114 protein-coding genes and 1 pseudogene are annotated in these 110,024 nt (G+C 60.3%); 77 read left to right on the top strand and 38 right to left on the bottom strand.

Translation table 11 applies throughout. The annotated features are described in order from the left end of the window. Positions 1 to 150: 150 nt before the first annotated feature. On the bottom strand, positions 151 to 789 hold the full coding sequence (locus tag HX817_RS01080) for a TetR/AcrR family transcriptional regulator (RefSeq protein WP_003219360.1): 639 nt from the start codon (positions 787 to 789) through the stop codon (positions 151 to 153). Between the two features lie 92 nt (positions 790 to 881). Here HX817_RS01080 and HX817_RS01075 point away from each other — a divergent pair, with 92 nt between their 5' ends. Both HX817_RS01075 and HX817_RS01070 read left to right on the top strand, forming a co-directional pair. Then, entirely contained in the window at positions 882 to 1,982 is a 1,101-nt protein-coding gene (locus tag HX817_RS01075; RefSeq protein WP_177039661.1) for an efflux RND transporter periplasmic adaptor subunit, read from the top strand. 6 nt (positions 1,983 to 1,988) lie between these two features. Beyond that, positions 1,989 to 5,054: an efflux RND transporter permease subunit gene (locus tag HX817_RS01070; RefSeq protein WP_177039660.1), complete on the top strand. Its 3,066-nt coding sequence runs from the start codon at positions 1,989 to 1,991 to the stop codon at positions 5,052 to 5,054. A gap of 782 nt (positions 5,055 to 5,836) precedes the next feature. Here HX817_RS01070 and HX817_RS01065 read toward each other — a convergent pair. From HX817_RS01065 to plsB, 3 genes are read right to left on the bottom strand one after another with little or no spacing between them, the layout of a single operon-like run. Beyond that, complete coding sequence (locus tag HX817_RS01065; protein ID WP_003219356.1) at positions 5,837 to 6,526, bottom strand: DUF4197 domain-containing protein; 690 nt, start codon at positions 6,524 to 6,526, stop codon at positions 5,837 to 5,839. 28 nt (positions 6,527 to 6,554) lie between these two features. Beyond that, a complete protein-coding gene (locus HX817_RS01060) occupies positions 6,555 to 6,956 on the bottom strand; it encodes a YbaY family lipoprotein (RefSeq protein WP_003219355.1) in 402 nt (133 codons plus the stop codon). A 51-nt stretch (positions 6,957 to 7,007) separates the two neighbouring features. Then, positions 7,008 to 9,512: a glycerol-3-phosphate 1-O-acyltransferase PlsB gene (plsB, locus tag HX817_RS01055; protein ID WP_102368222.1), complete on the bottom strand. Its 2,505-nt coding sequence runs from the start codon at positions 9,510 to 9,512 to the stop codon at positions 7,008 to 7,010. Between the two features lie 196 nt (positions 9,513 to 9,708). Between plsB and HX817_RS01050 the strand changes: the two genes are divergently transcribed. Further along, positions 9,709 to 9,918 carry a cold-shock protein gene (locus tag HX817_RS01050; protein ID WP_003219353.1) on the top strand — a complete coding sequence of 70 codons (210 nt, stop codon included), beginning with the start codon at positions 9,709 to 9,711 and terminating at the stop codon, positions 9,916 to 9,918. Between the two features lie 142 nt (positions 9,919 to 10,060). Here the strand turns inward: HX817_RS01050 and HX817_RS01045 are convergent, their stop codons facing one another. The 4 genes from HX817_RS01045 to HX817_RS01030 all read right to left on the bottom strand — a co-directional run bounded on the left by HX817_RS01045 (position 10,061) and on the right by HX817_RS01030 (position 15,305). Continuing rightward, the gene (locus HX817_RS01045; RefSeq protein WP_008430491.1) at positions 10,061 to 10,438 is read right to left on the bottom strand and encodes a hypothetical protein; all 378 of its coding nucleotides are present in this window, start codon (positions 10,436 to 10,438) and stop codon (positions 10,061 to 10,063) included. A 77-nt stretch (positions 10,439 to 10,515) separates the two neighbouring features. Beyond that, positions 10,516 to 11,325: a putative RNA methyltransferase gene (locus tag HX817_RS01040; protein WP_008430489.1), complete on the bottom strand. Its 810-nt coding sequence runs from the start codon at positions 11,323 to 11,325 to the stop codon at positions 10,516 to 10,518. After that, a complete protein-coding gene (gene dapE / locus HX817_RS01035) occupies positions 11,325 to 12,476 on the bottom strand; it encodes a succinyl-diaminopimelate desuccinylase (RefSeq protein ID WP_008430488.1) in 1,152 nt (383 codons plus the stop codon). Before dapE ends, HX817_RS01040 begins: the two co-directional genes overlap by 1 nt. A 237-nt stretch (positions 12,477 to 12,713) precedes the next feature. Continuing rightward, positions 12,714 to 15,305: a glycosyltransferase gene (locus HX817_RS01030; protein WP_003219347.1), complete on the bottom strand. Its 2,592-nt coding sequence runs from the start codon at positions 15,303 to 15,305 to the stop codon at positions 12,714 to 12,716. A gap of 219 nt (positions 15,306 to 15,524) precedes the next feature. On the opposite strand from HX817_RS01030, the gene tcdA reads away from it, so the two are divergent. Further along, positions 15,525 to 16,334 (top strand): tRNA cyclic N6-threonylcarbamoyladenosine(37) synthase TcdA, encoded by an 810-nt coding sequence (tcdA, locus tag HX817_RS01025; protein ID WP_003219345.1) that lies wholly within the window; start codon positions 15,525 to 15,527, stop codon positions 16,332 to 16,334. Positions 16,335 to 16,451: 117 nt separating this feature from the next. Here the strand turns inward: tcdA and HX817_RS01020 are convergent, their stop codons facing one another. From HX817_RS01020 to HX817_RS00960, 13 genes are all read right to left on the bottom strand, one after another. After that, positions 16,452 to 16,865 (bottom strand): SufE family protein, encoded by a 414-nt coding sequence (locus tag HX817_RS01020; protein WP_102605550.1) that lies wholly within the window; start codon positions 16,863 to 16,865, stop codon positions 16,452 to 16,454. Next, positions 16,862 to 18,067 (bottom strand): aminotransferase class V-fold PLP-dependent enzyme, encoded by a 1,206-nt coding sequence (locus HX817_RS01015; protein ID WP_003219343.1) that lies wholly within the window; start codon positions 18,065 to 18,067, stop codon positions 16,862 to 16,864. Before HX817_RS01015 ends, HX817_RS01020 begins: the two co-directional genes overlap by 4 nt. Before the next feature lie 69 nt (positions 18,068 to 18,136). Further along, positions 18,137 to 19,171, bottom strand: coding sequence for a 2,3,4,5-tetrahydropyridine-2,6-dicarboxylate N-succinyltransferase (gene dapD, locus HX817_RS01010; RefSeq protein ID WP_003219342.1), 1,035 nt, complete (start codon positions 19,169 to 19,171; stop codon positions 18,137 to 18,139). Between the two features lie 33 nt (positions 19,172 to 19,204). Continuing rightward, entirely contained in the window at positions 19,205 to 19,567 is a 363-nt protein-coding gene (locus tag HX817_RS01005) for an ArsC family reductase (RefSeq protein ID WP_177039659.1), read from the bottom strand. A 50-nt stretch (positions 19,568 to 19,617) separates the two neighbouring features. Further along, positions 19,618 to 20,721, bottom strand: coding sequence for a phage integrase Arm DNA-binding domain-containing protein (locus HX817_RS01000; RefSeq protein WP_177039658.1), 1,104 nt, complete (start codon positions 20,719 to 20,721; stop codon positions 19,618 to 19,620). Beyond that, positions 20,702 to 20,944 (bottom strand): excisionase, encoded by a 243-nt coding sequence (locus tag HX817_RS00995; RefSeq protein WP_177039657.1) that lies wholly within the window; start codon positions 20,942 to 20,944, stop codon positions 20,702 to 20,704. The genes HX817_RS01000 and HX817_RS00995 overlap by 20 nt, the downstream gene beginning before the upstream one ends. Next, positions 20,941 to 21,168: a hypothetical protein gene (locus HX817_RS00990; RefSeq protein ID WP_177039656.1), complete on the bottom strand. Its 228-nt coding sequence runs from the start codon at positions 21,166 to 21,168 to the stop codon at positions 20,941 to 20,943. Before HX817_RS00990 ends, HX817_RS00995 begins: the two co-directional genes overlap by 4 nt. Before the next feature lie 339 nt (positions 21,169 to 21,507). After that, a complete protein-coding gene (locus HX817_RS00985; protein ID WP_177039655.1) occupies positions 21,508 to 21,735 on the bottom strand; it encodes a hypothetical protein in 228 nt (75 codons plus the stop codon). A gap of 49 nt (positions 21,736 to 21,784) precedes the next feature. Next, positions 21,785 to 22,069, bottom strand: coding sequence for a hypothetical protein (locus tag HX817_RS00980; protein WP_177039654.1), 285 nt, complete (start codon positions 22,067 to 22,069; stop codon positions 21,785 to 21,787). A gap of 49 nt (positions 22,070 to 22,118) precedes the next feature. Beyond that, entirely contained in the window at positions 22,119 to 22,703 is a 585-nt protein-coding gene (locus HX817_RS00975) for a hypothetical protein (RefSeq protein ID WP_371317764.1), read from the bottom strand. Between the two features lie 84 nt (positions 22,704 to 22,787). Further along, a complete protein-coding gene (locus HX817_RS00970) occupies positions 22,788 to 23,069 on the bottom strand; it encodes a hypothetical protein (protein ID WP_177039653.1) in 282 nt (93 codons plus the stop codon). 11 nt (positions 23,070 to 23,080) lie between these two features. Next, positions 23,081 to 23,638 carry a hypothetical protein gene (locus tag HX817_RS00965; RefSeq protein ID WP_177039652.1) on the bottom strand — a complete coding sequence of 186 codons (558 nt, stop codon included), beginning with the start codon at positions 23,636 to 23,638 and terminating at the stop codon, positions 23,081 to 23,083. Between the two features lie 47 nt (positions 23,639 to 23,685). Continuing rightward, positions 23,686 to 24,636 carry a phosphoadenosine phosphosulfate reductase family protein gene (locus tag HX817_RS00960; RefSeq protein WP_122426066.1) on the bottom strand — a complete coding sequence of 317 codons (951 nt, stop codon included), beginning with the start codon at positions 24,634 to 24,636 and terminating at the stop codon, positions 23,686 to 23,688. Positions 24,637 to 24,718: 82 nt separating this feature from the next. Between HX817_RS00960 and HX817_RS00955 the strand changes: the two genes are divergently transcribed. Next, a complete protein-coding gene (locus HX817_RS00955; RefSeq protein ID WP_177039651.1) occupies positions 24,719 to 25,015 on the top strand; it encodes a hypothetical protein in 297 nt (98 codons plus the stop codon). 36 nt (positions 25,016 to 25,051) lie between these two features. Here HX817_RS00955 and HX817_RS00950 read toward each other — a convergent pair whose 3' ends face one another. The 8 genes from HX817_RS00950 to HX817_RS00915 form a co-directional block, all read right to left on the bottom strand. Next, positions 25,052 to 25,867, bottom strand: a complete 816-nt coding sequence (locus HX817_RS00950; protein ID WP_177039650.1) for a DUF2303 family protein — start codon at positions 25,865 to 25,867, stop codon at positions 25,052 to 25,054. Between the two features lie 45 nt (positions 25,868 to 25,912). After that, complete coding sequence (locus tag HX817_RS00945) at positions 25,913 to 26,260, bottom strand: hypothetical protein (protein WP_042572313.1); 348 nt, start codon at positions 26,258 to 26,260, stop codon at positions 25,913 to 25,915. 91 nt (positions 26,261 to 26,351) lie between these two features. Continuing rightward, on the bottom strand, positions 26,352 to 26,666 hold the full coding sequence (locus HX817_RS00940) for a hypothetical protein (protein WP_177039649.1): 315 nt from the start codon (positions 26,664 to 26,666) through the stop codon (positions 26,352 to 26,354). Beyond that, positions 26,663 to 26,944, bottom strand: a complete 282-nt coding sequence (locus HX817_RS00935; protein WP_177039648.1) for a hypothetical protein — start codon at positions 26,942 to 26,944, stop codon at positions 26,663 to 26,665. Before HX817_RS00935 ends, HX817_RS00940 begins: the two co-directional genes overlap by 4 nt. A gap of 258 nt (positions 26,945 to 27,202) precedes the next feature. Next, positions 27,203 to 27,586, bottom strand: coding sequence for a LuxR C-terminal-related transcriptional regulator (locus HX817_RS00930; protein ID WP_177039647.1), 384 nt, complete (start codon positions 27,584 to 27,586; stop codon positions 27,203 to 27,205). A 429-nt stretch (positions 27,587 to 28,015) separates the two neighbouring features. Continuing rightward, positions 28,016 to 28,330, bottom strand: a complete 315-nt coding sequence (locus tag HX817_RS00925) for a hypothetical protein (RefSeq protein WP_177039646.1) — start codon at positions 28,328 to 28,330, stop codon at positions 28,016 to 28,018. Then, on the bottom strand, positions 28,330 to 28,641 hold the full coding sequence (locus HX817_RS00920; protein WP_177039645.1) for a hypothetical protein: 312 nt from the start codon (positions 28,639 to 28,641) through the stop codon (positions 28,330 to 28,332). Before HX817_RS00920 ends, HX817_RS00925 begins: the two co-directional genes overlap by 1 nt. Positions 28,642 to 28,681: 40 nt before the next feature. Beyond that, the gene (locus HX817_RS00915; protein ID WP_177039644.1) at positions 28,682 to 29,416 is read right to left on the bottom strand and encodes a LexA family transcriptional regulator; all 735 of its coding nucleotides are present in this window, start codon (positions 29,414 to 29,416) and stop codon (positions 28,682 to 28,684) included. An 84-nt stretch (positions 29,417 to 29,500) separates the two neighbouring features. On the opposite strand from HX817_RS00915, the gene HX817_RS00910 reads away from it, so the two are divergent. The 38 genes and pseudogenes from HX817_RS00910 (at position 29,501) to HX817_RS00725 (ending at position 59,648) form a co-directional block, all read left to right on the top strand. After that, the gene (locus HX817_RS00910; RefSeq protein ID WP_177024703.1) at positions 29,501 to 29,740 is read left to right on the top strand and encodes a hypothetical protein; all 240 of its coding nucleotides are present in this window, start codon (positions 29,501 to 29,503) and stop codon (positions 29,738 to 29,740) included. Positions 29,741 to 29,926: 186 nt separating this feature from the next. Further along, positions 29,927 to 30,589 carry a phage regulatory protein/antirepressor Ant gene (locus HX817_RS00905; protein ID WP_177039662.1) on the top strand — a complete coding sequence of 221 codons (663 nt, stop codon included), beginning with the start codon at positions 29,927 to 29,929 and terminating at the stop codon, positions 30,587 to 30,589. Then, the gene (locus tag HX817_RS00900; protein ID WP_177039643.1) at positions 30,589 to 31,341 is read left to right on the top strand and encodes a DnaT-like ssDNA-binding domain-containing protein; all 753 of its coding nucleotides are present in this window, start codon (positions 30,589 to 30,591) and stop codon (positions 31,339 to 31,341) included. Before HX817_RS00905 ends, HX817_RS00900 begins: the two co-directional genes overlap by 1 nt. Beyond that, positions 31,341 to 32,024, top strand: a complete 684-nt coding sequence (locus tag HX817_RS00895; RefSeq protein WP_177039642.1) for a replication protein P — start codon at positions 31,341 to 31,343, stop codon at positions 32,022 to 32,024. The genes HX817_RS00900 and HX817_RS00895 overlap by 1 nt, the downstream gene beginning before the upstream one ends. Continuing rightward, positions 32,021 to 32,317 carry a DUF1364 domain-containing protein gene (locus HX817_RS00890; RefSeq protein ID WP_177039641.1) on the top strand — a complete coding sequence of 99 codons (297 nt, stop codon included), beginning with the start codon at positions 32,021 to 32,023 and terminating at the stop codon, positions 32,315 to 32,317. Before HX817_RS00895 ends, HX817_RS00890 begins: the two co-directional genes overlap by 4 nt. Next, on the top strand, positions 32,314 to 32,745 hold the full coding sequence (locus HX817_RS00885; RefSeq protein WP_177039640.1) for a VRR-NUC domain-containing protein: 432 nt from the start codon (positions 32,314 to 32,316) through the stop codon (positions 32,743 to 32,745). Before HX817_RS00890 ends, HX817_RS00885 begins: the two co-directional genes overlap by 4 nt. Continuing rightward, entirely contained in the window at positions 32,742 to 33,014 is a 273-nt protein-coding gene (locus HX817_RS00880; RefSeq protein ID WP_177039639.1) for a hypothetical protein, read from the top strand. The genes HX817_RS00885 and HX817_RS00880 overlap by 4 nt, the downstream gene beginning before the upstream one ends. Then, complete coding sequence (locus HX817_RS00875) at positions 33,011 to 34,291, top strand: site-specific integrase (RefSeq protein WP_177039638.1); 1,281 nt, start codon at positions 33,011 to 33,013, stop codon at positions 34,289 to 34,291. Before HX817_RS00880 ends, HX817_RS00875 begins: the two co-directional genes overlap by 4 nt. 5 nt (positions 34,292 to 34,296) lie before the next feature. Beyond that, the gene (locus tag HX817_RS00870) at positions 34,297 to 34,608 is read left to right on the top strand and encodes a hypothetical protein (RefSeq protein ID WP_177039637.1); all 312 of its coding nucleotides are present in this window, start codon (positions 34,297 to 34,299) and stop codon (positions 34,606 to 34,608) included. Between the two features lie 3 nt (positions 34,609 to 34,611). Then, complete coding sequence (locus HX817_RS00865) at positions 34,612 to 35,175, top strand: hypothetical protein (protein WP_177039636.1); 564 nt, start codon at positions 34,612 to 34,614, stop codon at positions 35,173 to 35,175. A gap of 118 nt (positions 35,176 to 35,293) precedes the next feature. Then, positions 35,294 to 35,665: a chemotaxis protein gene (locus HX817_RS00860; protein ID WP_047711381.1), complete on the top strand. Its 372-nt coding sequence runs from the start codon at positions 35,294 to 35,296 to the stop codon at positions 35,663 to 35,665. Continuing rightward, the gene (locus tag HX817_RS00855; protein ID WP_177039635.1) at positions 35,665 to 35,982 is read left to right on the top strand and encodes a hypothetical protein; all 318 of its coding nucleotides are present in this window, start codon (positions 35,665 to 35,667) and stop codon (positions 35,980 to 35,982) included. Before HX817_RS00860 ends, HX817_RS00855 begins: the two co-directional genes overlap by 1 nt. Positions 35,983 to 36,157: 175 nt before the next feature. Next, a complete protein-coding gene (locus HX817_RS00850) occupies positions 36,158 to 36,568 on the top strand; it encodes an HNH endonuclease (RefSeq protein WP_177039634.1) in 411 nt (136 codons plus the stop codon). Positions 36,569 to 36,688: 120 nt separating this feature from the next. Beyond that, positions 36,689 to 37,174 (top strand): phage terminase small subunit P27 family, encoded by a 486-nt coding sequence (locus tag HX817_RS00845; RefSeq protein WP_177039633.1) that lies wholly within the window; start codon positions 36,689 to 36,691, stop codon positions 37,172 to 37,174. Continuing rightward, positions 37,174 to 38,898, top strand: coding sequence for a terminase large subunit (locus HX817_RS00840; protein WP_177039632.1), 1,725 nt, complete (start codon positions 37,174 to 37,176; stop codon positions 38,896 to 38,898). Before HX817_RS00845 ends, HX817_RS00840 begins: the two co-directional genes overlap by 1 nt. Further along, positions 38,898 to 40,298: a phage portal protein gene (locus HX817_RS00835; protein ID WP_065948820.1), complete on the top strand. Its 1,401-nt coding sequence runs from the start codon at positions 38,898 to 38,900 to the stop codon at positions 40,296 to 40,298. Before HX817_RS00840 ends, HX817_RS00835 begins: the two co-directional genes overlap by 1 nt. Before the next feature lie 14 nt (positions 40,299 to 40,312). Then, positions 40,313 to 41,200 (top strand): head maturation protease, ClpP-related, encoded by an 888-nt coding sequence (locus HX817_RS00830; RefSeq protein WP_177039631.1) that lies wholly within the window; start codon positions 40,313 to 40,315, stop codon positions 41,198 to 41,200. Beyond that, the gene (locus HX817_RS00825) at positions 41,197 to 42,408 is read left to right on the top strand and encodes a phage major capsid protein (RefSeq protein WP_177039630.1); all 1,212 of its coding nucleotides are present in this window, start codon (positions 41,197 to 41,199) and stop codon (positions 42,406 to 42,408) included. The genes HX817_RS00830 and HX817_RS00825 overlap by 4 nt, the downstream gene beginning before the upstream one ends. A gap of 41 nt (positions 42,409 to 42,449) precedes the next feature. Next, complete coding sequence (locus tag HX817_RS00820; RefSeq protein ID WP_177039629.1) at positions 42,450 to 42,707, top strand: hypothetical protein; 258 nt, start codon at positions 42,450 to 42,452, stop codon at positions 42,705 to 42,707. Positions 42,708 to 42,709: 2 nt separating this feature from the next. Next, complete coding sequence (locus HX817_RS00815; RefSeq protein ID WP_177039628.1) at positions 42,710 to 43,186, top strand: head-tail connector protein; 477 nt, start codon at positions 42,710 to 42,712, stop codon at positions 43,184 to 43,186. Then, the gene (locus HX817_RS00810; RefSeq protein ID WP_177039627.1) at positions 43,186 to 43,518 is read left to right on the top strand and encodes a head-tail adaptor protein; all 333 of its coding nucleotides are present in this window, start codon (positions 43,186 to 43,188) and stop codon (positions 43,516 to 43,518) included. Before HX817_RS00815 ends, HX817_RS00810 begins: the two co-directional genes overlap by 1 nt. Before the next feature lie 9 nt (positions 43,519 to 43,527). Further along, positions 43,528 to 43,698: a hypothetical protein gene (locus HX817_RS00805; RefSeq protein ID WP_177039626.1), complete on the top strand. Its 171-nt coding sequence runs from the start codon at positions 43,528 to 43,530 to the stop codon at positions 43,696 to 43,698. 3 nt (positions 43,699 to 43,701) lie between these two features. Then, positions 43,702 to 44,205, top strand: a complete 504-nt coding sequence (locus HX817_RS00800; protein ID WP_177039625.1) for an HK97-gp10 family putative phage morphogenesis protein — start codon at positions 43,702 to 43,704, stop codon at positions 44,203 to 44,205. Continuing rightward, positions 44,198 to 44,584, top strand: coding sequence for a DUF3168 domain-containing protein (locus HX817_RS00795; RefSeq protein WP_177039624.1), 387 nt, complete (start codon positions 44,198 to 44,200; stop codon positions 44,582 to 44,584). The genes HX817_RS00800 and HX817_RS00795 overlap by 8 nt, the downstream gene beginning before the upstream one ends. Before the next feature lie 55 nt (positions 44,585 to 44,639). Continuing rightward, positions 44,640 to 45,137, top strand: coding sequence for a hypothetical protein (locus tag HX817_RS00790; RefSeq protein WP_046068872.1), 498 nt, complete (start codon positions 44,640 to 44,642; stop codon positions 45,135 to 45,137). A 39-nt stretch (positions 45,138 to 45,176) separates the two neighbouring features. Continuing rightward, complete coding sequence (locus HX817_RS00785; RefSeq protein ID WP_177039623.1) at positions 45,177 to 45,506, top strand: hypothetical protein; 330 nt, start codon at positions 45,177 to 45,179, stop codon at positions 45,504 to 45,506. 311 nt (positions 45,507 to 45,817) lie between these two features. Beyond that, positions 45,818 to 46,228: a hypothetical protein gene (locus HX817_RS00780; protein ID WP_177039622.1), complete on the top strand. Its 411-nt coding sequence runs from the start codon at positions 45,818 to 45,820 to the stop codon at positions 46,226 to 46,228. A 57-nt stretch (positions 46,229 to 46,285) separates the two neighbouring features. Then, a complete protein-coding gene (locus tag HX817_RS00775; protein WP_177039621.1) occupies positions 46,286 to 49,714 on the top strand; it encodes a tape measure protein in 3,429 nt (1,142 codons plus the stop codon). Continuing rightward, positions 49,714 to 50,064 (top strand): phage tail protein, encoded by a 351-nt coding sequence (locus tag HX817_RS00770; protein WP_177039620.1) that lies wholly within the window; start codon positions 49,714 to 49,716, stop codon positions 50,062 to 50,064. Before HX817_RS00775 ends, HX817_RS00770 begins: the two co-directional genes overlap by 1 nt. A 48-nt stretch (positions 50,065 to 50,112) precedes the next feature. Next, complete coding sequence (locus HX817_RS00765; protein WP_177039619.1) at positions 50,113 to 50,817, top strand: phage minor tail protein L; 705 nt, start codon at positions 50,113 to 50,115, stop codon at positions 50,815 to 50,817. A 2-nt stretch (positions 50,818 to 50,819) separates the two neighbouring features. Further along, a complete protein-coding gene (locus HX817_RS00760) occupies positions 50,820 to 51,602 on the top strand; it encodes a C40 family peptidase (protein WP_177039618.1) in 783 nt (260 codons plus the stop codon). Then, the gene (locus tag HX817_RS00755; RefSeq protein ID WP_177039617.1) at positions 51,599 to 52,186 is read left to right on the top strand and encodes a tail assembly protein; all 588 of its coding nucleotides are present in this window, start codon (positions 51,599 to 51,601) and stop codon (positions 52,184 to 52,186) included. The genes HX817_RS00760 and HX817_RS00755 overlap by 4 nt, the downstream gene beginning before the upstream one ends. A 53-nt stretch (positions 52,187 to 52,239) precedes the next feature. Continuing rightward, entirely contained in the window at positions 52,240 to 56,262 is a 4,023-nt protein-coding gene (locus HX817_RS00750; RefSeq protein WP_177039616.1) for a DUF1983 domain-containing protein, read from the top strand. A gap of 337 nt (positions 56,263 to 56,599) precedes the next feature. Beyond that, complete coding sequence (locus HX817_RS00745) at positions 56,600 to 57,280, top strand: hypothetical protein (RefSeq protein ID WP_177039615.1); 681 nt, start codon at positions 56,600 to 56,602, stop codon at positions 57,278 to 57,280. 56 nt (positions 57,281 to 57,336) lie between these two features. Beyond that, positions 57,337 to 57,652: pseudogene (locus HX817_RS31230) on the top strand (phage tail protein); the annotation flags it as partial. Between the two features lie 574 nt (positions 57,653 to 58,226). After that, positions 58,227 to 58,649: a tail fiber assembly protein gene (locus HX817_RS00735; RefSeq protein ID WP_256348627.1), complete on the top strand. Its 423-nt coding sequence runs from the start codon at positions 58,227 to 58,229 to the stop codon at positions 58,647 to 58,649. Between the two features lie 58 nt (positions 58,650 to 58,707). Beyond that, positions 58,708 to 59,133: a structural protein gene (locus HX817_RS00730; RefSeq protein WP_177039612.1), complete on the top strand. Its 426-nt coding sequence runs from the start codon at positions 58,708 to 58,710 to the stop codon at positions 59,131 to 59,133. Beyond that, complete coding sequence (locus tag HX817_RS00725; protein WP_177039611.1) at positions 59,130 to 59,648, top strand: lysis system i-spanin subunit Rz; 519 nt, start codon at positions 59,130 to 59,132, stop codon at positions 59,646 to 59,648. Before HX817_RS00730 ends, HX817_RS00725 begins: the two co-directional genes overlap by 4 nt. Here the strand turns inward: HX817_RS00725 and HX817_RS00720 are convergent. Continuing rightward, positions 59,629 to 59,985 carry a hypothetical protein gene (locus tag HX817_RS00720; protein WP_177039610.1) on the bottom strand — a complete coding sequence of 119 codons (357 nt, stop codon included), beginning with the start codon at positions 59,983 to 59,985 and terminating at the stop codon, positions 59,629 to 59,631. The genes HX817_RS00725 and HX817_RS00720 overlap by 20 nt on opposite strands. A 502-nt stretch (positions 59,986 to 60,487) precedes the next feature. On the opposite strand from HX817_RS00720, the gene HX817_RS00715 reads away from it, so the two are divergent. Further along, a complete protein-coding gene (locus HX817_RS00715; protein WP_177039609.1) occupies positions 60,488 to 62,131 on the top strand; it encodes a Na+/H+ antiporter in 1,644 nt (547 codons plus the stop codon). A gap of 120 nt (positions 62,132 to 62,251) precedes the next feature. Here HX817_RS00715 and dapC read toward each other — a convergent pair whose 3' ends face one another. The 3 genes from dapC to map form a co-directional block, all read right to left on the bottom strand. After that, entirely contained in the window at positions 62,252 to 63,451 is a 1,200-nt protein-coding gene (dapC, locus tag HX817_RS00710) for a succinyldiaminopimelate transaminase (protein WP_102368226.1), read from the bottom strand. A gap of 46 nt (positions 63,452 to 63,497) precedes the next feature. Further along, the gene (locus HX817_RS00705; RefSeq protein ID WP_003219334.1) at positions 63,498 to 66,200 is read right to left on the bottom strand and encodes a [protein-PII] uridylyltransferase; all 2,703 of its coding nucleotides are present in this window, start codon (positions 66,198 to 66,200) and stop codon (positions 63,498 to 63,500) included. A gap of 61 nt (positions 66,201 to 66,261) precedes the next feature. Then, positions 66,262 to 67,044, bottom strand: coding sequence for a type I methionyl aminopeptidase (gene map, locus HX817_RS00700; RefSeq protein ID WP_003219332.1), 783 nt, complete (start codon positions 67,042 to 67,044; stop codon positions 66,262 to 66,264). A 385-nt stretch (positions 67,045 to 67,429) separates the two neighbouring features. Here map and rpsB point away from each other — a divergent pair, with 385 nt between their 5' ends. The 23 genes from rpsB (at position 67,430) to ispD (ending at position 93,608) form a co-directional block, all read left to right on the top strand. After that, entirely contained in the window at positions 67,430 to 68,167 is a 738-nt protein-coding gene (gene rpsB, locus HX817_RS00695; RefSeq protein WP_003219330.1) for a 30S ribosomal protein S2, read from the top strand. Positions 68,168 to 68,359: 192 nt separating this feature from the next. Then, the gene (tsf, locus tag HX817_RS00690) at positions 68,360 to 69,223 is read left to right on the top strand and encodes a translation elongation factor Ts (RefSeq protein WP_008432237.1); all 864 of its coding nucleotides are present in this window, start codon (positions 68,360 to 68,362) and stop codon (positions 69,221 to 69,223) included. 211 nt (positions 69,224 to 69,434) lie between these two features. Beyond that, the gene (pyrH, locus tag HX817_RS00685) at positions 69,435 to 70,178 is read left to right on the top strand and encodes a UMP kinase (protein ID WP_003219327.1); all 744 of its coding nucleotides are present in this window, start codon (positions 69,435 to 69,437) and stop codon (positions 70,176 to 70,178) included. Next, the gene (gene frr / locus HX817_RS00680; RefSeq protein ID WP_003219325.1) at positions 70,175 to 70,732 is read left to right on the top strand and encodes a ribosome recycling factor; all 558 of its coding nucleotides are present in this window, start codon (positions 70,175 to 70,177) and stop codon (positions 70,730 to 70,732) included. Before pyrH ends, frr begins: the two co-directional genes overlap by 4 nt. Before the next feature lie 17 nt (positions 70,733 to 70,749). Then, complete coding sequence (gene uppS / locus HX817_RS00675) at positions 70,750 to 71,505, top strand: polyprenyl diphosphate synthase (RefSeq protein WP_003219323.1); 756 nt, start codon at positions 70,750 to 70,752, stop codon at positions 71,503 to 71,505. Continuing rightward, positions 71,505 to 72,311 carry a phosphatidate cytidylyltransferase gene (locus HX817_RS00670; RefSeq protein WP_008432232.1) on the top strand — a complete coding sequence of 269 codons (807 nt, stop codon included), beginning with the start codon at positions 71,505 to 71,507 and terminating at the stop codon, positions 72,309 to 72,311. Before uppS ends, HX817_RS00670 begins: the two co-directional genes overlap by 1 nt. After that, positions 72,308 to 73,498: a 1-deoxy-D-xylulose-5-phosphate reductoisomerase gene (gene ispC, locus HX817_RS00665; RefSeq protein WP_177020596.1), complete on the top strand. Its 1,191-nt coding sequence runs from the start codon at positions 72,308 to 72,310 to the stop codon at positions 73,496 to 73,498. The genes HX817_RS00670 and ispC overlap by 4 nt, the downstream gene beginning before the upstream one ends. A gap of 53 nt (positions 73,499 to 73,551) precedes the next feature. Next, positions 73,552 to 74,904, top strand: a complete 1,353-nt coding sequence (rseP, locus tag HX817_RS00660; protein WP_177039608.1) for a sigma E protease regulator RseP — start codon at positions 73,552 to 73,554, stop codon at positions 74,902 to 74,904. A gap of 74 nt (positions 74,905 to 74,978) precedes the next feature. Next, positions 74,979 to 77,366 (top strand): outer membrane protein assembly factor BamA, encoded by a 2,388-nt coding sequence (gene bamA, locus HX817_RS00655; protein ID WP_008432225.1) that lies wholly within the window; start codon positions 74,979 to 74,981, stop codon positions 77,364 to 77,366. A gap of 45 nt (positions 77,367 to 77,411) precedes the next feature. Further along, positions 77,412 to 77,915: an OmpH family outer membrane protein gene (locus HX817_RS00650; protein WP_003219314.1), complete on the top strand. Its 504-nt coding sequence runs from the start codon at positions 77,412 to 77,414 to the stop codon at positions 77,913 to 77,915. Positions 77,916 to 77,918: 3 nt separating this feature from the next. After that, on the top strand, positions 77,919 to 78,974 hold the full coding sequence (lpxD, locus tag HX817_RS00645; protein ID WP_008432224.1) for a UDP-3-O-(3-hydroxymyristoyl)glucosamine N-acyltransferase: 1,056 nt from the start codon (positions 77,919 to 77,921) through the stop codon (positions 78,972 to 78,974). 110 nt (positions 78,975 to 79,084) lie between these two features. Beyond that, positions 79,085 to 79,525, top strand: a complete 441-nt coding sequence (fabZ, locus tag HX817_RS00640) for a 3-hydroxyacyl-ACP dehydratase FabZ (RefSeq protein ID WP_003219309.1) — start codon at positions 79,085 to 79,087, stop codon at positions 79,523 to 79,525. Next, the gene (gene lpxA, locus HX817_RS00635) at positions 79,522 to 80,298 is read left to right on the top strand and encodes an acyl-ACP--UDP-N-acetylglucosamine O-acyltransferase (protein ID WP_003219308.1); all 777 of its coding nucleotides are present in this window, start codon (positions 79,522 to 79,524) and stop codon (positions 80,296 to 80,298) included. Before fabZ ends, lpxA begins: the two co-directional genes overlap by 4 nt. 2 nt (positions 80,299 to 80,300) lie before the next feature. Continuing rightward, entirely contained in the window at positions 80,301 to 81,440 is a 1,140-nt protein-coding gene (gene lpxB / locus HX817_RS00630; RefSeq protein WP_087694922.1) for a lipid-A-disaccharide synthase, read from the top strand. Continuing rightward, positions 81,437 to 82,069, top strand: a complete 633-nt coding sequence (rnhB, locus tag HX817_RS00625) for a ribonuclease HII (RefSeq protein WP_102368230.1) — start codon at positions 81,437 to 81,439, stop codon at positions 82,067 to 82,069. The genes lpxB and rnhB overlap by 4 nt, the downstream gene beginning before the upstream one ends. 75 nt (positions 82,070 to 82,144) lie before the next feature. After that, positions 82,145 to 85,666, top strand: a complete 3,522-nt coding sequence (gene dnaE / locus HX817_RS00620) for a DNA polymerase III subunit alpha (RefSeq protein WP_102605547.1) — start codon at positions 82,145 to 82,147, stop codon at positions 85,664 to 85,666. A gap of 139 nt (positions 85,667 to 85,805) precedes the next feature. Continuing rightward, positions 85,806 to 86,753 (top strand): acetyl-CoA carboxylase carboxyltransferase subunit alpha, encoded by a 948-nt coding sequence (locus HX817_RS00615; protein WP_003219302.1) that lies wholly within the window; start codon positions 85,806 to 85,808, stop codon positions 86,751 to 86,753. 176 nt (positions 86,754 to 86,929) lie between these two features. Further along, positions 86,930 to 88,249 (top strand): tRNA lysidine(34) synthetase TilS, encoded by a 1,320-nt coding sequence (gene tilS / locus HX817_RS00610; RefSeq protein WP_177039607.1) that lies wholly within the window; start codon positions 86,930 to 86,932, stop codon positions 88,247 to 88,249. A 273-nt stretch (positions 88,250 to 88,522) separates the two neighbouring features. Next, entirely contained in the window at positions 88,523 to 90,154 is a 1,632-nt protein-coding gene (locus tag HX817_RS00605) for a CTP synthase (protein ID WP_003219298.1), read from the top strand. 5 nt (positions 90,155 to 90,159) lie between these two features. Continuing rightward, entirely contained in the window at positions 90,160 to 91,005 is an 846-nt protein-coding gene (kdsA, locus tag HX817_RS00600; protein WP_003219295.1) for a 3-deoxy-8-phosphooctulonate synthase, read from the top strand. A gap of 156 nt (positions 91,006 to 91,161) precedes the next feature. Then, complete coding sequence (gene eno, locus HX817_RS00595; protein ID WP_003219294.1) at positions 91,162 to 92,451, top strand: phosphopyruvate hydratase; 1,290 nt, start codon at positions 91,162 to 91,164, stop codon at positions 92,449 to 92,451. 171 nt (positions 92,452 to 92,622) lie between these two features. Continuing rightward, on the top strand, positions 92,623 to 92,901 hold the full coding sequence (gene ftsB, locus HX817_RS00590) for a cell division protein FtsB (RefSeq protein WP_003219292.1): 279 nt from the start codon (positions 92,623 to 92,625) through the stop codon (positions 92,899 to 92,901). Then, complete coding sequence (gene ispD, locus HX817_RS00585) at positions 92,898 to 93,608, top strand: 2-C-methyl-D-erythritol 4-phosphate cytidylyltransferase (protein ID WP_177020599.1); 711 nt, start codon at positions 92,898 to 92,900, stop codon at positions 93,606 to 93,608. Before ftsB ends, ispD begins: the two co-directional genes overlap by 4 nt. Before the next feature lie 3 nt (positions 93,609 to 93,611). Here the strand turns inward: ispD and HX817_RS00580 are convergent, their stop codons facing one another. Continuing rightward, positions 93,612 to 96,650 carry a dermonecrotic toxin domain-containing protein gene (locus HX817_RS00580; protein ID WP_177039606.1) on the bottom strand — a complete coding sequence of 1,013 codons (3,039 nt, stop codon included), beginning with the start codon at positions 96,648 to 96,650 and terminating at the stop codon, positions 93,612 to 93,614. A 69-nt stretch (positions 96,651 to 96,719) separates the two neighbouring features. Continuing rightward, positions 96,720 to 97,616: a LysR substrate-binding domain-containing protein gene (locus HX817_RS00575; protein WP_003219287.1), complete on the bottom strand. Its 897-nt coding sequence runs from the start codon at positions 97,614 to 97,616 to the stop codon at positions 96,720 to 96,722. Positions 97,617 to 97,725: 109 nt separating this feature from the next. On the opposite strand from HX817_RS00575, the gene HX817_RS00570 reads away from it, so the two are divergent. The 8 genes from HX817_RS00570 to rpoS all read left to right on the top strand — a co-directional run bounded on the left by HX817_RS00570 (position 97,726) and on the right by rpoS (position 104,846). Beyond that, positions 97,726 to 98,838: an S-(hydroxymethyl)glutathione dehydrogenase/class III alcohol dehydrogenase gene (locus HX817_RS00570; RefSeq protein ID WP_003219285.1), complete on the top strand. Its 1,113-nt coding sequence runs from the start codon at positions 97,726 to 97,728 to the stop codon at positions 98,836 to 98,838. A gap of 8 nt (positions 98,839 to 98,846) precedes the next feature. Beyond that, on the top strand, positions 98,847 to 99,692 hold the full coding sequence (fghA, locus tag HX817_RS00565; protein WP_003219284.1) for an S-formylglutathione hydrolase: 846 nt from the start codon (positions 98,847 to 98,849) through the stop codon (positions 99,690 to 99,692). A gap of 54 nt (positions 99,693 to 99,746) precedes the next feature. Beyond that, complete coding sequence (gene ispF / locus HX817_RS00560; protein ID WP_003219282.1) at positions 99,747 to 100,220, top strand: 2-C-methyl-D-erythritol 2,4-cyclodiphosphate synthase; 474 nt, start codon at positions 99,747 to 99,749, stop codon at positions 100,218 to 100,220. Next, the gene (gene truD / locus HX817_RS00555) at positions 100,217 to 101,275 is read left to right on the top strand and encodes a tRNA pseudouridine(13) synthase TruD (RefSeq protein WP_003219280.1); all 1,059 of its coding nucleotides are present in this window, start codon (positions 100,217 to 100,219) and stop codon (positions 101,273 to 101,275) included. The genes ispF and truD overlap by 4 nt, the downstream gene beginning before the upstream one ends. Further along, entirely contained in the window at positions 101,263 to 102,012 is a 750-nt protein-coding gene (surE, locus tag HX817_RS00550) for a 5'/3'-nucleotidase SurE (RefSeq protein WP_003219278.1), read from the top strand. Before truD ends, surE begins: the two co-directional genes overlap by 13 nt. 41 nt (positions 102,013 to 102,053) lie before the next feature. Further along, positions 102,054 to 102,689: a protein-L-isoaspartate(D-aspartate) O-methyltransferase gene (locus HX817_RS00545; RefSeq protein WP_010176736.1), complete on the top strand. Its 636-nt coding sequence runs from the start codon at positions 102,054 to 102,056 to the stop codon at positions 102,687 to 102,689. Between the two features lie 210 nt (positions 102,690 to 102,899). Further along, positions 102,900 to 103,736, top strand: a complete 837-nt coding sequence (locus HX817_RS00540) for a peptidoglycan DD-metalloendopeptidase family protein (protein ID WP_032898924.1) — start codon at positions 102,900 to 102,902, stop codon at positions 103,734 to 103,736. Positions 103,737 to 103,841: 105 nt separating this feature from the next. Further along, entirely contained in the window at positions 103,842 to 104,846 is a 1,005-nt protein-coding gene (gene rpoS / locus HX817_RS00535) for an RNA polymerase sigma factor RpoS (protein WP_003219274.1), read from the top strand. A gap of 334 nt (positions 104,847 to 105,180) precedes the next feature. Here the strand turns inward: rpoS and HX817_RS00530 are convergent, their stop codons facing one another. Beyond that, positions 105,181 to 105,390: a cold-shock protein gene (locus HX817_RS00530; protein ID WP_002554837.1), complete on the bottom strand. Its 210-nt coding sequence runs from the start codon at positions 105,388 to 105,390 to the stop codon at positions 105,181 to 105,183. A gap of 378 nt (positions 105,391 to 105,768) precedes the next feature. Here HX817_RS00530 and dcd point away from each other — a divergent pair, with 378 nt between their 5' ends. Continuing rightward, a complete protein-coding gene (gene dcd / locus HX817_RS00525; protein WP_003219273.1) occupies positions 105,769 to 106,335 on the top strand; it encodes a dCTP deaminase in 567 nt (188 codons plus the stop codon). Between the two features lie 107 nt (positions 106,336 to 106,442). Beyond that, a complete protein-coding gene (locus HX817_RS00520) occupies positions 106,443 to 106,646 on the top strand; it encodes a hypothetical protein (protein WP_003219272.1) in 204 nt (67 codons plus the stop codon). Between the two features lie 31 nt (positions 106,647 to 106,677). On the opposite strand, the gene pdeM is transcribed toward HX817_RS00520, so the two are convergent. Further along, positions 106,678 to 107,334 (bottom strand): ligase-associated DNA damage response endonuclease PdeM, encoded by a 657-nt coding sequence (pdeM, locus tag HX817_RS00515; RefSeq protein ID WP_177039605.1) that lies wholly within the window; start codon positions 107,332 to 107,334, stop codon positions 106,678 to 106,680. After that, positions 107,334 to 109,811 (bottom strand): ligase-associated DNA damage response DEXH box helicase, encoded by a 2,478-nt coding sequence (locus HX817_RS00510; RefSeq protein ID WP_177039604.1) that lies wholly within the window; start codon positions 109,809 to 109,811, stop codon positions 107,334 to 107,336. Before HX817_RS00510 ends, pdeM begins: the two co-directional genes overlap by 1 nt. Between the last annotated feature and the right edge of the window lie 213 nt (positions 109,812 to 110,024).

Raw genomic sequence — 110,024 nt, 5'->3', positions numbered from 1 at the left:
CAAAGCCTGCGTGAGGGCACACCGAGCCTAGGCGAGGTGCCGAGTGGTGGGGCAAGAGCGTTTTGCTTACTTTTGCGCTGTTCAAAAGTGAGCCGCTGTAAGAGCGGAACCATAAGCGGCCCTGACCCAAAAAACGGATATGTACTCAGTTCAAAAAGCCCGATAAGCCCGCATGAACAACCCAACCACTTCCTGCACATGCTCCTCGGCCGCCTCAGCGCTCAGTTGCCCCCCACACCCATACAACAAACAAAAATTCGCCGTCCCCTTGAGCAAGCAAAAAAAATGCTCCGCCGCGGTGAACGGCTTGGCAATACGCAATGCGCCACTCTGGTCGATCTTACCGAGCAGCCGCTCCATCCCCTGCAACATACGCATCGGCCCAGCCTCGAAAAAGATCTGCGACAACTTCGGATCCTGACTCCCGGACGTCATCATCAACCGATGCAGGTTCACCGACTCCTCGCTATTGATCAGCACATGAAACCCGCGGGCGATATTGAGCAGCACCTTCTCCACCGGCATACCCTCGGGCAGCTCGAAATACATCACCGGTAACTGCTCTTCGCACTTGGCAACCACCGCCGCCGAGAACAGCGTCTCCTTGTCGGTGAAATGGCTGTACACCGTCAGCTTCGACACCCCGGCCTCCACTGCCACGGCATCCATGCTGGTACTGGCATACCCATTACTCAAAAACAGGATCTTCGCCGCATCAAGAATCGCCTGGCGTTTTGCCATGTCCTTGGGACGCCCGGGGCTATTGGTGTTCACAGGATTGTCGGACATTTTCACTTTATTACTGGACTGGTGAGTTTGGTATTAATAACATACTGGCCAGTATAATTATTCCTAGCACCATTAGCGAAAGGTCCTTCAGCATGCGCAGCTATCTCCTGCCACTCGCGTTGCCTGCCAGCTTGTTATTCCTGTTGGCTGCCTGTGGCCATGAAGAAGCGGCGCAAACCACCGTCCGCCCGGCCATGGTGGTTCAGCCAGAGCCTTCGGCGCAGGCTTCCGACAGCTACCCGGGCGAGGTGCGTGCACGCTATGAACCCGACCTGGCCTTTCGCATTGGCGGCAAAGTCAGCCGACGACTGGTGGAGGAGGGCGAGCGCGTCAAGGCCAACCAGCCCCTGGCCGAACTCGACCCTCAGGACGTACGCCTGCAACTGGAAGCCACCCGCGCCCAGGTCGCCGCTGCCGACGCCAACCTGAGCCTGGTACGTGCCGAGCGTGACCGCTACAAGACCCTGATGGACCGTCAGATGGTCAGCCGCTCCCAGTACGACAATTCCGAAAACCTCTACCGCTCCGGTGAAGCACGCCTCAAGCAGATCAAGGCCGAATTCGACGTGGCCAATAACCAGGCCGGTTACGCCGTGTTGCGCGCACCCCAGGATGGCGTGGTCGCCAAGCGTGCAGTGGAAGTCGGCCAGGTGGTGTCGGCCGGCCAGACCGTATTCACCCTGGCCACCGATGGCGAGCGGGAGGTGTTGATCAGCCTGCCGGAGCAAAGCTTCGGGCGTTTCAAGATTGGCCAGCCGGTGTCCGTGGAACTGTGGAGCCAGCCCGACCAGCGCTTCAACGGCCGCATCCGCGAACTGTCGCCGGCTGCCGATCCAAAGTCGCGAACCTTCGCCGCCCGCGTCGCGTTTACCGGCGGCAAAGTGCCTGCGGAACTGGGGCAGAGCGCTCGCGTCTTCATCCAGGCTGACGGGGTGATTCCCCTGGCGGTGCCGCTGTCTGCCCTGAGCGCGGAGAACGGCGCGTCCTACGTCTGGGTGGTGCAGCCCGACAATACCCTCAAGCGCACACCGGTGCGGATCGGCGCCTTTGGCGAGAAAACCGTGCCGGTGCTGGAAGGCTTGAACCCCACTGATTGGGTGATCGCCGCCGGTGTGCATGTACTCCATGAGGGCCAGCAAGTGCGCCCGGTGGATCGCGCCAATCGAGTGGTAAGTCTGGCGGCCAAGGAGTAGTCCCCGATGGGTTTCAATCTTTCCGAATGGGCGTTGCGTAATCGCCAGATCGTACTGTTCCTGATGATCCTGCTGGCAGTGGTCGGCACCTTGTCCTACACCAAGTTGGGACAAAGCGAAGACCCGCCGTTTACCTTCAAGGCCATGGTGATCAAGACCAACTGGCCAGGCGCCACGGCCCAGGAAGTGTCGCGCCAGGTCACCGAGCGTATTGAAAAGAAATTGATGGAGACCGGCGACTACGAGCGCATCGTCTCCTTCTCGCGGCCCGGTGAATCCCAGGTCACCTTCATGGCCCGGGACTCGATGCACTCCGCAGAGATCCCGGACCTCTGGTACCAGGTGCGCAAGAAAATCAGCGATATTCGCCAGACCCTGCCACCGGATATCCAGGGCCCGTTTTTCAACGATGAATTCGGTACGACCTTCGGCAATATCTACGCCCTGACCGGCGATGGCTTTGACTACGCCGTGCTCAAGGATTACGCCGACCGCATCCAGATTCAGCTGCAACGGGTGCCGGATGTCGGCAAGGTCGAACTGCTGGGCTTGCAGGACGAGAAGATCTGGATCGAGCTGTCCAACCTCAAGCTCGCCACCCTCGGCCTGCCGCTGGCGGCCGTGCAGCAGGCGTTGCAGGAACAGAACGCGGTGTCCACCGCCGGCTTCTTTGAAACCCCGAGCGAGCGCGTGCAGTTAAGGGTGTCCGGCAACTTCAAGACCGTTAAGGAGATTCGCGACTTCCCGATCCGCGTCGGTGATCGTACGTTCCGTATCGGTGACGTGGCCGAGATTCATCGTGGCTTCAACGATCCACCGGCACCGCGCATGCGCTACATGGGCGCCGACGCCATCGGGCTGGCCGTGGCCATGCGTGATGGTGGCGACATCCTGGTGCTGGGCAAGGCCCTGGAAGGCGAATTCTCACGCCTGCAGAAGAACCTTCCTGCCGGTATGGAACTGCGCAAGGTGTCGGACCAGCCGGCAGCGGTAAAAACCAGTGTCGGCGAATTCGTCCAGGTGCTCGCCGAGGCCCTGGCGATTGTGTTGCTGGTGAGCTTTTTCTCTCTGGGCGTGCGCACCGGCATGGTGGTCGCCCTGGCGATTCCGCTGGTGTTGGCCATGACGTTTGCCACCATGTATTACCTCGGCATCGGCCTGCACAAAATCTCCCTCGGCGCGCTGGTGCTGGCGCTGGGCTTGCTGGTGGACGATGCGATCATCGCCGTGGAAATGATGGCGATCAAAATGGAGCAAGGGTACGACCGGCTCAAGGCCGCCAGTTTCGCCTGGACCAGCACAGCCTTCCCGATGCTCACCGGCACCCTGATCACGGCCGCGGGTTTCCTGCCGATTGCCACGGCGCAATCGAGCACCGGTGAATACACCCGCTCGATCTTCCAGGTGGTGACCATTGCGCTGCTGGCCTCGTGGGTCGCCGCCGTGATGTTCGTGCCGTACCTGGGGGAAAAACTCCTGCCGGACCTGGCGAAGATTCATGCGGCCAAGCATGGCACCGACGGGCCGGATCCCTACGGCACACCCTTCTATCAGCGCGTAAGACGCCTGGTGGAATGGTGCGTGCGTCGGCGCAAGACGGTGATCGTCCTGACCTTGCTGCTGTTTATCGGCTCGGTGGCGCTGTTCCGCTTTGTGCCCCAGCAGTTCTTCCCGGCTTCCGGGCGACTGGAACTGATGGTCGACCTGAAACTGGCTGAAGGCGCCTCCCTGAGCAATACGGCTGACCAGGTCAAACGCCTTGAAGCCTTGCTCAAGGAACATGCAGGTATTGAAAATTATGTGGCCTACGTCGGTACCGGTTCGCCACGTTTCTACCTGCCGCTGGACCAGCAACTGCCGGCCGCCAGCTTTGCCCAGTTTGTGGTGTTGGCCAAGACCATCGAGGAGCGCGAAAGCTTGCGCACCTGGCTGATCGAAACCCTCAACGAACAATTCCCGGACCTGCGTTCGCGGGTTACGCGGCTTGAAAACGGCCCGCCGGTTGGCTACCCCGTGCAGTTCCGGGTAACGGGCGAGCACATCGAAGAAGTCCGGGACCTGGCGCGGAAAGTGGCGGCCAAGGTTCGCGAAAATACCCACGTGGTCAACGTGCACCTGGACTGGGAAGAGCCGAGCAAGATCGTCTACCTCAACGTTGACCAGGACCGCGCCCGTGCCCTCGGCGTGAGCACCGCCAACCTGTCGAAATTCCTCCAGAGTTCCCTCACGGGCTCCAGCGTCAGCCAGTATCGCGAAGACAACGAGTTGATCGAAATCCTGCTGCGCGGCACGGTGCATGAGCGCACCGAGCTGTCGCTGCTGCCAAGCCTGGCGGTGCCGACCGACAACGGCAAGAGCGTGGCGCTGTCGCAGATCGCGACCCTGGAATACGGCTTTGAGGAAGGCATCATCTGGCACCGTAATCGCCTGCCGACCGTGACCGTTCGCGCCGATATCTACGGCAAGGAACAACCGGCCACCCTGGTGCAGCAGATCCTGCCGACCCTCGAAGGCGTGCGTGCTGAACTGCCGGACGGCTACCTGCTGGAAGTTGGCGGCACGGTCGAGGATTCCGCCCGTGGGCAGAACTCGGTCAAGGCCGGTGTGCCGCTGTTTATCGTGGTGGTGCTGACCTTGCTGATGCTGCAATTGCGCAGCTTCTCCCGCACGGCGATGGTGTTTCTCACGGCGCCCTTGGGCCTGATCGGGGTGACACTGTTCCTGCTGGTGTTCCGCCAGCCCTTTGGGTTCGTGGCGATGCTGGGGACCATCGCGCTGTCGGGGATGATCATGCGTAACTCGGTGATCCTGGTGGACCAGATCGAGCAGGACATCAAGGCCGGCCTGGCTCCCTGGCAGGCGATTATCGAGGCGACCGTGCGGCGCTTCCGGCCGATTGTGCTGACGGCGCTGGCGGCCGTACTGGCGATGATCCCGCTGTCCCGCAGCGTGTTCTTCGGGCCGATGGCCGTGGCGATCATGGGCGGCTTGATTGTTGCGACGGCATTGACCCTGTTGTTCCTGCCCGCGCTGTATGCGGCGTGGTTTCGGGTGCGCAAGGAGGCGGTGTAAGGCTGCGAGTGGCAGGGGTGTCCTGTAAGGAAATGCCTCTGGTCATTCACACATAGACGCAAACTGCGACCCTGGGCGACGGAACGTTTGCCCATGGTGCTCCACTCAGAATTGTCTGATTGACAGACGTCGTTGTCGGGGCCGCAAGCGTGCGGTCCCGATGAACAACAATGAGTTCATGGAGTGTCATATGTTTATTTTGTCTGCCCTGGCAGCTTTCAAAGGTGCTTTCCTGGGGTCACTGCTGGGCAATCTGTTGCCTGGTTCCAATAAAGAAGCTGATACGGCGCGACCGCACAAGCCCGGCCATGGACGGCCCGGTTTCAACCACGGCCATCACTCCCGACCAACGGGGCCTGTCCTGCCTGCGCGGCCCAAGCCGTATCACCAGGCGCCGGTGCATGAGGCCCACCAACCCTACCAGAGGTCATCGGCACTCTTTCCGATCCATCGATAGCCGCTGACTCGAGGCAGCCCGGGAACCACTCGGGCTGCCTTGCCACTCAGAGGGGGCTTTTGACCCTAAATATCGAGGAGTGCGTATGATTTTTCCAATACTGGTTTCACCACTGCACCTGTTGGGGGCTGTATTTGGAATAGGGCCGAATTTCGGTCGGTCCAATGGCAATGGCCAGCCCGAGATCAACATTAATATCAAAACCGAAAACAACACCACCAACAGCAGCAATAGCAATGCCGTGGGTAGTGATTTGCCTTGCAAGTGCCGCTATTAAAAAAAACGCCCTGAATAGTTCAGGGCGTTTTTAGTTGCCGGGTATGGTCTACAGCGCGCCGAACACCTTCTTGGCCAAGCTGGTGGCAGCCGCCGCCGGGTTCTTGCGAATGGTTTCTTCCTGCTGGGCGATCATCTTGAACAGCCCGTCCAGCGCCTGTTCGGTCACGTAGCTTTCGACATTGGCGCTCTTGGCATCAATGGCGCCAAAGGTGGCGGCCTTGCCGGCGAGCGCGTTGTACTGCTGGGCCACGCCGACCTTGTCGGTAGCGGCCTTGACGATCGGCAGGAACTTGGCCCGGATCTCGTCACGGCTGCTTTTGTTCAGGTACTGGGTGGCCGAGTCCTGGCCGCCGGTGAGGATGCCCTTGGCATCGGTCACGCTCATGTTTTTCACCGCGTTTACCAGGATCGGCTGGGCCTGGGTGACAGCAGACTCGGCCGCCTTGTTCATGCTGGTTTCAAGTTGCGTGACCTGGTCACCCATGCCGAACATTTTCAACTTGTCAGCGACTTTGCCCAACTTGCCCGGCAGGCCGATCTTCACTTCGGGGTTGTTGCTGAAACCACCGGGCACACCCAGTTGTTTCACGGCAATCTGTGCGCCTTGGGTCAGTGCATCCTTGAGGCCGCCGGTGGCGTCGCCCTGGGACAGGCTGCCGAGGGACAAGGCCATGGCGTTGGCACCGAGCAGCAAGCCGGCGCACAGGGCAGTGAGGCGAAGGGAGTTACGGAGCATGGGCGCTTCCTTATGTTCGATATTTTAATCAGTGTGCAACCGCATCCACGCGCAGGCGCAGCGGTTGTGGGTCCTGGCCGTTCAACTGCACGGAGTGCCGTTCGGTGGTGATAAACAGTAGCTTGCCCTCCAGTTCGATGCGAGCGCTTACCGAGTAACTGTGGCCAGGCTTGACCTGGGTCGGGTCGTAGCTCAGATGAAAGGGCAGCGGCACCTGGCCTTTCACCGGGCCTTTCTGCTCGGCCAGGGTCACGGCCGGGGCGTCCATCAAGGACACATCCTGCAGGGTCACACTCAAGGTGGCGGCGGGCGGCAGGGCGATGCGTTGCAGGTAGAAGACTTCGCCATCGAGGCTGGCTTTGGGCGCGGGGCTCATGGTCTGGCAGGCTCCCAGCAGGGCGGTCAGGCCCAGGAGGATGATTTTTTTCATGGTGCAGCTCCTTGTCAACGGCGCCAGAAACACCCTGGCGCCTCGGTCACTCTAGTGTGTTTCTTCGGGTACCACAGGCTGGTCTGGCGCCTCTTCGCTGCGATGCAGTGCGACCTGGCGAATCGACAGGCGAATCTCCGCGGGCAATACGCGTTTGGCTGCACCTTCGGCCAGCTCACCCAGCAGCGGGTGATAGCTCAGTTTGCCGGCCTCGTCGCGACGCAGCACATCTTGCTCCAGCAGGGTCTGGATAAAATGTCGGAAAAGGCTCTTGTCGAAGAACTCCGGGGCATTCAGGCCGTGCAGGATCGACAGGCGCTGGGCCATGACCGTGCACAGGTCTTCCAGCTCTTCGGCGCTGATGCTGTTCTGGCCGCTGTTGAGCAGCAGCGAGATCGCCATGTAGAAGCGTTGCAGGGTCTGGGCGATGCTCTTGGACAGCAGGGTCAACAGCACAAACTGCCGTGAGCTCGGCGCCGGGCGCAGGTACACGTCGTTTTCAAAACGCAGCAGGCCTTGTTCGACGAAGGCTTCGAGCCACTGGTCGACCACAGCGTCCAGTTCGTCCAGGGACCAGCGGATAAACAGCTCCGATTGCAGGTACGGGTAGAGCGCACGGGTATAGCGCAGGATCTGTTCGCGGCTCATCCGCGAGCTGCTCTGGAAGAAACTTGCCAGCAGCGCCGGCAGGGCGAAGATGTGTAGCACGTTGTTGCGGTAGTAGGTCATCAGGACGGCGTTCTGCTCGTCCAGGTAGAGGATCTTGCCCAGTGCATCGCTCTGTTCCGACAGCAGGTGCATGTCCTTGACGTGCTTGATCAGCGCCAGGCCGTCGCCTTCCGGCAGGGTGGTGTGGGGCGAGTAGGGCACCTTGCGCAGCAGTGCCAGGTACAGATCCAGCTGGCGCGCCATCGCCTGTTCGTCCAGGGCCAGGCGGGTGGTGGACAGCAGCGCGAGGGCCACCAGGTTCACCGGATTGATCGCCGCCGCTTCGTTCAAGTGTTGCGCCACCCGTTCGCCGAGGCGGTTGGTGGTTTCGTTGAGCCACGCCGGCTTGTAGTTCGGGCCCAGCTCCTGGGAGCGCCAGTCGGGCTGCTCGCTGTCGAGGAATTCAGCCAGCTTGATCGGTTCGCCGAAGTTCACGGCGACCTGGCCAAAGCGCTGCTTGAGGGCTCCGACCACTTTGAAAATATCGAATATCGACTCTTTCTTCTTGCTCGCACCGCGCAGTTCGCCCAGGTAAGTGCGGCCTTCCAGCACCCGCTCATAGCCGATGTACACCGGCACGAACACGATGGGCATGCGCGAGGAACGCAGGAAGCTGCGCAGGGTGATCGCCAGCATCCCGGTCTTCGGTTGCAGCATGCGCCCGGTGCGCGATCGTCCGCCTTCGACGAAGTATTCCACCGGGAAACCCTTGGTGAACAAGGTGTGCAGGTATTCGTTGAACACCGAGGTGTACAGCGGGTTGCCCTTGAAAGTACGGCGCATGAAAAACGCCCCGCCACGGCGCAACAGGCTGCCGATCACCGGCATGTTCAGGTTGATCCCGGCGGCGATGTGCGGCGGGGTCAAGCCATTCTTGAACAGGAGGTAGGAGAGCAGCAGGTAGTCGATATGGCTGCGATGGCACGGTACATAGATCACCTCGTAGCCCTGGGCGACCTTTTGCACACCTTCGATGTTGTTGACCTTGATGCCGTCGTAGATCTTGTTCCAGAACCAGCTCAGCACCACTTCGAGGAAACGGATGGCGGTGTAGGTGTAGTCCGAGGCGATCTCGTTGCCATAGCGCAGGGCCTGGGCCTTGGCTTTCTCGGGGGTGATTTTCTCGCGTTCGGCCTCGTCGAGGATCGCCTGGCGTACCAGTGGCATGTTCACCAGGCCCTTCACCAGGTTGCGCCGGTGGGACAGGTCGGGGCCGATCACTGCGGTTTTCAGGTTACGAAAGTGCACCCGCAGGATGCGTTGGGCCATGCGCACGGTGCGTTCGTGGCCTTTATTGTGCTCGATCAACTCACGCAGGTTGATGGGCGCGGAGAATTGCACCCGGGTCTTGCGGCCCAGGATCAGGATGCTCAGCAGCCGGCGCAGGCGGCCGGTGACGGCCCAGCTGTCGGCGAACAGCAGTTTCCAGGGGCTGGACTCGCTGTCGGGCGACTGGCCCCAGAACACGCTGACTGGAATGATCTGTGCATTCTCTTCGGCGTGTTCGGTGAGCACATCCACCAGGCGGGTCAGGGTGGGTGGGGCCCCACGCTTGTCCTGGCGCCCCAGCCAGTCAGGGTCGGGCGTCAGGTAGAAGAAGGCCGCCGGCTCCATCAGCGGGCCGACCGACACCGGCAGCACCGGGCGCGGCAGGCCGGCCTTGGTACATTCGGTATCAACCACCGCCAATTCGGTGAGGGATGGAGATTGCAGGACGTAAAACACCGGACGGCTGCGGTCGAGGTTCAAGGTAAGGGACGACTGGTTGATCGTCTCTGAGCGAACCCAGAGGTACAACAGCCGGCGCAAGGTGCCAAATACCAGACGGCGAAAGGGAGAACGGGTCATACGGCTTCTGCTTTGAGTGGGGAAATAAACCGGGCAGGTGCTCGGGGCGCTAGTGTGCAGTATTAGCCGAAAATCGGCAAAAAAGCGGCGAAGTAATCTTGAGTTGAAGCTTTTTGAGCCTGTCTTATACTCGGCAGTTCAACTGCGACGACTCAACAATAAACGTACTTATAAAAAGCATGTGGGAGCAAAACAGATGGCAACGCGCGAAACCGGCAATGTGAAGTGGTTCAACGACGCCAAGGGCTATGGCTTTATCCAGCGGGAAGATGGCAAGGATGTGTTTGTGCACTACCGCGCCATTCGCGGTGAAGGGCATCGTTCATTGGCTGAAGGCCAGCAGGTGGAATACGCCGTGGTGACGGGAGAGAAGGGCTTGCAGGCTGAGGATGTGGTGGGCCTGTAAACAATTGCAGCGACACCGGATAACCCATGTGGGAGCGGGCTTGCTCGCGAAAGCGGAGTGACAGTTGATACTCAGGTGACTGACACACTGCATTCGCGAGCAAGCCCGCTCCCACATTCTTGATTGGATTTACAGCGTTAGATCAGGTTGTTTTCCAGGTGATCTGCTCTTCACCGTCGGCGCTGATACGAATCCAGGTATCCGCGCTTTCTTCACCTTCTTCCTCTACCCAACTGCCCGGCGCGCAACGCACTTCGACGTTCAGCGCGGCAAAGGCTGCGCGGGCGCAGGCGATGTCGTCTTCCCACGGGGTCTGGTCGCTTTCCAGGTACAGGCTGTTCCATTTGCCTACGGCTTTCGGCAGCCAGGTGACCGGTACGCTGCCGGCTTTGCACTTGTAGGTCTGGCCGCGCTGGACCCAGTCGGTGCACGGGCCCAGGGCGGCGCCCAACCAGGCGGCGATGGCCTTGTGGTCGACGTCGGCGTCCTTGAGGTAAATCTCGATATCAGGTTGGCGCATGGATGTTCCTCGTTGCGGGATTTTGAAAATCCATTCGCGGATTCGGTGTGGGCCCCGAGGCCCACAAAAATAATGGGTTATTGAAGCACGAAATAGTCGTAGCGCATCGACACAGTGACCAGCAGCGGTTCGGCGGCTTCGATCACCCGGGCCCGGCGTTCGGCACTCGCGCGCCAGCCGTGGGGCGTCATCGCCAGCAGGTTGGCGCGATCCTTGGGGTCGGCCAGGCTGAGCTTGAACTCCAGGGTTTCGCTGTGTTGCAGGCTCATGCCCTGCGGCACCAGCGCCAGGTGCTTGTCGTCGGTGTACTCGCGCACTTCGTCGTACAAACGCTCACGCAGCTCCATCAGGTGGCCGCGGGTCGGGCCGACTTTCATCAAGCCGCCGCCCGGGCTGAGCAGGCGCTTGGCCTCCAGCCAGTCCAGCGGGCTGAACACGCTGGCCAGGAACTGGCAACTGGCATCGGCCAACGGCACCCGGGCCATGCTGGCGATCAACCAGGTCACCGTGGGGTTGCGCTTGCAGGCGCGCTTGACCGCTTCCCTGGAAATATCCAGGGCATAACCATCGGCGCGCAGCAGGGCGTCGGCGATCTGCGCGGTGTAGTAACCCTCGCCACAACCGATGTCGAGCCAGCGCTGGGGTTTGCGTTCAGCGGCCAGTTCGGCCAGGCGCCTGGCCACCGGGGCGTAATGCCCGGCGTTGAGAAAGTCGCGGCGCGCTTCCACCATCGCCAGGTTGTCGCCCGGGTCACGGCTGTTCTTGTGCTGCACCGGCAACAGGTTCAGGTAACCCTGGCGCGCCCGGTCGAAACGGTGCCCGGCCGGGCAGGCTACGCCGTTGTCCACTTCATGGAGCGGTGCGCTGCAAATGGGGCAAGCGAGCATCAGGCGAGCAACTTGATCAGGGTCTGGTAGTAGATTTCGGTCAGCACATCGAGGTCGCTGGCGAGGATGCGCTCGTTGACCTGATGGATCGTCGCGTTGACCGGGCCCAGTTCCACCACCTGAGTGCCGAGGGTCGCGATGAAGCGCCCATCGGAGGTGCCGCCGCTGGTGGACGCCTGGGTCTCGCGACCGGTGACGGCCTTGATGCTGGCGGAGACCGCATCGAGCAACGCGCCCGGTTCGGTGAGGAACGGCAGGCCCGACAGCGCCCACTCCACATGCCAGTCCAGGCCATGCTTGTCGAGAATCGCCGCGACCCGCTGCTGCAGGCCTTCGACGGTGGACTCGGTGGAGAAGCGGAAGTTGAACACCGCCGTCAGGTCGCCCGGGATCACGTTGGTGGCGCCGGTGCCGGAGTTGAGGTTGGAAATCTGGAAGCTGGTAGGCGGGAAGAAGGTGTTGCCATCGTCCCAGTGCTCGGCGGCCAGTTCGGCCAGGGCCGGAGCGGCCAGGTGGATCGGGTTCTTCGCCAGGTGCGGGTAGGCCACATGGCCTTGCACGCCGCGCACGGTCAGGGTGGCGCCGAGGGAGCCGCGACGGCCGTTCTTGACCACGTCGCCCACCAGGGTGGTGCTCGACGGTTCGCCGACGATGCACCAGTCCAGGCGCTCCTTGCGGGCTGCCAGGCGTTCGATCACGGCCTTGGTGCCGTGGTGCGCCGGGCCTTCTTCGTCACTGGTGATCAGGAATGCGACCGAACCCTTGTGGTCCGGGTAGTCGGTCACAAATCGCTCGGAAGCGACCAGCATCGCCGCCAGGCTGCCTTTCATGTCGGCTGCGCCACGGCCGCAGAGCATGCCGTTTTCATCGATCAGCGCGTCGAACGGGTCGTTCTGCCAGGCCTTGACCGGGCCGGTCGGCACCACGTCGGTGTGGCCGGCGAAGCACAATACCGGGCCTTCGTGTTTGCCGTGGGTGGCCCAGAAGTTATCCACATCCTCGATGCGCATCGGCTCAAGCGCAAAACCGGCGTCGCCCAGGCGCTGCATCATCAGCTTCTGGCAATCGGCGTCGACCGGCGTCACCGACGGGCGGCGGATCAGGTCGATAGCGAGTTGGAGGGTCGGCGAAAGGTCGGCGTGGGCCGTCATGTAAAAACTCCAGAAGCATGTCAGGGCGCAAGGCTTATGTGGGAGGGGGGCTTGTGTGGGAGCGGGCTTGCTCGCGAATGCGCCGGGTCAGTTCATACATTGTTGACTGACACTCCGCATTCGCGAGCAAGCCCGCTCCCACACAAAGCAATGGCCTGGGCCAAGTCTCACAAAATGGCCGTTATCTTATAGCAAAACGGCGGCCAGAGGCCGCCGTTTAGTGCATTGCGCAGGATTTTAAGCAGCGGCCACAGGCTCTTGCTTCGGTGCCGGTTTCGGCAGCGACGACAGGAACGCCATGATCAGCGCCGCCACATACGGCAGCGACTGCACCAGCAACATCACCACCCAGAAGCGCATGTCATTGCTCGGCAGGCCCTGCACCAGGTAAATCCCCAGTGCCGCACCCCACAACAGCAGCATGATGAACATCTCTTCCCGGGCTTCGGAGATCGCCACCCAGAAACCGTGGTTATCGGCGTTCTTCGGTGTACGGAAGAACGGAATGCTGGTGGTGAAGAACCCGTACAGCACCGCCTTGGCGATGGTGTGCGACAACGCCAGCCCGGCCAGTGCCGCGCAGAACGCATCTTTCAGGTTCACACCCACCGCACGACGGTAGAGGAAGATGATCTTGCCGACCTTGAACACGAACAACGCCAGTGGCGGAATCGCGAAAATCAGCAGCGGCGGGTCAACCCGCGTCGGCACGATAATCATCGCCGCCGACCACAACAAGGCGCCCACGGTGAAGAAGATGTTCATGCCGTCGGCCACCCACGGCAACCATCCCGCGAGGAAGTGGTAGCGCTGGCCACGGGTCAGCTCGGTGTCCTTGCCGCGCAAGAGGCTCGCAGTGTGGCGCTTGATGATCTGGATCGCGCCGTAGGCCCAGCGGAAACGCTGTTTCTTGAAGTCGATAAAGGTATCGGGCATCAGGCCCTTGCCGTAGCTGTCGTGGTAGTACGCCGCCGACAGGCCCTTCTCGAAGACCCGCAGGCCCAGCTCGGCATCCTCACAGATGCACCAGTCGGCCCAGCCCAGCTCTTCCAGCACCGAGCGACGGGTCATGGTCATGGTGCCGTGCTGGATGATCGCGTCACGGTCGTTGCGGGTGACCATGCCGATATGGAAGAAGCCTTTGTATTCCGCGTAGCAGAGCTTCTTGAAGGTGCTTTCGTTCTGGTCGCGATAATCCTGTGGCGACTGCACCACGGCGATTTTCGGATCGGCGAAGTGCGGCACCATGTGCTTGAGCCAGTTTGGCGACACGCAGTAATCGGAGTCGATCACCGCGATCACTTCGGCATCCTTGGCGGTGTGCGGGATCAGGTAGTTCAGTGCGCCGCCCTTGAAACCGGCCAGGGGCGAGACGTGGAAGAACTTGAAGCGCGGGCCGAGGGTTTCGCAGTAGTCGCGCACCGGCTCCCACACGGCCGGGTCCTTGGTGTTGTTGTCGATGATCAGGACTTCGTAGTCCGGATAATCGAGGGCGGCCAGGGCGTCGAGGGTCTGTTTGACCATCTCCGGCGGCTCGTTGTAGCACGGCACGTGGATCGAGACTTTCGGGCGGTAGTCCGAATCCCCTTCAACCGGCAGGAATTCACGCCGGCGTTTGTGGGTCCAGACTGCTTCGGCCAGCTCATGGGCTTCGGTCAGCAACACGATAAATACGCCCAGGGCGCCGAGTGCCAGCAGGAAGCCCACCGTCAAGCTGAACCAGGTGCTGTATTGCTGGCTGTAGTCATAACCGATCCACACCAATACCGACCCGCATAGGAACGCGATAAAGGTCAGGAACGTACGGCCGCGCTGGCGCAGGGCCGAGCCGTCGATCATCAGCAGGGTCAGGGACAGCAGCGCAAGCACCACCGAGCCGATCGCCAGCACTCGCCATTGCGGAATCGCGACCACCGGGCCATCAAAGTTGAATTTCTGCTGGCGTGCGGCGTTGAACACGCCCCAATAGGCGCCTACAGAGCCTTCGTCGCTGGCTTTCCATGGCTGGTCAAACGCTTCGATCACGAAGTAGTTGTAGCCCTGGCGGTTCAGCGTGTTAACCAGCGTGCGCAGGTAAATCGCCTGGTCGGCGGGGGAGGCGTCAGCACCGCCACGCATCCGGCCGTTGCTCGGCCAGCCAACCTCCGACAGCAACAGCGGCTTTTTCGGGAAGGTCTTCTTCAGGTCCCGTGCGCGATCGAGTACGAACTGGCCGGCCTTGTCCACCGGGATATGTTCCCAGTACGGCAGGATGTGCGCGGCGATCAGGTCGACGTGCTTGGCCAGTTGCGGGTTGTGTTCCCAGATGTGCCATTGCTCGGAGGTGGTTACGGGCACCTTGACGGCGGCCCGTACCCGATCCAGCAGCACGATCAGCGCTTCCGGAGTGATTTCCTCGCGGAACAGCGCCTCGTTGCCCACCACTACCCGCACTACGCTGCGGGAGCTGTTGGCGATTTCGATGGCGCGCTGGATCTCGCGCTCGTTGCGCTCGAGGTCCGGACTGATCCAGATCCCCAGGGTCACCCGCAGGCCGAATTCTTCCGCCAGCTTGGGGATATCCCCCAGGGTGCCGTCGACCGAGTAGGTACGGATGTTGTCCGTCAGCTTGCTCATGATCGCAAGGTCCTGACGCATTTGATCGTCGGTCGGATACTGGTCTTTCTGTGGGTACTGGCCTTGCTGGAACGGCGAGTACGAAAAACCGGAGATCTGCTCGGGCCAGTTAGGGGCATTGACCGGGCGGTTGATCAGCGCCCAGAAGCCGGTGAACAGCGCGGCAATTGCCAGCACCACCACCAGGTTGAGTCCAAATTTACGCGATGACATGGCTATTTCGGGTTCCAAAGGGTGTGGAACGAAAAGAGGTGTCGGCCTGCGCCGAACGGCGCGCATCCTACACTGGCCTTTCACCGACCGTACAGCAAGCCGGGAAAAACCGGACATTGGGCAGTGCAACTCGTCGTAAGTTCTCTTACTTGTAGCTTGTAGTTTAAAACTTGTCGCTGTGTAGCCCTATAATGCGCGCCGGTTTTTGGGGTAATGGTCATGAGTACAGAAGATCCACGGTTTGCCGGCGTCGCCCGCTTGTATGGCATTGAAGGCCTGGAGCGCCTGAAGGCGGCCCATGTGGCCATCGTCGGCGTGGGCGGGGTGGGTTCGTGGGCGGCGGAAGCCATCGCTCGCTGCGGCGTGGGCGAGATTTCGCTGTTTGACCTCGATGATGTATGCGTCAGCAACAGCAACCGTCAGTTGCATGCGCTGGACAGCACGGTGGGCAAGGCCAAGGTCGAGGTCATGGCCGAGCGCCTGAAAGGCATCAACCCGGATTGCACCGTGCACGCGGTGGCGGATTTCGTGACCCGCGAGACGATGGCCGAGTACATCACGCCCAATATCGATTGCGTGATCGACTGCATCGACAGTGTGAACGCCAAGGCCGCACTGATTGCCTGGTGCAAGCGGCGCAAGATCCAGATCATCACCACCGGCGGCGCGGGCGGGCAGATTGATCCGACGTTGATTCAGGTGTGTGACTTGAACCGTACGTTCAATGACCCGCTGGCGTCGAAGGTGCGCTCCACGTTGCGTCGCGATTATGGCTTCTCCCGCACTGTGACCCGCCATTACAGCGTGCCCTGCGTGTTCTCCACCGAACAGCTGCGTTACCCGAAGCCGGACGGCAGCATCTGTTTGCAGAAGAGTTTTGTCGGGGATGGCGTGAAGCTGGACTGCGCCGGCGGGTTTGGCGCGGTGATGATGGTGACTGCGACCTTCGGCATGGTGGCCGCGACCAAGGCGGTGGACAAGATAGTGGCCGGGGTGCGCCGGCCTGCTGACAGGGTCAAGGCCCCTTAGATCTCAGTCTGGAATGAAGATCAAAATGTGGGAGCGGGCTTGCTCGCGAAAGCGGTGTATCAGTCGACATCTCCGGTGACTGACACGCCGCCTTCGCGAGCAAGCCCGCTCCCACATTTAGTTTTGTGTGAGGCTCAGATGCCGCATGCGCTGAAGCACGGCATTCAACCCATTGCTGCGCGACGGCGATAACTGCCGCGACAGGCCCAGTTGTTCAAACCAGCCGGGCAAGTCGACGGCTTGCAGTTCGGCGGCAGACACACCGTTGACCCGCGCCAGCAACAACGCCACCAGCCCGCGTATCAGCCGTGCATCGCTGCTGGCGGCAAACTGCCAATGCCCATCCTGCAAGCGCCCCACCAGCCACACCAGGCTTTCACAGCCCTGCACCAGGTTGACGTCTACCTTGTCTTCGTCCGGCAAGGCGGGCAGCCGCTCGCCCCATTGCATCAGCAGGCGGGCCCGTTGCTCCCAACTGCCGACCGCCTGGAACGCTTCCAGCGCGACAACGGCCTCAGTCGGCAAGCTCATCGCAACATATCCAGGGCTTGATCCAGCGCTTCAAAAAAGCGCTCCAGGTCATCGGAGTCGTTGTACAGCGCCAATGACACCCGAATCGCCCCCGACAATCCCATCTGCTTGAGCAGCGGCATCGCACAATGGTGGCCGGCGCGCACCGCAATCCCTTGTTCGGTCAGCAAGTGGGCGAGGTCGGCGTTGTGCACGCCTTCCACCACGAAGCTGGCCAGGGCGACGTGCGGCGACCCCAGCAAGCGCACGCCATTGCGCGCTTGCAAGCCACGCAACAGGTAGTCGTGCAGGGCGGCTTCGTGAGCCGTCACCGCCTGCTGGTCCAGGGAACTCAGGTAATCCAGGGTTGCCCCCAGGCCGATCACGCTGGCGATCGGCGGAGTCCCGGCTTCGAAGCCGAGGGGCGCCGGGCGGAAACTGGCGCTTTGATAATCAGCCTGCTGCACCATCTCGCCCCCAAACTGCCAGTGGCGCAGGTGATGCAGGGCTTCGGTGCGGCCATACAGCACGCCGACGCCGTCCGGCCCGTAGAGTTTATGGCTGGAAAACACGTAGAAGTCGCAGCCCAGGGCCTGCATATCATGGCGACCATGCACGATGCCCTGGGCGCCATCGACCACCGTCAGTGCATCGTGGGCCTTGGCCAGCGCCAGCAGTTGCGGCAACGGCTGCCAGGCGCCAAGTACGTTGGACAGTTGGCTCACCGCCAGCAGGCGGGTGCGCGGGCCGATCAGTTGGGCGGCGGCTTGCAGGTCGATCAAGCCGTCATCGTCAAGCGGCAGTACCACCAGCGCCAGCTCGCGACGCTTGGCCAGTTGCTGCCACGGCAGCAGGTTGGCGTGGTGCTCCAGGGCGCTGATGACAATCTCGTCGCCCGGGTTGAATAGGTGCTCAAGGCCATAAGCCAGGAGGTTCAGCGCCGATGTCGCGCCGTGGGTGAAGATGATTTGCCCCTCGTCACCGACGTTCAGCCACTGTGCCACCTTGCTGCGACTGTCCTCGAAAGCCTGGGTCGCATGGGCGCCCGGCAAGTGCTGTGCACGGTGCACATTGGCTGCGCCATTGGCGTAGTAATGGCTGATGGCGTCCAGCAGGGCTTGAGGTTTTTGCGTGGTGGCGGCGTTGTCCAGATAGGTCTGGTCTTGCCGTTGCAGGGTGGCGATGGCCGGAAAATCGGCGCGCCAGGGAGAGGGCACAAGCATGGTGATCAAGACTCGTATAAACGGCCCGCACCGGTCAGGCGCGGGCCGTTAGTGGCATCGAGTCGCTGCTTAGTTGTGAGCGTGCAGCGCTGCGTTCAGTTCGATGGCCGATTTGTGGGTTTTGCACTCCACGGCACCGGTCTCGGAGTTGCGGCGGAACAGCAGGTCCGGTTGGCCGGCCAGCTCGCGGGCCTTGACCACCTTGACCAGCTGGTTCTGCTCGTCCAGCAGCGCAACCTTGGTGCCGGCGGTCACGTACAGGCCCGACTCCACGGTGTTGCGGTCGCCCAACGGGATACCGATACCGGCGTTGGCGCCGATCAGGCAGCCTTCGCCGACCTTGATCACGATGTTGCCGCCACCCGACAGGGTGCCCATGGTGGAGCAACCGCCGCCCAGGTCCGAACCCTTGCCGACGAACACGCCAGCCGACACGCGGCCTTCGATCATGCCCGGGCCTTCGGTACCGGCGTTGAAGTTGACGAAACCTTCGTGCATCACGGTGGTGCCTTCGCCTACGTAGGCGCCCAGGCGGATGCGCGCGGCATCAGCGATACGCACGCCGCTCGGCACCACGTAGTCGGTCATCTTCGGGAACTTGTCCACCGAGAACACTTCCAGCAGGTCGCCACGCAGGCGCGCTTCCAGTTGACGCTCGGCCAGCTCATTGATGTCGATTGCGCCCTGGCTGGTCCAGGCCACGTTCGGCAACTGCGGGAACACACCGGCCAGGCTCAGGCCGTGAGGCTTGACCAGGCGATGGGACAGCAGGTGCAGCTTGAGGTAGGCCTCAGGCGTGGAGGTCAGTGCGGCGTCTTCGGCCAGCAGGGTGGCGACCAGCGGCGTGTGGCTTTCAGCCAGGCGGCTCAACAGGGCGGCTTGGGCAGCGTCGACGCCCTTGAGCGCGTCAGCCAGTTGCAGGGCCTGGGTGACGGTGAAAGTGATCGCCTGGTTGCCTTCGGTGTAACCGAGGATCGGCGCGATGGCCGCGATGATTTCAGCCGATGGATTGAGCAGCGGTTGTGCGTAAAACACTTCCAGCCAAGCACCTTGGCGGTTCTGAGTGCCGACGCCGAAGCCCAGGCTGAACAGGGAATTGGACATGCTGTTACCTCTACAAAAATGGAGTGGGCTGGCCTACTTGAGGGCCGCCGAATAGCTATCTGGCTTGAAGCCAATCAGGGTTTTGTCACCGAGATCAAGCACCGGGCGCTTGATCATCGAGGGTTGCGCGAGCATCAATTCAATGGCTTTCGCTTGGTCGAGATCGGCTTTGCGTTCGTCTTCGAGTTTGCGAAAGGTGGTGCCCGCACGGTTCAAAACCACCTGCCAACCGTGCTCATTGCACCATTGGGTCAAGTGTTCGCGGTCGATACCGGCCGTCTTGTAGTCATGAAACTCATACTGGATAGCGTGCTCATCGAGCCAGGTGCGCGCCTTTTTCATGGTGTCGCAGGCTTTGATGCCGTAAAGATGTAAGTGCTTGATTTCATTGGGCATAAAATCCTCCCCAAAACTTCCCCAATATCGCCCAAAAATTCAGCCACCGATTATGCCACGTCGATCCATTCAGCGCCTCGGCTGTCTCGGTACAGATCGGTCATAGTGGCCGAGCGGTGACCCAGCAGCTTCTGCGCATCACGGCCTTCGAGTTCGTGAAGTCGTGCCGCGAGGGATCGCTGCTCGTGAAAGGACGGTGGCTGGCGGCCAAAAGTTATCCCCAGCTTCAGGCCCGCTTTGTCGCGAGCTTCGGCAAAGGCAGAGCTCAGCGTGTCCAGCACCAACGGCTGGCCAGCCTTTGCTCGGCCCGATGCTTGTGCATGGTGCACCAGGTGTTGTGACAGAACGCTGTCGCGGCATTGCTTAATTACGCTGGCCAGATCCAGCCCGACCGACTCCAGGCGCAGCGCGGTGCTAATCCGCAGCCTGGCCCCGGTCTTGGACTGAACGACATGCAGGAATCCGTCGTGTACGTCCTTGAACAGCATCGAGCCTATATCGTCCCGGCGCTGGCCAGTCAGCACGGCAAGCTCCATTGCCCTGCGAAGCCACGGTTTCGTGGCTTCCTCGTAAATCGCCCTCCACAGTTCCAGCGTCAGCCGTTCGCGCTTGATGCTCACCCGCGCCGCCTTGGTCACCTCGACCGGGTTGGCGTCTGCCCACCCCCGCGCCTGAGCCTCGGCGAACACGTCTCGCAACAGCGAACGCATTGCCCTGGCCATCTGCGCCTTTCCCTCTTTGGCCATACCAGTCAGGTAATCGGCCACATCCATCGTGGTGATGTCCTTAATCCCCTTCGAACCGAATACTGCCGTCAGCCGGTTTATCCGCATGCCCACGTTTTTATTGCTGCTGGCTGACAGCTTCCGCTCGGCGAACAGTTCGCGGTATTCGTCCAGCCATTCCGAGAACAATTTGCCAGGCGCTGGCGCCGGCGTGCTGATGCGTTCTGCAAGCGTTGGCTTGATGGCGTCTGCGTGGTTGGCGGCGACAGCCTCACGGATCGCCGCCTCCTTGTCCTTGCCCAGGCCGAACACGCGACCACTGACCGGATCGCGGTAGGTGTAATAAGTGACGCCGTTGCGGGCGTCTGTTTTGCGGTAGAGATTGGGCGGAAGATCCTTTGACCCTGTGTTACGCGGCCTGGGCGCCATTGCGTGCTCTCTCTATTCTGCTGATCAGGCTCCCGCCGACGATCCGTACGGGCTGCTGATCAGGTTCTTGGTAGTGGGCGTCTGACTCTACATAGTAGTTGCGCCCGTGCTTGACCGGTAATGGCGCGATTCGGCCCTCTCGGGCCCATTTGCGCAGTGTGTTGGGGCTCGGCGGCGTCTTGAACTCGGCCGCCGCCCATTCGTCCAGGGTGACTTTGCTCATTTTTCCTTCCCGCCGGCCGCCGTGGGCCGCGCTGTCTTGATGATGTGAACGACCAGGCTGAAGGTGATCAGCATCCAGCCGCAGGTGCCGGCGAAGGCGTAGAGGATGTCGGCAGTTTCGCCGTCCGCCAGGAGGCGTGGAGCGACCCAGAAGAACCAGCAGCCGCTGCCGACCAGGTACAGCAAAGCGCCCAGCAGGATCAGGGTGAGCTTGATTGCGAACATGTGGTGTCCTTGCCGCGCTGGGCGGCTATCAAAATTATTTGATAATAATTATCATTAGAGAGTATCTTGGCCGCGCTCACCCAGCGGGGAAGGCTCTTTACCGGTCCATGGAAGGCAAGGCCCAAACTGCTGAGTGGGCGCCTTTCCGAGGGAGGACTTCGGATTTATTCAGATTTTTATTCGTGACATACGACGAATCTGTAGGTAAGTTTTCCAGCGCTTGCCCGGCCAGGTGTGTTTACGATGGAATGCTGAACGGCCAACAGCTGGTCAGGGTGAGCACCAACACGCAAATTCAGTCGCCAGGTGTCCTCGCCGCGCTGGGCGGCAGAAGGTGGGTTATTCGCTGGGGTCGACGATGCTGTGCGAGATTGAAACCGTCTTCCGAGCAGCGTCTCCGAGATAGATCTCGTTCATGACTTTGTCGTGCTGAATGGATACGGAATCGGTGGCGTCCTCGTCATCGCCAAGCTCTGAAAGGCCCAGCTGGCGAACACGCAAAAGATCGACCCCATCCGGGACCTCGAAAACTGTTGTGATCGCGCTCGTTATCATGATGAAGGGCATAGGAATACCTCGCCCGCCGCTCACCGGCAGGCATGTAGGGGGATTGGGGTTAGGCGCCCTTGAACGGGACGACGTTTTCGAGTTCGCGCTTCACGCCACCGGCATCGCGAAAGGCTTTCCATTCGGCGTGGTGTGCAGGGCAGTAGTCGACGTTGGGCGCTACCTCGGCCGCGTGGTACTCACAGACCGGCCTGTCGCAGGTCTTGCCGTCTCCAACCGGGTAGTCGCAAAGCTGAGTCCCAACATCACCGCATTCAGCGCAGTGCGGGCCCAGGTCGCCACATAGATGCCCGGTCGGCTTGCGGTTCTTGTCGTAGATCCGGTAGCAGGCCATTACTCAGGCCCCTTGTAGATGAAGACGTAGGCGAACCAGAGGGTGGCGATCATGGCGTCACCCGCTGGCCGAGCATTACGTCGGAGACAACTTCCCAGAGCTGCGCCGGCGACCACTGGTAGCGGTCGAAGTCGCCATCGGGCTCAATTCCTATTACGCAGCTCGACTGCGCGCCTTGCTGGCCCTCCCAACCCTTTTTCAGGATCGTCGCTACCTTTCCGTCACCACCTGGCTCTGTTTGGTGAAAGTCGTAGGCCCGCATGCTGTACGTCGACCCGGCAGCAATAGCCTTTCGGACGGTTTGCAGCATCTCTACAGTTCCATTGCGCACCCATGGCCGGCCGCCCCTGGCGCTGCGGGCACCTTCATGGATGTACAGTTCATGCGTTGCCTGCTTGAAACAGGCGGCTGCGGGCGGTAACTCGGCAAATTCAACGTTGATCTGCGTGCCCACGATTACCAAAGATTCAAAATCAAAGCGGTGATTGTGGATGGCCGAGTGCTCAAAGCACGCCCGGCGCGGTAACTCAGGGTGCCAGACGTGCATACGCTGATTGCCTTCCAGCTGGACCTGCACAAAGCCAAGGCCGTGCAGGGTGATCTTGTCGGTCATTACGTCGTCGATGATGCTCACGGGCACACTCGTCCTTGCCGCTATAGCGGCTGACTTTGAAGGGGGAGGGGTTACAGGTTTTGCGGGTGGAGTACGGATGTACTCCTATGCGGCTGTCACTGATTTTTGCTCATGTTCCAGCTCTGAAGCGATCGATGCGATCTCGGCGAAAAGCTTATGCTGCTTCAGGTTTCGCTCTTCGTAGATCGCTTTCAGGTTGCGATTCAACGATGCCAGGGCCGAAGCGCGCGAGGTGTGAACCTGGCTTTCGTGGAGCATGTAGGTCCGGCCTGGGCCCTGGTAGCACTTCGGCCAGGGCCGGGTGCTGAGGCCTGCTCGCTGGTGCAGCCTGATTTCCTCAACACGCCGCATCCGGATGTTGATCATCCATAGGCCGCTCACGAATCGATGCCCGTGTACTTGCGCCAAGGCACCTTCACGCCGCTGACCAGAAAGCCCCAGTCACCACGCCACTTGCTGGTGATGAAGAGGGTGTAGACGCCGCCGGGTGATATCTGGTCGATGCGGTGGTACTCGCCGTGCCGCAGTCGGGCAGTGTCACCAGCCTGGCGATCGATGTATTCCGTGGCCTGGGCCGAGCCGCTGTAGCCCAGCGCCGCAAGCTCCTGATCGAAGCCCTCTATCAAGCGCTGCTCCACATACCAGCCGCGCAGGATGACCGTGCGGGCGTTCCACGGGTGGTCGTGCAGATCCCGGTCTTCGTCGTGCCGCATGATGTGGTGGATGCGGAACGACCACGGGCACCACCACAGCGCCGGCTTGTGCGTTTCTCGGGAGTAGGGGTTGAACAGCCACCAGCGGCCCATGTACATCTCGGTGCCGTCGGCGGACATGATGTGCAGGTACGGGGTGCGCTGGGCGCGGGTGATGAGCCAGGCGGCAACCGCCGGGCGCGCAAGCAGCTTGGCGACAAGGCGCCAGAACAGGTTGATCACAGGGAGTCCTTGCCGGGCCATGCCCGGGCGGTGGGTTTAGTGGGTGGTTATTCGCAAAGCCCATAGGCCGAAGAGCAGCTGTTCTGGCTGTCGGTGCGGGCGATCAGGTCGACCATGTCGAACTGGCGGCCGCCGCGGGCGGTGTTGCTCCAGTCGACTATCCGGTCAATTCCGTGCGTGACGGCGCTGACCTTGTCATCTGACCTAACGGTGGGGTCGGTGACGGTGGCGAAGAACGTGGCCGCGCCGCGCTTGCTGGCGATGCTCACCAGTCGCTCCCACTCGCGCACCCGGTCAACTTCCTCTGGCCACCTGGCCGCGATCTGCCGGAGCTCGTCTTTCGCACACATGATGCAGGGCATACAGCCAACGCGATTACAGCCTTGCAAGTACAGCGGGTTTGGCTTGATGCCGGCGGCCCGGTGAGCCTCGAAGACCGAATCAACCGTCCACTTCAAGATGGGCCGATAGTTGAACAGGCCGCCGCCAACCTCATCGCACTCTGGTAGGTACTTGCGGGCCGGCGACTCATCAGCCCGAACGCCTTGCCAGGACAGCAGCATGTTCTCGCCGTCCATGAGCGGCAGGTAAACCTGCTCGATGATTGGATTGCGCTTGAGCTCGTCGGTGCAGAAGCGTGCTTTGGTGCTGGGGAATCGGCCTTTCCACAGGCACAGGTCCAGGAAAGGGTTGCCTGTTGGGTGAAGGACTTCCAGGGCGCCCAGCACCACCGATTCCGCTACACCTTTTTCGCGCCACTTGGTCTCGATGAACTTGCGCTTGCCGGCGATCTGCCTGGAGAAGTCTGCCTTCACCCACCGGATGGGAACGCCCGTGGCTTCCGCCAGGTAGTGGATGTAGTCGTAAGTCTCTGGATGCTCATGCCCGGTGTCAGCTACTACAGCGCTGAGGTTCGGCACCTCCAGCTCGCGGGCGACCAGCAGCGTAGCCGTGCTGTCTTTACCGCCGCTCATGCTGACGATGTTGTGAGTAGGCATAGGGGATCCTCGCCGGCTGGCGTGATTCGTTGATATGGGGTATTACGGGTGACCGGCATGGAGCCGGATCAAGGAGAAAGATTTGAAGCGAGCATTGGTTGGCTTGTTTGGGTTACTTCCGCTGGCTGTTTACGCCGGCTCGCTGGAGGAGCAATACCCGGCACCCTGGATCAAGGCTGATAATCCAAGCATTACGCGCGCCCTTTCTGAGGCCGATGTAGAGGGATGCGGAAAATACCGGTACCGCGTCAGCAGCGGTAGCAAGACCGAGTTTCTGGTCTACTGCCTGCGCGGCAGTCGAGTGACTCAGGCATTCATGGTGTGGCCAAACATCCACAAGCTGATGGGGCCATATCCCCCAGATCCCTCTCTTCCATGATGTAGCGAGTAGGAAGGCCGGTCTCCCGGCCTTTTTTTACTTTGGATCGAACGCGCCAAGCGACAAGACGGCGGCCTCGCCGATTTTCTCCTGCAGCACTGATTTGAATTCCTGCGCGATGTCTTCGCGCTGAACTTCTTCACCTACCCAGCGCAGTTTTAGCACCGGCACTGCGCCGCTGGTGATAACCGAAAGGCGCAGAGTGATGACTTGTTCGGTCAAGCCTTCGAACGGGACGGTGCTGAATTGCAAGGACGCCGGGAGGGTTTCCTTGCTGCGTGCCTCGATCTGGTCCATGGCGCTGCGACTGGCGCTGGTCTCGCCCACGGTGCTTTCTGATTCGCTGGACGCCTTGATGGTGATGGTCCGGACAGCGGCAATGGCCTTGGCCACCGGGATGGCGTTGCCGGCCTCATCAACCGGCGTGAGGTACTGGTGCCAGTCTTCGATCCAGTCGCTCAAGTCCTTCTGGCTGATACCGCGGCCGCCGATTTGCTGGGCGGCCGTGTAGCCGGCGGTGGGCTTCAACTTGAGGACGGCGCGGTCATCAGCGTGGCCGGGTGCTTCTGCATTGCCAAGGTTGAACAATAGAGCGCAGCTCATCTCGTCCTGGTTGATGAAGCCACGCGCGCCAGGTGCTGCGCGCTCGACAACGTACAGGGCAAAGTCATTCAGAGAGTGGGTGCTGTAGGTGCCACGGAAGCGGCTGCGGCCGGCCTGGAAGCGTTCCAAGTCGACCACTTTCGCGTCTTCCGACAGGACCACAGTAGGGATCAGCGTCGCGAGCGTCTTGCCGGCGGCGTCCAGGGCATTAGCGTTGATGAGCTGGAGTGCATCTTTGGTAAGTGACATCGGTTATTTCCTTGGATTGCGGAAGGGAGGGCTGAGCGAGGTAGATCAGGTGCGTTTTGGGATTGGCGCGTCGTCGCGGCTGAAAAGCTGGTCATGCTTTTCCGCGAAGAGGGTCACGCGGCCGCCGGTGCCCACGTGCATAGGCGTGTCGAGGGTGGTGTTTTCGCTCCGGGTGCCGCGCTTTGTCGGCACCTTGTACTCAAGCTTGTGCTTGATCTTCACCTGGTGCGATTCGCCGATTTGGCTGAAATCCAAGGTGATCACCACCTTCCCGGCCTTGCCGTGGTCAACAACACCGGCGGCTACTTCGGAAAGGGCGTGGCCGATTTGGCTGGCGAAGGCGCCCCCGTTGAGCTCTTCAAGAAACTCTGCTGTATCGGTTGCTGTGGACATGGCTGATTCTCCGGGATGGCCAACAGGCCGCTTGGTGGAAGGTGGAATTGCGATTGTCGAAGGCGCTGGCGCACTTGGTTATTCATGCGCTTCATGGGGTGTCGGTAAACTTGAAACCGTTTTCTCTGGCAATGAGCCTGGCGCGCTTGTGGTCGATGCCGAGCGCCGCGGCCGCCTTGTTGATCGACGTTCCGCTCTCGGCCAGTTGCTTGAGGTCGGGAGCAAGCTTGTCGCGCTCGGTGCGCAGCTTGTTGGTGCGGGCACATTTGATCGGTCCACCCACTTCACCGCTGACGCCGGCGGCAATCTGCTCGGCCTTGTTGCCGGCGCCGAAGAACGCGTCCATCTGGCGATGCAGATCCGCGATCACCGTGTCCCGAGGGTTGGCCATCGGTACGCCGATCACTGCGCACCGCCTGAAAGCGTTACCTTCACGCCATCTGCACGAGATTCCAACTGCTGGGCAAAGTTGCTTGCTTCCTTCCAGGTCCAGCGGAAGCCCTTCACCTTGCCGGTGGAGCGCTCCACGATGTGGTAAGCGTTGCCGCGGTTGATGACCTGGAAGCGAATCTGTTGCACGGGCTGCTCCTTGCCGATCAGGGCGTAGAACTCGGCGGTGGCAATGCGGGAGCGAACTCGCAGGGCCGCAACCCCGTCGACTCGCTGTTGAACTGATGCGTGCATGGTGGATACCTCAGTGGGTTGCGTTTATTCGTCAGCAGCCTGACCGCCTGCTGGTTGCCGTTGGGCGCAGGGGAGGGTGCTGACGAATAAAGGCGAGCCGTAAAAAAGCCCGGGGATTGCCCGGGCTTTCGTTGCGTCACACAGACCTCCCTATGTGATCGCTGGTCGGCGCGATAGGCGCCTTTAATCGCTCATGGTTCACATGGCCGCCTATCCTCTGTTGCTCGCTCACTGGGCAGGCAGTGGCCACCTTATGGATTAGGCGAGCAGCACCGGTTGTTCGGCGCGGCGGACCATCCTGACCTGCGCTGTACGGCGTTCCGGCACCCGCCGGTCACGACGCATCGACTCGTCACCGATCATTGCGTGCATGGCGATCAGGGTAGCCAGGACGAAGCACATCGGCGAGATGATTTGGCGGCGCATGGCCTCGGCGATCATCGCCGTCTGGCGGGTGACGCCGAGCTTGAACATGGCGCAGGAAAGGCGCTTTGCCACGGTGCAGGCTGCAACGTCGAACTGCCTGGCGATTTCCTTGGCAGTCATGCCCTGGGCGGTGCCGAGCAGGTACTGCAATTCTTTTGGCGCAAGGCCTCGTCCGAGATGACCCTTCCATGCGCCGCTGACGATTGTTGCTTCCATCAATGTGACTCCCGGTTGTTTTCCCGCTGCACCCGTCACCAGGTGCAGAAGTGAAATCTTCTGGTGTCGCTTGCCGGCTTCCCGCTACTGGCGCTGCCGCCGGCCCCATCAAATTGTTTGTCCAGCCGCGGGCCTTTCGGCTTGTTCTCCCGCTGGATAACTCGTTTCGACGCTTTACGCTGCACGCCCGGGTCAGTTGCCAACCCTCTGAACCGTTGAGGCCGGTTCATCGCTGCCTTCCATCTGGCCGGTTGTTATCCGGCGATGGAGCAAATATGTACCAATGGTTCATATTGGTCAAGTACCAAGAGTACATAATTTATCCGGAGGCAATAAAAAGCCCGCTCAGTGGCGGGCTATGAATTCAGATCGGGGAGGGCAGAAACAAGAAGCCCGACGCTGGGCCGGGCTGAGTTCTTCTGAATGCATCTACTTCGGAAGGTGAACAACCAGTGGGGCGAGGTATTGCTGGACGACCCACCATCCTGCGCCAAATAAGACAATCCCGACGCCTAGCGCAAGAATTGCGGCGTAGCCCTTAGTCAGCATGTTGGACTCGATATGACCCAGCCGAATCTCGACCTTAGCCAGAGATACCTTGACCTCTGTCATGTCTCGTTCAAGATTGGTGATTCGAGTGTTCATGTCGCCTCCATCTCCTCCATTACTGTTACCTCCAGTATGGTCGCCGCCAGCGGCCTTGTCACCGTTCTCTGGATTTGGGAAAGGAAAGATGTTGCTCATTAGGCTTTCTTTCCCTTTTCAAAAAAATAGCTCCACACGAAGCCTGCACCTATAAATCGCGTGTTCCCGCAATTCAGGCAATTGAAGTGAAACGTCCAAGTGGCAAAACTCACATCCCTTGCGCTCGCCATGGTGAAGAGTGCAGGGACACCATTCATGGAGGGGAACTCCCAGGTATTGGCGCCGCATGCTTCGCAATTACGGAGGCATTGTTTTGCAGCCACATATTCATGCAGTTGTTCTGCAGTTATAGAAAGCGTTTCAGGAACAATGCGGGACATGTTCCTTTCGCCCAATAGATCATCCGACATATCCCCTCCATTCAATTGATTTAGCTACCCGTGCGAAGCCTTACAGCATTCCGCCGCGCCAAACCACGCGCCCGATGATGCGGACTTCGTTTATCTCCCCATCACGCAGTGTCTCATCGCCGTAGCGTGCCTTGTCCGGGTTGTCGCTTCGGATGATCCAACCGTCGAAGTCCGACTTCACCAGGCGCTTCACGATCGTGCCTTTCGACTCGCTCTGCATAGCGAAGACCTGGCCGTCCTTCGGTTCGATTTTCGACTCATCGATCAGCAGCACGTCACCATCATTGATGGTCGGTTCCATGCTGTGGCCGTTGGCGTAGATGACATCCAGGTGTCGCTGGTTGAGGTTGTTTGCCCGCAGCCATTCCGACTTGAAAGCCATGACGCCGCGGATCTCGACGTGCGAATTGTCTTCACCGTCCCCTGTTGACCCGCGAGCGGTCAGCTGCAGCACGCCGGTGTAGTTCTTGTCGTCGGCGAGATCAAATCCTCTTGGGGGGACGCGATCATCAGCAGGAACTGATGCTGCCTCGCGCATTTCGCCCCGGCCGTACTCAAGCCACTCGACGCGGACTGACAGCGCGTTTGCAAGCGCGAGCATCTTCGCTCCGCCGGGCATTGACTCGCCATTGAGCCACTTGCTGCAAGCCTTGGGGGTGACCTTCGCGATTTTCGCGAGACGAACACCGGCACCCCACTCAGGTATCCCAGCTTCAGCCAGGGCTTTCTTGAGTCGAGAGATAAAAGCGAACCGAATTTCATCTATTTGAACCATGGGTTCATATTCTCACGAGCTTGCATGTACTTTCAGTTCCGACTTAAGATGTACCGTAAGTTCATATTTTGAATCGGAGGCCACATGCGGCCGCTCAAGAAAACGATCGACGACGCTGGCGGTGTTCCGACGGTGGCTCAGGCCTGCGGCAAGACTCCGCGGGCAATTTACAAGTGGCTGGCTGCCGATGCTTTGCCTCGCACCGAATACACCGGCGAGACGAAATACGCCAAGAAGATTTGTGAATTGGCGACCGCGAGAGGGAAGCCGTTCGACACGGCTTGGCTGCTTTCAGAAGCACACCCTAACAAGTCGGCCGCTTAGCTCCGTGTGAGATGTGATTTTCCGCTCATAACGAGTGGGTAAAAAGTGATTTGGATTAGCTGTTGATTCATCCAGTACCCAAATTGCACGCATAAAAAAACCGCCTGGCAGGGCGGCTCTTTCAACAGCAGTAAAACTTGTGGGGCCATTATGAACACACTCGTCGCTCCAAGCAATACCGTCACGATGTCGAGCCGGGAGGTCGCTGATCTAACCGGAAAGCAGCATCACCACGTGGTGCGCGACATCAAGCACAACCTGGCAGAGTTGAACTTAGATGCATCCAAATTTGGATGCATCTATCTCGACGCCTCCAACCGCAAGCAAACCGAGTACCTGCTTCCTCCGGATCTCGTCATGACGCTGCTGACCGGCTATAGCGTCCCGCTTCGTCATCGTGTCGTGACACGTTTGCACGAACTTGAAAGCGTGTCACGACACGTCGCCATTCCTCAATCCCTGCCAGAAGCCCTGCGCCTTGCTGCCGATCTCGCCGACAAGAATGGCGAGCTCCAGCGACTGATTTCAGATCAGGCCCCAAAGGTCGCAGCCATCAAACGGCTTGCCGCCGCCGGCGGCGCTATTTGCATCACTGATGCCGCCAAGCAACTTGGTGTGGCGCCGTCTCGCCTCTTCGCCTGGCTTGAACAGCACCGCTGGATATTCCGCCGCCACGGCTGCAAGCGCTGGGTCGCATACCAGCCCCGCATAACCTCCGGGTTCATGACCCATAAGGTCACTGCGTTGAAGCCTGATCCCGAGACCGGTATCGACCGCGCGGCCTTCGACCCAATGATCACCCCAAAGGGGCTTACACGCCTCGCTGAACTACTGCAGGAGGCCGCGTAATGGCCGGCGATTGGATAAAATTCGAACTCACCACCCTGGATAAACCCGAGGTTTGCCAGATCGCGGACCTGGCTGACATCGACCCAGATGCCGTGGTCGGCAAGCTGATGCGTGTATGGGGCTGGTTCGACCAGCAAACCGAAAACGGTAACGCTCCGAGCGTTAGTAAAAAGTTACTCGACCGCCTGGTGGGCGTTACCGGCTTCTGCGAACACATGAAATCTGTCCATTGGATGCTCGAAGCAGAAGGCGTGATAAGCCTTCCGCATTTTGACCGCCATAACGGCAAGACCGCTAAAAACAGGCTTCTCACGGCTAAACGGGTGGCAAACCACAAAGCCGGTAACGCAAAAGGTAACGCTGCGAACGTTAGCGGTGCGTTACCTAAAGAAGAGAAGAGAAGAGAAGATCAAAACCCTCTCTCTGCGCATGAGCGTGTCGATCCTCGCATGCCCAGCGAGATGACACTCGAATGGACTCCTGATGACAAGCTGCTGAAGACCTACGCGGTTCATTCTGGTGTAGCGATGGACCTATTCACCGAAGCGGCGCGCCGCGCATTCACTGCTCACTACGAGCCGCGCGGCCAAGTGAACACTCAGGCTGAGTGGGTGCAAATGTTGGTCAAGTGGGTGCTGAACGACAAGGTCCGCGCTGCCGCTACCAACGTCACCCCGATTCGGCAGAAGCCCGCCGCCGCGTCTGATTTCGATGACGACAGCACCGACTGGCAAAACGGGGTGCAATCGTGATGAAGCAGGTATCCGCCGTTACCCAGGGTCTTTGGGCCAACCCCGCAGCCGGTGATTTCATCCCGAAAGATGAGATCCAAGCTCCCCAGGATGAAGGCCGCCGCCAGATGGCCGTGGCGATCAACGATCTGTTCACTGAGCTTCGCTTGATTCGTTCGGCGTGGCGTCAGGCATGGCCGGACAAGGAGACTTACCGCGCCGCCAAGGTCCAATGGATGCAAGCCTTCCTCGACGAAGGCATCCGTACCCAGGGCCAGATCGAATTCGGCATGATCAAAGCCCGCAAACAGGTTTCCGATTTCATCCCGAGCCCGGGGCAGTTCATCGAATGGTGCAAGCCGACCCCGGAAATGCTTGGGCTTCCACCTCTGGCAGCTGCTCACCGTGAGGCCTGCCGGAACGCGCACCCAGGCATGGCGGGGCAGGGCAAGTGGTCCCATGACGCGGTTTGGCACACGGCCAAGGAGTGCGGGTTCGAGAGCCTGAACAAGCTCGACACCGCGCTCAGCCTGAAGCTGTTCGACCGGAATTACACAATCACTATTCGGCGCTTGCTCGACGGCTTGCCGCTGCAGACCATGCCCAAGGCGTTGCCGTCGAAAGTTGATGGCAGAGTCACGCCCGAAGTTGGAAGGGGCGCTATCGCGGAGTTGCGTGCGCGCCTGGCGGGAGGTGCCCAATGAGCAAGCTCACGAATGCCGCCCGCGATCGCGATTGCCAGGTTCGGTTCCCGGGCTGCTCGTGCGAGCCGTCCACCACCGTCCTGGCGCACTACCGGCTGGCCGGCACCTGCGGCATGGGCATGAAGCCAAACGACTTCCAGGCGGCCTGGGCCTGTGGCTATTGCCATGACATCGCCGACGGCCGTCTTCGTGCGCCCGGGGAACTGACCAAATACGAGATCCGTCTCTTCCTCGCCGAGGGCGTAATGCGCACCCAGGACATCCTGATCAGCGAAGGGAAGGTGAAGCTTTGAAGCCATTCAGCCCGAAGGCCTTCACCGCCAAGCCCGTGCGCGCCAAAGCCATCGACCGGGAAGGCCTGGAGCAGGCCGCGCTGATGAAGGAAATCGCGCTGCGTTACCCGGCCGCCGCCAAGCTGATTTTTCACGTACCTAACGGCGGGCACCGGCACAAGCTGGTGGCGATCAAGCTGAAAGAGCAGGGCGTTAAGGCTGGCGTTCCTGACCTGGTGCTTCCCATGGCCCGCGGTGGCTACTTCGGCCTGTACATCGAATTCAAGGCCCGGGCCCCGTATGACGCCGCCGTGTCCCCGGCCCAGGACGCATACCTGCAGGCGCTGACCGATCAGGGTTACCTGGCCATCGTTTGCCGCGGGCACGTCGACGCCATTGAGGCGATCCGCGCCTACCTACTTCAACCACAAACGAGGGCGGTCGCATGACCCATAACTTCAAGCCCGGCGACCTGGCACTGGTGATATCCGGAGGGTATATGGGCGAGACGGCTGAACTCGTTCGATTCGTGCTGCCAGGCGAGGTGGTGGTCTCTCCGGTGACAGGGAAGAAATATCAGTTCCGCCCAGCTGCGGGTATCGGGGGTTGGATGTGCCGATTCCGGGGTGAGTGGGCAATCAAGCACGAGAAGAATCTGATGCCCTTGCGCGGCGAGTTCACCCCTGAGCAGCTGAAGTCTCACGAGGTGCCCGCATGACGACCGCCGCCGTGAAGATCACCGACGCCGAAATCAAGCGCCAGGCCGCCGGCGAAGTTCGCGACCTTCGCGATATCGAGGCCCGAGGCCTGTACCTGCGTTTCGCGAAAGACCGCGCCCGGGCCTCCTGGTACCTGGTGGTCAGGGGAGAGTGGAAGCTGATCGGCCAGTACCCGGACCTCAGCGCCAAGCAGGTTGCGGCAGCACTGCCAGGCATTCGCCTGCGCCTGGATGCCGGGGAAGGTTCCAACCTGTCCAAGTGGCTGCTGGTGGGCGAGCTGCTGGACTGGTACGCCGATCGCATGGCCCGCGACCGGAGCCTCTCGAGCAAGCGCAAGAAGACAGGTGCCTCATTGATCAAGTGCCACCTGAAGCCACTGCTCGGAGCTGTGCCGCTGGCCTCGGTTGATAAATCCACCCTGGATGACCGGTTCATGTGGCCGGCCCAAGAGTCCATCGGCATCGACTATGTGCGGTCGGCGTTCCAGTTGCTGGCCCTGGCCTTCCGCCAAGCATTCAAGCTGCGCCTGATCACCAGCAACCCGATGAAGGACGTGAAGTTCAGCGACTTCTCGAAGGCCAAGGTCGGGGTGAAGCCGTCGCGACTTCGTGTCACCCAGCTCCAGGGCCTGCTGGACCTGCTACGCGACTCAATGGCCAGTGCCCCGGCTGACGCCATGCTGGCCCTGATGATGCTGTGCCACGGCACCCGGATCGGCGAGACCCGCCAGGCGCAGTGGTCGCACGTCAGCCTGGCTGAGCGCGAGTGGTTCATCCCTGCCGAGAACACCAAGACCGGCGTCGAGAACCACCTGCCACTGACCGACCAGGTTCGACAACTGCTGATCACCTACCGCGACATCCAGTGGGCCGGCGGCTATGACGGTCAGTTCCTGTTTCCGTCCCGCAAGGCCAAGTCGCTCAGCGAAGGTCAGGCGTGCGCCGTGTTCACGCGCCTGGGCCAGGGCGAATGGACAAGCCACGACCTGCGCAAGGTGGCCAGGACCGGTTGGGCAGACATCGGCATCGACCACCTGATCGGTGAGCTGCTGATCAATCACGCCATGGGCCACAACGTGAAGGTGTACATCCAGTCGGACGTGATGGCCCGCAAGCGTGAGGCGTTGGATCGGTGGTGTGCGTATCTAGACGCGAAGGGTTTCAAGCGCATTCACGACTTGACCGGCTTTAGATCGGGAGATTCCGGTAATGCGCTGGAAGCCGCAGAACATAAGGGCCGCAAGGCCATTCAAGAAACAACCATAGGCGAGGTTTAAAAATGATGAAAAAGAGCAGTGGCCCCGCCTTTGTGCGCTGCCTTATACCGATGACCGAGTGCCCTTCCTGCTGTGGTGCTGGCCTGATCCAGGGTGTGTTTCATCAGCTCGAATGCATCGGCTGCCACTCTTCTGGCTTCGTCCATGCCGAGACGCTTGAGCCTCTTCTCATGCAGGACCTGGTTGTCCAGCTGGGCATGCTTGCTCGCCGTGGGCGGAACCAGTTGGCTGGCAAGAACCCAGCGCGCTGCATCATTGATGAGTACCAGACACCGAACCGCCGCGGGCCCGGCGGCTCGTCTTACAAGGGGGATTGATCCATGGCTATGTATAAGGACGTGATGGGCACCCTGGTGCGGGTGCTGGCAGCAGACAACATCGACAACAGCACCAAGCAGTCATGGCAGAAGCTGATCGACGCCGATCTGCGCCAAGGCGGCACGGGCAGCACCCTGTCAGTGCGGGACAAGTTCGACTATGACTGCTGCCTGTATGCACTTCTGCACCGCCAGCTGGACCCTGCGCAGTGGGATGTCCTGGTGGCCAAGTACTCAACACACAAGGCCAACAAGGTCGGAGCCATCGGCAGGCTGGTGGCTCGCATGGTGTCACCGGCACCTCAACTGTTCATCTATAAGGCGCTGACGGCATGGGCCATACCGAGGCTGAAGGGCGTGCAGGCTGGTAAGCGCTCCACCGACATGATCGTGCTGCCCGCCGAGTTCTACGACATGAACACCTGGGATCTGACTGGCTCCCCTGAGCGCACACGCCGCAATTGGCGAGGCGGAATCTACAAGCGTTTGGAGAAGCTCGAAGAGCAGGCCGTGATCCATGCGACCGAGATATTCGACAGCGAACAAATCTTTGTAGATGCCGCTTGACCCATTGGCCGACTGGCCGTAAATTAACCCCATCATGTCGATCTTGCGCGTTATGAGAGACGACCAAAAATTCTGAGCCCCGCCACTGTGCGGGGCTTTTTCGTTTCTGGAGTATCGGATGGATCCTACTGACCTCGGCCCAGGCACAGCTACCTGGCTGGGCGGTAGTGCCACTGTCGTGCTGGGCGGGCTGCTCTGGCTTCGCAAGTTCCTATCTAAAGACGCGACCGATCGGGCCATGGATAACGCCGATATCGGTACGCTGCGCCGGCTCAATGAGCTGCTGAACCAAGAGCGCTCAGCCCGTAAAGAAGCCGAGGCCCGCGCCGATCAGTTCGCGAAAGAGCGGAACGATCTCGCCGCGGCAGTTGGCAGGATGGAAGGGAAGATTGAAGCCCTCACCAGCCAGGTCGGGCAACTCACCGAGCGCGTCACGCTGCAGAGCGAAGAGATCCACCGCCTGCGCACCAAGCTTGGAGGTATCGCCTGATGGACAGATGCGCACTGGAATTCATTGCCCGCCGGTGGTGGAGGCGGGCCGAGGTATGGGCCATTGCCGTGCTGCTGGTTGTTGGTGGTGCTGTGCTTGGCTACCAGGTCAGCTACTGGTCGCTCGCAGATAAGCAGGGCAAGCAGGTCGAAGACATTCGCAAGGCCTACGACACAGCCATGGAAGAGCGGGACAGGCGTCTTGAAGAGCTGACCCGCAAGACTGGCACCGCCGCTGACAAGGCATCGAGGGCAGCAACTACGGCGGCCCAGGCTGCGGACAAGGCGGATGAAGCGCTCAACCGCGCCGGGCAGTGAGGGAGGCGGTGATGGCTAAGGTAAGCGTAACGATCAAAGTTGTTCGGCGTTGGTGGGTGACTGATGTTCTCAGCCTTGCCATCTGCTACTGCTGGCTGACCGGTCGCGATGAGATGCCCGACGCATTCATTGATTGGCTAGTGACTCACGGTTTCAAGCTGGAGGTTGGTACGTAATGCCTCTGAGGCCAAAGAAACCCTGCAACGCCCAGGGTTGCAATGTGCTGACTCGCAATCCGCGCTACTGCGATGCCCACACGGACATCGGCAAGAGCGCCGAAGCCAAGCGGCGTGAACGCCAGCGCGAGACCAGCAGCCAGCGTGGGTACAGCTACAAGTGGCAGCAAGCCCGCAAGGCGTACCTGAACAAGTATCCGTTGTGCGCAGAGTGTGAGCGCCAAGGGTTGGTCGTAGCAGCGAATCATGTCGACCACATCCGTCCTCACAAAGGCGACTGGATACTGTTCTGGGATAGCTCGAACTGGCAGCCATTGTGTCACCCCTGCCACAGCCGGAAGACGGCTACAGAGGATGGCGGTTGGGGCAACCCGGGCAGGAATCGGGCCGCTTCCCCAGCATCGATATAGATGAGATTGATTATCAACAACGGAGGGGGGGAGGGTAAAAAGTTGGGGGATCCGCTCAGCTAGACCGTCCCCTTGACCTTTCTTACACACCCGCGAAATTAAAAATTCAGGAGTTGCGCGATGGGAGGCACCGCCACGGTCGCCGGCCGTGGTCGCAAACCCAAGCCAACGGCCAAAAAAGCACTTGCCGGAAACCCTGGCAAGCGTGCGCTGAATACAGCCGAGCCGCAGTTTTCCAAGATCACCCAGATCGACCCGCCGGAGTGGTTCAGCGCTCGGGCCGCCACCATGTGGAACATGATTGTTCCTGAGCTGCTGCGCGAGAACGTGGTGGCGATCACAGACCTTCACAACGTCGAGGCTTTCTGTAGCGCCTACGACAACTGGCGGCTTGCCCAGGAATCGATCCAGCTGCATGGCATCGTCGTTACCGGCGCCACCGGCGGCCCGATGAAGAACCCCGCGCTTACCGCCGCGAACGAAACGATGCGCCAGATGGTGACATTCGGTTCGATGTTGGGCCTGGACCCGGCCAGCCGGACACGACTGATCGGCGGTAACAAGGAGAAAGAAACCAACGAATTTGCCAACCTGCTGAGAACCTGATGACAAAATCTGCCCACCCCAATGTCGACAAGGCAACGGCGTGGGGTCGGTCATTGCTCCGCGGCAAGGTTCCAGCGTGCCGCTACATACACCAGGCGGTGCAGCGCCACTTCGACGACCTGGCGGCCAGCCGCAAGCGCGGCTTCCGTTTCAAGTTCGACGCGGCAAAGGCTGAGAAAAAACTCAAGCTGATGCAGCTGCTGCCGCACACCAAGGGTGAGTGGGCATTCAAACGTCAGCTGATCACGCTGGAGCCCTGGCAGCTTTTCGGCCTTGCCGTGACATTCGGCTGGGTCAAGAAGAAGGGCGGACACCGCCGTTTTCGTGAAAGCTACTGGGAAGTGCCAAGGAAGAACGGCAAGTCTGTTGTCGCCGGCGGCGTGGGCATCAGTATGTTCGTCGCCGATGGCGAGTTCGGCGCCGAAGTGTATGCCGGTGCGACCACAGAGAAACAAGCGTGGGAGGTTTTCCGGCCCGCCAAGCTGATGGTCAGCAAGTCGCCGATGCTGATTCAGGCCGCTGGCATCGAGGTGAACGCCTCGAACATGAACATCCCGTCCGACTTCAGTCGCTTCGAACCTCTGATCGGCAATCCTGGCGACGGTGCATCGCCGAGCTGTGCCATCGTCGACGAATACCACGAACATCCAACGTCAGCGCAGTACGACACCATGCTCACAGGCATGGGCGCCCGGCGTCAGCCGTTGATGTTCATCATCACCACGGCCGGCGCCGACATTGAAGGCCCGTGCTACGACAAGCGCCGCCAGGTCGTCGAGATGCTGGCCGGTACCGTACCGGACGAAGAACTGTTCGGCTGGATCTGGACGCTCGACGAGGGCGACGACTGGACCGATCCGAAGATGTTGGCCAAGGCCAACCCGAATCACGGCGTCTCGGTGTTTCAGGAGTACCTGGAGAGTCAGCAGGCGCGAGCCATTCGCTCGGCCCGCTTTGCCAACACCTTCAAAACGAAGCACCTCAACCTCTGGGTGAGCGCCAAGTCCGGCTTCTACAACATGGAAAGCTGGAAGGCATGCGAAGACACGTCGCTGACCCTGGAACAGTTCGAGGGTCAAGAGTGGATTGCCGGCTTCGACTTGGCGCGCAAGCTCGATATGAACTCGAGGGCCAGGTTGTTCTGGCGCGTCATTGATGGGAAGAATCACTACTACAGCATTGCGCCGAAGTTCTGGGTTCCCTATGACACAGCCTTCAACACTGACAACAAACGTATGGCTGAGCGCTTCCAGGCCTGGATTCACTCCAAGCATCTGGATGTGACCGACGGTGCTGAGGTCGACTATCGCGAGATCCTCGAGGACACCAAGGAGGCGAACCACCACGCCCCGGTGCGCGAGTGCCCTATTGACCCTCATGGAGCTACAGGCCTGAGTCATGACCTTGATGACCAGGGCTTTGAGCCGATCACAATCACGCAGAACTACACCAACATGTCGGACCCTATGAAGGAGCTGGAAGCCGCGATAGAAGCGGGCCGGTTCCATCACGACGGTAATCCGATCATGACCTGGTGCGTTGGCAACGTGATCGGCAAGAACCTGCCGGGCAACGATGACGTCGTGCGGCCCATCAAGCAGGGCGATGACAACAAGATCGACGGCGCCGTTGCGCTGATCATGGCCATAGGTCGGGTGCTGGCCAATGCGGGCGAGCCTGATCAGAGTGGCTTCTACGAAAATCCAATTATGGTAGGCATTTAATGGCGCGCGAAAAAAAGCCTGGCCGGGTAAAGGCCGCCCTGCTGGATTGGCTCGGTGTGCCAGTTGGTATAAAGGACGGGGCTTTCTGGCAAGAATGGTTCGGAAGTTCTGTATCCGGACAGCACGTGTCTGTCGATAAAGCGATGCAGCTGTCTACGGTATGGGCGTGTGTGAGGCTTTTGTCTGAATCAGTTTCGACTCTCCCTCTTAAACTTTATCGGCGCTTACCTGATGGGTCTCGAAAGTCGGCGACTGATCACCCGCTGTATCGAGTTCTATGCCGAGTTCCAAACGCGGAGATGACTCCCCAGCGTTTCATGCTGTTGGTTGTAGCGAGCATTTGCTTGCGCGGTAACGCCTTCGTTGAGAAGAAGATGGTTGGCAGCCGAATCGTCGCACTTGTTCCTCTGCTGCCACAGTACATGCGTGTCAAAAGACAAGAAAATGGTCGTCTCAAATACACCTATAACGAAAGCGGCGTTGAGCGCGACATCCCCGAAAAAAACCTGATGCACATTCGCGGCTTCGGCTTGGACGGAGTTTGCGGAATGTTGCCGGTCACCACCGGTAAGGAAATATTCGGCTCCGCAATGGCCGTTGAGGAAGCTGCAGCGAAGGTATTCGCTCAAGGCATGCAGGCTTCCGGGATTCTCAGCAGTGACACTGCGCTAAAACCAGAGCAGCGCGAGCAACTCAGGGCCAGTCTTGGCGCATTCATGGGTTCCAAAAATGCCGGCAAAATAATGGTTGCAGAGGCTGGTTTAAAGTACCAGGGCATCACCATGAACCCCGAAGCGGCGCAGATGCTGGAGTCTCGATCTTTCAATATTGAGGAAATGTGCCGGTGGTTCCGGGTGCCGCCCTTCATGGTCGGTCACATGGATAAGCAGTCCAGCTGGGCCAGCTCGGTGGAAGCGCAGAACCTGCACTTCCTGACCAACAGTTTGCGCCCGCTTCTGGTGAACATTGAGCAGGAGATCACCCGATGCCTGATCGGCGAGGCTGACGCTGACGAGTTCTTCGCTGAGTTCGCAGTTGAAGGCCTGCTGCGCGCCGACAGCGCAGGTCGTGGCGCCTGGTACAACACCGCTCTGCAAAACGGCTGGATGTGCCGGAACGAGGTTCGGCGTCTGGAAAACATGGCTCCTATCCCGGGCGGCGATACGTTCACTGTTCAGTCGGCGCTCGTGCCGCTTGATCAGCTCGGCAAACAGTCGGCCGGCATGTCGCCGGCGGCTACCGCCTTCATGTTGCGAATAACTGCAGCAAATCAGAGCGGGGATAAGGAGGCAATCAAAGAAGCCTTCGACCTGGCGACCAAGGCGCTCGATGCCGGAAACCCCGATGGGCCAATGATGGCCCATGCACTGATATCTCTACCTCGGCTTCTCGCCGCTTGATCCTGGAGTAACCAATGACCCTAAAGACCATTCCGGCGGCGCCGGAGGCTCGGCCGCGCGCGCAGGTTCACTGCGACCTTACGCCGAAGGCCTTGGAGCGGTGGAATCCATCGATCAAGGCAGCCAGCACCGATGACAACACGATCACCATTTATGACCCGATCGGATTTGATTGGTGGACGGGTGAAGGGGTTACCGCAAAGCGGATCAGCGCGGCGCTGCGCTCTATTGGCGACAGCGATGTGACCGTGAAGATCAACAGCCCCGGTGGCGATGTATTTGAAGGCCTGGCCATCTACAACTTGCTGCGTGAGCACAAAGGCAAGGTGACGGTGCAGATCTTGGGCCTCGCCGCCTCGGCCGCGTCTTTCATCGCCATGGCAGCTGATGAAATCCAAATCGCGCGCGCCGGCTTCCTGATGATTCACAACAGCTGGACCATGGCCGCCGGTGACCGCAACGACATTCGAGAGGTCGCCGACTTCCTCGAGCAGATCGACGGAACACTCGCTGATATCTACGCCGTACGCACCGGTGACCCCATTGAGGCCATGCGCAAGCTCATGGACGTCGAGACCTGGATGGGCGGCGCTGCTGCAATCGATGCGGGGTTTGCAGACAACCTTCTGGCTTCTGACGCCGCCGTCGAGGATGCCAGCGCATCGGCGCCTCACCAAGTCGCTGCCCGCCGTATGGATCTGATCCTGGCCAAACAGGGCATGCCGCGCTCCGAGCGCCGCGCCCTAATTCAAGAACTCAAGGCTGGTACGCCTGGCGCTACCGCCTCCGGCAAGCAGAACGCTGCCGCAACCCCGGCCAACCTGGCCGACCCCATTGCCGAACTACAGGCCGCGCTTTCGCGGTTCTCGGCAGCAGCTATTCAAACCGGAGAAAAACCATGAGCGACACTACTGCCGAGCTGTTGAAGAACGTCTCCAACGAGCTCAAGAAGGCCACTGACGAATTCAGCAAACAGGCTGAAAACGCGCTTTCGGAGGCTAAGAAAGCTGGCTCGCTTTCTACCGAAACCAAGGCCGCTGTCGATGAGATGGCCCTGAAGTTCAACAGCCTGACCGAAGCCGAAAAGCAGCTGAAGGCCCAGCTTGGCGAACTGGAGCAGGAGTTCGCCCGAATTCCTACCCAAGCCGCTGCCGCTCAGCGCGAAACCCTCGGCGGTACCGTCATCAAAAGCGAAGCTCTGGCCGAGTTCGCAAAGAGCATTCAAGGCAACCGCCGCGTAAGCGTGCCAGTTCACGCCGCGCTGCTCAGCACCGGCGTTGCTGAAGGCGTATTGGAGCCACAGCGCCTGCCAGGTATCGACGTTATGCCGAAGCAGCGACTGTTCATCCGTGATCTTATCGCGCCGGGCCGCACCACTTCCCCGGCGATCTTCTGGGTGCAACAGACCGGCTTCACCAACGCCGCGCGCGTTGTCGCTGAAAACACTCAGAAACCGTACAGCGACATCCAGTTCAACACCAAGATCACGCCGGTTACCACCATCGCGCACATGTTCAAGGCGTCCAAGCAAATCCTGGACGACTTCGCTCAACTGCAATCCACCATCGACGCAGAAATGCGCTACGGCCTGAAATACGCCGAAGAGTCGGAGATCTTGTTCGGCGACGGCACTGGTGTGCACCTGCACGGCATCGTGCCGCAAGCAGAAGCTTATTCGGCAGCGTTCGAGCCTGACGCTATGACCCAGATCGACCAGCTGCGCCTGGCTATGCTCCAGTCGCAACTGGCCCGCTTGCCGGCCAGCGGACACGTGCTCCACTTTACCGACTGGGCGAAGATTGAGCTGACCAAGGACACCCTGGGTCGTTACATCATCGGCAACCCGCTGAGCCTCGCTGGTCCCACTCTGTGGGGTTTGCCAGTTGTCGCAACCGAACTGGCAGCATTCCTGGGCAAGTTCCTGACCGGCGCCTTCCAAACTGGTGCACAGATCTTCGACCGCGAGGACGCCAACGTGGTGATCTCCACTGAAAACGCCGACGACTTCGAGAAGAACATGATCTCGATCCGTTGCGAGGAGCGTCTGGCGCTGGCTGTTAAGCGCCCGGAAGCGTTCATCTACGGCACCTTCGCCACCCCAACCCCTTGATATAGCGGGGCCGCCCAATCGGCGGCCCTTCGGAGGTTGAAATGAAATTGAAGACCCTCAAGCCGCTGTATCTCGGCGGCAGAACTTTGGTTGAAGGCACCTCGTTCTTAACCAGTGAGCAGCACGGCCGACAGTTGCTGCAGAAAGGCTATGCCGAGCCAGACGAAGGCAAGGATGAGGTCTTGGTCGACCTGACTGACTCCGAAGCCGAACCCGACCCGATTACTTCCACCAGCGTGGCCGCCACTCAAAAGTCTGCACCCAAGGCAAAGGCCACTGACAAGAAAAAGGCTGATTGAGCATGAGCGTGATCGATATCGAGTTGGCCATGAAACACTTGCGCGCCGAAAGCGAAGACCAGGACTTGGTGCAATCCCAGCTGGATGGTGCTGAAGCTGCAGCGATGGCGTACTTGAATCGTTCGTTCTATGCCGATCAGGCCTCCCTGGAAGCTGCTAGGTTGTCAGCTCCCACCAAAAGAGCAGCCGCGGTGGTCGATTATGACTTATCGATGCTAGCCGCTCAGGCTATTGAAGATGCCGATCAGCGATTGGAAGCGGAGGCCGATGTGCGGTTTGTGTTCGCTGAAACGCTGGAGTCTGTAGCCAAAGCGGCTCGGGGCATGGTCGTGAACAAAGCCATCGAAGCGGCATGCCTGCTGAAGCTTGGGCACCTCTATGCAAACCGCGAAGAGGTTGTCTCTGGAACAATCGCGACCGAACTGCCGCTGACCAGCAAGTCGTTGCTGGCGCCGTATCGTATCGGCATGGGGGTCTGATGAGAGCCGGCCCATTGCGTCATCGCTGCACCATGTTCAAACCAGTCCTGACGAAAAATAAAACCGGCGGCTTCGACACTTCCTGGGTGGAGCTCGTGAAACTTTGGTCTGAGATCACCATGCCCACCGGGCGAACCGCGCCAGTCGCTGAGCAGTTAAAGGCGGTAGTCACTGCTGAGATACGTATCAGACCGCGCTCGGACGCAGTGGCCGGGAACCGGCTGGTGCACACGTCCGGCGGAATCGCCACTACCTACCTGATCGAAGCTGCCCTGCCGAACAACGAGCGCGACATGCTTCGATTGCTCTGTTCAAACGTACCCAATCCGTAGAGGTGAATCATGAAAGTAGTTGCACTGGGCGCTCTTTCCGGCGCTACCGGCGACCGGGAGAAGGGTGAAGAATTCACGGTGGATGCCAAGCTTGGTGCTGACCTGGTCGGGCGTGGCCTGGTCGATCCCGCGCCCGACCCGCCGCCCGCCGCTGAAAAGGCCGGAAAGGCCAAGGAGTAATCCATGGCCGCCCGTCGATCGCGCATGTCCGGCGACTTCAAGCTGCGTCGAACTCTGCGCACGATCCATCAATCCATGGATAACGAGCTGGCACCGGTGATGCGCGACAGTGCGGAGCGCATTCTTTCGACGATGAAGGACCTGATCCCGAAAGACACTGGCGCCGCCGCCGCTGCTCTGACGGTTTTCGTTTCGCAAAGCGGCCTCGACGCCCAGATCGGTATCAGGGGCAAGAAGAACAAGCAACGATTCTTCTACCTGCGTTTTGTCGAGTATGGGACCAAGGGCTACACCGGCAACAAACGTGCCGGTGGCCGAACCCGTCGCCCGACAAACAAGGCTGATGGCACCAACTTCTTCGGCAAGTACCCGGACATCCCAGCGCGCCCCGCGCATCCGTGGCTTCGTCCGGCGAAGGATGTGAATCGGGAATACGTAATCGCCAGCATCGAGGCCGCCATCGCTCGAACGCTGAGCAAGGCGAGCAAGGGGCTTACCAATGGCTGATCCGTCTGTTGCGCTGCAGGAGGCGCTGTTCGCCAGACTTGGGGCTGAGGTTTCATGCCCGGTCTACGACGGTGCGCCCATGGATTCACCGATGCCTTACGTTTCCATTGATCGGGAGCTATCCACAAACATCTCGCCTATCGCTGGAAGGAAGCGCGAGCAGCGGCTGATTTACCTGTCGGTCTGGTCGGACGCCCACGGCCAGGCAGAGGTGAAGCGCATCCTCGGCGAGGTTGTGGCTGCTCTGGATGAGCGCCGGTTGCCGTTAACTGTTGGCCGCGCTGTCTCGGTCCGGGTCTATCAGGCTGACGCCCAGCGAGATGCTGACGGCGTCACGTACCAGGGATCGCTCACGGTCCGCATCATCACCACCCACTAAACCCAACACCCGGCCGCACCGCGGCTTTATCCAATGTGCCCTTGGAGGAACCCCCATGGCCGAAGACAACCTCAACACAGCCGCCGGCTGCCGGATCGGTATCGGTAGCAAGAACGGCGCGGACACTGAAGCGCTCTACAAGGCAGACACCTACGTCGATATCGGCGAGGTTGAAGACCTGGGCGAGTTCGGTGACACGTTCAGTTCTGTGACCTTCACCTCGCTGCGCGATGGCCGTGTACGCAAGTACAAGGGCACCGCCGATGCCGGTGACCTGACCTTGGCCGTCGGCCTGGATAACGGTGACCTGGGCCAGGCCAAGCTGAAGATCGCTCACAAGGATCGCAGCAAGGGCGACTACAACATCAAGATCACCCTCAACGACGGCGATCCTGATGCCACCCCGGCGCTGCTGCCGACCACCTTCTATCTGCGTGGCAAAGTCATGAACAACACCGTCGCCGCCGGCGCCGCTGACAACGTGGTACGCCGCAACGTCACGATCGGCATCAACTCCGACATCCTGGAAATTCTCCCGGCTGCCGCGGCTTAACCCGAGGGGCTTCGGCCCCGAACCCCAAGGATTCGACGCATGAGCAAGACCCTTTTCGGCACCGTCGACATCAAGCTCGACGGTGAGACCTACACCCTTAAGCCTACGCTTGGCGCGGTGCGGGCCATTGAGGCCCACTTCGGCGGGCTGCGCGGCGCGTCCCAGGCAATCAACGCGCTGAGCGTCGACGGTTGCGCGGTGATCATCGCCGCCGGTGCCGGGCTGACCGGTAAATCCGCCGAGGCCGTTGCTGAGCAGGTTTGGCAGGCTGGCGTTCTCGATGTGTCCGTGCAGCTCAATGCCTACCTGGTGGCGCTGTACAACCCGAAGGGCCCTGACGCGGGAAAGGAAAAGCCGGCGGCGGCGTAAGTGCTGTCGAGAACGGCAGCTACGTCGACCGGCTCTACGCGGTAGCCACTGGCTGGTTGGGCTGGTCGCCCGAACTGGCCTGGGCCACGCCGATCCCCGAACTGTTCCTCGCCATGGACGCCAAGATCGAGTGGGCGCAGATGACGAATCCCTTCGGCGGTGGAAAGGCGAAAGCTAAGGCTGATAAGCCATCTGCGTCGACTGTGGCCGATAAGCTGCGGCAGGCGCTGACTGGCAGGCAGCCCGGGTAGCGGTGGTCGGTAACTATGCGACTTGCTACTCTCGTCGATTAACGCGACGGAGGAATGACAATGAGGAAGTTATTGGTAGCTACTGGGCTGGCTTTTCTGCTTTCGGGAAATGTTCAGTCGGCAGAGGAAAAGCTTGGACCGCTTGAGTCGGAAATGGCAGGCCAGGTTTATCTTTGCGGGCTGAATGCTCAGCTGGCGGATGGCGCAAAGGAGCCAAAAAAGAAAGCATATCTTGAAGATGCTAACAAGTGCGAGGGTGACAGCAAGGCAAAAATCAAGCAGATGGTTAAAGCAGAATATTCCAAGTATCAGGACGGGGACGCGGTTCGGCTTCGCTTAAAGGCGCTCTATTCAGCATATCTCACATACATGGATGCCGCGATGTGGGGCAAGGATTTGGTAGATAGCAAAGAGGCCATGGCTTTCAAGGATCGAGTCAGCGAATACAGGGCTGAGCTTGAACTTCGATAGCACTTAAATTTTCACGAACCCGCCATTGAGCGGGTTTTTTATTGTCTGGAGGAAAGCATGGCGGATACCGACGTTCAGGGGATGCTGGTTCGTATTGAGGCGACCACAGCACAGCTGCGTCAGGAAATGGCCCGTGCAGACTCTACTGTCGCTCAAGCATCGGGGAAGATCGATAAAAGCCTCGGTCGCGTCGACTCCGCGTTTGATCGCGCAGGTGATCGAGCCGCCCATGCTTCTGGCCTGATTAAAGGTGCCCTGGCGGCGGCAATAGGTGCAGCGGGTATCGGCAAGATCATTGAGGCCGCAGACTCTTACGGTCAAATGTCCGACAGGATCGGCATGGCTACAGTAAGTGTGGGCGAGTACGACTTGGTGCAGCAGCGCCTACTCGACACCGCGAAGCGGACCTACCGCCCACTGGCCGAGGCGCAAGAGCTTTACATCCGCACATCGGACAGCCTCAAGTCCATGGGCTACAACACCAGCCAAGCGCTGGATGTTATGGACAGCTTCAGTTTCCTGCTTGTGACCAATTCTGCCTCGGCTGATAAAGCCAGTTCTGCCATTGACGCGTACTCGAAGGCGCTCCAAACCGGCAAGGTAGAGATCGATGGATGGCAATCAATTCTGGCGGCTATGCCGACGATCGTTGATACCCTCGCAAAATCTACCGGGAAAAGTGCTGAAGAGATCCGCAGCCTCGGCGCGCAGGGAAAACTCGGTCTGGATATCCTTACCTCTGGACTTCAGACGGCCTCCAAGGCAAACGGAGAGCTCGCGGATGGGATGAGCGTCGCAGTGAGAGACGCAGTGCAAAACCTGTCCAACTCATTCAGCGTCTATGTGGGGCGCCTGAATGAAGCCACAGACTTCACGGGCACCCTCGGCAAGGCGATCAGCTTAGTCGGGGATAATTTCGAGACTATTGCTGACGTTGCGATTATGGCTGCGACCGCTGCGCTTGCACGGTACGGCGCTCTTGCGGCTACATCGGCAGCAACCGCAACCTACTCGGCATTCAAGGATGTCGCCGCGAGAAAGGCTCAGGCCACGGCGGTATTGCTGGTGGCTCAGGCTGAGCAGCAGAAAGCCCAGACATCAGTGTTCCTGGCGGAGAAAGAAGCAATCGCCGCGCGCGGCACCGCGGTGCAGACGCAGATGTCGCTCCAACTTGCTGAGGCCCGGCTTGCGGAAACGCGCGCCACCAATGCCGTTGCAGCAGCTCAGGTCGGCGTGAGTCGTGCGGGCGTTGGCTTGGTTGGAATGCTCGGCGGCCCCGTGGGCGTTGCAGCACTGGCAATCGGTGCGGCTACCGCTTTCCTAACGCTGCACGACAACACTAGCATTCTCGAAGAGAAGCTCGGCGACCTCAGTGATCCGCTGGATAAACTTGCGGAAAAGTTCAACAAGCTCAATCGCGCAACACAGTCCGTCACTCTGAGAGAGCTCAGGGCCTCTATCGCAGACACTGAAGAAGAGCTTTCTGGTGCTGCTGGAACCATAGCTTTCAAATTTCAAAGCAGCATGACAAATGCTGGACTGGCCGGGTCTTCTGGCTTCATGGCTGGCATCGCTCCACTGTCGACAGAGCTGCAGTCGGCAATGGACCTGATGAATAAGGCGGTGGCCGATGCCTCAAAAGGTCAGGCAGTCGATTGGAAGGCGTTGGCGGACCAGCTCCGCCTGATCCCGGGCGTAACCGAAGAAATGGCCCAGGCCATTGAAAGCGGCCAGATCAAAGTTTCAGGGTTGACGGATGTTCTCGGTAAGCAGCGCGAAACCCTTGCACTGCTTACCGGCGAAACCGATTCGAACACCCGCGCCCAAGGCGAGAACAACGCAGCGAAGGCGGCGGCTGCGCAGGTTGGGCAGAAGTATCTAGAGCAACTGCAGAAGCAGCTCGGCGCAGCGCAAGATAAAACCAGCCTTGAGGCAGCAAACCGCTTCATCGCGGAGAACACTGACCTTACCAAAGAGATGGTGGTTGCGATTCGCTCGGCGGCATCCGCTAAGGATGCTCAGAAAGCCAAGGATGATGCCGCCGCCAAGGCTCTGAGGAAGAACACAACCGAATCGAACTCTGCCGCGAAGCAACAGCTCAAGTCGTTTGACACAGCCGAGGAAGGCTACAAGCGCCAGATCGAACTGATCAACACCACCGGTAACAAGCAGAACGAAGCAACGGAGGTGATGAAGCTTTCCTTCGAACTCCAGGAGGGCAAGCTCGGCAAGCTGAGCGAGGCGCAGAAGAAAAAGCTCCAGGGCATGGCCGCCGAACTGGATGCGCTGAACAAGCTGAAGAAGGCCAACGAAGACGACCTGAAGCTGACGGCGTTCAAGAACGCCCAGGCGCTGACCACCCAAACCACGAAGGACGGGTTTGAGCAGGAGCTGGCGGGCGTGGGGATGGGCGATAAAGCCCGCGACCGTATGCGGGCCGACCTAGCCATGCGGCAGAAGTACGCCGCTGACGTCAACGAGCTGGTTAAGCAGCGCAACAGCGGCGAGATCACGCCGGAGCTTTACCAGAATGAGACTGCGGTACTGCAGGCCGAGCTCGACAAGCGCCTTCAGGCTCAGCAGGACTTCTACGCTGCTACGGACGAGCAGCAAACCAACTGGATGAATGGCGTCAACGAGGCCTGGGCGAACTATGCCGATGCGGCGCGAGACTATTCCGCCCAGGCAGCAGACATCACCAACACCGCGCTGCAAGAAGGCACCAGCGGCTTGGGCACGTTCTTCTCGGATGTGGCCAGCGGTGCCGAAGATGCCGGTGACGCCCTGGGCGACATGATTGGCAACTTCGCTAAGTCGATGCTCAAGGCGTTGGGTGACATGGCGGCTCAATGGTTGATCTACCAGGGTGTGCAACTGCTGGTGGGCAAGACTACTCAGGCGAGCGCCGCCGGCACGCTGGGGGCAAACGCACAAGCTATGTCGCTAACGGCCGGCTTGAACGCCTTTGCCTCCACTGCGGCGATCCCAATCATTGGTCCGGCAGCGGCGCCGGCGGCGATGGCCACGGCGATGGCTGTTACCGGGCCGTTGGCTTCAGCCGTCGGCATGACTGCGCTGGCGGGCATGGCGCACGACGGTATCGACTCGGTTCCAGAAGACGGCAGTTGGTTTCTGCAAAAGGGCGAGCGGGTAACTACCGCTCAAACCAGCGCGAAGCTGGATGCAATGCTCTCGAGGATCGACAACAGCCTGGGCAATTCTCAGCCACAAGCGCAGATCGGCGTCGGTAGCCTGGAGTCATCGGGTGACGGTCGTGCCGCGATGGTTGGCGCCGGCGCCCAGACGGCACCAAGCGGGCCGACACAGATTGTTTTCAACGCACCAATCACCGTGCAAGCCCAGCCGGGCATGACAGACCAGGATGCAGCACGCCAAGGACAGGCTATGTCGGCCGGGCTGGAGACGCAGTTCGGTAAATTCCTTGATCGTGAAATGGGCCAGGGTGGCCGGCTGTGGAGGCGTTGATGGCTGAGACATTTACTTTTGATGTTGAGGCCGGCGCCGACGGTGATGTCAGCCAGCGCACTTGGGAAAACGAGTTCGGTGACGGCATGGTCCAGGCCGGGGGCATTGGCATCAACACCAAGAGCCAGGTATGGAATCTGCTGCACACCGGTGAGGATGCCCCAGGCGAGGAACTGCCCGAATTGCTCGCATTCCTTGACCGGCATGAGGGCTATAAGGCTTTTCGCTATTCGCCGCCTGGTGAGCCCCAAGGCTGGTACCGGGCCAATGGGTACAAGAAGAAAGCCCTCGGTATGAACATCTACACCGTCACGTTCACCGTGAAGCAGGTATTCAACCCCCGACCTTAACCCTCACCAAACCCCGCCAAGTGCGGGGTTTCTTGTTTCTGGGGCCCTATGAATTACAACACCGATCTTCAAAAGCTTGAGCCCGGCAACCAGATCCGGCTTTACGAACTGGACGCTACGCACCTGGGTGCAACGGTTTGGCGCTTCCACGGCCATGCCCACGAGGGCGACATCATCTGGCAGGGGCAGCTGTATTCGCCGCTCCAGATCGAGGCCAAGGGTTTCGACATCCGTGGCGATGGACGCCCGGCTTCTCCGACGCTGCAGGTGGACGACGAGCTCGGTGGCGTTCGCGGAGCAATCACTGCCCTGTGCTTCCAGTTCCGCGACTTGGCCGGCGCCCGGGTGAAGGTGATCGAAACGTTCCGGCACTTCCTGGACGCCGCCAACTTCCCTGACGGTAACCCGACAGCCAGCGACCAATCGAAAACGAACCTCTGGTTTATCGAACAGAAGACGGAGGCGCTACCCAGTATCTCGGTGACGTTCTCGCTGTCGAGCCCTACGGACATGGAAGGCCAGATGCTGCCGGCGCAGCAGATCACCAAGCTTTGCCGGTGGGCCTGCCGTGGCGGGTACCGGCAGGAGGCCTGCGCGTACACCGGCTCGGCGATGTTCGACAAGAAAAACCAGCCCACCGACAACCCCGCGCTGGACCGCTGTGGCGGCTGGTGGAGCAGCTGCAAGCTTCGGGGAAACACCCGCCGGTTTGGCGGATCCATGGGCGCAAGCCTGATAGCAAGTTCGAGGTAGCGATGCGCATCAACCAAAAATTGCAGGACGAGATCCGCGCTCACGCCGAACGTGTCTATCCGGCAGAGGCCTGCGGGGTGGTGATCAAGTCCGCCACCGGGCGCGAGTACGTGCCCTGTGGCAACCTGGCCACCACGCCGCGCGAACACTTCCAGATCGATCACAAGGACATGGCCCAGGCAGAAGATCGGGGCGAGGTACTGGCGATCATCCACAGCCACCCCGACAAGGCGCCGGCGCCGAGCATGGCCGACCGCGTCAGCTGCGAGTTGCACGAATTGCCGTGGGGTATTGTCGGCTGGCCCGGCGGTGACTTCGAGTGGTTCAAGCCTACGGGCTTCCAGGCGCCGCTGCTGGGCCGTGACTTCTCCCATGGCCTGCTGGACTGCTGGGCTGCGTGCCGCGACTGGTACGCCCGGGAGGCGGGCTTGCAGCTGCCGAACTTCGAGCGATCCGATCTCTGGTGGGAACAGAAGGAAGGGCCGAGCCTCTACGAAGACAACTTCGCGGCCACCGGTTTCTACCAGGTCAACGAGGCGCGCCGCGGTGACATGCTGGTGTTGCAGATCCCAACGCCCGGCCGGGAGTGCTACTTCCCGAATCACGCCGTGATCTACCTTGGCGATGAGCCGGCGCTCCTCAGCGAGCCGGCGCCGAAGCTTGGCGGGTCTGGCCCGTTCATTTACCACCACATGCCCGGGCGCCTGGCGGCCCGTGAAATCTACGGTTGGTCGATGGCCAACCGGGTGAAGTTGATTCTCCGGCACAAGGACTACCGCCCATGACTATGCGCACCATCAAGCTCGGCGGCGTGCTGGGCAAGAAGTTTGGCAAGCAGTACACCCTGGACGTCCACAGCTTCCGCGATGCCATGGCAGCGCTGTGCATGATGAAGCCCGGCTTTGAGAAGTACCTGCGCACCGCCGAGGAGCGGGGCCTGGTGTTCGCCGTGTTTGTCGATGAGCGCAACCTGGGCGAGCAGGAGCTTGACCTGGTGGGCCGCGCCGAGGGCGACATCCGCATTCAGCCGATTGTCCAGGGCAGCAAACAGGCCGGAATGTTTCAGACGCTGCTGGGCGTTGTGTTGATCGTTGCCGGCCTGTTCACGGGCGGTACGACCACGGGGCTCGGGCTCGGTCTGCTCGCCGCCGGCGCCGCTGTCGGCCTGGGCGGGGTGGTGCAGATGCTTTCCCCGACCACAAATGCCACTGCCGAGGGCAAGAACGACGACGGCAACAACCCGAGCTACGGCTTCGGCGGCGCAGTCACGACCATTGCCCAGGGCAACCCGTACCCGCTGTTGTACGGAGAGCGCGAGATCGGTGGAGCTGTCGAGTCTGGCGGGATCTACACCCAAGACAACATCTGATTTAGTCACCACCACAAACCCGCTTCGGCGGGTTTTTGCATTCTGGAGGGCGCATGAGCGCAGTAGCAAAGAAGGCGCGCCGCGTGACGCCACGCACTCGCCGGGCTGTGATCGGCAGCAAGGGCGGCGAAGCCAAGCAGAAACAGCCCAGCGTTGCCCTGAATGGCGTGCCGTCTATTTCTACTGCTCGAATCGTCTACATGTGGAGCTGGGGGCCTATCGTCGGCCCGGTCGATGGTTTGCGCTCGATCAAGCTGAATGGCACCCCAGCCCAAGCTCCAGACGGCACGATCAATTACCCGGGTTTGAAATGGCAGTTCCGGTCGGGCGAACTGAACCAGACGCGCCTTGAGGGGATTTCGGAGTCTAGCAACGAGATCGATGTAAAAAAGGAACTGCTCTACGGCACGCCCTGGCTGCACACCATTACCAATCCGGTTATCGATGCGGTGCGCCTCCGGCTCAGCTGGCCGGTTCTGCGTAGCCAGGACGCATCAGGCAACATCAACGGCGTTCGCATTGAATACGCCGTGGACATCTCGACCGACAACGGGCCCTACGTTGAGGTCCTGGCCACTGCGGTGGATCGCAAGAACGTCACCGAGTACGAGCGTGCCCACCGCCTCGAACTGCCCACCGGCAGCCGCTGGACGGTCAGGGTGCGCCGCCTAACCCCGAATGCTGGCTCGGATACGGTCGTAGACCAGATGATCGTCAAGGCCATCGCAGAGGTGGTGAACAGCGATCAGGAATACCCGCTGACATCCGTTGGTTGTGTCGAGTACGACGCCCAGACATTCGGCGGCGATATCGCCAAGATAGCCGTGCTGATGCGCGGCCGGATCATCCGCGTCCCGGCCAACTACGACCCTGCGACCCGCACCTATGCGACGTCGGGTACCGGGACCAGCAATGGTATCTGGGACGGCACCTTCAAGGAGGCCTACACCAACAACCCGGCGTTCATTTTCTATGACCTGGTGCTCGATCCCTATTACGGTCTCGGCAACCGGATCGACGCGACCATGGTGGATCGCTGGTCGCTTTACCGCATTGCGCAGTACTGCGACCAAATGGTGCCGGATGGGAAGGGCGGCCAAGAGCCGCGCTTCACCTGCAACCTGTATCTCCAAAAGCAGGCCGAGGCTTACGCGGTGCTGCAGGACCTGGCCTCGATCTTCCACGGCCTGGCCTACTGGGATGGCAGCCAGATCGTGGTCAATGCCGATATGCCTGGCGACCCGGTCTACACGTACAACCAAACGCAGATCCTCAACAACGGTGCCATCAAGTATGAAGGCACCCGGGCACGTGATCGGCATAGCCTTTACACGGTGTCCTGGGACAACCCCAACCAAGGTTTCGAAACCGACAAGGAGCCAGTGTTTGACGATGAAGCCATGGTCGAACTGGGCGGGATCGTGCGCGAGACCGATGTTGGCGCGATCGGCTGCACATCCCTGGGCCAAGCGCAGCGCGCCGGGCAATGGGCGGCACTGACCGAGAAGCTGCAGACACAGGGCGGCGTGTTCCGCGTCGGCCTGGATGGTGGCATCCCCAAGCCTGGGCAGGTCATAGCCGTGGCCGACCCGATGTTGGTTGGCCGCAACAACGGCGGTCGTATTGCTGCGGCAGCCGGGCGAGTGGTTACGCTTGACCGCGACACCGTGGTGCCGGTCGGCGCTCGTCTGCTGGTAAACCTGCCCAGCGGCAAGTCCGAGGGGCGAGTGGTGAAATCGGTTGTCGGTCGCAACGTCACTCTGATGGCCGATTACAGCGAGCAGCCGCAGGCCGAGTGTGGTTGGATCCTCGATTACGAAGACCTGAAGCTGATGCAGTTCTATGTCCGCAACGTAACGCGGCCAGAGTGGCACCAGTTCCAGCTCGAGGTGATCCAGCACGATCCGAGCAAATTCCCCACCATCGACGGCGGTGCAGTGGTGGATATTCGGCCAATCACCGGCATTCCGGTGGGCAGCCAGGAAGCTCCGGCCCGGGTGATGCTCAGCCAGAACGTCGTCATTGAGCAGGGGATTGCCGTCACTGTCATGTCCATTGCCTGGGATGCAGCCCCGGGCGCCGTGGCGTATGACGTTGAATGGAAGTGGGGCGCTCGCGAGTGGATCACAGTGCCGCGTACCGGCGAGCTTATGGTTGACGTGCGCGGCATCTACTCCGGCCAGTACATGGCGCGGGTGCGGGCTGTAAATGCGCTCAACGTGTCATCGATCCCGACCATCTCGGTCCTGACCAATCTGCAAGGGAAGGTCGGCCTGCCGCCGGCGGTGTCGTCCCTGACCACCGCAAGCGAACTGTTCGGCATCGGCATCAAGTGGGCTTTCCCACCTGGCGCCGAGGATACCCAGCGCACCGAGCTGTGGTATGGCCCTGCGAACGATCTGGGGGCTGCTACCAAGCTGGCCGACCTGGCGTATCCACAGGCCGACTACCGCATGCAGTCTCTGTTGGCGGGCGCTCGGTTCTTCTTCTGGGCGCGCCTGGTGGATCGTACCGGCAACATAGGTCCGTTCTATCCGGTGGTGAATGGTGTGATTGGGCAGGCCAGCTCGCAGGCCGGGCCCATTCTGGACCTGATCGCCGGGCAGATCGGCAAAACCGAACTGGCTCAGGAACTGGTCAAGGAGATCGAACTGATCTCCGGCGACGGCCCGGGGTCTGTGAACGATCGCCTGGAGCAGGCCAAGCAGGAATTGGAAGACCTGATAGACCAGATCACGGACGCCCTGGTCTACGATCCGACCAAAACCTATGCCGCCGGCGACGTGGTGCGGCAGGGCCAGCACCTGTACCAAGCTATCGCGCCGGTACCGAAAAACACTACGCCTCCCAATGCCCAGTACTGGTTTGATATCGGCACCATTGCAGAGACAACCCAGGCCATGGCGCTGCAGATCCAGCAGAACAAGGCGTCCATCGACACCGTGGACGGCAAGGTCACTGCCACGACATCGGCCCTGCAATCGCTCCAGGCGAGCTGGAGGGAGGACAGCGGGGAGGGCGACCTGGCGGACGCTCTGAAAGGTTGGGATGCCACCGCAAAGTTCGCTGAGCAGGTCAAGGTTCAGGCCTCGGACAACCGAGCGCTGGTTGAGCGCACCACGTCGCTGGATGCGGCGGTAGGGCAGAACAGGGCCGGGCTTACCTCGCTTGAGCAGGTGGTAGCCACTGAAACCCTTGCTTCGGCGACACGGCTGGATCAGTTGAAAAGCAGTGTCGACGGCAACACTGCTGCGATTGGCAGTGAGGCAGCGACAAGGGCTGATGCCGATAGTGCTCTTGGGACTCGCATCGATCAGGTTGGGGTCACCGTCGGCAATAACGGCGCGGCGATCAGCCAGGAGGAAATCGCCCGGGCGAATGCGGACACCGCGCTCGGCCAAAGAATCGATAAGACACAGGCGAAGGTCGATGAAAACTCGGCAGCCGTTCAAACGGTTACCGATTCCCTGGCCGACACCAACAAGGCCGTCGCCTCACAGTCCACCACGCTTCAAGCAGTTGTGGGCGGCGGGCGGGACGGTACCGACGAGGGCGACCTGGCCAGCGCAATCAGCGAGGTGAAGAACAAGGCTGCGATTCAGGTAACAGCAAGGGCTCAGGCTGATACCAATGGAAAGCTTTCCACCATGTGGTCCGTCAAAATGCAGGTCAATGCCAACGGTCAGTATGTCGCCGCCGGTATCGGCCTGGGTATCGAGCAGAACGCCGATGGCTTGTTGCAGAGCCAGTTCCTGGTGAGCGCTGACAGGTTTGCCGTGGTGAACACCCTGGCCGGTGGCGGGTTCGTTACTCCGTTTGTGGTGCAGGACGGGCAGGTGATTATCGATACCGCGCTGATCAGTCGGGCGTTTATTCAGGAAATCGTGCTGGGCATGACGCTGCGTTCTGAGACTGTCGATTCCAAGGGCCGGCCACTGCTGGAGATCAACGTGAAGGCAGGGACATTCACGCTCCGTGGTGAAGGTGCTGGCGGTTCAACTCTGCTTGATAGCACTGGGCTGGCTGTGTACGACGGAAACGAGAAGCGTCGCGGGAAATTCGGGAGACTGTCTTAATGGACGAATATGGCCTGGGAACGTGGGACGAAAACGAGGTCCAGCTGCTTGGGCCTGCGTCATTCACGATGAGGGTGGTGCTATCCACCCTTGTTACCTTCGCCAGCGGCGGGGGAGCTTCGACTCAGTCATTTAGTGTTCCTGGCTGCACGCCGGCAAACAGCTTTGCGGTAATCGTGCCTGTAGCTGCGTACAACGCAGGCAATCAATTGCACCAAGTTCAATTTGAGCCAGAGATGTTGGATGGCTCAGTGCGAGTTTGGCGGGGTCACCGAACGGCTGTTAATGGCCTTTATGCATTCGGAACTCAACGACTTATCGTCTCGAGGTTTAGGTGATGTCCTACGGGTTTGAGTTCATCAATAATTCGGATGTAGTAACGGTTGATTCGGAGTTTGCTCGTATTGTGGTTCTGTCGAAAGGGCGCTTTGTTCCAACCCAAGAATCTGGAATGGGGTCGATGACATATTTCGATAAACCAGTAACCACTCAGGAGCCGCCGTTGGTTTTCGTAAAGCCCGATCGTGTTGCGGCCGTCGCTGGCCTTTGCAGGGTCCTGATTACGGGGTCACCTGGTAACTGGACGGGCTTCTACGTGAGGGCCTACAACAATGCTACCGCACAGCCAAATGGCAACTACTTTGTGGCCGCATTTCAGGTGAGCCCCAGTTCTGGATATGGAGCCCAGCTGTTTGATGGGAATGAAAGTCTGATTTTTGACGCGGGAAGCCCCGTCGCCGTATTCACGAAATCCTATCAGTCTTGGTCATACGTAACGTCTGGCACCGACTCTCAGGGATTGCCGATGGTTTATTTCAGCGTCCCGTTTGATTTTTCTTCGCCCGACTACATGCTGATTAACAACCTCGGCATGGATATGGCTGGAGCACAAACACGAGATGTCAGCCTTTATTGTTGGTGGGATTTCCCTGGTAACCGGTTATGGGCGATCACCATTGGCGCAACAGCAATGAGCACCCTGTACTTGCCTGCCGTTTTTGCACGTAGCCAAGCGTAGGTCTTACTTCATATAGAGCCCGCCTCGTGCGGGCATTTTTTTGCCCGGAGAAAAACATGCCTTGGTATAGAGCCGGCACAGTTGCAGTTACATTGAATTCAAATACGGTCACTGGCACAGGCACATCGTTCAGTGCCAACGGGCGCGTAGGTGATGCATGGACTGGGCCCGATGGGCGCTGGTATGAGGTGACCAACATCGCCAGCAACACGGTGCTGACCATCTCGCCGAACTACCTGGGGGCGTCAGTCTCTGCGGGTACGTACGCCCTGGCTCCGATGCAGGGCTACGTAAAGGACTCAGCCGATCAGCTCCGGCAGATCGTCAACCAATGGGGCGCCACCCTGGCCGGCCTGGGTACGGTCTCCACGCAAAACGTGGTTCCTGTGGCCATGGGCGGTACCGGCGGCACCAGCCAGGCTACAGCCCGTGCTGGCTTAGGGCTTGGTAGCGCGGCGGTGGCCGCGATCGGGTATGACGACGGGAATGTGGCGAGCTCTTATGCAGTCGGCAGAACGCGCACAAGCGTGGTTCAAAGCTGGTTGACGAACGCTGTACATGGGCTTGATCCAAACCTCTATCCGCCTGGTTCTCCGAGCATGCCCAGTGGCGGTACTGGCTATTGGTATAAACAGATTTTCAGGCATTCGGACGGATCTAATCGGCTCACAATCGCATGGCCTTATGGTCTGGCTGGCAATTCGGGCACCATCAAATTTCAGTCGATTTACGACGGTGCCACAACGCCCTGGATTGAGCTGTACCACACCGGGAACACCACTCGCGCCGCTGACGGCACACTGAAGGCTATCTAATGACCACTCGCGCAGCAGTAAACATTCTCGGTGCCGACGGCGCCGTCATCGATGTCACGTCTTTGGGCGTTAGCACCATCACCACCGAGCACCCGGGCCCTGGGCAGTATCTGGTGCACGGAACGCTCGGCATGGTTCCACCGCCAGAGGGCTGGGGCTATGTGCTGAATCAGGTCGACGCGGCTTGTTCGGTAGACATCGGTTACAACGAGGGCGTGCTGGCTGTCAGCGTGGCCAAGGATGGTGAGCCCGCCGACTTGGTGCACAGCATCACTTTGCATGTGGCCGTGGACTCCTTGCCCGTCCAGGTGGTGCCGGAGCTGACAGCTCCTGCAGCTGACCCGCTGGAATTGGCTCAGGCCGAGATCACCCGGCTGCGGGCCGTCGCTGACTACGCGATCGCGCCACTTCAGGACGCCGTGGATGTCGACGAAGCCACGGACGCAGACCTCGCGGCGCTCAAGTCCTGGAAGAAATACCGAGTAGCGCTGAGCCGGGTTATTGAGCAACCGCAATACCCGGATGCCATTGAGTGGCCCGTGGTGCCCGTGTAACTGCCAAACGTTTACCGCCACCCGCCTTGAGCGGGTTTTTTATTGCCTGGAGAAAAGCATGCCGATCACCGAAACCCGAGGGGTGCGCAACCGCAACCCCGGAAACATCGATTACGTTCCGGCCAACCAATGGCAGGGCCAACTCAAGCCAGACCCGGCCATCGAGAAACGCTTTGCCCGGTTCGATACGCCGGAGAACGGTATCCGCGCCCTGGGCAAGTTGCTGCTGACCTACCAGCGCAAGCACGGGCTCAAGACGGTGAAGGCGATCATCAGCCGATGGGCACCGTCCGTGGAGAACGACACCGCTGCATACGTCCGCGCAGTCGAAGCGAACACCGGCACCCAGCCCGGCGCCGAGATTGATCTGGCCCAGGCTCCGGTAATGGCCGGTTTCGTCAAGGCGATCATCCACCACGAAAACGCGGGCTATGCCTATCCCGACGCGGTGCTGGCGGAAGGCGTGCGGCGGGCGCTGGCATGACGCCGGTGCAGAAGCTGGCCGGCCTGGTAGTGCTGGCCCTGTTGCTGATGGTGGCCGCCGCTGGCATGACCTGGCAGGTGCAGGATTGGCGGATGGGAAAGAAACTCGAGGAGCAGGCCGGCCTGCACAAGGATGACCTTGCAGCGATCAGTAATGCCGCCGCCGCCCAGGCCCGCGTCGAGCAAGACAAGCGCCTGGCCACCGAGCGGCAACTGGCCGCCTCCGACCAACAACACACCAAGGAATTATCCGATGCCCAGCGCAACCAGGCTCAGCTGCGTGACCGCCTTGCTACTGCTGATGTGCGGCTGTCAGTCCTTCTCGATGCCACGGATTCAGCCAGTGGCTGCGACGTGCCTGCCGCCCCCGGCGCCGTCGGCGTGGTTCATGCAGCCCGTCGAGCCCAACTTGACCCAGCGCATGCTCAACGAATTATCGCCATCACCGACGCCGGCGACCAAGGATTGATAGCGCTGCGGGCGTGCCAGGCTTACGTCAGGACTGTGGCCCCCTGAGCACGCTCAACTCCAGCAGGAGCCGTTGATTCTCTCTGAACAGATGGTCGCGCTGCTCGGTAACCAGGTCGATAGGGCGAAAGCTTCCTGCCTCAGCAGGCTCTTGGCTCTTCCCGGATATGCGTTCTAAAGCGTCCTTGAGAGAGCGCTCGGCACGAGCTTTGGCAATAAGCAGCGCGTCATTCATTTGCACGAGGCCGGCTATATTTGCCCGTGACTTGGCCAGGTGGAGCTGCAGGTCGCTTATCTCGTCCTCGAGCATGGCCGCATGATGTTTGTACATTTCCAGGGGCGAAGGGCATCCAAGCCACTCGCAGGTGTCTTCATCGATGTTCATGGGGTGTGCTTCCGAATGCTGTATGTTCATACAGTAATCGAGGCGAGTCAGGTTTGGGAGTGGTGTTCGTCGGCAGGACGCCGGTGGTGGGATTTCGTCTTTGAATTTCTTCCCCAAAACGCAACCGTTTGGACCAATGTTTATTGGGTTCAGAAGAGTCGCAAAAGTGGGTGTTGTATGATGGCGTTTTCAGGCTCAAAGCCTTGATATTAAAGGCTTTGAGCGTTTCTTATGCGGCATCCCAGGCTTTGATGCCGAAAAGGTGCAACGTTTTGCTTGAAGCGGTCAAGGAATTGCCCCCCTTTGGGCTCACGCAGATTAAAGGTCACGGATTATGCCATGGCCAGCGGCTTTCGGCGCCGCTCGTCACACTTACGTTTTGCTCGTGTGCGACTTTTGTGCAAAGGCCATCGCGCAGCATAGGCGGCTAATATGGCACTTCAACGGCGAGTTGTTGCCTGATGTGTGTTGTTGCAAGTTGATTGTCTGGGAATCCCGCGTTATGCAAACCGCCTACACCGTACTTATCCTGCTGATGCTGGTCAGCGTTTCGCGCCTTGTCGGGCGTGTGATCCCACTGCCGTTGCCACTGGTGCAGATCGCCGCCGGTGCGTTGCTGGCCTGGCCGACCCTGGGGCTGCATGTCGCCCTGGACCCTGAGTTGTTTCTTTTCCTGTTTCTGCCGCCGCTGCTGTTCTCTGATGGCTGGCGCATGCCCAAGCGTGAATTGTGGCGCCTGCGCGGGCCGATCCTGACGCTGGCGGTGGGGTTGGTGCTGTTTACGGTGGTGGGGGCCGGTTACTTCATTCACTGGTTGTTGCCGAGTATTCCCCTGCCGGTGGCCTTCGCCCTGGCGGCCGTGTTGTCGCCGACGGATGCCGTGGCGGTGTCGGCCATTTCCCAGAACCGCTTGCCGACGCCACTGATGCACATGCTCCAGGGCGAGGCGTTGATGAATGATGCCTCGGGCCTGGTGACCTTCAAGTTCGCCCTGGCGGCGGCGCTGACCGGCGTGTTCTCGTTGGCGGATGCGAGCCTCACCTTTGTGCTGGTGGCCGTGGGTGGGCTGGCGGTCGGTGTGGCGTTGAGCTGGCTGGTCGGCCGCCTGCGTGCCTGGATGATCGCCCGGGGCTGGGACGACCCGGCGACGCACGTGGTGTTCATGTTGTTGCTGCCATTCGCCGCCTACGTGCTGGCGGAACGCCTTGGCGCCTCGGGCATCCTGTCGGCGGTGGCTGCGGGCATGATGCAAAGCTGGCTCGACCTGCTGCCGCGCCAGACCAGCACCCGGTTGCTCAACCGCAGCGTCTGGTCGCTGCTGGAGTTTGCGTTCAACGGCTTGATCTTCCTGCTGCTGGGCCTGCAACTGCCGGACATCATCAAGGCGGTGGTCAGCCATGAGCCGACGCTGTGGCCGACCTTGTTGTATCGCTGCCTGGACGTGATCGCGATTTTCCTGGTGCTGGTGGTGTTGCGGTTTATCTGGGTGCAAAGCATCTGGCGACTGTCGGGTTTATTGCGCCGGATTCGTGGGAAAAGTGAGCTGACGCTGGTGCCCACCGCGCGGTCCTGCTGGTTGCTGACCGTCGGTGGCGTACGCGGTGCCGTGACCCTGGCGGGTGTGATGTCGGTACCGTTACTGCTTGCGCCGGGGCGGGATTTTCCCGAGCGCGACCTGCTGATCTTCATCGCCGCCGGTGTGATCCTGCTTTCGCTCGTCGCGGCCTGCATCGCTTTGCCGCTGCTGTTGCGCGGCATCGAGAAGAGCCCGGATGAGAAACGCCACAATGAAGTGCGCGAGGCCTGGAAGAAGACCGCCGTGGCGGCTATCCATGCCCTGGAAGCCGAAGAACCCGCTGAAGCTGCACCCCAGGATGCCGCCCAGGCAGCCTTGGCCGCCGAGCTCAAGGCGCGGTTGATGTCGGAGTATCGTCATCAACTGGAAGTGTTCAACGATTCGGCCGAAGCCCAGGCGCTGGCGTTGCAGATGGATCAACTGGAACGCAAGTTGCGGCTCAAGGCCCTGCGGGCGCAGCGTCTGGAACTGTATAGCCTGAGCCGTCACCATCAGATTGGTGATGATGTGCTACGGGAGGTGTTGGCGGATCTGGATATGAGCGAGGCGAATCTGGGTCATATCAAATAACACCGCGGTGCTTGCTTGTGGCGAGGGAGCTTGCTCCCGCTGGGCTGCGTAGCGGCCCCAAAAAAGCGGGAGCGCTGCGCACTCCAGCGGGAGCAAGCTCCCTCGCCACATTCAGCGCAGTTATTTATTGCGGGTAATAAAGTCGCGAATCCGCGTCGCCGCTTCCACGCACTCCGCCAGCGGCGCGACCAGCGCCAGGCGCACACGCCCGGCGCCCGGGTTGACCCCGTCCACTTCCCGCGACAGGTACGAGCCCGGTACCACGGTCACGTGTTCTTCCACGAACAAGTCCCGGCAGAACGCCGCATCGTCGCCCTTCACGTTCGGCCACAGGTAGAAGCCGCCGTCCGGGTTTTGCACGTCCAGCACCGGCTTCAGGATCGTCAGCACGGCATCGAACTTTTCCCGGTACAGATCACGGTTGGCCTGCACATGGGCTTCGTCCTGCCAGGCAGCAATGCTCGCCAGTTGGGTTTGCACCGGCATCGCGCAACCGTGGTAGGTGCGGTAGAGCAGGAAGCCCTTGAGGATATCGGCGTCGCCGGCCACAAAGCCCGAACGCAGGCCCGGCAGGTTGGAGCGCTTGGACAGGCTGTGGAACACCACGCAACGCTTGAAGTCCTGGCGGCCCAGTTCCACGCAGGCGCTGAGCAGGCCTGGCGGCGGGGTTTGTTCGTCGAAGTACAGCTCGCTGTAGCACTCGTCGGCGGCGATCACGAAGTCGTATTCGTCGGCCAGGGCGATCAGCTTTTTCAGGGTGTCGACGGGAATCAGTGCACCGGTGGGGTTGCCTGGCGAGCACAGGAACAGGATCTGGCAGCGTTTCCAGATGTCCGGCGATACCGCGTCGAAATCCGGGTTGAAGCCGTTTTCATCCAGGCACGGCAGGTAATGCGGCTTGGCCCCGGCGAGGAACGCCGCCCCTTCGTAGATCTGGTAGAACGGGTTCGGGCTGACCACCAGCGCGTCGTCGCCGCGGTTGACCACGGTCTGGGTGAAGGCGAACAGCGCTTCACGGGTGCCGTTCACCGGCAGGATGTTGCGCGCCGGGTCAAGCCAGCCCTTGGGCACGCTGAAACGGCGTTCACACCAGGCGCCAATGGCTTCGCGCAGGGCGGGAATGCCCAGGGTGGTGGGGTACACCGCCATCTGGTCCAGGTTGTTGGCCAGCGCCTCGGCGACAAACTGCGGGGATTTGTGCTTCGGCTCACCGATGGACAGGGCGATGGGGCGTTTGTCCGGGTTCGGCGTGACGCTGCCCAGCAGGACGCGCAATTTCTCGAACGGGTAGGGCTGCAGCTGGTTCAGGGCGTTGTTCATCGATAAATCTCGTTCAATTCATTGGAAGCTGAAAATGGGCGGTCGGTCAGATGCTCAAGCGTGACATCTCGACGCCGGTCTCCTGATTGACGCTCAACTGCTGGACGATGGCTTCCTGCAAGCGTCGGCACAGTTCAGGGTCGGAAAGCGGCTGGTTGTCGGCATCGGTAATGAAGAACACGTCTTCCACCCGCTCGCCCAGGGTCGCAATCTTGGCGTTCTGCAACGACAGGTCGAACTCCAGGAATATCGTGCCGATCCGTGCCAGCAGGCCCGGGCGGTCCGGCGCGCTGAGTTCCAGCACCGTCACCGGGCGCTGGGCGTCGTTGTGGATGGTCACCTCGGGGGCAAAAGCAAAGTGCTTGAGCTGGCGCGGCACCCGGCGCTGGATGATGGTCGGGTAGTCGTCAGGATTGCGCAGCGCGTCGGTCAGGCCTTTGCGGATCTTTTTCACCCGCTCCGGGTTGTCGCCGATGGACTCGCCTTCTGTGTCGAGCACGATGTAGGTGTCGAGGGTGAACTGGCTGCTGGAGGTGATGACCCGGGCGTCGTGAATGTTCAGGTTGAGCTGGTCCATCGCCGCCACGGTCACGGCGAAGAAGTCGTGCTGGTCGGGTGCGTAGATGAAGATCTGCGTGCCACCCTCGAACTCGCGCTGGGTGGTTTCCTTGATCAGCACCAGCGGCCCGCCATCGGCCGGCTGCTGCAGAATCGCGTCGCTGTGCCAGGCCACGTCGCCGGCGGTGTGGCGCAGGAAGTAGTCGTCTCCCAGTTGCGACCAGAGTTGCTCGACGTCGTCCGGGTCATTGCCGCCACGCACCAGAATATCCAGGGCCGCGCTTTGGGTGCGGCGGATCTGTTCTTCGCGGTCCACCGGGTTCTCGAGGCCGCGACGCAGCGCGCGCTTGGTCTCGGTGTAGAGCTGGCGCAACAGGCTGGCGCGCCAGGAGTTCCACAGCGTCGGGTTGGTGGCGTTGATGTCGGACACGGTGAGCACGTACAGGTAGTCGAGGCGGGTTTCATCGCCGACGGCCTGGGCAAAATCGTGGATCACCTGCGGGTCGGACAAGTCCTTGCGCTGGGCGGTGGTGGACATCACCAGGTGGTTCTGCACCAGCCACACGATCAGGCGGCTGTCCCACAGCGGCAACTGGTGACGCTGGCAGAACGCTTCGGCGTCCACTGCGCCAATTTCCGAGTGATCGCCATGCCGGCCCTTGCCGATGTCGTGGTACAGGCCGGCGAGGTAGATCAATTCCGGCTTGGGCAGACGCGCCATGAGCTTGCTGGCCAGCGGGAATTTCTCTGACACCTGGGTGTACTGCAACTTACGCAGGTGCTTGATCAGGTTCAGGGTGTGGGCGTCCACCGTGTAGATGTGGAACAGGTCGTGCTGCATCTGCCCGACGATAAAACCGAACTCCGGCAGGTAGCGCCCCAGGATCCCGTAGCGGTTCATGCGCCGCAGGTTGCGGTGGATGCCGATCTTGCACTTGAACAGCTCGATAAACAGGCTGGTATTGCGGATGTCGTGGCGGAAATCGTCGTCGATCAGGTGACGGTTTTCCCGCAGCAGGCGAATGGTGTCGGCGCGTACGCCCTTGATTTCCGGCTGCTGGGCCATCAACACGAAGATTTCCAGCATGGCGAACGGCGTGCGTTTGAATACGTTGTCGTTGCGTGCCTCGATGTAGCCATCGTGGAGCTGGAAGCGCGCGTTGATCGGCTGCGGCGGTGCTTCGTCTTCCGGGGCCAGGATCACTTCTTCGAAGTGCTGGATGATCAGGTCGCTGAGCTGGGCAATGCTCATCACCACGCGGTAGTACTGCTGCATGAAGCTTTCGATGCTGGTCTTCGCGTCTTCGCCTTCAAACCCCAGCAGGGTGGCGATGGAGCGCTGGTGGTCGAACAGCAGGCGGTCTTCGGAGCGCCCGGCCAGCATGTGCAGCGCGTAGCGCACTTTCCAGAGGAATTCCTGGGAGGAGGCCAGCAGGGCGTTTTCGCTCTCCACCAGGAAGCCTTCCCCGGCCAGGGCGCGCAGGTTCAGGGTGCCGTACTGGCGACGGGCGACCCACAAAATCGTCTGGATGTCCCGCAGCCCGCCCGGGGAGCCTTTGACGTTGGGTTCCAGGTTGTATTCGGTGTCGTTGTACTTGTGGTGCCGGGCTTTCTGCTCGGCACGCTTGGCCAGGAAGAAGTCCTTGCTTGGCCACATGTGCGCGGTGCTGGTGACTTCCAGCATGCGCTGGCGCAGGCGCTCGGGGCCGGCGATGGTGCGGCTTTCCATCAGGTTGGTGATCACCGTCAGGTCGGCGCGGGCTTCCTGGGCACACTCGTCCACCGAGCGTACGCTTTGGCCGACTTCCAGGCCGATGTCCCACAACAGCGTCAGAAAACGCTCGATGGAGTCGCGAAAGATCTCGTGATCGGCGCTGTCCAGCAAGATCAGCAGGTCGATGTCGGAGTAGGGGTGCAGTTCGCCACGGCCGTAGCCGCCGACCGCCACCAGGGCGATATCGGCGTCTTCACTCCAGCTGAACTGTTCCCAGGCCTTTTGCAGGATGTTGTCGACGAACCAGGCGCGGTCCTCGATCAGCCGGCGGATATCGCGGCCGGTACGAAAGCGCCCGTCGAGCACCTCGCGGGCCTGACGAATGGCCTTCTTGAAGGCGGCGATGGGGCTGGCCTTCAGTGCCAGTTCCGCCTGGAACTGGCCACGGTCGAAGAGTTCGGGATCCACCTGGGGCATCGATCGGTTTTCCTTTCTATCTATGGGTCACAGCGTCGCTATTAGAAAACCGGTGCAAACATTACGCCGAAACGCGGGGAATCGTGTCGTCGGCACGCAGGGTGAAGATCTCGTAGCCGGTGTCGGTCACCAGCAGGGTGTGTTCCCACTGCGCCGAGAGCTTGCGGTCCTTGGTGATGGCGGTCCAGCCGTCGCCCAGCACCTTGGTATCGGCCTTGCCCTGGTTGATCATCGGCTCGATGGTGAAGGTCATGCCTGCCTTGAGCTCCATGCCGGTGCCGGCGCGGCCGTAGTGCAGGATCTGTGGCTCTTCGTGGAACACCTTGCCGATGCCGTGGCCGCAGAACTCGCGCACCACCGAGAAGCCGTTCTTTTCAGCGTGCTTCTGGATGATTTCACCGATGTCGCCCAGGCGGCAGCCAGGCTTGACGATCTCGATGGCCTTGTACATGCATTCCTGGGTGACTTGCGACAGGCGCTCGGCCCAGACCGGCACGGTGCCGACGTGGAACATGCGGCTGGTGTCGCCGTGGTAGCCGTCCTTGATGACGGTGACGTCGATGTTCAGGGTGTCGCCGTCCTTCAGCGGCTTGTCGCCGGGAATCCCGTGGCACACCACGTGGTTGATCGAGGTGCAGATCGACTTGGGGAAACCCTTGTAGTTCAGCGGCGCAGGGATGGCCTTTTGCACGTCGACGATATAGTCGTGGCAAATGCGGTCCAGCGCTTCGGTGGTGACGCCGGGCTTGACGTGTTCGGCAATCATTTCCAGGACGTCGGCAGCCAGTTTGCCGGCAACACGCATGCCAGCGATATCTTCGGCGGTTTTGAGGGTGACGGTCATACAGGCTCTCTCTAGCGCGACGCGCTGAAATCAATACGGTTTACGGGTGTGCGACAAAAGGTTGCAGAATTCGCACAAGCCCAAAAAACGCGATTCTAGCAGACGCAAGGGTGAAACCATGAGCGTCTGGCGATCGCTTCTGTCTATAAGGATGGGGGCATTCTGGCTCTATTCAAAGGCTTAGGCAAAAGCGACTGACGGCAAATGTGATTGCGGGTTTCGTTTTTGCAAGCTCTGTGGTATAAAATGCGCCGCTTTCCGGGGATACCCCGCAAAGCTTAAATCCACACACGTGTCGACACGATGACCTGGGTGCCGGAGGCGAATGCCGCTGGTTGGTCATTGGGATACGTGGAGGCCAAACCCGACTTATTAAGGAACTATCATGTCCCAAGTCAACATGCGCGATATGCTGAAGGCCGGTGTGCACTTCGGTCACCAGACCCGTTACTGGAACCCGAAAATGGGTAAATACATTTTCGGCGCGCGTAACAAGATCCACATCATCAACCTTGAAAAAACCCTGCCAATGTTCAACGAAGCTCTGACTTTCGTAGAGCGCCTGGCCCAGGGCAAAAACAAGATTCTGTTCGTCGGCACCAAGCGTTCCGCTGGCAAGATCGTTGCTGAAGAAGCAGCACGTTGCGGTTCGCCGTACGTCGATCACCGCTGGTTGGGCGGCATGCTGACCAACTTCAAAACCATCCGTGCTTCCATCAAGCGTCTGCGTGACCTTGAAGTGCAAGCCGAAGACGGTACTTTCGCCAAGCTGACCAAGAAAGAGGCGCTGATGCGCACTCGCGACCTGGAAAAGCTCGATCGTTCCCTGGGTGGTATCAAGGACATGGGCGGTCTGCCTGACGCACTGTTCGTTATCGACGTTGATCACGAGCGCATCGCGATCACCGAAGCCAACAAGCTGGGCATCCCGGTTATCGGCGTAGTCGATACCAACAGCAGCCCGGAAGGCGTTGACTACATCATCCCAGGCAACGATGACGCAATCCGCGCTATCCAGCTGTACATGGGTTCGATGGCTGACGCTGTAATCCGTGGTCGCAACCACGTTGCTGGCGGTACCGAGCAGTTCGTTGAAGAAGCTCCGGTAGCTGCAGCTGAGTAACTGACGCCTTGGCGTTGACTCAGTAAGCAAAAAGGGGGCTTGGCCCCCTTTTTGCCACCTCGAAAACCATTTGTCGGCAGCGCAGCTACAACATTTGTAACGTGCAGCGGCCTACAAGGGTGGTTCGGGAAGAATTGATCGCCCGTTCAATCGGGTGGAATGGTTGAAAACCTATCCAAGAGGATTTTGAAAATGGCAGAGATTACTGCAGCGTTGGTTAAAGAACTGCGTGAGCGTACCGGCGAAGGCATGATGGATTGCAAAAAGGCCTTGACCAAGGCCGGCGGCGACATCGAAAAAGCCATTGATGACATGCGTGCTTCGGGCGCCATCAAGGCTGCCAAGAAAGCAGGCAACGTCGCTGCTGAAGGCGCCATCGCAATCAAGGAAGACGGCAAATCGGCCGTTATCCTGGAAGTTAACTCGCAGACCGACTTCCTGGCCCTGCAAGACGACTTCAAGAACTTCGTCGCTGCCAGCGTTGAAAAAGCATTCGCTGACAAGCTGACCGACGCCGCTCCGCTGATCGAAGCTCAAGAAGCTGATCGTCTGGTTCTGGTGGGTAAAGTGGGCGAGAACGTTAACATTCGTCGCCTGACCCGCGTTGAAGGTGACGTTGTGGGTGCTTACCTGCACGGCAACAAGATCGGTGTTGTGGTTGCCCTGAAAGGCGGCAACGTTGAACTGGCCAAAGACATCGCTATGCACGTAGCGGCCAGCAACCCTGAATTCCTGCTGCCATCGGAAGTTTCTGCTGAAGCCATCGAACGCGAGAAAGCCGTGTTCCTGCAGCTGAACGAAGAGAAAATCAAAGGCAAGCCTGAAAACATCGTTGAAAACATGGTCAAGGGCCGTATCAGCAAGTTCCTGGCTGAGGCTTCCCTGGTTGAGCAGGCGTTCGTCAAGAACCCTGAAATCAAGGTTGGCGAACTGGCCAAGAAAGCCGGTGCTGAAATCGTTTCCTTCACCTACTACAAAGTAGGCGACGGCATCGAGAAGCCGGTCGACAACTTCGCTGAAGAAGTTGCTGCCCAGCTGGCTGCCACCAAGAAGTAAGACAGTTTTTAACTGTCGCCCAAAAGAGGCTGCCCGCTTACGCGCGCAGCCTCTTTTCAAATGGGGTGATCGATTTTTATTGGTTTCCCTTTGGAACTGGCTTACAAAGCCGTGTTCCGATGGCGCTGTGACAGCGTCAAGCTAGAGTGAACGCAGGCCGTAAACGGCTTGCCAAGAATTTTCAAAAAATACGCCGCAGGAGAGATTCGCAATGGCTCAGCAGGGCAGTGGTCATCAGGCTCGCTATAAACGCATTCTACTCAAGCTTAGCGGCGAGGCCCTGATGGGCTCGGAAGAGTTTGGGATCGATCCCAAAGTACTCGATCGCATGGCGCTGGAAGTCGGCCAACTGGTCGGTATCGGTGTCCAGGTCGGTCTGGTGATCGGCGGCGGCAACCTGTTCCGTGGCGCGGCACTCAGCGCTGCCGGCATGGATCGGGTGACAGGCGACCACATGGGCATGCTGGCCACTGTGATGAACGCCCTGGCCATGCGTGATGCGCTGGAACGCGCCAATATCACCGCGATCGTGATGTCGGCTATTTCCATGGTTGGCGTAACGGATCACTATGATCGTCGCAAGGCCATGCGTCACCTGGATGCCAAGGAAGTCGTGATTTTTGCGGCCGGTACCGGCAACCCATTCTTTACCACCGATTCGGCAGCTTGCCTGCGTGGTATCGAGATCAACGCGGACGTGGTGCTCAAGGCCACCAAGGTTGACGGTGTCTACACTGCAGACCCATTCAAAGACCCGCATGCCGAGAAGTTCGATCATCTGACTTATGATGAAGTACTGGATCGCAAGCTGGGCGTGATGGACCTGACGGCAATTTGCTTGTGCCGCGACCACAAGATGCCGCTGCGCGTATTTAACATGAACAAGCCCGGCGCCCTGCTGAACATCGTACACGGCGGCGCGGAAGGGACTCTGATCGAGGAAATCGAACAATGATCAACGAAATCAAAAAAGACGCTCAAGAGCGCATGCAAAAATCCCTGGAATCCCTGAACCATGCGTTTGGCCAGATTCGTACCGGCAAGGCCCACCCAAGCATCCTGGGCAGCGTGATGGTGCCTTACTACGGCGCTGATACCTCGATCACCCAAGTGGCCAACATCACTGTAAAAGATTCGCGCACCCTGCAAGTCGTTGCTTTCGAGCGCAACATGCTCGGCGCCGTCGACAAGGCCATCCAGAGCGCCGGTTTGAACCTCAATCCGACCAACCTGGGCGAGTTGCTGCTGATCTCCATGCCTGCCCTGACCGAAGAAACCCGCAAGGGCTTCACCAAGCAGGCGCGCAGTGCAGCAGAAGACGCACGTGTTGCCGTGCGCAACATCCGTCGTGATGCCTTGGGTGACCTGAAGAAGCTGGTCAAGGACAAGGAAATCAGCGAAGACGAAGAGCGCCGTGCCGTTGCTGATATCGACAAGCTGACTAAAGATGCCGAGGCCCAGATCACCAAGGCCACGGAAGATAAAGAAAAGGACCTGATGGCCGTATAAGGGGTCAGGACGCCTTCATGGAAAAGACCAAGCAGACTGTGCCCTCCGTGGTGCCGCGCCATGTCGCGATCATCATGGACGGGAATAATCGCTGGGCGAAGAAGCGCTTTATGCCGGGCGTTGCCGGGCATAAGGCGGGTGTCGACGCTGTACGAGCCGTGATCGAGGTGTGCGCCGAGGCCAAGGTCGAAGTATTGACCCTGTTCGCGTTCTCCAGTGAAAACTGGCAGCGCCCGGCCGAGGAGGTCAGTGCCTTGATGGACCTGTTCTTCAAGGCCCTGCGCCGCGAGGCCAAGCGCCTGAACGAGAACAACATCAGCCTGCGTATCATCGGTGACCGTTCGCGGTTTCATCCGGAGCTGCAGGCGGCCATGCGCGAAGCCGAGGCGATCACTGCCGGCAGCAACCGTTTTGTGCTGCAGATCGCAGCCAACTACGGCGGCCAGTGGGATATTGCCCAGGCCGCGCAGCGTCTGGCGCGGGAAGTGCAGGCCGGCCATCTGCGCCCGGAAGACATCACCCCCGAACTCTTGCAAACCTGCCTGGTGACCGGCGACCTGCCGTTGCCGGACCTGTGCATTCGTACCGGTGGCGACCATCGCATCAGCAACTTCCTGTTGTGGCAGTTGGCCTATACCGAGCTGTACTTCTCCGACCTGTTCTGGCCGGACTTCAAACACGATGCCATGCGCAATGCGCTGGCCGATTTCGCTTCCCGTCAGCGTCGCTTCGGTAAAACGAGCGAGCAGATCGAAGCTGGAGCCCGGGTTTAATGCTTAAACAACGAATCATCACGGCGCTGATCCTGCTGCCTATTGCCCTGTGCGGGTTTTTCCTGCTTGAAGGTGCGAACTTCGCGCTGTTCATCGGCCTGGTTGTGACCCTGGGTGCCTGGGAATGGGCGCGCCTGGCGGGTTTCGCCGCGCAGTTGCCTCGTGTGGTGTATGCCGCTGTCGTGGCGTTGTTGATGTTCCTGATGTACATCCTGCCGGACGTGGCGCCCTGGGTGCTGGGTGCGGCGGTGTTGTGGTGGGCGTTGGCGACCTATCTGGTGCTGACCTATCCGGGCACCAGCAGTCATTGGTCCAGTGTCGCCTGCAAGCTGGTGATTGGCCTTTTGATTCTGTTGCCTGCCTGGCAAGGCCTGGTCTACATCAAGCACATGCAACTGGGTAACTGGCTGATCATGGCGGTGATGGTCCTGGTGTGGGGTGCCGATATCGGCGCCTATTTCTCCGGGCGTGCCTTCGGCAAGCGCAAGCTGGCGCCGGCGGTCAGTCCGGGCAAAAGCTGGGAAGGCGTGTATGGCGGCCTGGCGTTGACCCTGGTGATTACCGTGGTGGTCGGTGTGGTGCGTGGCTGGACCGTCAAGGAAATGCTACTGGGCCTGGTGGGCGCAGCCGTGGTGGTGTTCATCTCGGTGGTCGGTGACCTGACCGAAAGCATGTTCAAGCGCCAGGCCGGGATCAAGGACAGCAGTAACCTGCTGCCGGGTCACGGTGGCGTGCTGGACCGTATCGACAGCCTGACTGCCGCGATCCCGATCTTTGCCGTACTGCTGTGGATGGCTGCCTCGTGAGCCGCCTGCAACAGGTAACCGTGCTGGGCGCTACCGGCTCGGTGGGGCTAAGCACCCTGGATGTGATTGCCCGTCATCCCGAGCGTTATCAAGTATTCGCCTTGACCGGTTTCAGTCGCCTGAGTGAACTGCTGGCACTGTGTGTGCGGCACGCGCCGCAATACGCAGTAGTGCCCGAAGCGGCAGTTGCACGTGGTTTGCAGGATGACTTGCGCGCTGCGGGCCTGGCGACTCAGGTATTGGTGGGGGAGGAGGGGTTGTGCCAGGTTTCGGCAGACCCTGAGGTCGACACCGTGGTTGCGGCGATTGTCGGCGCTGCCGGCTTGCGCCCGACCCTGGCGGCCGTTGATGCGGGCAAGAAGATTCTGCTGGCCAACAAAGAAGCCCTGGTGATGTCCGGGGCACTCTTCATGCAGGCGGTGCGCAAGAGCGGCGCCGTGCTGTTGCCGCTCGACAGCGAGCACAACGCGATTTTCCAATGCATGCCTGGTGATTTCGCCCGCGGGTTGAGCCAGGTCGGCGTGCGCCGGATTCTGCTGACAGCCTCCGGTGGCCCGTTCCGGCAGACGCCGCTGGCCGATCTGGAACATGTTTCTCCCGATCAGGCGTGCGCTCACCCGAACTGGTCCATGGGGCGCAAGATCTCGGTGGATTCAGCGAGCATGATGAACAAGGGCCTGGAGCTGATTGAGGCCTGCTGGTTGTTCGATGCCCGGCCGGACCAGGTCGAGGTGGTGATCCACCCGCAAAGTGTGATTCATTCCCTGGTGGACTATGTGGATGGCTCGGTATTGGCCCAACTGGGCAATCCGGACATGCGTACGCCGATCGCCAATGCCCTGGCATGGCCTGAGCGGATTGACTCGGGTGTTGCGCCGTTGGATCTGTTTGCCATTGCCCGTCTGGACTTCGAAGCGCCCGACGAGCAACGCTTCCCTTGCCTGCGTCTTGCGCGGCAAGCTGCGGAGGCGGGTAACAGTGCCCCGGCGATGCTGAATGCGGCCAATGAAGTGGCTGTGGCGGCGTTTCTGGACCGGCGCATCCGCTTTCCGCAGATCGCGGGTATCATCGAGGACGTTTTGAACCTTGAGCCCGTCGTCCCGGTGAATGATCTGGGCGCGGTGTTCGAAGCGGATGCAAAGGCCCGGGCCTTGACCGAGCAGTGGTTGAGCCGCAATACGCGTTAGCCTCTGGGTGTGTTCAAGCCTTCAGGCACTGGATTGAAATGCGGAGAAATTAGATGAGTGCGCTCTACATGATTGTCGGCACCCTGGTTGCTCTGGGTGTGCTGGTTACCTTCCACGAGTTCGGCCATTTCTGGGTCGCGCGTCGTTGCGGCGTCAAGGTACTGCGCTTTTCCGTAGGCTTCGGCATGCCGTTGCTGCGCTGGCACGACCGTCGTGGCACCGAGTTCGTAATTGCGGCCATTCCATTGGGCGGCTACGTCAAGATGCTCGACGAGCGCGAAGGCGAAGTGCCGGCTGATCAGTTGGATCAATCCTTCAACCGCAAGACCGTTCGTCAGCGCATCGCCATCGTCGCGGCAGGCCCGATCGCGAATTTCCTGTTGGCGATGGTGTTCTTCTGGGTCCTGGCCATGTTGGGTAGCCAGCAGGTGCGTCCAGTGATCGGTGCCGTCGAGGCCGACAGCATGGCGGCGAAGGCCGGCCTGACTGCCGGGCAAGAAATTGTTGCAGTTGATGGCGAGCCGACCACCGGCTGGGGTGCCGTCAATTTGCAGTTGGTGCGTCGCCTGGGTGAAAGCGGCATCGTGAAACTGGTGGTGCGCGATCAGGATTCCACCACCGAAACCTCGCGCGAGCTGGCCCTGGACCACTGGCTGAAAGGCTCCGATGAGCCTGACCCGATCAAATCCCTGGGCATTCGCCCATGGCGTCCGGCCTTGCCGCCGGTGCTGGCGGAGCTGGATCCGAAGGGGCCGGCCCAGGCCGCGGGTCTGAAAACCGGTGATCGCCTGCTGGCCCTCGATGGCCAGGCGCTGAGTGACTGGCAGCAGGTGGTCGACCTGGTGCGTGTACGCCCTGATACCAAAATTGTGCTGAAAGTTGAGCGCGATGGTGCTCAAATCGACGTCCCTGTGACCCTGGCGGTTCGTGGGGAGGCCAAGGCAGCCGGGGGTTACCTGGGGGCCGGCGTCAAAGGTGTCGATTGGCCACCCTCGATGGTTCGAGAGGTCAGCTTCGGGCCGTTGGCAGCGATTGGCGAGGGTGCGAGACGCACCTGGACCATGAGTGTGCTGACCCTCGATTCCCTCAAGAAAATGTTGTTCGGCGAGCTCTCGGTAAAAAACTTGAGTGGACCGATAACCATTGCTAAAGTGGCGGGCGCTTCTGCCCAGTCGGGCGTTGTAGATTTCCTGAATTTCCTGGCTTATCTGAGTATTAGCCTTGGGGTTCTGAATTTGTTGCCCATTCCAGTATTGGATGGGGGGCATCTGTTGTTTTATCTGGTCGAGTGGGCGCGTGGTCGCCCCTTGTCGGATCGGGTGCAGGGTTGGGGGATACAGATCGGTATCAGTTTGGTGGTCGGGGTGATGTTATTAGCCCTGTTCAACGATCTGGGACGACTGTAACGCTTCGCTGAATTGCGAATCTGCCGCATTTTGCGGCAGTTTGTTTATTGCCAGTTGGAATAAGAAAGGACTTCATGAAACGTCTGCTGCTAACTGCGGTTCTCACCGTATTGATGATCGCCGAAGTTCACGCCGAGTCCTTCACCATCTCCGATATTCGCGTCAACGGCCTCCAGCGGGTTTCCGCGGGTAGCGTCTTTGGTGCCTTGCCGTTGAACGTCGGGGAACAGGCTGATGACCGTCGCCTGGTGGAATCCACTCGTGCGCTGTTCAAAACCGGGTTCTTTCAAGATATCCAACTGGGTCGCGAAGGTAACGTCCTCGTCATTACTGTCGTCGAGCGACCTTCTGTCGCCAGTATCGAGATCGAAGGCAACAAGGCGATCTCCACTGAAGACTTGATGAAAGGCCTCAAGCAATCCGGCCTTGCCGAAGGCGAGATCTTCCAGCGTGCCACCCTCGAAGGCGTGCGTAACGAACTGCAACGCCAGTACGTTGCCCAGGGTCGTTACTCGGCTACCGTCGAGACCGAAGTGGTGCCGCAACCGCGTAACCGCGTCGGCCTGAAGGTCAACATCAACGAAGGCACCGTGGCGGCCATCCAGCACATCAACGTGGTGGGTAACACCAAGTTTGCTGATGACGACCTGATCGACCTGTTCGAACTCAAGACCACCAACTGGCTGTCGTTCTTCAAGAACGATGACAAGTATGCCCGTGAAAAACTCTCCGGTGACCTGGAGCGCCTGCGTTCCTACTACCTGGACCGCGGCTATATCAACATGGATATCGCTTCGACCCAGGTGTCCATCACCCCGGACAAGAAGCACGTCTATATCACTGTCAACGTCAACGAAGGCGAGAAGTACAAGGTTCGTGACGTCAAGCTCAGCGGCGACTTGAAAGTGCCTGAAGACCAGGTCAAGTCCCTGTTGCTGGTGCAGAAGGACCAGGTGTTCTCGCGCAAGCTGATGACCACCACCTCCGAGCTGATCACCCGTCGCCTGGGTAACGAAGGCTATACCTTCGCCAACGTCAACGGCGTACCGACCCCGCACGACGAAGACCACACCGTGGACATCACCTTCGTTGTAGACCCGGGCAAGCGTGCCTACGTGAACCGCATCAACTTCCGTGGCAACACCAAGTCTGCCGACGAAGTGCTGCGCCGCGAAATGCGTCAGATGGAAGGTGGCTGGGCGTCGACTTACCTGATCGACCAGTCCAAGGTTCGCCTCGAGCGCCTGGGCTTCTTTAAGGAAGTCAACGTTGAAACCCCGGCTGTACCGGGTGTGGATGACCAGGTTGACGTGAACTACGCCGTAGAAGAGCAAGCCTCCGGTTCGATTACCGCCAGTGTCGGTTTCGCCCAGAGTGCCGGCCTGATCCTCGGTGGTTCGATCACCCAGAACAACTTCCTCGGTACCGGTAACAAGGTTTCCATCGGCCTGACCCGAAGCGAATACCAGAGCCGCTATAACTTCGGTTATGTCGACCCCTACTGGACTGCTGACGGCGTGAGCCTGGGCTACAACGCCTTCTATCGCACAACCGACTACAAAGACCTCGACGTTGACGTTGCAAGCTATGCAATCGACAGCTTCGGTGTTGGTGCCAACATTGGTTACCCGATCAGTGAGACCTCGCGTCTGACCTTCGGCCTGACCGCGCAGCAGGACAAGATCAAGACCGGTGTGTACACCGTGGATGAGATCTTCAACTTCGTGCGTAAAGAAGGCGACCAGTTCCTGAACTTCAAGGCTTCGGCCGGTTGGTCGGAATCGACCCTGAACAAAGGCGTACTCGCGACCCGCGGCCATTCCCAGAGCCTGACCCTGGAAGCCACCACGCCGGGCAGCGACCTGTCGTTCTTCAAACTCGACTACCGTGGCCAGTTGTTCCAGCCTTTGAGCGAAAACTACACCATGCGCCTGCACACCGAGCTGGGTTATGGCGACGGTTACGGTTCGACCAGCGGCTTGCCGTTCTATGAGAACTACTATGCGGGTGGTTTCAACTCGGTACGTGGTTTCAAGGACAGCACCTTGGGTCCTCGTGGTACCCCAAGCCGTGGCGTGGGTGTGACCGGTAACCAGGGGACTGTGGCTGACTCGGACAACGACCCGCTGCCATTCGGTGGTAACGTGCTGATCCAGGGTGGTGCTGAGATTCTGTTCCCGCTGCCATTCGTTAAAGATCAACGTTCCCTGCGTACTTCGGTCTTCTGGGATGTGGGTAACGTATTCGACTCCAAGTGCGAACAGGTCACCAACCCGAATGGCTCGAAGTCCAACACGCAGTGCAACGACGTGAGCTTCAGCAACCTGGCAAGCTCTGTCGGTGTCGGTGTGACCTGGGTTACCGCGCTTGGCCCATTGAGCTTTGCTCTGGCCATGCCGGTCAAGAAACCGGATAACGCTGAAACCCAGATTTTCCAATTCTCCCTCGGCCAGACGTTCTAAGCGTCTGACCCAAGATAACGACAACGGATTCTGTAGGAGTGCATCGTGCGTAAGTTGACTCAATTGGTTCTCCTGGCGACTGTCCTGGTAGCGACCCCGGCCTTTGCCGAAATGAAAATTGCCGTTCTGAACTATCAGATGGCGCTGCTGGAATCCGATGCGGCCAAGAAATATGCCGTAGATGCCGAGAAGAAATTCGGTCCTCAACTGACCAAGCTCAAGACGCTGGAAAGCAGCGCCAAGGGCATCCAGGATCGTCTGGTAGCCGGTGGCGACAAGATGCAGCAAGGCGAGCGCGAGCGTCTGGAGCTTGAATTCAAGCAAAAGGCCCGTGACTACCAGTTCCAGTCCAAGGAACTGAACGAAGCCAAGGCTGTTGCCGACCGCGAAATGCTCAAGCAGCTGAAGCCGAAACTCGACAGCGCTGTGGAAGAAGTCATCAAGAAAGGTGCCTTTGACCTGGTATTCGAACGCGGTGCAGTCATCGACGTTAAACCTCAGTACGACATCACCCGTCAGGTGATCGAGCGCATGAATCAGCTGAAGTAAGCCATGACTGCGACTATCAAGCTCGGCCAATTGGCCGAGTTCCTGGGAGCCACCTTGCGTGGCTCCGCGGAGAAGGAAATCACTGGGCTAGCCACCTTGCAGGAGGCTGGCCCAGCTCAGTTGAGCTTCCTGGCAAACCCCCAATACCGTAAATACCTGGGCGAAAGCCGCGCCGCAGCCGTGCTGCTGAAGGCCGCTGACGCCGAAGGTTTTGCCGGGGACGCGCTGGTTGTTGCCGATCCGTACCTGGCGTATGCCCGGGTGTCGCACCTGTTCGATCCGAAACCCAAGGCCCCCGCCGGTATCCATCCGACGGCGGTGATCGCCGATGACGCTCAGGTTGACCCTGCCGCGAGCATCGGTGCTTTTGTGGTGATTGAAAGCGGTGCACGCATCGGGGCGGGTGTAACGCTGGGTGCCCAGTGTTTTATCGGCGCGCGCAGCGAGATTGGTGCCGGTGGCTGGCTGGCTCCGCGTGTGACCCTGTACCACGATGTGCGTATCGGTGAGCGTGTGGTGATTCAGTCCGGTGCCGTGATTGGCGGCGAGGGCTTCGGCTTCGCCAACTCGAAGGGTGTCTGGCACAAGATTGCCCAAGTGGGCGGCGTGTTGATCGGCGATGACGTTGAAATTGGCGTCAACACTGCCGTTGACCGCGGGGCCCTGGCCGATACCGTCATTGGTAACGGCGTGAAGCTGGATAACCAGATTCAGATCGCCCACAACGTGCAGATTGGCGATCACACCGCCATGGCCGCCTGCGTGGGGATCTCCGGCAGCACCAGGATCGGCAAGCATTGCATGCTCGCCGGGGGTGTTGGCCTGGTGGGCCATATCGAAGTGTGCGACAACGTATTCATCACCGGCATGACCATGGTGACCCATTCGATTACCGAGCCTGGGTCCTACTCATCCGGTACGGCCATGCAGCCTGCGGCCGAATGGCGCAAGAGCGCGGCGCGTCTGAGGCAGCTCGACGATATCGCTCGGCGCCTGAAACATCTGGAAAAGCGTGTTGGGGACGTGACCCCTGACGGTAATGCTTCATCAGATGGCTGATACCATTTCCATATCAAGTGTGCACAGCCGCTAGACTGCCTCCTTGATTTGCTAGAGGGGCGTGCCTTAGTCCGCACGCTCCCAATCTTTATTACAGGCTTCCCCCCGAAATGATGGACATCAACGAGATTCGCGAATACCTGCCTCACCGTTACCCGTTCCTGCTGGTGGACCGGGTCACGGACCTCAATGTTGAGGAAAAGCGCATTCGTGCCTACAAGAATGTCAGCATCAACGAACCGTTCTTCAACGGTCACTTCCCTGCGCATCCCATCATGCCAGGCGTATTGATCATCGAAGCGATGGCCCAGGCTGCCGGTATCCTTGGTTTCAAAATGCTCGACCTGAAGCCTGCCGATGGCACGCTCTACTATTTCGTGGGCTCTGACAAACTGCGCTTCCGCAACCCGGTAACTCCGGGTGACCAGTTGATCCTTGAAGCCAAGTTCATCAGCTGCAAGCGCCAGATCTGGAAGTTCGAATGCCAGGCCTCGGTCGACGGCAAGCCGGTGTGCTCGGCTGAAATCATCTGTGCGGAACGCAAACTATGAGTTTGATTGACCCTCGCGCAATCATCGATCCGACGGCCGTACTGGCCGCCGACGTTGAGGTCGGCCCTTGGTCGATCGTCGGCGCAGGTGTGGAAATCGGCGAGGGGACAGTCATCGGGCCGCATGTGATCCTCAAAGGCCCGACGAGGATTGGCAAACACAATCGTATCTATCAGTTCTCATCGATAGGCGAAGACACCCCGGACATGAAGTACAAGGGTGAAGAAACACGTCTGGTAATCGGTGATCACAACATCATCCGTGAAGGCGTGACCATTCACCGCGGTACTGTCCAGGACCGTGCCGAGACCACCCTGGGTGACCACAACCTGGTGATGGCTTATGCGCATATCGGTCATGACAGCGTAATCGGCAACCATTGCATCCTGGTCAACAACACTGCGTTGGCCGGCCATGTGCACGTTGACGATTGGGCGATCCTGTCCGGCTTTACCCTGGTGCATCAGTACTGCCATATCGGCGCCCACAGCTTTTCCGGCATGGGTACCGCCATCGGCAAGGACGTTCCGGCGTTCGTCACCGTGTTCGGCAACCCGGCCGAGGCCCGCAGCATGAACTTCGAAGGCATGCGCCGTCGGGGCTTCAGCGAAGACGCGATCCACGCCCTGCGCCGCGCCTACAAGGTGGTTTACCGCCAGGGGCTGACGGTCGACCAGGCCTTGATCGAGCTGACGGAGCCAGCCGCATTGTTTCCGGAAGTCGCGATATTCCGTGACTCTATCCAGTCGTCGACTCGCGGCATCACCCGCTGATCATGGCCAGGCTGCGTATAGCGTTGGTGGCCGGAGAAGCTTCCGGCGATATTCTCGGTGCAGGCCTGATGCGGGCCCTCAAGCTCCAGCATCCGGCGGTTGAATTCATCGGTGTCGGCGGTCCGTTGATGCAGGCTGAAGGCCTGACGTCCTACTTCCCTATGGAACGCTTGTCGGTCATGGGGCTGGTGGAGGTGCTGGGCCGTTTGCGCGAGCTGCTGGCCCGTCGCAAAAAGCTGATCCAGACCCTGATCGAAGAAAAGCCCGACGTCTTTATCGGAATCGACGCGCCGGACTTCACCCTCAATATCGAACTCAAATTGCGTCAGGCCGGGATCAAGACCGTGCATTACGTCAGCCCGTCCGTGTGGGCGTGGCGGCAAAAGCGCGTGCTCAAGATTCGCGAAGGCTGCGACCTGATGCTGACCCTGCTGCCCTTCGAGGCCAGGTTCTACGAAGAGAAGGGCGTGCCGGTGCGGTTTGTCGGGCACACCCTGGCCGATACCATTCCTCTGCAGGCCGACCGTGCTGCCGCGCGTGCCGAACTGGGTTTGCCCGAAGGTCCGCTGGTGGCCTTGATGCCGGGGAGCCGTGGCGGCGAAGTCGGTCGTCTCGGCGCGCTGTTTTTTGATGCAGCCGAACGCCTGCAGGCGCTGAAGCCGGGTGTGCGCTTCGTATTGCCATGCGCCAGTCCTCAGCGCCGTGCACAAATTGAAGAATTGCTTGTAGGGCGCAACTTGCCGTTGACCCTGCTCGACGGGGGCTCGCACCTGGCACTGGCGGCGTGCGATGCGGTGCTGATCGCCTCCGGCACCGCGACCCTGGAGGCCTTGCTCTACAAGCGCCCGATGGTTGTGGCCTATCGCCTGGCGCCGCTGACCTACTGGATTCTCAAGCGTATGGTCAAAAGCCCCTACATCTCCCTGCCCAATTTGCTGGCCCAGCGTCTGTTGGTGCCCGAGTTGTTGCAGGACGATGCGACGCCTGAAGCCCTGGCGCAAACCCTTTTCCCGTTGATCGACGGTGGCGAAGAGCAGACCCGTGGTTTCGACGAAATTCACCGCACCTTGCGCCGTGATGCGTCGAACCAGGCGGCGGATGCCGTGCTGACGTTGATCGGTCATAAGCAGGAAGCCCTATGAAGACGCAAATGGGCCTGGATTTCAGCCTGGTCGCCGATGCCCTTGACCTGGTTGCCGGTGTTGACGAAGTCGGACGTGGCCCGCTGTGCGGCGCAGTCGTCACCGCCGCAGTGATTCTCGACCCGAACCGCCCGATCCTCGGCCTGAACGATTCGAAGAAACTTACCGAGGCCCGTCGTGAAAAGCTCTATGACGAGATCTGCGAGAAAGCCCTGAGTTGGCACATCGCCCGCGCTGAAGTCGAAGAGATCGACAAACTGAACATCCTGCACGCCACCATGCTGGCCATGCAGCGCGCCATTGAAGGCCTGCATATCACGCCAAAAATGGCGATGATCGACGGCAACCGCTGCCCGAAGCTGACGATGCCGGCTGAAGCGGTGGTCAAGGGTGATAGCAAAGTGCCGGCGATTGCCGCTGCATCGATCCTGGCCAAGGTCAGCCGTGACCGTGAAATGGCGGCTTTCGAATTGATCTATCCCGGCTACGGCATCGGCGGGCACAAAGGCTATCCAACGCCCGTTCATCTGGAAGCTTTGGCTCGCCTGGGCCCCACCCCGATCCACCGCCGCTCGTTCGCACCGGTTCGCCAGGCTTACGAGGCTCGGGAAAGCCTGATCGAGGTTTAGCAGCAAGGCTGATGTTTTTGCCAAGGCCCGGTACAATCCGGGCCTTGTTGTCTCCACGTTTTGTACAGGATCACTATGCCGGCTTCATTCGTTCACCTGCGCCTGCACACTGAATACTCCCTGGTCGACGGCCTGGTACGGATCAAACCCCTGGTCAAAACCCTGGTGGGCATGAACATGCCTGCCGTGGCGGTGACCGACCAGAACAACATGTGTTCCCTGGTCAAGTTCTACAAGGCCGCCATGGGCGCCGGCATCAAGCCGATCTGCGGTGCCGACCTGTGGCTGTCGAACAAGGACCCGGATAACCCACTGAGCCGCATCAGCCTGTTGGCGATGAACGGCGTGGGTTACCGCAACCTCACCGAACTGATTTCCCGTGGCTTTATCGATGGCCAGCGCAACGGCTCGATCATCATCGAGCGCGAGTGGGTGGCCGAAGCCAGCGAAGGGCTGATCATGCTCTCGGCGGCCAAAGAGGGTGAAATCGGTATCGCGCTGTTGGGCGGCAATCCTCATGAGGCTGAAGTGCTCGCCCGTGAGTGGATGGAGGTGTTCCCCGACCGTTTCTACCTGGAAATCCAGCGCACTAACCGCCCCAACGATGAAGAGCAGTTGCACGCCGCTGTGGCCCTGGCTGAAAAGCTTGGCGCGCCGCTGGTCGCGACCAACGATGTACGCTTTATCAAGAAGGAAGACTTCGAGGCCCACGAAACCCGCGTATGCATCGGTGAAGGCCGGGCGCTGGACGATCCGCGCCGCTCGAAGAACTACAGCGAAGAGCAGTACCTCAAAAGCGCCGATGAAATGGCCGAGCTGTTCAGTGACCTGCCCGAGGCCCTGGAAAACTCCGTCGAAATCGCCAAGCGCTGCAATATTGAAGTGAAGCTGGGCAAGCACTTCCTGCCCAACTTCCCGATTCCCGATGGCATGACCATCGACGAGTATTTCCGCAAGGTGTCCTTCGACGGCCTCGAAGAACGCCTGAGCGTCCTGTTGCCCAAGGACACCACGCAAGATTACGAGGCCAAGCGCCAGGTCTACGTCGACCGCCTGAATTTCGAGCTGGATATCATTATCCAGATGGGGTTCCCCGGTTACTTCCTGATCGTAATGGACTTTATCCAGTGGGCCAAAAGCAACGGCGTGCCAGTGGGCCCAGGCCGTGGATCGGGTGCCGGGTCGCTGGTGGCCTATGTGCAGAAGATCACCGACCTCGACCCGCTGGAATACGACCTGCTGTTCGAACGTTTCCTTAACCCGGAACGGGTATCGATGCCCGACTTCGACGTCGACTTCTGCATGGATGGTCGCGACCGAGTTATTGAGTACGTGGCCGAGAAATACGGCCGTAACGCGGTAAGCCAGATCATCACCTTCGGTTCCATGGCGGCGAAAGCGGTAATTCGCGACGTGGCCCGGGTACAGGGCAAGTCCTACGGCCTGGCTGACCGCCTGTCGAAGATGATTCCGTTTGAAGTCGGCATGACCCTGGAAAAAGCCTACGAGCAGGAAGAAATCCTGCGGGACTTCATCAAGGTCGATGAAGAAGCGGCTGAAATCTGGGACATGGCGCGCAAGCTCGAAGGCGTGGTGCGTAACGTCGGTAAACACGCCGGTGGTGTAGTAATCGCGCCTACCAAGCTGACCGACTTTTCGCCGATCTATTGCGACGAAGAAGGCGACGGCCTGGTAACCCAGTTCGACAAGGACGACGTGGAGGCGGCCGGCCTGGTGAAGTTCGACTTCCTCGGCCTGCGTACCCTGACGATCATCGACTGGGCGCTGAAGACCATCAACCGCGACCGCGCCAAGGTCAATGAGCCACCGCTGGATATCGCGTTTATCCCGCTGGATGACAAGCCGACCTACAGCCTGCTGCAAAAAGCCGAAACCACGGCCGTGTTCCAGCTTGAATCCCGCGGCATGAAAGAGCTGATCAAAAAGCTCAAGCCCGACTGCCTGGAAGACTTGATCGCACTGGTGGCCCTGTTCCGTCCGGGCCCGCTGCAGTCAGGCATGGTGGATGACTTCATCAACCGTAAGCACGGGCGTGCCGAGCTGGCTTACCCGCACTCCGACTATCAGTACGAAGGCCTCAAGCCGGTACTGGCACCGACCTACGGCATCATCCTGTATCAAGAACAGGTGATGCAGATTGCCCAGGTCATGGCCGGCTATACCCTCGGCGGCGCGGACATGCTGCGTCGAGCCATGGGTAAGAAAAAGCCCGAGGAAATGGCCAAGCAGCGCGGTGGCTTCATTGAAGGTTGCGCCACCAACAACATCGATGCCGACCTGGCCGGTAACATCTTCGACCTGGTGGAAAAGTTCGCCGGTTACGGCTTCAACAAATCCCACTCTGCCGCCTATGGCCTGGTGTCTTACCAGACTGCGTGGCTGAAGGCTCACTACCCGGCGCCGTTCATGGCGGCGGTACTGTCTGCGGATATGCACAACACCGACAAGGTCGTGACCTTGATCGAGGAAGTGCGCACCATGAAGCTGCGCCTCGACGCGCCGGACGTGAACACTTCCGAGTTCAAGTTCACGGTGAACGACGAAGGCCGCATCATCTATGGCCTCGGCGCGATCAAGGGCGTGGGCGAAGGCCCGGTGGAGGCGATTACCGAAGCGCGTCAGGACGGGCCGTTCAAGGACCTGTTCGATTTCTGCGCCCGGGTCGACCTCAAGCGCATCAACAAACGTACTCTGGATGGCTTGATCCGCAGCGGCGCCCTGGATCGCCTGGGCCCGTACTTCCATGACGAGCCGAAGGCGTACCAGGCCAATATCGACCGCAACCGCGCGGTATTGCTGACCGCCATGGAAGAAGCGATCAAGGCCGCCGAGCAGACCGCACGCACCCACGACAGCGGCCACGCCGACCTGTTTGGCGGGCTGTTCGTCGAAGAAGATGCCGACGTCTACGCCAACCATCGCAAGGCCAAGGAGCTGACCCTCAAGGAACGCCTCAAGGGTGAGAAAGACACCCTGGGCCTGTACCTCACCGGTCACCCGATTGACGAATATGAAGGTGAAATCCGGCGTTTCGCCCGCCAGCGCATCATCGACCTGAAGCCGGCGCGGGATACCCAAACCGTCGCAGGCATGATCATCGCGCTGCGGGTGATGAAGAATAAAAAGGGCGACAAGATGGGTTTCATCACCCTCGACGACCGCTCGGGCCGGATCGAAGCCTCGCTGTTTGCCGATGCATTCCATTCCGCCCAGTCGCTGTTGCAGACCGACGCGATGGTGGTGGTGGAAGGGGAGGTCAGCAACGACGACTTCTCCGGCGGCCTGCGCCTGCGGATCAAGCGCGTGATGAGCATGGAAGATGCACGCACCAACCTGGCCGAAAGCCTACGCCTGAAGGTCAGGACCGATGCGCTCAAGGGCGATCAGCTACGCTGGTTGGGTGACTTGCTTAAACGCCACCGTGGCGCCTGCCCGGTGACCATGGAGTACACCGGCAACGACGCCAAGGCGATGTTGCAGTTTGGTGAGACGTGGCGAATTGACCCCGCCGATGGCTTGATTCAAGCATTGCGTGACCAGTTCGGGCGTGACAACGTCTTCCTCCAATACCGTTGACGGTCAGGCAGTACGAAGATCGCCTGATCTCGACCGAACATTTAATCTCGACCTAACCGCGCCTCTCCCTTAAGGTAGGGCGCGAATAGACAACCGGCTGGCCAGGCACTCCTTGGCCGTCGACCCAAGACGGACGCTTATGAACCCGAATTTTCTTGATTTCGAACAGCCGATCGCTGACCTGCAAGCCAAGATCGAAGAGCTGCGCCTGGTCGGCAATGACAATTCGCTGAATATCGGCGATGAAATCGCTCGCCTGCAAGACAAGAGCAGCACGCTTACCGAAGACATCTTCGGCAAGCTGACCAGCTGGCAGATCGCGCGCCTGGCCCGCCACCCGCGCCGTCCGTACACCCTGGACTACATCGACCATATCTTTACCGAGTTCGATGAGCTGCACGGCGACCGTCACTTCTCCGACGACGCCGCCATCGTGGGCGGTATCGCTCGCCTGGACGACCAGCCAGTGATGGTCATCGGTCACCAGAAAGGCCGTGAAGTGCGCGAGAAAGTCCGCCGCAACTTCGGCATGCCGCGCCCTGAAGGCTACCGCAAGGCCTGTCGCCTGATGGAAATGGCCGAGCGCTTCAAGATGCCGATCCTGACCTTCATCGACACCCCGGGCGCCTACCCGGGTATCGACGCTGAAGAGCGCAACCAGAGCGAAGCTATTGCCTGGAACCTGCGGGTAATGGCGCGCCTGAAGACGCCAATCATCGCTACCGTGATCGGCGAAGGCGGTTCCGGCGGCGCATTGGCGATTGGCGTCTGCGACCAGCTGAACATGCTGCAATATTCCACCTACGCGGTGATCTCGCCGGAAGGTTGCGCCTCGATCCTGTGGAAAACCGCCGAGAAGGCACCGGATGCCGCGGAAGCCATGGGCATCACTGCCGATCGCCTGAAAGGCCTGGGTATCGTGGATAAAGTGATCGCCGAGCCATTGGGCGGCGCCCACCGTGACCCGGCTGCCGCTGCCGCGACCATTCGTGCCGAACTCAGCTCGCAGCTGGCGATGCTCAAGAAGTTCGACAACGAGGCGCTGCTGGCCCGTCGTTACGAGCGCCTGATGAGCTACGGTCTCTAAGCCGACGCGTTACTAAATGCGGGAGCTGGCTTGTTTGGGAGCGGGCTTGCTCGCGAAGGCGGTGATTCAGTCAAGATAGTTGGCGACTGACACACTGCATTCGCGAGCAAGCCCGCTCCCACATTTGCCTTGTGTATGCTGGGTTATCGCATTCCAGATTGATGGCGTACTTTGCTATGAAGCCCACGTTAACCGCCAAGCTCCTGCAAGCCGTCGCGCCCTGGCGCTGCGCCCCGGCCTGGCATATCGCCTTCTCCGGCGGCCTCGACTCCACCGTCCTGCTGCACCTCCTGGCCACGCGGGCCAAAATCGACAAGCTCCCGCCACTCAGCGCTATCCATGTTCATCATGGGCTGCAAGCTGCGGCGGATGCGTGGCCGGCCCATTGCCAGTTCGTGTGCGACGCCTTGGGCGTGCCTTTGCGGGTGATCCGCGTGCAGGTGCAACCTGGCGCGAGCCTGGAGCGCGCGGCCCGTGACGCGCGGTATCAGGCGTTTGCCGAGGTCATCGGGGCGGGGGAGTTGCTGGTCACGGGCCAGCACCGTGACGATCAGGCAGAAACCTTACTGTTTCGGCTGTTGCGTGGGGCTGGCGTGCGTGGCCTGGCGGCAATGCCCGCGCAGCGCCCTTTGGCAGATGGCTATCTGGTGCGACCCTTGCTGGATGTGTCTCGCGCCGAGCTTGAAGCCTACGCCCGTGAACATCAATTGACCTGGATCGAAGACCCGTCGAACGCTGATCCGCGTTTCTCCCGCAATTACCTGCGCCACCATGTTTTCCCGCAGTTGACCGAGCGGTGGCCCCAGGCCGTCAGCACCATGGCCCGTGGCGCTGAACATTTGAGCGAAGCCCAGGGGCTGCTCGACGAACTGGCGCAGATGGACCTGCTGGCCGCCAGCCAGCACCCGGTGTTTCCCTGGCTGGCATTGCCTTCGCTGACCCTTGAACCGCTTGCCGCGCTCTCCGAGGCCCGCCAGCGCAACGCACTTAGGCACTGGCTGACACCGTTGACACGCTTGCCCGACAGCGACCACTGGACCGGCTGGGCGACCTTGCGCGACGCCAAACACGATGCACAGCCACTGTGGCGCCTGGCCGACGGTCAATTGCACCGTTGTGGTGGACTTATCTGGTGGTTACCTGCCAGTTGGTCGGAATTTTCTGACGCATCGGTGAGCTGGCCGCACCCGCAAAACCCACTACAGTTACCCGGTAACGGCCAAGTGCGCTTCAGCGGCAGTGCACCCGAAGGCCCCCTGAGCATCCGTTATCGCCAGGGCGGTGAAATCATGGAATTGCCAGGCCGGGGCCGGCGCGACCTGAAGCGCTTGCTTAACGAAAGTGCGGTGCCAGGCTTCATCCGTGGCAGATTGCCGCTGCTGTATCAGGGCCAGCAATTGCTGGCTGTGGCCAACCTGCCGGGGCTTGCGGCGGGTGGCGGTACCGGCTGGCAATTACATTGGATGCCACCAACCTGCGATCAAGGTTTGAGCTGATAGAGCCTTTCCGGTAGACTACGCTCCCTTCTTGATACAACTTCTGTGGATTCGCCTGAATCGCAGCAGTTGCCGATTACCAAGCAGTCTTTGCTGGGCGATTCCAAAAAATGTGTAGCGATCAACGTACCGGTGTTTCATTGCTGGTCTGTCACAACGCGGCGGTTTTTTTGAAAGGTGCACTGTGATTAATGCAGGTGATCGGGGGCTTCGGCCTTCCTTCGCTTTCCCCGGCGGCTCGGACCGCTTTAACGCAGACTTCTAGGGTTTTTCATGACGCGCTACATATTCGTCACGGGCGGTGTTGTTTCTTCATTGGGGAAAGGCATTGCCTCCGCTTCATTGGCGGCCATCCTGGAGGCGCGGGGACTTAAGGTCACCATGCTCAAGCTGGACCCGTACATCAACGTTGACCCGGGCACCATGAGCCCGTTCCAGCACGGTGAAGTGTTCGTCACCCACGACGGCGCCGAGACCGACCTGGACCTGGGCCACTACGAGCGGTTCATCCGCACGACCATGACCCAGAACAACAACTTCACCACCGGCCGTGTCTACGAGCACGTGCTGCGCAAGGAGCGCCGTGGTGACTACCTGGGTGCAACCATCCAGGTGATCCCGCACATCACCGACGAAATCAAGCGCCGCATCATCAAGGGTGCAGGCGATGCCGACGTGGCGATGGTCGAGATCGGTGGCACCGTGGGTGACATCGAATCCCAACCGTTCCTCGAAGCCATCCGCCAGTTGCGTTTCGAAGTCGGCGCCAAGCGCGCGATGCTGATGCACCTGACGCTGGTGCCGTACATCGCCACCGCCGGCGAAACCAAAACCAAGCCTACCCAGCACTCGGTCAAGGAACTGCGTTCCATCGGCCTGCAGCCGGACGTGCTGGTGTGCCGCTCCGACCACGCGATCGACATCGCGTCCCGTCGCAAGATCGCCCAGTTCACCAACGTTGAAGAACGTGCGGTAATCGCCCTGGAAGACGCCGACACCATCTACAAGATCCCGGGCATCCTGCATTCCCAGGGCCTGGATGATTTTGTCGTCGAGCGCTTCGGCCTGCAGTGTGGCGGCGCCGATCTGTCCGAGTGGGAAGCCGTGGTCGACGCCAAGCTCAACCCTGAGCATGAAGTCACCATCGCCATGGTCGGCAAGTACATGGAGCTGCTGGACGCCTACAAGTCGCTGATCGAAGCGATGAGCCACGCGGGCATCAGCAACCGTACCAAGGTCAACCTGCGCTACATCGACTCCGAAGACATCGAGAACCAGGGCACCGCGTTGCTGGAAGGCGTTGACGCCATCCTGGTTCCGGGCGGCTTCGGTCTGCGTGGCGTGGAAGGCAAGATCACTGCCGTCCAGTACGCTCGTGAGAACAAGGTGCCGTACCTGGGTATCTGCCTGGGCATGCAAGTGGCGGTCATCGAGTTCGCCCGTAACGTGATGGGCTGGAAAGACGCCAACTCCACCGAGTTCGATCGCACCAGCGGTCATCCGGTCGTGGGCCTGATCACCGAGTGGGAAGATGCCACCGGCGCCGTCGAAACCCGTACCGAAGCCTCCGACCTGGGCGGCACCATGCGCCTCGGCGCGCAGGATTGCCTGCTGGAGCCGGGGTCCCTGGTTCACGATTGCTACGGCAAGGACGTGATTGTCGAGCGTCACCGTCACCGCTACGAAGTGAACAACAACCTGCTGCCGAAAATCATGGAAGCCGGTCTGAAAATCTCCGGTCGTTCCGGTGATGGCGCGCTGGTTGAAGTGGTTGAAGCACCGGATCATCCATGGTTCGTGGCTTGCCAGTTCCACCCGGAGTTCACCTCGACCCCGCGCGACGGTCACCCGTTGTTCAGCGGCTTCGTTAAAGCAGCACTGACGCAACATCAGAAGAAGGCGTAAACCTGATGGCCCAGAAGATCATTCGCGTAGGCGACATCGAGATTGCCAACGACAAGCCCATGGTGCTGTTCGGCGGCATGAACGTGCTGGAAAGCCGCGACATGGCGATGCAGGTCTGTGAAGAGTACGTGAAGGTGACCGAGAAACTCGGTATCCCCTACGTATTCAAGGCCAGCTTCGACAAGGCCAACCGTTCGTCCGTGACCTCCTACCGCGGCCCGGGCCTTGAAGAAGGCATGCGGATCTTCCAGGACATCAAGCAAGCCTTCGGCGTGCCGATCATCACCGACGTCCACGAGCCTGAGCAGGCTGCCGTGGTTGCCGAGGTGTGCGACATCATCCAGTTGCCGGCCTTCCTGTCGCGCCAGACCGACCTCGTGGTCGCGATGGCCAAGACCGGCGCTGTGATCAATATCAAGAAAGCCCAGTTCCTCGCGCCTCAGGAAATGAAACATATCCTGAACAAGTGCGTGGAAGCGGGTAACGACCAGTTGATCCTCTGCGAGCGTGGTTCGAGCTTCGGCTACAACAACCTCGTGGTGGACATGCTCGGTTTCGGCATCATGAAGCAGTTCGAATACCCAGTGTTCTTCGACGTGACCCACGCGCTGCAAATGCCCGGTGGTCGCGCCGATTCCGCTGGCGGGCGCCGTGCCCAGGTACTGGACCTGGCCAAGGCCGGCATCAGCCAGTCCCTGGCAGGTTTGTTCCTGGAAGCCCACCCGGACCCGGACAACGCCAAGTGCGACGGCCCATGCGCCCTGCGCCTGGACAAGCTGGAGCCATTCCTGGCCCAGTTGAAGCAGTTGGACGACCTGGTCAAGAGTTTTCCGACGGTAGAGACCGCGTAAGCGCCATTTCTCCGGTAGACTTTCCCTCGCTTTACGCTCAGGCCCGCAGGCCTGAGCCTTGTCGCCTGCAAGCCTGCCCGTTGTTCCACCCTTGCGGTCGGTCAAAAGATTTCCTTCAGCTGCGTCGTTTTCGTCAACTTTGGAGTGTTTACAACAATGGCAAAAATCGTCGACATCAAAGGTCGTGAAGTTCTCGACTCCCGTGGCAACCCTACCGTCGAAGCCGACGTGCTTCTCGATAACGGCATCATCGGCAGCGCCTGCGCGCCGTCCGGTGCTTCCACAGGTTCCCGCGAAGCACTGGAACTGCGTGATGGCGACAAGAGCCGTTACCTGGGCAAGGGTGTACTCAAGGCGGTGGCCAACATCAATGGCCCGATCCGCGACCTGCTGCTGGGCAAGGATCCACTTGATCAGAAAGCCCTCGATCACGCGATGATCAAGCTCGACGGTACCGAAAACAAAGGCAGCCTGGGCGCCAACGCCATCCTCGCCGTGTCCCTGGCCGCTGCCAAGGCCGCTGCACAGGACCAGGACCTGCCGCTGTACGCCCACATCGCCAACCTGAACGGCACTCCGGGTGTCTACTCGATGCCGGTTCCGATGATGAACATCATCAACGGTGGCGAGCACGCTGATAACAACGTCGACATCCAGGAATTCATGGTGCAGCCGGTTGGCGCCAAGACCTTCTCCGAAGGCCTGCGCATGGGCACCGAGATTTTCCATCACCTCAAGGCTGTGCTGAAGGCCCGTGGCCTGAGCACTGCAGTGGGTGACGAAGGTGGTTTCGCGCCGAACCTGGCGTCCAACGAAGACGCACTGAAAGTGATCTCCGAAGCCGTGGCCAACGCTGGCTACAAGCTGGGCACCGACGTGACCCTGGCCCTGGACTGCGCGGCCAGCGAATTCTACGAAGACGGCAAGTACAACCTGTCCGGCGAAGGCCACGTGTTCACCTCGGAAGGTTTTGCTGACTACCTCAAGGGCCTGACCGAGCGCTACCCGATCATCTCGATCGAAGACGGCCTGGACGAGTCCGACTGGGCTGGCTGGAAAGTGTTGACCGACAAGATCGGCGAGAAGATCCAGCTGGTGGGCGACGACCTGTTCGTGACCAACACCAAGATCCTGAAAGAAGGCATCGACAAAAAGATCGCCAACTCGATCCTGATCAAGTTCAACCAGATCGGCACCCTGACAGAAACCCTGGAAGCCATCCAGATGGCCAAGGCTGCGGGCTACACCGCCGTGATCTCCCACCGCTCCGGCGAAACCGAAGACTCGACCATTGCCGACCTGGCCGTGGGCACTTCGGCTGGGCAGATCAAGACCGGTTCCCTGTGCCGTTCCGATCGCGTTTCCAAGTACAACCAATTGCTGCGTATCGAAGAGCAACTGGGCGGCAAAGCCAAGTACAACGGTCGCAGCGAGTTTCGCGGCTGATTGTTAAATGGTAAAAAGTCAGCGGATTACGTCGGAAAAATCACGGCAGCGTGAATTTCGGCGCTAATCTCATGACTAACAAGCACAAGCCTGGTTTTTCCAGGCTTCGTGCTATCAGTTGCTGCAAAAGTTTTGCATGGCTGTCTTTTTTCACTGGATACCCGATATTCGATGCGCAGTCCCAATTGGTTGTTCCTCGTCTTGCTCTTGCTGCTGGCTGGCCTGCAGTACCGCCTTTGGGTGGGGAATGGCAGCTTGGCGCAGGTCACCGAACTGACCCAGCAAATTGCCGCACAGCACGCCGAAAACGAAGTGTTGCTGGAGCGCAATCGCGTGCTCGATGCCGAAGTACTTGAATTGAAGAAAGGCATGGAGACCGTTGAAGAGCGGGCTCGCCATGAGTTGGGCATGGTCAAGGAGGGCGAAACCCTCTACCAGTTGGCCCAATGAGCATTTCGTCACCGGCCTTCTGGGCCGTGATTCCTGCCGCGGGCGTGGGTGCCCGTATGGCCGCGGACCGTCCCAAGCAGTACTTGCAATTGGGTGGGCGCACTATTCTCGAACACAGCCTTGGCTGTTTCCTCGATCATCCGGGCCTCAAGGGGCTGGTGGTCAGCGTTGCGATGGATGACCCTTACTGGCCGACCCTGGCTTGCGCCGCCGACCCACGCATTGTGCGCGTTGACGGCGGCGAAGAGCGCTCGGGTTCGGTCCTCAATGCCTTGCTTTACCTGCACGGCCAGGGCGCCAGCGATGACGATTGGGTGCTGGTGCATGACGCCGCCCGGCCGAACCTCAGCCGCGATGACCTGGACAAGTTGCTCTTTGAACTGGCCGACGACAGCGTGGGTGGGCTGCTGGCCGTGCCGGCGCGGGACACCCTCAAGCGCGCCGACAAGCACGGGCGCGTGTTGGAAACGGTTGATCGCACGCCGATCTGGCAGGCCTACACCCCGCAGATGTTCCACCTTGGCGCGCTGCACCGGGCCTTGGCCGACAGCCTGGTCTCGGACGTGGTCATCACCGACGAAGCCTCGGCCATGGAATGGGCCGGGCATGCGCCTCGCCTGATCGAAGGCCGTTCCGACAACCTCAAGGTCACCCGCCCGGAAGACCTTGAATGGCTGCGCCAGCGTCGGACTTTCCAGTCTTCCTGACGCTCACACCGTCATCTGTTCAACCCCGGCCGGGGTCTTGAACTCATCCACCAGCGCCTGAATGCTGTCGAACGGTTTGCCGTCCACGGCCCAACCGGGCGCGCTGATGGCGTATCGGCTGCCCTGTTGATCGATCCTGAAATGGCATACGTCGCCTCGCCGTGAACGGTAGTGAAGGTGTGCCGGTGTCGTGACGGTGGCCGGTGTCAGCATGAACTGGCCTGGCTTGGTCAGCAGCGTCTGTGGCGTCCTGGCCTGGGGCTGGGAGGGGGCGGGCGCCGGTTGCGCCGGGCGTTGCAAGCTGGCGCGGTCCACCCGCAGGACCAGGTTGGCCTTGACCGTTCCCTCACCCTTGCCGATGCCCAGGCTGGCGGTGCGTCCCGTGTCCACTTCGACGCCGAGGTGCCCGCCAGCCGCTGCATCCTCGATCCGCAGGCCGATGCTGCCGGTGAGTTCGGCGATCCCCGGAATCCCTTTGTAGGTATTGGTATGGCTGTCACCCACCAGTGCGACCCATTTTCCCGGGCGCGGCTTGGTGGTCTGGATCCATTGAATCACCTCGGTGGCGTAGTAGTTCATCATGCGCTGGCGCAAGTTGTCGGCGGTGTCGGGCAGGTCTCGCAGCATGTAGCTGACAGTGCAGTCGATCGGCTGGGTTTTGATCCCGGCGTCACGTGCTGCGGTGACGATGTTGACGAACGAGTAGTGCCGGTCGCGCAACGGCGGGTAGATGTTGTTGAGGAAGCCCTTGAGTTCCTCGGGCATCACCGCGCTTCGGGTACGGTAGAACGCCTTGAGCAAGGGCATGTGTACATCCGTCAGCAGATGCTCGAAATAGAGGCGTTTGACCCCCTCGCTGGCCAACAGCGGCATGTTGTTGATCAGGAACGCCTTGCTCGACAGGGCTCCATGGCTTTCGCCGATCACCAGGCCGTCGCTGGCGTGCAGCAGTTTTTGAATGATGGTCGGCTGCGATTCATTCAGGCTGAGCCTTGGAAGCACCGGCCGCATCGGTGAAAACGACAAGTTGGCAAAGAATATCGTGGCATCTTCAGACAGCTTGGTTCTTTTCTCGAAAAACAACTTGCGGGTGTCTTTCACCGGCTGGGCACCGCTGCCCACGGGTTCAAGGTTTTCCGAAAACGAACTGGTGTCGGTGAGCATCTCCGAAACGGTCTCGCGTGCGGGGGGTGGCATCTCGTAGGCACTGTAGAACGTCGAGTGTTGCGGGCCGCCGAACAGCGTGTAGACCCTTTGCCAGGCATTGCGAAATGCGCCTCCGCCGGCCAGCCCGGCCGTGCGCCACTTCAGGTCGGCGCTCTGGATGGCATACAGGCCGGTGGATTGCAGCGTGTTTGGCGCGTTGGGAGCCATTACGAACAGTTCGAAGAAGCCTGATTCATTGGGGGTCTTGTAGGTCAGGTACAGGTCGCCGTGAATCCGGATGGTCTGCAGGCCGCCGGGAGTCATCCGTGGGCTCAGGGTGCGCGTCTCGGTGTTGGCCGCCATGGAGGTTTCGTTGATGGCGCTGACGCTGATCCGGCCCGCATCCTGGCGTACTGCCGGGCCCAGGGTGGGGCGCAGGCTTTCGAGGCCCTTGAGCCCCTTGGACACGCCATGGGCGACCACCGGCAGCGCGTTAAGGGCGCCGAATACAATGCGCTCCTTCGCGTGGGGTTTGCCGCGCAGCATGTCGTCGGCACCCACCACCATTTCAGTCGCGCCGGAGGTCAGGAAGCAAAATTCCGCCAGTAGTGCGTTGCCCATGGCCAGTGCTACGGGAACCGCCAGGATGCAGGCTTTTTCCAGGGCATCCAGGGTGTCGGCCTTGAGCGTATCCAGGGGCGAAATAAAGCTTCGCGCCGCTACTTTTGCAAGGCGTACCCTGATCTGTCGGGCGATGAACTCAAACGGGTTACTGCCCAGTGCCGGATACATCGGGTTATTGATGTACTGCTCGGGATCCCAGTAGTTATCGGCCCGCAGGCTGTTGAACAAACCCGGGGAGGTTGCCGGCTTCGGAAACACCGCCATCCCCACCAGTGCCTCCTCCACGCCGCTGTAGATCAGGCCGGAGTCGATGGCGTCCTCGTCGAAGTGTTGGGTCAGCGTCTTGCGTTGAGTGGCGTCCCTTGCCGTTTCCACCAGCCAACTGCGCATGTCTGCCGGGTTATTGAACCCATGGAAGGGCGAGGAGTTGCCCGGGATATAGAGCAGGGTCACCTGGCTTTGGTTATCGGTGATGGTCAGGATGTCGGTGGATTCGCTGTTGTGAACGCGCAATAGCCGCAGGGACAGGTTTGGGTCGAGGCGATAGGGCTCCTGGAAATCCTCCAGGGTGAGGTTGTCGTGGTTCTTGTCGATGCCGATTCCCGCCGCCCGTGCCGCCAGCTGTCTCTCTGCCACGGTCAGGGTGAACTCATGGAACTGTTCCAGATAGGCTTTGGTGAACGCGATGCGCATCAGGGTGTTGTAGTTTTCCCGGTGGTTGTTCCAGAACTTGCCGATCGCCTCGTCGTAGGTTTGTTCGAAATGGCTTGAGTTAACGATGAGCCTGAAGGTTTTTGGTGAAATCTGCAGCTGCGTGCTCGGGTCGTAAACCTGGGGCTGGCTTTGCAGATACAGCGCCTCATAACGCCTTGGCGGGATCCAGCCCGAGACGATGAACTCTTCGTTGAACATTGCCGGAATCCGGTTATCCATCAAGCGCGGCAGCTCGCTGACAATATTGAAATAAGGTGCAGTGGTGGAAAACCCGGTGGTATTGAGCATGCCGCCCGGGGGCTGGGGCGCATTGCAGACCATGGCCTCGGTCAGCGACATCGACTGGATCACCACGGCGGTGAAGGCCGCGTTGGGGTTGTCGGTGTTGTATTCGAGGGTGGCGAGGAGGGTGGTGTCCGGGTCGAACTCGACCTGGCTGAGGGGCTGTACCCGCTCGCGGATCAACTGGGCGGCGATTCGCGAAGGTACGGGAAAATCCGCCAGGACCTTGCGAACGAAATGACTGATGCGCTGGAGTTGCGGGCCGTTGGTTATCATGGGGGTGCCTGGTTACGCAGTAAAAAAGGCTATTTACCGGCACTCAGGCGCTGCATGGGCGGTAGCAGTCTATCTCAGGTAGACGGGATGGTTGCCCAGGCCCTCCTTGAGAAAGTCCACCAGTTTTCGCACCTTGGGCGAAAGGTGGCGTTGTTGCGGGTACAGCGCCCAAACCGCGGTGTTGGGCGGTTGATGGGCTTCGAGTAACGACACCAGTGCGCCGCTGTGCAAATGCTCCAGCACGTAATAGTCCGGCAACTGGCAAAGACCGACACCTTGCAGGGCCGCATCCAGCACCGCTTGCCCGCTGTTGCAGCGCCAGTTTCCCTGTACCCGCTGGGAAAATTCGCGCCCGTCCTGGGCCAGTTGCCAAATATCCGAGCTGCCGATCAGGCAGTTATGCCGGCTTAACTCCGACAAGCTATGTGGCCGCCCGTACCTGGCCAGGTAGGACGGTGACGCGCACAGGTACATACGCCGCGGCGCGAGGCGGCTGGCAACCATGCGCGAATCCGCCAGGCGCCCGAGGCGAATCGCCAGGTCCAGGCCTTCGTGCACCAGGTCCAGCTGGCGGTTGGTCAATTCCACGTCCACGCGCAATTGCGGATAAAGCGCCATGAACCGCGTCACCAGCGGCACGATAAAACGCTCGCCGTAAGCCACTGCGCAGGTCATGCGCAACATTCCCTTGGGCTCGCTGGCCAGGTCGCCCACGGCGCGCAAGGCTTCTTCGCGACCGTCCTGCAATCGCTGGCAATGTTGCAGGAAGGTCTGGCCGGCTTCGGTCAGTGTCACCTTGCGCGTGCTGCGATACAGCAAGCGTGTTTGCAGGCGCTCTTCCAGTCGCGCGACCTGGCGGCTGATATGGGACGACGACACGCCCAGGCGCTCGGCGGCCGCGGTGAATTGGCTGCATTCGGCCACGGCGACGAACTCGTCGATGCCCTCCCAGCGGTTTTCCAGCATGTTGATTGTCCCTGTGCGGCAATAATGTTTTGCTTTTGTCTGGATTATTAATCAGATGAGCATGTTTTACACTGCCGGCCTTACGTTTTTTACCCGATGGAGAAACCGGATGATCAAGTCCCGCGCGGCCGTAGCCTTCGAAGCCAAGAAACCCCTCGAGATCGTTGAAGTGGATGTGGCCATGCCCAAGGCGGGCGAGGTGCTGTTGCGGGTGGTGGCGTCCGGTGTGTGCCATACCGATGCCTACACCCTGTCGGGCGCGGACCCGGAAGGCATTTTCCCGTCGATCCTCGGCCACGAAGGCGGCGCCGTGGTTGAAGCCATCGGCGAAGGCGTGACCTCGGTGGCGGTGGGCGACCACGTGATCCCGCTGTACACCCCGGAATGCGGCAAGTGCAAATTCTGCCTGTCGGGCAAGACCAACCTCTGCCAGGCGATTCGCGCCACCCAGGGTAAAGGCCTGATGCCAGATGGCACCTCGCGCTTTTCCTACAAGGGCCAGCCGATTTTCCACTACATGGGCACTTCGACCTTCTCCGAATACACCGTGCTGCCGGAAATCTCCGTAGCGAAGATTCCCAAAGAAGCGCCGCTGGAAAAAGTCTGCCTGCTGGGCTGTGGTGTCACCACCGGTATCGGTGCAGTGATCAACACCGCCAAGGTCAAGCCAGGCGACACCGTGGCCATCTTCGGCCTGGGCGGCATCGGCCTGTCGGCGGTGATCGGCGCGGTGAAAGCCAAGGCCGGCCGCATCATTGCCATCGACATCAACCCGGCCAAGTTTGAAATCGCCAGGCAGCTGGGTGCCACCGACTGCATCAACCCGAAAGACTACGACCGCCCGATCCAGGACGTGATCGTCGATTTGACCGACGGCGGCGTCGACTTTTCCTTCGAGTGCATCGGCAATGTCCAACTGATGCGTGCGGCCCTTGAGTGCTGCCACAAAGGTTGGGGCGAGTCGGTGATCATCGGCGTGGCCGGCGCCGGCCAGGAAATTGCTACCCGTCCGTTCCAGCTGGTCACCGGCCGCGTCTGGCGCGGTTCGGCGTTCGGCGGCGTGCGCGGTCGCAGCGAGTTGCCAAGCTATGTGGAAATGGCCCAGACCGGTGAAATCCCGCTGGATACGTTCATCACCCACACCATGGGCCTGGAAGATATCAACAAGGCGTTTGACCTGATGCATGAAGGCAAGAGCATCCGCACCGTCATTCACTTCTGAGGTCGGCCATGAGTCTGGAAAACCTGTCGTGCCAGAAAAGCTTCGGCGGCTGGCATAAACGCTACAAGCATCATTCCGACGTGCTGGGTTGCGACATGACCTTCGCCGTGTACCTGCCGCCGCAAGCGGAGCAGGGCGGCAAATTGCCGGTGCTGTACTGGCTATCGGGCCTGACCTGCACCGATGAGAACTTCATGCAGAAGGCCGGCGCGCAACGCATGGCAGCCGAGCTGGGGTTGATCATTGTTGCGCCGGACACCAGCCCGCGCGGCCCCGGTGTGCCGGGTGATCCGGACAACGCCTGGGACTTTGGCCTGGGCGCCGGTTTCTACCTGAACGCCACCCAGGAGCCCTGGGCCCAGCACTATCGGATGCATGACTACGTGGTGCAGGAGTTGCCTGCATTGGTCGAGGCGCATTTCCCGGCGTCGGCCAAACGCGGGATCAGCGGCCACTCCATGGGCGGCCACGGCGCGCTGGTGTGTGCCTTGCGCAACCCGGGGCGTTATCAGTCGGTGTCGGCGTTCTCGCCGATCAACAACCCGATGGATTGCCCGTGGGGCCAGAAGGCATTCTCCCGCTACCTCGGCGAAGAGCGCTCGAAATGGCGCGAATGGGATGCCTGCGTGTTGATCAGCGAAGCCTCGGAAAAGCTGCCATTGCTGGTGGACCAGGGCGACCGCGACGATTTCCTCGCGGTGCAGCTCAAGCCTGAAGCGTTGCAACAAGCGGCCAGGGCGGCGAACCATCCGCTGGAGCTGCGCCTGCAACCGGGCTATGACCACAGCTACTTCTTTATCGCCAGCTTCATCGAAGACCACTTACGCCATCACGCGCGCGCTTTGCTCGGTTAATGTGAGGCAAAAGTAGGTAGAATCACGCCCTGAATTAAATCGGGGCGTTTTTTTATGCGTATTGGCCACGGCTATGATGTGCACCGTTTCGCCGAAGGCGATTTCATCACCCTGGGCGGCGTGCGGATCGCGCACCACCACGGGTTGCTGGCTCATTCCGACGGCGACGTGGTGCTGCATGCCTTGAGCGATGCCTTGCTCGGCGCAGCCGCGTTGGGCGACATCGGCAAGCACTTTCCGGACACCGACCCGACCTTCAAGGGCGCGGACAGCCGTGTGCTGTTGCGTCACGTGGTCGGCTTGATCCATGCCAAGGGCTGGAAGGTCGGCAACGTCGACAACACCATCGTCGCCCAGGCGCCCAAGATGGCCCCGCATATCGAAACGATGCGCGCGCTGATTGCCGCGGATCTTCAAGTTGAGTTGGATCAAGTGAACGTAAAAGCCACCACCACCGAAAAGCTCGGGTTTACCGGTCGCGAAGAGGGCATTGCCGTGCACTCCGTTGCCTTGTTGCTGCGCGCATGAATGATCTGCAACTGCTGGGCCCGCGTGCCTATGGCGAGGCCTTGGGCAGCGCTGTTCTAAAGGCCACCGCTGAAGACTTCCAGGTGGATGAAGTGCTGGATATCCCGCTGACCGGCGAGGGTGAACACCTGTGGTTGTGGGTGGAAAAGCGCGGCCTGAATACCGAAGAGGCGGCGCGGCGGATTGCCAAGGCGGCGGGCGTGCCGTTGCGTACCGTCAGCTACGCCGGGCTCAAGGACCGCCAGGCGCTGACACGCCAGTGGTTCAGCGTGCAGTTGCCGGGCAAGGCGGACCCGGACCTGAGCGCGGCTGAAAACGACACCCTGAAGATCCTCAAGACCGGCCGTCACAAGCGCAAGCTGCAGCGCGGCGCGCATTCGGCCAACGGCTTTACCTTGCGCCTGACCCAGTTTGCCGGGGATGCGGCGGCCATCGACGCCCGCCTGCAACTGATCGCCCGGCAAGGCATTCCCAACTATTTCGGCGCCCAGCGTTTCGGCCATAACGGCGGCAACGTCGTCGATGCCCGTGACTGGGCGGCGCGCAAGGCCTTGCCGGAGCAGCGCAATGTGCGTTCGCGCCTGCTCTCGACGGCCCGCAGCTTCCTGTTCAATAAAGTGCTGGCGGCGCGGGTGGCCGACGGTTCCTGGCAGCGCGCCCAGGTCGGTGACTTGCTGGCGTTTACCGACAGCCGCAGCTTTTTCCCGGCGGGGGAGGCTGAATGCAGCGACCCGCGCCTGGCAATCCTCGACCTGCATCCCACCGGCCCGCAGTGGGGCGAAGGTGATTCGCCGGCGGCGGGAGCAACCTTCGCGCTGGAACAGGCGATTGCCGACGGTGAAGCCGAACTGCGGGATTGGCTGGTGAATGCCGGCATGAGCCAGGAACGTCGCATTCTTCGACTGCCCATTGGCGGGTTGACGTGGCATTATCCCGAACCTGACATTCTGCAATTGGAATTCGTCCTGCCGGCTGGATGCTTCGCCACTGTCTTGGTGCGCGAGCTTGTAGATCTGGTGCCGGTGGGGCAGACGGACAGCCCATGCGTATTCTGATATCTAACGACGACGGGGTCACTGCACCCGGCCTTGCCGCGCTTCATGCTGCGCTGGCGGATTACGCCGAGTGCGTGGTGGTTGCCCCGGACCAGGACAAAAGCGGCGCCAGCAGCTCGCTGACGCTCGACCGTCCGTTGCATACACAGACGTTGCCCAACGGCTTTATCAGCGTGAATGGCACGCCGACCGACTGCGTGCACCTGGCGATCAACAGCCTGCTGGACCGCGAGCCGGACCTGGTGGTTTCCGGGATCAACCTGGGCGCCAACCTGGGTGACGACGTGCTGTATTCCGGTACGGTGGCGGCAGCCCTTGAAGGGCGCTTCCTCGGTCGGACCTCGTTCGCTTTTTCGTTTGCGTCCCGTCAATTGGACAACCTGGCGACTGCGGCGTATTTCGCCCGCAAGCTGGTGGAGGCCCATGACACCCTGGTCCTGCCGCCGCGCACGGTGCTCAACGTCAATATTCCCAATCTGCCCCTGGACCACATTCGCGGTATCCAGCTGACCCGCCTCGGCCACCGTGCCCGTGCGGCAGCGCCGCTGAAGGTGGTCGACCCGCGTGGCAGGGAAGGGTACTGGATTGCCGCTGCCGGCGATGCCGAGGACGGTGGCGAGGGCACTGACTTTCATGCGGTGATGCAAGGTTATGTCTCGATTACCCCGTTGCAACTCGATCGCACCTTCAGTGATGCCTTCAGTAGCCTCGATGGCTGGCTGGAGGGGCTGCGCTGATGGCTCGTGAACAAGACGACCTGCTGCGCCGGGGCATCGGGATGACCTCCCAGCGCACCCGCGAGCGATTGATCCAGCGCCTGTATGAAGAAGGGCTGTCCAATGCCCAGGTGCTGGAAGTCATCAGGCGTACCCCGCGGCATCTGTTTGTCGATGAAGCCCTGGCGCACCGCGCCTATGAAGACACAGCCTTGCCCATCGGCCACAACCAGACCATCTCCCAGCCCTATATGGTGGCGCGGATGAGTGAGTTGCTGCTGGCGGCGGGCCCGCTGGACAAGGTGCTGGAAATCGGCACCGGCTCCGGCTACCAAACGGCCGTGTTGTCGCAGCTGGTGGAGCGGGTGTTTTCCGTGGAGCGCATCAAGGTGTTGCAAGACCGGGCCAAGGAACGCCTGGTGGAGTTGAACCTGCGCAACGTGGTATTCCGTTGGGGCGATGGCTGGGAAGGCTGGCCGGCACTGGCGCCATACAACGGCATTATCGTCACCGCGGTGGCGACCGACGTGCCCCAGGCCTTGCTCGATCAACTGGCTCCCGGCGGGCGCCTGGTGATTCCGGTGGGCTCCGGCGAAGTGCAACAATTAATGTTGATCATTCGCGAGGAAGAGGGCTTTTCCCGGCATGTGCTCGGCGCCGTGCGTTTTGTCCCGCTGCTCAACGGTCCGCTGGCCTGATCAATTATTCCTGCGTACTGAATTCTATTGCCGGGTATGTGTCTTACAGCGGGGTCTGTTGAGTCCACATCATCAGCCGTCGGAGTTAAACATGATGAAATTTTCTTTAGAGTCGTGTTTCCAGTAAAAACCCAACGGCCAGTTATACTTGCGTCATATTTCAAGCCTGATACAGGCGTTCATAGTCAGCCACCACAAAGGGAGCGGCGGGTGAGTCTCACGGTCATTGCACAGCGTATGAGTCAAACAAGCTTTCAGCGACTGGTGATTGGCCTTGTCTTGAGTTCCTTGCTGGCGGCTTGTTCAAGCACGCCATCCGGTGGCGCGCGGGTGGTCGACCGCAATAATGCGGTACCGCAGAAACCTACCGTTACCACTGGCCAATACGTCGTGCGCAAGGGCGATACGATGTTCTCGATCGCCTTTCGTTATGGCTGGGACTACAAGGCGCTCGCCGCCCGTAACAACATCCCTGTGCCGTACACGATACATCCAGGTCAGACCATTCGTTTCGATGGACGAACCGGTTCAACACCGACCGCGGTAGTCACAAACACGGCTTCTTCGCCGTCGTCTTCGAGCAAGACCACCATCATCACCCGGCCTGCAGGTACCGCCGCGCCTAGCGTTGCGAGCAAGCCGGCACCTGCGCCGATGCCGCCGGCGGGGCCCGCACCGACCGGCTGGGGATGGCCCTCAAATGGCATCCTTATTGGAAAATTCTCTTCAAACGGTAGTTTGAATAAAGGCATTGATATCGCCGGGGATTTGGGACAGCCTGTTTTAGCTGCGTCTGATGGGACAGTGGTGTACGCCGGGAGTGGTTTACGGGGCTACGGCGAGCTGGTCATCATCAAACACAGCGATACCTACGTCAGTGCCTACGGTCACAACCGCAGGCTGTTGGTTCGGGAGGGGCAGCAGGTCAAAGTCGGACAGACAATTGCCGAAATGGGGTCAACTGGTACAGACCGGGTGAAACTGCACTTTGAGATTCGCCGCCAAGGGAAGCCTGTTGATCCGCTGCAATTCCTTCCCCGTCGTTGATGTGTTGCACAGCCTGTTCCTCACGTAGTAGGAACAGGCTCCAGCGTTGCCAAGGATAAAGGCGTCGCTTGAGCTTGAGGTCGAACTCACCAAAGGACTATAACAATGGCTCTCAGTAAAGAAGCGCCGGAGTTTGACATCGACGATGAGGTTCTCCTTATGGAGACTGTCATCGATACGGAATCGATGTCGAATGAGGGACCTGCTGTACCTTCAGTTCGCACCAAATCCAAGAACTCCACCGCGTTAAAGCAACACAAGTATATTGATTACACACGGGCGCTCGACGCGACTCAGTTGTACCTCAATGAAATCGGCTTTTCCCCTCTGCTCACTCCCGAAGAAGAAGTCCATTTTGCGCGCTTGTCGCAAAAGGGCGATCCGGCTGGGCGCAAGCGCATGATTGAGAGCAACCTGCGACTGGTGGTGAAAATCGCCCGACGCTACGTCAATCGTGGGCTGTCCCTGTTGGACTTGATCGAGGAAGGCAATCTCGGCCTGATCCGGGCGGTGGAAAAGTTCGACCCTGAGCGGGGCTTCCGCTTTTCGACCTACGCCACCTGGTGGATTCGTCAGACCATCGAACGGGCGATCATGAATCAGACCCGTACGATCCGGTTGCCGATCCATGTGGTCAAGGAGCTCAACGTCTACCTGCGGGCGGCGCGTGAGCTGACACAGAAACTCGATCATGAACCTTCGCCTGAAGAAATCGCCAACCTGCTGGAAAAACCGGTGGGAGAGGTCAAGCGCATGCTCGGTCTCAATGAGCGAGTGTCTTCCGTCGATGTCTCGCTGGGTCCGGATTCGGATAAAACCCTGCTGGACACCCTGACCGATGATCGTCCTACGGACCCATGTGAGTTGCTGCAGGACGACGATCTGTCGCAAAGCATCGACCAGTGGCTTTCGGAGCTGACGGACAAACAGCGTGAGGTGGTGATTCGCCGCTTCGGGCTGCGCGGCCACGAAAGCAGCACCCTGGAAGATGTTGGCCTGGAGATTGGCTTGACCCGTGAGCGGGTGCGGCAGATCCAGGTCGAGGGCCTCAAGCGCTTGCGCGAGATCCTCGAGAAGAATGGCTTGTCGAGTGAGTCGTTGTTTCAATAAGCGACGCAGGATGAAATGTGGGAGCGGGCTTGCTCGCGAATACGGTGTTTCAGTCAGCCTATCTGGCGACTGATTCACCGCTTTCGCGAGCAAGCCCGCTCCCACATTTTTTTGTGCATGGAATTACATCGTGTGATTGGCAAATCCCGAGCACAAAAAAAGCCCCGCTTTGCTCGTTCCCACGCTCTGCGTGGGAACGCAGCCCAGGACGCTCCGCGTCCCAAGGCGTGACGCAGAGCGTCACAAGAGGCATTCCCACGCAGAGCGTAGGAACGAGCGGGCACAAAAAAGCCCCGCTTTTGAGGGCGGGGCTTTTCGACTAAATCAGTACAAGTTAGATAACTTGAACTTCTTCAGCTTGCATGCCTTTCTGACCGCGGGTAGCGATGAAAGAAACCTGTTGGCCTTCTTTCAGGCTTTTGAAGCCGTCGGATTGGATAGCTTTGAAGTGAACGAACAGGTCGTCACCGGATTGTGGAGTGATGAAGCCGAAGCCTTTTTCATCGTTGAACCACTTAACGGTACCAGTTTGGCGATTAGACATGGTGTATCTCCTTGGACAAAGTTAACTGCGACTCAGGAAAAGCCCTGGCCGAGACTGAGTGCAAAGAGCAGGAAAAATTCTTGGAGATGGTTGGATCGAAATTCAACATATCGTGTAGAGATTCTCAGTGACACAAGCAGCACAGTGGCGCCACCTTAACCCTTTTTCCGGAACGTGCCAATGGTATTTCCGAAGGTTTCTCTATTTTCGTGACTGGCGGCACCCTGATACCGCACCAACACCCCACAATTGAAGGTGCGCCCCGCCCAGCAGGGGCTGCGCGGCGCCAAGAAAAACAGCCGCCCCTTTGAACCACGGGGCCAGCCCCGGTAAGATGCCCAACAGAATTTTTTCACCTCGCTATTCAGGACACCCGCCATGAGCATCAAATCGGACAAGTGGATTCGCCGCATGGCGCAAGAGCACGGCATGATCGAGCCCTTCGTGGAGCGCCAGATGCGTGGCGAAGGCGCTGAGCGGCTGATCTCGTTCGGGGTTTCCAGCTACGGCTACGACGTACGCTGCGCCGATGAGTTCAAGGTGTTCACCAACATCAACTCGGCAACCGTCGATCCGAAAAACTTCGACGAAAAAAGCTTCGTCGACGTCAAGAGCGACGTCTGCATCATCCCGCCAAACTCCTTTGCCCTGGCGCGCACCGTCGAATTCTTCCGTATCCCGCGTAATGTCCTGACTATCTGCCTGGGCAAAAGCACCTACGCGCGCTGCGGCATCATCGTCAACGTGACGCCGCTGGAGCCGGAATGGGAAGGGCACGTCACCCTGGAGTTCTCCAACACCACCACCTTGCCGGCAAAAATCTACGCCAACGAAGGCGTGGCGCAGATGCTGTTCTTCGAATCCGACGAAGAGTGCGAAGTGTCCTATAAGGACCGTGGCGGCAAGTATCAGGGCCAGCGCGGCGTCACTCTCCCACGCACTTGATCGAATCGTCTTACAGGCTAAGGGAATTTGTCAGCGGGCATGCACTCTATTGGGTGTACTGCCCCGACGCGTGCACAACGCGCCGGGCCACGCTTGAGGAGTCCCCTATGAAGCTTGATCCGCGAATCAGCGCCGAACTCGCCCGGCTTGAACCCAACCAGATTGGTGTGATGGCCTGGTCCTTGATGGCCGATCCCGCCGCAGGCGGCATTCCCGGCCAGCCAGGTCCCGATGATCCCTGGCCCAACCAGCCTGAAGAGCCTGGCGAACCCACTCTCCCTGACGAACCGCCTCCCGCCCCTGTGGCCTGACTTCCTGCACGTGTCGCCAATGGTCAGTTGCTCAACGCACTGGCCATACTTCCTGGTCTCCGATCACGAAGATCCGGCCGCCTTCTTCCTGCGTCACTGAATAACCCCCGGTAAAAGCGCCGAACGCCGGTAGCAGGCTGACTTGGTTGCCGATCAGGAAGCACGGCAGGCGCAAGCTTTGCCGGCCCTTGCCCCGCAGGCGATACACCGGATGCACGTGCCCGGCCAGCACATGGTGGCTGGCATGGGGGTCGGGCTCGTGCTGCAAGGCAAACGGGCCCATCAGCAAGGGTTCGGTCACCACCTCAATGTTCAGATCGCCGGGCGGGTCGCCAGCGCGTTTGTCGTGGTTGCCGCGAATCAGCGTGAGCGCCACGCCTGCATGACGCTCACGCCAGGCTCTCAGGGCGTTCAGGGTGCCGCTGGCGTGAGAGCCGGGCCCGTGGAGAAAGTCGCCGAGAAAGATCACCTGCGCGCCGGGGAAAGCCGCCAACAACCGGTCCAGGCGCTGCAGGTTGGCCGTCGTCGTGCCCTGTGGCACTGGCTGGCCCAGGCTGCGATAGGCCGACGCCTTGCCAAAATGCGCGTCGGCGATCAGCAGGCACTTTCTCGCAGGCCAGTACACCGCCTTGTCCGCCAGCAACCACAGCGCTTCTTCCGCCAGATGTATCGGGTAATGAGCGGGCATCAGGGCTTCCCGTTATCGGCGACTTTTTCCAGATCCTTGACCATCCGCGCAATCCGCTCCGAGAGTTTTTCCGAGCTCAGGCTTTCCCGAAAACGTTCCACCAGCAGCGGAAAGGCCAACGGCGTAGGCCGTTTGATGCGATGCAGGTCCAGCTTCAACCCAGACAGGTGGCGCAAGGTCTCTTCCAGGCGACGAATATCCAGCTCATCCCGCAGGACTTCTTCCCCGGCCTGGGTCAGCAGCAGGTTCTGCGGGTCATATTGCTTGAACACTTCAAAGAACAAACCGCTGGAAGCCTGGACCTGACGCGTACTTTTCGGCGCGCCCGGATAGCCTGCGAACACCAGCCCGGCGATCCGCGCGATCTCGCGAAAACGTCGCAGGGCCAGCTCACCGGCATTCAGGCTGGCTACCACGTCATCCAGCAGATGATCCGCGCTCAGCAGTTCGCCGCCCAATAACTCAGGCCAATCCACTTCGGTGGCACTCAGCAGTTCCAGCCCATAGTCATTGACCGCAATCGAGAACGTCACCGCCTGCCGCCGGCTGACGCGCCAGGCCAGCAGGCTCGCCAGCCCCAGATGCACCTGGCGCCCGGCAAACGGATACAGGAACAGATGCCAGCCCTCCCGGGACTTGAGGGCCTCGGCCAGCAAGTGATCGCGGGTCGGCAGCCCGGACCAGCGCAGCTGGGTTTCCAGCAAGGGTTGCACCGCTTGCATCTCCGGGCCGAGATAGTGACCGTGGGCAGCCGCATCAAAGCGCTCGACCACCGCCTGGGCCAGCTCGTTGGAAAGAGGCATGCGCCCGCCGTTCCAGCGTGGCACGGCAGCCTTTTTCGCGGTGCTGCGCTTCACATAAGCCGTCATGTTTTCCACCCGTACCAACTCCAGCAAGCGGCCGGCGAACAGGAAACCATCTCCTGGCTTCAGTCGTGCAATAAAGCCTTCCTCGACACTGCCCAGGGTCTTGCCACCGCCGCCTTTGCTCCAGAATTTCAGCTGGATGCTGGCATCGCTGACGATCGTACCCACGCTCATGCGATGGCGCCGCGCCAGGCGTGCGTCGGGGACGCGCCAGATGCCGTGTTCGTCCGGCTCGACGCGGCGGTAATCCGGGTAGGCCGTCAGTGACAGGCCACCATGGCGCACGAAACCCAGGGCCCAGGCCCAATCTGCTTCGCTCAGGTCACGATAAGCCCACGCGGTGCGCACCTCCGCCAGCAGCTCATCCGGCACAAAGCCCCCGCCCAGCGCCATGCTCACCAGATGCTGCACCAGCACATCCAACGGTTTGTGAGGCGACTGGCGCGCTTCTATGCGCCGTTCAGCGATGGCGTCCTGCGCGGCAGCGGCTTCCATCATTTCCAGGCTGTGGGTTGGCACCAGCGTCACCCGCGAAGGCCGGCCCGGTGCGTGGCCGGAGCGCCCTGCGCGCTGCATCAGCCGGGCTACGCCCTTGGCCGAGCCAATCTGCAGTACCCGTTCCACCGGCAGGAAATCTACCCCCAGGTCCAGGCTCGACGTGCACACCACGGCCTTCAGTTGCCCCTCCTTCAGGGCTCGCTCCACCCAGTCCCGGGTTTCCCGGGACAGCGAGCCGTGGTGCAGGGCAATCACTCCGGCCCAGTCGGGGCGCGCGTCGAGCAGGGCCTGGTACCAGATTTCCGATTGTGCCCGTGTGTTGGTGAACACCAGGCAACTGCTGCTGGCATCGACTTCGGCCACCACTTGCGGGAGCATTTTCAGGCCGATATGGCCGGCCCACGGAAAGCGCTCGATAACCGGTGGCAACAGGGTGTCCACTCGCAACTGTTTGGTGGTTTGGCCTTGGACGTTGATCCCGCCGCCTTGTGGGATCAACACCTCCAACGCGTGGGCCTGATTACCCAGGGTTGCGGAAATGCCCCACACAATCAGCTCGGGTTGCCATTGCCGCAGGCGGGCGAGGGCCAGTTGCAATTGCACGCCGCGTTTGTTGCCGATCAGTTCGTGCCATTCGTCCACTACCACCATGCGCAGGTGCGACAGGCTGGCCTGGCTGTCGGCGCGGGCGAGCATCAGCGTGAGGCTTTCCGGGGTGGTAATCAGGGTGGTGGGCAGACGGCGGGTTTGGCGGGCGCGTTCGCTGCTGCTGGTGTCGCCGGTGCGCAGGCCGACGGTCCAGGGGATTTTCAGTGACTCGAGCGGGGCCTCAAGGGCGCGGGCGGTGTCGGCGGCCAGGGCGCGCATTGGGGTGATCCACAGGACGGCGAGCGGTTCCGCGGGGGCTTTGCGTTTGCGGGGCGTGGTTTCGGTGATGGCGAAGCGGTTGAGGGCGGCGAACCACAGGGCGTAGGTTTTCCCGGCGCCGGTGCTGGCGTGGAGCAGTCCCGACTGGCCTTCCTTGACTGCGTGCCATACGTCTTTTTGGAAGGCGAACGGTTTCCAGCCCTTGGCGGTGAACCAGTCTTTGGCGAAGTTGGGGGATTTGGCCATGCTTGGGGCTCTGGGGGGGTAATTCAGAGACCTTTGGGGTGGGGGAAAGGTTTAACTGCGATTTTTTTTGGGGGGGTGTATATCCGTTATTTAGGTAACGGCCGCCTATGGTTCCGCTCTTACAGCGGGTCACTTTTGGCAAACGCCCGGAATGCCGGCCCAGCCAAAAGTAACCAAAAGGTATCTGCCCCACCACTCGGTGCCTCGCTTAGG

The sequence above is a fragment of the Pseudomonas sp. C6002 genome, assembly GCF_013385805.1.
Classification (GTDB): Bacteria; Pseudomonadota; Gammaproteobacteria; order Pseudomonadales; family Pseudomonadaceae; genus Aquipseudomonas.
This window is presented reverse-complemented; position numbering and strand designations above follow the sequence as displayed.

What these genes read in the sequence shown, in the direction of transcription:
- HX817_RS01080 (WP_003219360.1), bottom strand. Translation starts at nt 789, where the DNA reads ATGTCCGACAATCCTGTGAACACCAATAGCCCCGGGCGTCCCAAGGAC.
- HX817_RS01075 (WP_177039661.1), top strand. Translation starts at nt 882, where the DNA reads ATGCGCAGCTATCTCCTGCCACTCGCGTTGCCTGCCAGCTTGTTATTC.
- HX817_RS01070 (WP_177039660.1), top strand. Translation starts at nt 1,989, where the DNA reads ATGGGTTTCAATCTTTCCGAATGGGCGTTGCGTAATCGCCAGATCGTA.
- HX817_RS01065 (WP_003219356.1), bottom strand. Translation starts at nt 6,526, where the DNA reads ATGCTCCGTAACTCCCTTCGCCTCACTGCCCTGTGCGCCGGCTTGCTG.
- HX817_RS01060 (WP_003219355.1), bottom strand. Translation starts at nt 6,956, where the DNA reads ATGAAAAAAATCATCCTCCTGGGCCTGACCGCCCTGCTGGGAGCCTGC.
- plsB (WP_102368222.1), bottom strand. Translation starts at nt 9,512, where the DNA reads ATGACCCGTTCTCCCTTTCGCCGTCTGGTATTTGGCACCTTGCGCCGG.
- HX817_RS01050 (WP_003219353.1), top strand. Translation starts at nt 9,709, where the DNA reads ATGGCAACGCGCGAAACCGGCAATGTGAAGTGGTTCAACGACGCCAAG.
- HX817_RS01045 (WP_008430491.1), bottom strand. Translation starts at nt 10,438, where the DNA reads ATGCGCCAACCTGATATCGAGATTTACCTCAAGGACGCCGACGTCGAC.
- HX817_RS01040 (WP_008430489.1), bottom strand. Translation starts at nt 11,325, where the DNA reads ATGCTCGCTTGCCCCATTTGCAGCGCACCGCTCCATGAAGTGGACAAC.
- dapE (WP_008430488.1), bottom strand. Translation starts at nt 12,476, where the DNA reads ATGACGGCCCACGCCGACCTTTCGCCGACCCTCCAACTCGCTATCGAC.
- HX817_RS01030 (WP_003219347.1), bottom strand. Translation starts at nt 15,305, where the DNA reads ATGTCATCGCGTAAATTTGGACTCAACCTGGTGGTGGTGCTGGCAATT.
- tcdA (WP_003219345.1), top strand. Translation starts at nt 15,525, where the DNA reads ATGAGTACAGAAGATCCACGGTTTGCCGGCGTCGCCCGCTTGTATGGC.
- HX817_RS01020 (WP_102605550.1), bottom strand. Translation starts at nt 16,865, where the DNA reads ATGAGCTTGCCGACTGAGGCCGTTGTCGCGCTGGAAGCGTTCCAGGCG.
- HX817_RS01015 (WP_003219343.1), bottom strand. Translation starts at nt 18,067, where the DNA reads ATGCTTGTGCCCTCTCCCTGGCGCGCCGATTTTCCGGCCATCGCCACC.
- dapD (WP_003219342.1), bottom strand. Translation starts at nt 19,171, where the DNA reads ATGTCCAATTCCCTGTTCAGCCTGGGCTTCGGCGTCGGCACTCAGAAC.
- HX817_RS01005 (WP_177039659.1), bottom strand. Translation starts at nt 19,567, where the DNA reads ATGCCCAATGAAATCAAGCACTTACATCTTTACGGCATCAAAGCCTGC.
- HX817_RS01000 (WP_177039658.1), bottom strand. Translation starts at nt 20,721, where the DNA reads ATGGCGCCCAGGCCGCGTAACACAGGGTCAAAGGATCTTCCGCCCAAT.
- HX817_RS00995 (WP_177039657.1), bottom strand. Translation starts at nt 20,944, where the DNA reads ATGAGCAAAGTCACCCTGGACGAATGGGCGGCGGCCGAGTTCAAGACG.
- HX817_RS00990 (WP_177039656.1), bottom strand. Translation starts at nt 21,168, where the DNA reads ATGTTCGCAATCAAGCTCACCCTGATCCTGCTGGGCGCTTTGCTGTAC.
- HX817_RS00985 (WP_177039655.1), bottom strand. Translation starts at nt 21,735, where the DNA reads ATGCCCTTCATCATGATAACGAGCGCGATCACAACAGTTTTCGAGGTC.
- HX817_RS00980 (WP_177039654.1), bottom strand. Translation starts at nt 22,069, where the DNA reads ATGGCCTGCTACCGGATCTACGACAAGAACCGCAAGCCGACCGGGCAT.
- HX817_RS00970 (WP_177039653.1), bottom strand. Translation starts at nt 23,069, where the DNA reads ATGATCAACATCCGGATGCGGCGTGTTGAGGAAATCAGGCTGCACCAG.
- HX817_RS00960 (WP_122426066.1), bottom strand. Translation starts at nt 24,636, where the DNA reads ATGCCTACTCACAACATCGTCAGCATGAGCGGCGGTAAAGACAGCACG.
- HX817_RS00950 (WP_177039650.1), bottom strand. Translation starts at nt 25,867, where the DNA reads ATGTCACTTACCAAAGATGCACTCCAGCTCATCAACGCTAATGCCCTG.
- HX817_RS00945 (WP_042572313.1), bottom strand. Translation starts at nt 26,260, where the DNA reads ATGTCCACAGCAACCGATACAGCAGAGTTTCTTGAAGAGCTCAACGGG.
- HX817_RS00935 (WP_177039648.1), bottom strand. Translation starts at nt 26,944, where the DNA reads ATGCACGCATCAGTTCAACAGCGAGTCGACGGGGTTGCGGCCCTGCGA.
- HX817_RS00930 (WP_177039647.1), bottom strand. Translation starts at nt 27,586, where the DNA reads ATGGAAGCAACAATCGTCAGCGGCGCATGGAAGGGTCATCTCGGACGA.
- HX817_RS00925 (WP_177039646.1), bottom strand. Translation starts at nt 28,330, where the DNA reads ATGAGCAACATCTTTCCTTTCCCAAATCCAGAGAACGGTGACAAGGCC.
- HX817_RS00920 (WP_177039645.1), bottom strand. Translation starts at nt 28,641, where the DNA reads ATGTCGGATGATCTATTGGGCGAAAGGAACATGTCCCGCATTGTTCCT.
- HX817_RS00915 (WP_177039644.1), bottom strand. Translation starts at nt 29,416, where the DNA reads ATGGTTCAAATAGATGAAATTCGGTTCGCTTTTATCTCTCGACTCAAG.
- HX817_RS00910 (WP_177024703.1), top strand. Translation starts at nt 29,501, where the DNA reads ATGCGGCCGCTCAAGAAAACGATCGACGACGCTGGCGGTGTTCCGACG.
- HX817_RS00905 (WP_177039662.1), top strand. Translation starts at nt 29,927, where the DNA reads ATGTCGAGCCGGGAGGTCGCTGATCTAACCGGAAAGCAGCATCACCAC.
- HX817_RS00900 (WP_177039643.1), top strand. Translation starts at nt 30,589, where the DNA reads ATGGCCGGCGATTGGATAAAATTCGAACTCACCACCCTGGATAAACCC.
- HX817_RS00895 (WP_177039642.1), top strand. Translation starts at nt 31,341, where the DNA reads ATGAAGCAGGTATCCGCCGTTACCCAGGGTCTTTGGGCCAACCCCGCA.
- HX817_RS00890 (WP_177039641.1), top strand. Translation starts at nt 32,021, where the DNA reads ATGAGCAAGCTCACGAATGCCGCCCGCGATCGCGATTGCCAGGTTCGG.
- HX817_RS00880 (WP_177039639.1), top strand. Translation starts at nt 32,742, where the DNA reads ATGACCCATAACTTCAAGCCCGGCGACCTGGCACTGGTGATATCCGGA.
- HX817_RS00875 (WP_177039638.1), top strand. Translation starts at nt 33,011, where the DNA reads ATGACGACCGCCGCCGTGAAGATCACCGACGCCGAAATCAAGCGCCAG.
- HX817_RS00870 (WP_177039637.1), top strand. Translation starts at nt 34,297, where the DNA reads ATGAAAAAGAGCAGTGGCCCCGCCTTTGTGCGCTGCCTTATACCGATG.
- HX817_RS00865 (WP_177039636.1), top strand. Translation starts at nt 34,612, where the DNA reads ATGGCTATGTATAAGGACGTGATGGGCACCCTGGTGCGGGTGCTGGCA.
- HX817_RS00860 (WP_047711381.1), top strand. Translation starts at nt 35,294, where the DNA reads ATGGATCCTACTGACCTCGGCCCAGGCACAGCTACCTGGCTGGGCGGT.
- HX817_RS00855 (WP_177039635.1), top strand. Translation starts at nt 35,665, where the DNA reads ATGGACAGATGCGCACTGGAATTCATTGCCCGCCGGTGGTGGAGGCGG.
- HX817_RS00850 (WP_177039634.1), top strand. Translation starts at nt 36,158, where the DNA reads ATGCCTCTGAGGCCAAAGAAACCCTGCAACGCCCAGGGTTGCAATGTG.
- HX817_RS00845 (WP_177039633.1), top strand. Translation starts at nt 36,689, where the DNA reads ATGGGAGGCACCGCCACGGTCGCCGGCCGTGGTCGCAAACCCAAGCCA.
- HX817_RS00840 (WP_177039632.1), top strand. Translation starts at nt 37,174, where the DNA reads ATGACAAAATCTGCCCACCCCAATGTCGACAAGGCAACGGCGTGGGGT.
- HX817_RS00835 (WP_065948820.1), top strand. Translation starts at nt 38,898, where the DNA reads ATGGCGCGCGAAAAAAAGCCTGGCCGGGTAAAGGCCGCCCTGCTGGAT.
- HX817_RS00830 (WP_177039631.1), top strand. Translation starts at nt 40,313, where the DNA reads ATGACCCTAAAGACCATTCCGGCGGCGCCGGAGGCTCGGCCGCGCGCG.
- HX817_RS00825 (WP_177039630.1), top strand. Translation starts at nt 41,197, where the DNA reads ATGAGCGACACTACTGCCGAGCTGTTGAAGAACGTCTCCAACGAGCTC.
- HX817_RS00820 (WP_177039629.1), top strand. Translation starts at nt 42,450, where the DNA reads ATGAAATTGAAGACCCTCAAGCCGCTGTATCTCGGCGGCAGAACTTTG.
- HX817_RS00815 (WP_177039628.1), top strand. Translation starts at nt 42,710, where the DNA reads ATGAGCGTGATCGATATCGAGTTGGCCATGAAACACTTGCGCGCCGAA.
- HX817_RS00810 (WP_177039627.1), top strand. Translation starts at nt 43,186, where the DNA reads ATGAGAGCCGGCCCATTGCGTCATCGCTGCACCATGTTCAAACCAGTC.
- HX817_RS00805 (WP_177039626.1), top strand. Translation starts at nt 43,528, where the DNA reads ATGAAAGTAGTTGCACTGGGCGCTCTTTCCGGCGCTACCGGCGACCGG.
- HX817_RS00800 (WP_177039625.1), top strand. Translation starts at nt 43,702, where the DNA reads ATGGCCGCCCGTCGATCGCGCATGTCCGGCGACTTCAAGCTGCGTCGA.
- HX817_RS00795 (WP_177039624.1), top strand. Translation starts at nt 44,198, where the DNA reads ATGGCTGATCCGTCTGTTGCGCTGCAGGAGGCGCTGTTCGCCAGACTT.
- HX817_RS00790 (WP_046068872.1), top strand. Translation starts at nt 44,640, where the DNA reads ATGGCCGAAGACAACCTCAACACAGCCGCCGGCTGCCGGATCGGTATC.
- HX817_RS00785 (WP_177039623.1), top strand. Translation starts at nt 45,177, where the DNA reads ATGAGCAAGACCCTTTTCGGCACCGTCGACATCAAGCTCGACGGTGAG.
- HX817_RS00780 (WP_177039622.1), top strand. Translation starts at nt 45,818, where the DNA reads ATGAGGAAGTTATTGGTAGCTACTGGGCTGGCTTTTCTGCTTTCGGGA.
- HX817_RS00775 (WP_177039621.1), top strand. Translation starts at nt 46,286, where the DNA reads ATGGCGGATACCGACGTTCAGGGGATGCTGGTTCGTATTGAGGCGACC.
- HX817_RS00770 (WP_177039620.1), top strand. Translation starts at nt 49,714, where the DNA reads ATGGCTGAGACATTTACTTTTGATGTTGAGGCCGGCGCCGACGGTGAT.
- HX817_RS00765 (WP_177039619.1), top strand. Translation starts at nt 50,113, where the DNA reads ATGAATTACAACACCGATCTTCAAAAGCTTGAGCCCGGCAACCAGATC.
- HX817_RS00760 (WP_177039618.1), top strand. Translation starts at nt 50,820, where the DNA reads ATGCGCATCAACCAAAAATTGCAGGACGAGATCCGCGCTCACGCCGAA.
- HX817_RS00755 (WP_177039617.1), top strand. Translation starts at nt 51,599, where the DNA reads ATGACTATGCGCACCATCAAGCTCGGCGGCGTGCTGGGCAAGAAGTTT.
- HX817_RS00750 (WP_177039616.1), top strand. Translation starts at nt 52,240, where the DNA reads ATGAGCGCAGTAGCAAAGAAGGCGCGCCGCGTGACGCCACGCACTCGC.
- HX817_RS00745 (WP_177039615.1), top strand. Translation starts at nt 56,600, where the DNA reads ATGTCCTACGGGTTTGAGTTCATCAATAATTCGGATGTAGTAACGGTT.
- HX817_RS00735 (WP_256348627.1), top strand. Translation starts at nt 58,227, where the DNA reads ATGGTTCCACCGCCAGAGGGCTGGGGCTATGTGCTGAATCAGGTCGAC.
- HX817_RS00730 (WP_177039612.1), top strand. Translation starts at nt 58,708, where the DNA reads ATGCCGATCACCGAAACCCGAGGGGTGCGCAACCGCAACCCCGGAAAC.
- HX817_RS00725 (WP_177039611.1), top strand. Translation starts at nt 59,130, where the DNA reads ATGACGCCGGTGCAGAAGCTGGCCGGCCTGGTAGTGCTGGCCCTGTTG.
- HX817_RS00720 (WP_177039610.1), bottom strand. Translation starts at nt 59,985, where the DNA reads ATGAACATCGATGAAGACACCTGCGAGTGGCTTGGATGCCCTTCGCCC.
- HX817_RS00715 (WP_177039609.1), top strand. Translation starts at nt 60,488, where the DNA reads ATGCAAACCGCCTACACCGTACTTATCCTGCTGATGCTGGTCAGCGTT.
- dapC (WP_102368226.1), bottom strand. Translation starts at nt 63,451, where the DNA reads ATGAACAACGCCCTGAACCAGCTGCAGCCCTACCCGTTCGAGAAATTG.
- HX817_RS00705 (WP_003219334.1), bottom strand. Translation starts at nt 66,200, where the DNA reads ATGCCCCAGGTGGATCCCGAACTCTTCGACCGTGGCCAGTTCCAGGCG.
- map (WP_003219332.1), bottom strand. Translation starts at nt 67,044, where the DNA reads ATGACCGTCACCCTCAAAACCGCCGAAGATATCGCTGGCATGCGTGTT.
- rpsB (WP_003219330.1), top strand. Translation starts at nt 67,430, where the DNA reads ATGTCCCAAGTCAACATGCGCGATATGCTGAAGGCCGGTGTGCACTTC.
- tsf (WP_008432237.1), top strand. Translation starts at nt 68,360, where the DNA reads ATGGCAGAGATTACTGCAGCGTTGGTTAAAGAACTGCGTGAGCGTACC.
- pyrH (WP_003219327.1), top strand. Translation starts at nt 69,435, where the DNA reads ATGGCTCAGCAGGGCAGTGGTCATCAGGCTCGCTATAAACGCATTCTA.
- frr (WP_003219325.1), top strand. Translation starts at nt 70,175, where the DNA reads ATGATCAACGAAATCAAAAAAGACGCTCAAGAGCGCATGCAAAAATCC.
- uppS (WP_003219323.1), top strand. Translation starts at nt 70,750, where the DNA reads ATGGAAAAGACCAAGCAGACTGTGCCCTCCGTGGTGCCGCGCCATGTC.
- HX817_RS00670 (WP_008432232.1), top strand. Translation starts at nt 71,505, where the DNA reads ATGCTTAAACAACGAATCATCACGGCGCTGATCCTGCTGCCTATTGCC.
- rseP (WP_177039608.1), top strand. Translation starts at nt 73,552, where the DNA reads ATGAGTGCGCTCTACATGATTGTCGGCACCCTGGTTGCTCTGGGTGTG.
- bamA (WP_008432225.1), top strand. Translation starts at nt 74,979, where the DNA reads ATGAAACGTCTGCTGCTAACTGCGGTTCTCACCGTATTGATGATCGCC.
- lpxD (WP_008432224.1), top strand. Translation starts at nt 77,919, where the DNA reads ATGACTGCGACTATCAAGCTCGGCCAATTGGCCGAGTTCCTGGGAGCC.
- fabZ (WP_003219309.1), top strand. Translation starts at nt 79,085, where the DNA reads ATGATGGACATCAACGAGATTCGCGAATACCTGCCTCACCGTTACCCG.
- lpxA (WP_003219308.1), top strand. Translation starts at nt 79,522, where the DNA reads ATGAGTTTGATTGACCCTCGCGCAATCATCGATCCGACGGCCGTACTG.
- lpxB (WP_087694922.1), top strand. Translation starts at nt 80,301, where the DNA reads ATGGCCAGGCTGCGTATAGCGTTGGTGGCCGGAGAAGCTTCCGGCGAT.
- rnhB (WP_102368230.1), top strand. Translation starts at nt 81,437, where the DNA reads ATGAAGACGCAAATGGGCCTGGATTTCAGCCTGGTCGCCGATGCCCTT.
- dnaE (WP_102605547.1), top strand. Translation starts at nt 82,145, where the DNA reads ATGCCGGCTTCATTCGTTCACCTGCGCCTGCACACTGAATACTCCCTG.
- HX817_RS00615 (WP_003219302.1), top strand. Translation starts at nt 85,806, where the DNA reads ATGAACCCGAATTTTCTTGATTTCGAACAGCCGATCGCTGACCTGCAA.
- tilS (WP_177039607.1), top strand. Translation starts at nt 86,930, where the DNA reads ATGAAGCCCACGTTAACCGCCAAGCTCCTGCAAGCCGTCGCGCCCTGG.
- HX817_RS00605 (WP_003219298.1), top strand. Translation starts at nt 88,523, where the DNA reads ATGACGCGCTACATATTCGTCACGGGCGGTGTTGTTTCTTCATTGGGG.
- kdsA (WP_003219295.1), top strand. Translation starts at nt 90,160, where the DNA reads ATGGCCCAGAAGATCATTCGCGTAGGCGACATCGAGATTGCCAACGAC.
- eno (WP_003219294.1), top strand. Translation starts at nt 91,162, where the DNA reads ATGGCAAAAATCGTCGACATCAAAGGTCGTGAAGTTCTCGACTCCCGT.
- ftsB (WP_003219292.1), top strand. Translation starts at nt 92,623, where the DNA reads ATGCGCAGTCCCAATTGGTTGTTCCTCGTCTTGCTCTTGCTGCTGGCT.
- ispD (WP_177020599.1), top strand. Translation starts at nt 92,898, where the DNA reads ATGAGCATTTCGTCACCGGCCTTCTGGGCCGTGATTCCTGCCGCGGGC.
- HX817_RS00580 (WP_177039606.1), bottom strand. Translation starts at nt 96,650, where the DNA reads ATGATAACCAACGGCCCGCAACTCCAGCGCATCAGTCATTTCGTTCGC.
- HX817_RS00575 (WP_003219287.1), bottom strand. Translation starts at nt 97,616, where the DNA reads ATGCTGGAAAACCGCTGGGAGGGCATCGACGAGTTCGTCGCCGTGGCC.
- HX817_RS00570 (WP_003219285.1), top strand. Translation starts at nt 97,726, where the DNA reads ATGATCAAGTCCCGCGCGGCCGTAGCCTTCGAAGCCAAGAAACCCCTC.
- fghA (WP_003219284.1), top strand. Translation starts at nt 98,847, where the DNA reads ATGAGTCTGGAAAACCTGTCGTGCCAGAAAAGCTTCGGCGGCTGGCAT.
- ispF (WP_003219282.1), top strand. Translation starts at nt 99,747, where the DNA reads ATGCGTATTGGCCACGGCTATGATGTGCACCGTTTCGCCGAAGGCGAT.
- truD (WP_003219280.1), top strand. Translation starts at nt 100,217, where the DNA reads ATGAATGATCTGCAACTGCTGGGCCCGCGTGCCTATGGCGAGGCCTTG.
- surE (WP_003219278.1), top strand. Translation starts at nt 101,263, where the DNA reads ATGCGTATTCTGATATCTAACGACGACGGGGTCACTGCACCCGGCCTT.
- HX817_RS00545 (WP_010176736.1), top strand. Translation starts at nt 102,054, where the DNA reads ATGACCTCCCAGCGCACCCGCGAGCGATTGATCCAGCGCCTGTATGAA.
- rpoS (WP_003219274.1), top strand. Translation starts at nt 103,842, where the DNA reads ATGGCTCTCAGTAAAGAAGCGCCGGAGTTTGACATCGACGATGAGGTT.
- HX817_RS00530 (WP_002554837.1), bottom strand. Translation starts at nt 105,390, where the DNA reads ATGTCTAATCGCCAAACTGGTACCGTTAAGTGGTTCAACGATGAAAAA.
- dcd (WP_003219273.1), top strand. Translation starts at nt 105,769, where the DNA reads ATGAGCATCAAATCGGACAAGTGGATTCGCCGCATGGCGCAAGAGCAC.
- HX817_RS00520 (WP_003219272.1), top strand. Translation starts at nt 106,443, where the DNA reads ATGAAGCTTGATCCGCGAATCAGCGCCGAACTCGCCCGGCTTGAACCC.
- pdeM (WP_177039605.1), bottom strand. Translation starts at nt 107,334, where the DNA reads ATGCCCGCTCATTACCCGATACATCTGGCGGAAGAAGCGCTGTGGTTG.
- HX817_RS00510 (WP_177039604.1), bottom strand. Translation starts at nt 109,811, where the DNA reads ATGGCCAAATCCCCCAACTTCGCCAAAGACTGGTTCACCGCCAAGGGC.